Source organism: Paenibacillus sp. UNC499MF, from assembly GCF_900107975.1.
In the GTDB taxonomy this organism is placed as follows: Bacteria; Bacillota; Bacilli; order Paenibacillales; family NBRC-103111; genus Paenibacillus_F.
Genome location: NZ_FNVF01000002.1, coordinates 423,207 through 538,549 on the forward strand (window position 1 = coordinate 423,207; position 115,343 = coordinate 538,549).

Consider the following 115,343-nt stretch of genomic DNA (forward strand, 5'->3'; position numbering starts at 1 on the left):
GGTTTTTCTGGGCGAAGCGGGATATTTCGATTCCGCGGATGTGGTTCGCGTCGTCTTCAAGCAGGCGGCGCTTCCGAAGTTTCTGGCGACGAAGCTGCTCCAGTATTTTGCGGCGGAAAACCCGCCCGATGCCTGGATTGAGCGGGTCGCCCGAAATATTTCGAAAATGCCGACAATCGGGGACGTCCTGTACGATTTGTTTGTTTCCGACGAATTTTACGAGGAAGCCTACCGTCTGTCTCTTGTCAAAAATCCGGCGGAGTACGTGGCGGGCACCATGAGGACGCTGGGACTTCCCTTAACGGCGGCTTTCCGCGCGAGTATGGGGCTTATGGGCATGGAATTGTACGCTCCGCCGGATGTGTCCGGCTGGAAGGGAGGGGCTTCCTGGCTGGCGACAAGCCGCCTGATCGCGCGCTACCAGTTCGCCGAGAAGGTAGCCAAACGCGTCACGGAAGACCAGCTCCAGTCTTTGGTCCCGCAAGTTGCGCCAGCCGGTCCCGAAGCGTATGTGGAGGGCTGGAGGCGCGGCATAGGGATGGCTCCGCTCGGCAAGAACACGATGAGTGTGCTGACGCAGTACGCGGCGGAGACGATCGTGAACTCGAAAAAACCGGCCGGGGGCAAACGGAGCCTGCTGCAGCTTCTGCTCATCAGCCCGGAAGCACAGATGAAGTGAGCGGAGGACTGCGGATATGAATTTGACGAGAAGAGACTTTCTGATCAAGGGGACGGCGCTGATAGCGGCGATCGGCATCGGAGGCCCCCTGCTCTATGCGGACAGTAAAAATATACTCAAGCCCGGACCGCCGGCCGGCCCGAAAGACAGGGTCCTCGTTGTCGTCCAGCTTTCCGGCGGGAACGACGGCCTTAATACGCTGATTCCCTACGGAATCGGAGCCTACCACGATGCCAGGCCGCGTCTTCGTCTCCAGCAGCACGAGGTGCTGGACATCAACGGCCAGATCGGCCTGCACCCGAGCCTGTCGCAGCTTCACGGGCTGTATCAGCGGGGCAAAGTGGCGATCGTGCAGGGGGTAGGCTACCCGAAGCCCAACCATTCCCATTTCCGTTCCATGGAAATCTGGCATACCGGGGAGCCGGAGAAGCGGATCAGCGACGGTTGGCTGGGACGCTATGCTTTCTCGTCCCTGGATACGGCGAATCCGCTCCGGGCCGTCCAGCTCGGGAAGACGGAGACGCGGGCTCTCCGCCACGACTCCATTTCGCTTCCCGTCGTGTCGGCGCTGGATTCCTACAAGATCTTTACCAGCAAGCCCCCCGATCCGGAACGGGGCCGTCTGAACAAGGCTTTCCTGGATATGTACAACCTGAACAAGCAGGCGGCTCCTCTGCGGGTGACCTGCTCCAGCGGGATCGAAGCTTACCGGAGCGTGGAAGCCATCGGCTCCCTGAAGCCGGGTTATACGGCGGGCGCCCCGTACCCGGACAGTTCATTCGCCAAGGACTTGCAGCTTGCCGCGCAGCTCATGGCGTCCGGTTCCGGCACCCGGGTGTTCTACACCCAGCTGGGACCGTTCGACGACCATGCCAACGAGAAGGCGCATCATGCCGCCATGCTGTCTACGCTGGACGGAGGACTCGGCGCCTTCTACCGGGACCTGGAAGCCCACGGCCTCCAGGATCAGGTCATGGTCATGGCGTTCTCCGAATTCGGGCGGCGAATGAAAGAGAACGGCAGCGGCGGGACGGATCACGGTACCGCCGGGCCTGTTTTTCTGCTGGGAGGCGGTGTGAGCGGCGGCCTTTACGGGGCTTATCCGAGCCTCACGAAGCTGGATAAGGGAGATTTGAAGGCGGAACTCGACTTCAGATCGGTGTATTACACCGTCGTGGAGAACTGGCTGAACGGGGACGCCCGCAGTGCGGTCGGACGCTTGTACGAGAAGCTCTCGTTCGTGTAGGCTTCGTGCCGCGTGCCCGCTTCCTTTCAGGTAGCCAGAAGGCAGCCGACTGTACGGTAGGCATGAACTTATCTTGGCTTCCGGCTTCCGGTTTGAGCCGTCTGCCCCGCATACAAGAAAGACCGTTCCCTCAAGGGGGACGGTCTTTTTTTTCGTTCAAGGTGTCAGCCGGTTAGAGCTGATTAGTAAAGGAACGCTTTGCTGATGATAACCAGCAGAATGAACAGAACCAGAATGGCACCTGTGCTTGTAAAACCTCCGCCGTATCCGCCAACTCCTGACATTTCGCATGACCTCCTTCGTAATGGAGTACGTGATATCGTATGCGCCGTGATACCGTAAGGTCTGGGTGGGCACTGCCCAAGTATGCGGGCGGCCCGGAATCCGCACGTTTTACCTTCTGCGGCCGTATGATAGAACAGATGAATAAATCTAACCAAACCGCCGGTTTACTTGCCGGTTTTCGCTTACACGTCTATTTGCATATGGAGAATACGGGAGGCTGGCCATGGATTCACAAAACGTTCTGCCCAATACCAAACTGGGTAAAACCCAATTTCTGAATCGGCACTCGGAGCTGAAAAAGTATCAGCCAGATACGGCGCAGGCAACGAAAGATCATTTGTACGACTTTCTTAAGCGGTACCGGATGGTGTACGTCAAGCCGAACAATGGCACGGGGGGCCGGGGCATTTTCAAGGTGGAATACAGTCCGAAGGGCCGATACCGGTATCAGATCAATGAGACGAAAAAGAAATTCGACACGTACGATGAGCTTTACCGCACCATGTCCAAGTGTTTCGGGGACACGAAACATCTCGTTCAGCGCGGCATTAATCTTTTGACGAGCAAGGGCCGGCCTTTCGACATCCGGATCATGGTACAGAAAAATTTGCGGGGCGATTGGGAAAACACCGGCATTATCGGCCGTGTGGCCCACCCGGATAAGATCGTGACCAATTATCACCGGGGCGGAACACCGACGGAAATTTCGAAGCTTTTGAAGGAGTATCTAAAAAAGGAGCACGTGGCGGATTATGTGGCGAAGCTGAACCGGCTCGGTCATGAAATCGCCGAATACATGGAGACCGGTTATCCCAAAGTAACGGCGATCGGCGTGGATATCGCGCTGGATAACGAGCTGAAGCCCTGGATACTCGAGGTGAACACTAAGCCGGACGCTTCTATTTTCAAAAAGCTGGACGACAAAAGCATCTATCGGAAAATATGGAAGTACAAAAAAGCGAACCGGATCGTCATTCGCAGAAGAAGCGACGACAGAATCGCCAAATCCCAGCCTCTTACCAAAGTATAAAACGGGATCGGAGCCGCCGGAGAAGGCATATAAAAAAGGGTGCAGGAGAATCTCCTGCACCCCTTTTTTTACGCTTTAGCCGCAAGACCGCTTATGAAGGAACGCCCCGTCACATTTACGATCCGGAGACGAGGCGCCCGGCGGTTATTTTTCCTGCTCCTCCTCCTGCTGCTGATGCTGCTGATGCTGCTGATGCTGCTGATGCTGCTGATGCTGCTTCAGTTCCAGCTTCAGCTCTAGCTTCAGTTCTTGCTTCTTCTCCTGCTTCTGCTTCTGTTCTTGTTCGTTTAAATAAAGTGCGTACTGCAGCGGCCGGCGGATGGATTGCTGGTACAGATCTATGCGGCCCATCTTCTTGAACAGTTCGCGTCCCGGCTTCGGATTGACTTCGATCAGCCACACGCTGCCCTGCTTATCGATTCCGATATCGAGCCCGTATTCCAGCATTCTGCCGAAATGCTTCTCGATGACGGTGACGACCCCATGGGCCAGATCGTGGCACTCGGCGATGATCTCGCGTGTCTTCTCAGGCGTGAAACGTTTGTGCAGCACAGCTTCCGTGGAGGACGCGCGGCCGCCTCCGTGCAGGTTCGAAGTGGGATTGTTAACGCCGCCTATGCGCATGCCTTCGCCGGTCACTTCCCACTTACCCTTGTCGTTCTTCTGGATGAGCAGCCGCATGTCGGACACGTGGCCAGGGAGAAGATCCAGATCCAGTCCCTGCTGGATCATAAAGCTGCCTTTGCGTATTCTCTCCTGACGGACCCACTGGTTGAGCCAGATTGTGAGCGAGGCGAGGTTGCGGAAGAGGATGTTGCGTTTCGCATACCCTTTCGTCCGCCCGAGCAGTCTGTAGCCGCCCTTCACCCGTGAAATCTTCACGATGCTTTTGCCACCGGTTCCGTTTCCGGGTTTGATGTAAACAATCTGGTGTTTTTTGAACATGCGCACGAGGTTTTCGGCGTTATAATCGACGGTAGCCGGAATCCATTTCTTGAGTGCTTCTTCATTCGAAAAAAGCCGGGTCGCGCTCATTTTGTTCGTAAACGTATGGTTGGCGTACACAAAATGCTTTTGTTTGCGGAATTCGCTGTAGCCTTCCTGTGCCGTTCGGCACCGGTCGATCACAACGTCCGGCCAGGGGAAGATACGACTGGTCCAGCCTCCGTTTCCGTTGGGTATATAGCCGCGGACCTGTTTCTTATCCGGGAACGCATCTTTATGAGAGAAGATAAATACAGTGGCGCCTAATTTCTGGCCTTCCCTAACCAGCGAGCGAAAATAACCGGGTTCCTTGAAGGAGTGCCCCTCCCGCCAGGTGAGGATGCCGATTACGGGCTTTGCCATAACGATTCCCAGTCCCTTCTTGTTAAACTGTATTATCATATGGCCGGCGGGAGCGGTTTGTGAGTTTTAATAGGGGGCCGCCGCGCCTATCCTTCCCCGGGCGAGGCACGGTCTGGAATCCTTTGACATACAATGAATGTACGAGTAGGGAATGCGCGGCCGACCGACTGCCGTCATGCACGAAATACTGCGAGCGGGAACTGGGCGGGGTGCGGATAAGATTTCGGCGATACGCAAATAAACCGGGAGGCAAGCTCCCGGTTTTGAAGGCCGTAACGCATTATTTGAGAATGCGGGCCGATGCGACGTAGTGATTTTTCTGCCAAGTGTTGTTGAGGTCGCCGATAACGACGTCATCCTTCGTATTCACGTTGTGGATGAATTTGTTGTCGCCGATGTAGATGCCCACATGGCCGATTTTGTTGACGGTGTCTTTGTTTTTGGCTGTAGCCGTCGTGGAGAAGAAGACGAGATCGCCTTTGCGCAGCTCGCTTTTGCTGACGGGTGTGCCCAGCTTGTACTGAGCTCTTGCGCCCCACGGCAGATGGACGCCTTCTTTGTTAAACACATACTTCGTAAACGAAGAGCAGTCGAAAATAAGCTTCTTCGTATCGTTCTTGGCGTAACCGTACTGCACTTTACCCTCCAAGGACTTGGCGAACGAAAGAATGCTGTCCGCCTGCTTGCTCCAGGACGCGCTGCTGGAACCGGAAGTTCCAGGTTTAGAAGGAGCCGGAGCCGTAGAAGTTCCGCCGCCGACAACCTTTAAGTATAAGGTGGAAATATAGCCGGTTTGACCGTTATAGTTCACCTTGACGAAATACTTATTTGTATTTTCGAGCACAGTCAATTTGGTGCCTTTAGGCACGCTTCCGTAAATTTTTCCTTGGCTGGAATAAGGAAGTTGTTTCAGATATGGATTGCCTGTGGTAATAATAGTAGATGATGTAGTAATTGCTGGCGCCGTCTCTGCAAAGGCGGCGCCGGCGCTAAGACTGCTTCCTGCAAGAAGACTTAGTCCCAGAACAAGCTTGGCTACTTTTTTCATAGATTGAATCCTCCGCTGGTAAAGATTTATTTAATGACTCTTACTGCGGTCACGTAATGGTTGTCCCACCAGCCGGAACCCATGTTGCTGTATTTGACGCCTCCTTCTCCGTAAGTGTGCAGGACTTTATTATTGCCGGCATAAATCCCGACGTGACCGATGCGTTTAACGGAGCTGGCGGAGTATTTCATTGTTGCTCTGGTGGAGAAGAAAACAAGATCTCCCGGTTTCAGTTCGCTGCGTTTGATCTTTGTCCCGTTTTTGGACTGATCGCGTGCGCCGCGGGCAAGTTTGATGCCGTTTTGCTGATATACATATTGAACGAAAGAAGAGCAGTCGAAGGAGCTTGTGTTGCCTGTTTTGGCTCCCAATTTGTAAGGTCTACCGAGATATTTCTTGCCGAGTGTAAAAATTTTGTCGGCTTTCGCTTTAAAAGCGGTAGAAGAAACGGCGGCGTGCGTTTGCTGAGGAAGAGCAGTAAGTCCTCCCGAGAGGGCGATTGCGGCGCTCAGACTTGCGATGATGAGTTTCTTTCCTAGTTGTTTTTTCAATGTCTTGTACCTCCATCTCGTGATGTGTCTCAGTATAGCACACACAAAGATGGGGTTAATTGGATAAAAAAGCGCAAACCCAGACCTCGTCTGGGTTTGCGCCGTTTGATTAGAAAACTATTAGAAATAGCCGGAAAGGATCTAATGGACGAATGAGAAGCCTTACATTCTATTTTTTCTCGGCTATTCTCCGCTTATCTCGGATTCTCTCGCATTCTCATTAATGATTCGCCAAATACTTGGAGTAGCGGATGACCCTGCGGACGGACGGCCTGATCTTATTGCTAGTGCCCCCGTCCAGCGGGGTATTGTCGTTCTTGGACGGCTTTGAATTGACTTCGAGCAGCCATACCCGCCCGCCGGTATCGACAGCCAGATCAACCCCGAGCTCGCCGAACAGGGCGGGAATATGCGTCTGGATGCCTTCCGCTACGGCCAGGGCCGCTTTGCGGATCTGCGCCGAGATCTTCTTGTGCTCCGCGGCCGGCAGAGAGGTGCGGGCGAGCGCCTCCATGACCGTGCTGAGCGATCCGCCCCGGGCCAGATTGGAGACGAAGTGATTGGCTCCCGCAATCCGGGCGACGACGGACGTAATCGCCCATTCGCCCCGCTGATCCTTCTGGACCAGGGCGCGGAAATCGACGGGGCGGCCGTCGGCCTGCACGAGCTGAAGACCCTGCTGGATCTGGTAACGGCTCGTTTTCAGCTTTCCGGCCTGGGCGTTGAACAGCTTCAGCAGACTCGGATACACTTTCCGGCTCGTGCCGTTGAGCGTCGGAATTTCGCAGCTGTAGGATCCGCCGCCGAGGGAAGAGACGCGCAGGATGCCTTTGCCGAGGCTTCCCAGCACGGGCTTGAGGAAGACGGTGGCGTGCTTTTTGCACATCGATTGAAGCATGGCATAATTTTTGAAGAGATACGACTCGGGAAGAAAGCTTTTGCATGCCGCATCGTCTTTTAACGCCTGAAAAACTTCCGTTTTGTTCAAATATTTCTCGTTAAACACTTTGGCGCCATGGCTTGCTTTGGCGTCCCGGAAAAATTGCTGGACCTTCGGCCGGTTTTCCAGAATGCGCGAGGTGAGCCGGTTATAAATAACGGAAGGCATCGGGAAAGTTCCCTTTTTCCAGCCTCCGGAGGCATAATGCCAGCCGTTTATTTGCGAGCTTCCCGGCTTGATGCCGTCAACGGAGAAGAAAAACACGCGGGCTCCCTGCTCCTTGCTCGCTTCGTCCAGCTCTTTGCAAAAAGTCGTGATCCCCCCGAACAAATTGGGGGAGGAGGGCTGAAGCGTCTTGACGAGCACGCCGAGCAGCGGGTTGGAACGGCCTGCTTTGGCATGGATTTGTGCCTCAAGAAGATCTTCTTCGATCAGTCCGCCGGTAAGGCCGCTCTCCGGGGAGCGGGGAGCCGGACTGCCGGCGGCATCCGGGACGGAGACTGCTTCCTCCGGTCCCGTTGAACCGCCGATGGGCGGGGTCATGCTCTCGGAGGATCGCGGATCCACCCGGAGCAGTCCCGCCGGAAGTTTAGATGCTTGCCGCGCTTTGCGGGACGGAACCAGTTTGGCCATATACAATCCCCTTCTCCAAACGAATCTCCTGCAAGCAGTTTATTAGAAGGGGAGGGTTGTTGTGCCTGTACGCTGCCGCGGATTTACCAGACGATATATCGGAGGAAATAATGAGCCGCCAGCGACAGGAGGCCAAGCGCCAGCTGCACGATGCCCAGCCACATCGTCATCGTCTTTTCCTTGTGCCAGCCGCTTAGGGCATAAATACGCTTGTCGATCCAGAGGAGCATCAGCCCCGACACCGCAAAATAGCCTCCGAGATAATGCAAAAAGCCGATTTTAAGGATGGAAACCGCCTCCTATCTGTACTGCATGCCGGTCCGGTTGATACGAACCGTACACTGAACTTCGATGGGCAGATCGGCGTACTCGTCTTCCCATTTTTCCTTCGATCCGATACGAGCCGTCCAGTATCCGTGCTCTTTGGCCCGGATGTACTCTCCGAAGCCGAAAATATCTGATTTCATCCGCTGCGTTTTCCGGATAAAGTTGTTGATGATTTTGTTCACTTCTTTGCCTGTCGCTTCCTCGATTTTGGAGATGGCTTTTTCGTCGATAACAGTGTCTTCAAAGTACTTTTCCTCCAGATCCTGCTCCAGATAAATCATCACTTTAAAGCGGGGTGAACCGTTCTTCATTTCCAGATCAATTCTCGATTTCCTCAGGGTAGTAGACGACATGACCGGACCGATTCCCGGCACATTCACAAGCGGCGAGTAGCCGCCGGGATTCATCTGCTTGACGGACATAAAGGCTCCGATTTCCAGCGGCTCGGAGGTTCCTACCATTTTATTGTTGCGAAAAAGAGCCATTCCCCCGATCAGGATATTCTCTTTCTGGCGGATGTCGACATAAGGAAGATAACCTTCCTGCCCCTGCTTGGACTGGGTGCTCCAGAACGTCCCGATATAGTCGCGGGGGAACTTGCCGAGTTCGACCGATTTGTCGAGCATGGCCAGCACGTAGAGCGTCGGAACCCTTTCCAGAGGAGGAGCGACGTTAAGGAAGCGGGCCGCCTCTCCTTTGGAAATAAGCAGCCATGTTCTTCTGCGCACCTCGGAATCGCGTCGGAAATAGTCGTTGACGTGTTCCAGGGTGTCGTAGGCAACCTCTTCGCTGACGACGATTACCCGCAGGTGAATCAGGAATTTGGGATCGGCAATCTGCTGCTGCAGATTGTTCAGGGCGTCGTTAACCGTATGGCCGAACACGGTAACGACCCAGACCGGTTTGGTTGTTCCCTGTCCGCTCCCGCCGCCCCCTTCTCCGGGGCCGAGCGGAATGCGGCCGGGCACGGCGATAGAAGCGGTCACGCGGATCATTTTGTCCGCAGGAATCGGGTTGGGCTCCAGATGATTGACCCGGTCCTTGCTTTCAAGAGAGCCCGGATCAACCGCCCGGTCTATCGCCATGCCGAGAATAAGGGCACGGTCTTCGACCTCCTGCTGATCCCAGCATCCGGCCAGGAGCAAAGACAGCAGCGGTACGGTCAGCAGCAGAAGCGGCAGCCTAGCCCTTGTCGGGTGCATGGGCGACGCCTCCTTTGCCGCGTATGCCCGCTATAAGGAGCAGTGCGGACGGAATCACGATCATGGCGATCAGCCCCCACGGGAGGAGGTGAGTGCTTATCCTGTAGAGCTGGATTACGTTCTGCGGCATCATGGCCGCGAGAAACATGAACGGCATCAGGAAAGTCGCCAGCATCCGGTGATCCTTGAGCCCCAGTTCCTCTTTTATAATGAGGAGAATCAGATAATATCCGCTCAGGAGGGAATTAAAGACCGAAATAATCCAGACGACGAGGAAGATGGCGTCCATTCTTTCGAGGAATTCTCCCGGTATGATCGTCGCCCGTCCAAGCTCCAAAGTGGGCCAGACGAGCCGCCTAATCTCCTCTGCCCCGAATACGCCGACCGTGGTGATTACGATCAGCAAATAAAGTCCTCCCGAGATCGCCGTTCCGGTTAATCCGATCTTGAGCGCTTTCCGGGGGTTTCTCATACGCGGTACGATAAAGCTGTAGATCACCACGTTCCGGAACAGAGTGGTGATGCCCAGAGAACCGATCCAGAACGAGAAATCGGGATTGGCCGTAAAAGGCTGCAAATTCAGCAGTTCGACTTCACTGAACGAAAGCATCATGATAAACAAGGCGGGTCCCACCACAAAGGGGGTATAAAACGCGTGGATGAGCGTAAACGAGTACATATCTTTACGGGCGGACACCACGACGAGCAGCAGCATCATAAACAGGATCACTTCAAGCGGTGTCCGCCGCAGAACGAAAGTACCGGTAACCTCGCTGAACTCCCGGAAAGAAAAAGCCGTCGCGACGAGATAAAACAGCGCGATGACCCATAACAGCGTACCGGACGCCCACTTACCGAGGATCAGCCTGCTGTAAGCTACGGGTGACAGGTCCGGGAACCGCATTCCGAGCAGAGACCAAAGCATTACAAGCAGGGCTCCCAGCAGGATGCCCGCGGCTGTAACGAGCGGTGCGGCCGTTCCTCCCGCGGTTACGGCCAGCCTCGGAAGGGGGAGTATGCCGATACCGGCTATCGTGCTGATCAGGATGCACATGGCCTGCCAATTCGTTAACCGCCGTTCATTCATCGGGCACGCCTCCTTTATCCGGATCCTCGGGCATCTTGTCCCAGGAGTAAGACGGCGACCGGTAATACCGGTCGATGTGCAGGCGCCTTTTGGCCTGGAGCGATTTTAAATGGCCCGGCCTGTCGGTCATCCACCAGATCGGTCCGCGCAGCAGCGTATCCTTCCATTCCTGGGCGTTAAAAGGGGTGATGGGGCTCATATAGGGAACACCGAATGAACGGATGCTGAGCAGATGATTGGTAATGAGAATCATTCCGAACATGATGCCGTACAGCCCGAAGCAGCCGGCGAGCACGATAAGCGGAAACCGGAGCATCCGCAGGGCGATCGCCGCGTTGTAAGCCGGCGTAGCGAAAGAACCGACCGTGGTCAGGGCGATGATGACGACCGTAATGGGGCTGGAAAAACCGGCGGATACGGCAGCCTGGCCGATGACCAGGACACCCACGATGGAAAGCGCCCCGCCGATCAGCTGAGGCAGGCGGATGGTGGCCTCGCGCAGCACCTCCATGGAAATTTCCATCAGGAGCACTTCGATCATGGCCGGGTAAGGCACCCCCGCTCTGGAACCGGCGACGGCAACGGCAAAATCCGTGGGGATCACTTCCGGGTTGAAAGAAATGACCGCCACGTACAGCGAAGGAAACACCAGCGAAAACAGCAGCGCGACCAGCCGGATAAACCGGATCATACTGCCGATCAGAAACCGCTCCGTGTAATCGTCCACGGTCTGGTAAAACTGGCTGAACACAGTCGGCGCAATAAGCGCAAACGGTGAACCGTCGACCATAATAACGAACTTGCCTTCCAGCAGGGCGGCGACCGTCTTGTCGGGGCGCTCCGTGTTCTGAATCTGCGGAAAAGGGGAGAGCGGGTGGTCCTCGATAAACTGTTCGATGTACCCGGCATCCAGAATGGAATCCGTATCGATGGAAGACAATCGCTTCTTGGCCTCATGAATCAGGGCCGGCTGGGTAATTCCCTGAATGTAGCAGAGCGCCACCTTCGACTTGGTCACCCGCCCGATATGCATCGTATGAACCCGGAAGTCTGCGGTTTGCAGCCGGTACCTTATCAGGGCGATATTGGTCTGCAAATGCTCGATGAAGCCTTCGCGGGGACCTCGGATGACCTGCTCGGTCTGCGGCTGCTCAATCGAGCGTTTCTCGATTTTCCGTGTATCCGCCAGAAAGGCCGCCGCGATTCCGTCCACCAGCAGGACCGTTTCCCCCATAGTCAATTGGTCGATCATTCGGGCGGGGGCTTTTTCTTCCGTAATCCGGCTCACTTGAATGACCTTGTCCGTCAGGTAAGCGGCCAGCGATTCGTAGTCGACAATCCAGTCTTCCTGCTCCGTATGAGTCATAAGCGGCTTAATCAAATAAGAACGGATCATTTCCTGATCCGCAAAGGAGGAAAAAAATACGAGAGCGGCGGAAGTTCCCTCGAACAGCTGAAAACGGCGGACGGTCAGATCGTCGTTGTATTGAAGGACATCTTGAAGAAGCTTCAGATTTTCCTCGATCCCCGCGGAAAGTGTCCGGCCGCTCAAAATATCTTCTATATAAAGGCTGGGTACCACCATTTGCGGTTCGGGCATCGGAATGCCGGACAGCGGGCTGCCGGTTTTGCGGTTTTTCATCCAGTTCCACATCTTCGTTCTTTCCTCCTTTCTTGACGGTTCAGGGAAATGTACCGGACGGGCGGTCGTTCCTCAACAAGGAAAAATCACTTGTATATGGGGCTTAATATTGATCATTCCAGGCGCTTTCATTCATAGAAGGCTTGTAAGAAGTTCGACAATGCCCGCGTTTCAATTGAAAGGACTGCAGAAGAGAAAGATCTGAGCGGCCCCAGAAGATTTCTGTGGTCAGGAGTACAGACGCTTAATTTCCGGGCTATACCGGGAAAAAAATAAAAAAAAGCGGAAAGTTTCCGCTTTTTTAGCTTCCGTTTATGAATTTACTGGGCGGCAAAATCCAGGGATAAAGGCAGATTGTTGGAAGGCTGGACCATAGTATGAAGCGTATAAGCCGATGCGTCGTTAATAACGATACCGTTCCCTTTATCTACATGACGGTTCGTCACCGTACCGATTTTATAATTAATAAATGCGCCGCTGGTTCTGCTCCCGTACAGGGTGTAAACATTCGGAAGACCGCTGGAATTGGTAATGTTAATGTTGTAGGTGTAGTCCGTACACCAGTAAGCGACCCTGATCTTTCCGTTGAAGGATACGGGAGTCTGGTTTTGCGGGTTTCCGTCGATATCCCATGTAGACATGAGAGTTTCTTGTTCGTTCATATACCCGCCGTCGTCGCTTTGCGTAATCGTTTTGGCAGGCGAGGCGCTCGTCAAGGTGAGATTGACATCCGCGGTTCTTCCCGAATGCTGCAGCAGGCCCCGGTAATCGTCATTTGTCTTCGTATTGTAGTTGGTTCGTGAAATGGTAGGAGTATCTGCATAGGCTGCTAGATTCGCTGTTCCCGTATTTGTTGAAATATCCGAGATTTTTACAAGGGCGTCACTGCCGGTAGTCGCATCCGCCGCTCTGAAATCCGCCATATAGACGATCGCTTTCTGATTTGCAATTCCCGCCGCCGCCGAATATTCGTAGGCATACCCTTGACCCGGCGCAATAGTTGCCAGATAGGTTCCGCTGCCGGCACTCTTGTTCATAAAGCTTGTTGTGGCTGTAGAAGCCGCTTTCGTCACATCCCCGCCCGCGTTGGAATCTCCGTACCCATCCTTTATTAAGTATAAATTAACCGAGTCTGTGGCAGACGGATTTTTAATATACAAAAAGAACGACAGGTTTCCGGACGCCATGTTTCTGTGGGAAGACCAAAATCTGAACGTACCGTTCATGGTGTCCCGGTATAACGTCTTGTTTGCTTGATGATCATAGATGGACTCCGGCGCATTTGAAACGAATACGGGATGTCCGGTTTTGAAAAAAGTAACATTGCCGGACGTATAAGGTTCCTTAGCCGATGAAGCGGGAAAAGGTGTTTCCGTACCCAGGCTGTAAGCAGCGAAGGCGTTACCGGGGAGTAACAAAACCGCACAAATCATCAAAAATAAACTGGCCGTGTTTATAAATCTTTTTCTCATGTCATACACTCCCAACCGTATCGGTTATTTGGCTATTTGAATAAAAAAGGTAGTGGAAACCGTGCGCGTTTTTGAACTGCTGACTAACTCCCTCCTCTTTTGAGCGTTTATACATTCGTATATTAGATTGAAAATATTTCCAGTACAATATACCGCTCCATTGAAGTCATTAAATTACCAAAAAACGCAATAAAATTACCTTAAATACCCATTATTACCACTGCTCATTCTTTCGAATAAACACAGTTAAATAGATGTAATGAAGAGAAAATCCGGGCGCCCGGAACATGCAAAAAAAGCCTGTGCAGGAGGCACGGGCTTTTGCGTAAAAGATTTGGAAACGGCGGTTCAAAGAATCCGGATGTTTAGGAAGTTCTTACGGGTGGCGGCGAGGCTTCATTTACAAATACACCGGCCGGTTCCCCGAGTTTATTTCTCGTAAGGCTTGTCCTGGTAATAAAAGTTGGGGGTTTTCCAGGTGTTGTCATACTTGCTGTGAAAAATAGGCGTAGTTGCCGGGGATACCGGAGGGATCAGCCATGTCCAGTCTCCCGTTACTTCACGCCCCGCCTGGGTCTCCTGCTGCTCGAACAGCTGAAACTGCTGGGCAGCCGTATGATGATCGACAATGGAGACGCCGGCGCTGCGGTAGGACTGGTACACGGCGGTATTCAGCTCGATCAGCGCCCGATCCTTCCAGAAGGTCGCGTTCGAGCTTGTATCCAGTCCCATGAGCGAAGCCGTCCGGAGAAGCAGATTGTATCTTGTCTCGTCCGCCAGATTGCGGGCACCGATTTCGGTTTCCATATACCAGCCGTTAAAAGGCGCGGCGCAATACGAGATGCCGCCGATTTCCAGGCGCATGTCGGCGATAATGGGTACGGCGTACCATTTCAGCCGCAAATCGTCAAACCCCGGCAGCTCGGGATGACGGAGAGGAACTTCCAGCACAAGGTCGCGGGGAAGCTCGAACCACCGGGGAGCGTCGCCGCCGACCTGGATAACGAGCGGAAGCAGGTCGAAGTGCGTTCCTTCGCCTTCCCAGCCAAGCTCGCGGCAAACCCGCGTGAACGGGATGGAGTTCGGATCGCCTACGAGGCCGCTCTCTGTCTCGTAACCGGCGTAACGGATCAGCTGGTGATTCCAGATGCGTACGGGACTGGCGCCGTCCTTCCCGGCGGGAGGGAGAACGGTGATGGCGGGACGGATTTTTCCGTCATTTGTGGCAAAACGGATATGCGTAAGCAGAGCGTCGCGCACTTCTTCGAAGGTACGGATATGCCGGCCGTCGAACACGCTCAGCGTGTTCCAGAACAAACGGCCGATACAGCGGTTGCTGTTGCGCCAGGCTAACTTGGCGCCGTACTCCACTTCTTCCGGCCTGTGTACGTAAGTGCCGGTTTCTTTGATTTGGGCGCAGACGTCGAGCCACCGGTTTTCGGCTTCTTGCTCGCTGCGGCCCCATTCGCTGTAGCAGGTATAGAGGAAGGCGCGGGCTTTCGCCGCGATGTCGTCAGTTGGGTTCATTCGAATGCCTCCTTGGTTCAAGGATCGGCACGGGGTAGTCCGTTAGTCCTTGCTATGTATGAGCGTAACATAAATTCGGAGGCGCAAATTCGACAGTTTTGGGAACGCGTGAGCCGCTCTGTCACAAAGTCTCCCGGCTGTGGCTTTCATGCAGGGGAAAAGGGAGCGGCCGCCGCGTCATGTGGAGCGAACAGGCCGGGTAGCCGGGCTGCGGCGCGTGGGCAAATCGGGCGATGCGGGGTTGCCGGCTCTGCGGCCGAGCGCCGGATGCAAGCGGGAGCTGCCGGCCCTACGGCCGAGCGCCGGATGCGCCAGCGGGAGTTGTCGGCCCTGCGGCCGAGCGCCGGAGCATCCGGCGCTCAGCCGCCGCCACACCGGCGCTCAGCCGCGGACAAAAGGCCGCCGCAACGTCCCCGGCGGCCCGGCTTCACCCGCGCAGGGCAAAAGCCCCTGCGCGTTCATACATCGGTGACCGGCCCATATGGGTCCGGTACACCACGATCTCTTCCGCCGTCCAGGAGGCGGAAGGAGGCTCGCCCGGCGCGTCCAACAGTTCACGCGCCCATTTGCGCCCGCCTGTATAGCGGCGGGCGAGCGTGATGTGGGGCCGGTAAGGCCGGTCCTCCGGCTCGAAGCCGAGGGACGAGCAGGCCGCCTCCACATCACGCTGGAGCCTTTGCAGGGCGTCCAAGTCGCCCTGCAGCCCGGCCCAGAGGATGCGCGGGGCATCCTTCGGGCCGAAGGTTCCCGCTCCCGCGGCGGTAAGCTCCAGCGGAGAATGAGCCTCTGCCGCTTGCTCAAGCAGGGGGGAGAGGGCGGGCAGCGTCGACAGAGGCGTGTCGCCGATAAACTTCAGCGTGATATGGAAATCTTCAGGATGGACCCACTTATTGAAGGAGGTTCCCGAATCTCTCAGCCTCCCGGTCCAGCTCTTCAGATTTTCCCGGACGGGTCCGGACAGCGGAACGGCGACGAACAGGCGCTCTAACGGATCGGTCATGTCGGATTCTCTCCTTTTGCGTAAGCTTCTTTTAATTTTGACGGAAAGGCCCGCATCCATACAACTTTCTCTTGATGGTGCTGGCGAATACTGCTATCATAGCGATAAATCAAATGAAGCAGAGGGTGTGGAGAGAAAAATGGGAAACCGTGCTTACAATTTTAACGCCGGTCCGGCGGCTCTGCCGCTGGAAGTGCTGGAGCAGGCGCAGAAGGAATTTGTCGACTTCCGCGGCATCGGCATGTCGATTATGGAAATTTCGCACCGCAGCGCAGAGTACGAAGCGGTGAACAACGAAACGCAAAGCCTGCTTAAAGAATTGTTCAGCATTCCGGACGGCTACAAAGTGCTTTTCCTCCAAGGCGGAGCAAGCACACAATTCACCATGATTCCCATGAATTTTCTGCAAGCCGGACAAACCGCGGCCTATGTTCAAAGCGGCGCGTGGGCGGACAAAGCGATCAAGGAAGCGAAGCTTTTCGGGGAAACCGCGGTTGCGGCGAGCTCGAAAGATCAGAAGTTCATGCGCATGCCGGATCTCGGCGGGCTTAACCTGTCGGATCAGACGGCTTACCTGCATGTCACGTCGAACGAAACCATCGAAGGCTCGCAGCTTCAAAGCTACCCGGATACCGGCAGCATTCCGCTTATCGCGGACATGTCCAGCGACATTCTCAGCCGCCCGGTCGACGTCTCGAAGTTCAGCCTGATTTACGCGGGCGCGCAGAAGAATCTCGGTCCTTCGGGCGTAACGGTCGTTATTTTGCGCGAAGACATGCTGGAGCGCGCGAACGGAAACCTTCCGACCATGTTCCGCTACGACACCCACGTGAAGAACGATTCGCTTTACAATACGCCGCCTTCCTACTCGGTGTATATGATCAATCTGGTTCTGCACTGGATCAAACGCCAGGGCGGACTTGCGGCGCTGGAGAAAATCAACATCGACAAAACCGATCTGATCTACAACGCCATCGATTCCAGCGGCGGCTTCTATCAAGGCTGCGTAGACACGGACAGCCGTTCGAGAATGAACATCACGTTCCGTCTTCAATCGGAAGAGCTGGAGAAACTGTTCGTGAAAGAGTCCCAAGCGAACGGATTTGTCGGTCTGAAAGGGCACCGCAGCGTCGGCGGTCTTAGAGCTTCGACTTACAACGCGGTTCCTTACGAATCGTGTCAGGCACTGGCCCAGTTCATGAACGATTTCAGCAAGCGCAACGGCTAAACACCTCCGTTACACGGTGCACGGACAGGCATTCTTTACTTCTTACCGAAAAACGGGGCCCTTCGCAGGGTCCCGTTTTTGCTGTGCGGATATGATGTTCGCCGGGCGGCTGATACCTGCCGCCATAAACCTATAAAAAAAGGTACGGCGAATGATTCGCCCTACCTTTTAAAAAACGCTCTGTGTATACCCGTGTTTTCGGACGGCCCTCAGGCAAAACTTTCTTTAATGGCGGGCTCGGTCAATTTGTAGCCGACGTTGCGGATGGTCATGATATATTCGGGTGTCCGGGCATTGGCCTCGATTTTATCCCGGAGATGAGAGATGTGGACATCGACGATACGGGTATCGCCGAGGAAATGATAATCCCAGACGCCGTGCAGCAGCTGCTGGCGGCTCAGTACTTTGCCTCTGTGCTTGCAGAGGAACACAAGCAGCTCGAATTCTTTGGGGGTCAGATCAACCGGCTTGCCCGCGCAGGTCACCTCACGCTGATCGGGACGGATGCTGAGCTGGCCGATCGTGATCGGGGCTTCTTCGCCCGAAGCCGGGAGCGTCTGGATGCGGCGGATGATCGCCTGAATGCGGGAAATCAGCTCCTGCGGACTGAAAGGTTTGGTCATATAATCGTCGGCGCCGTTGTCCAGCCCCGCGATTTTATCCGATAAATCCTGCATGGCGGTGAGCATAATGATGGGGACGAGATTGTTCTGGCTGCGCAGCTTGCGGCAAACCTGCAGGCCGTCCATTTTGGGCAGCATCAGGTCAAGGACGATAATGTCGGGACGGAACTGGCCGATGACGTCGAATACGGCCTCACCGTCGTATACGCACTGGACTTCGAAGCCTACGAGCTTCAGATTGAACTCGATGAGCATGGAGATCGAAGGTTCGTCGTCTACGACTAGCACTTTTTTCTTCATGAATCGGTCTCCTTTGGGTTCGGTTATAGCTCTATTATCGCGTCTATGTATCACGGTCATATTAAGAACACGTAAAACGAGTGTTAAAATTGCGGAGAAGAAGGTGTATACTAGCAGAGGAAAGAGGTGAACGTGCAGCATGGCTTTTCACATCGTATTGGTTGAACCCGAAATCCCGGCGAATACGGGTAATATTTCCCGGACCTGCGCAGCCACGGGGACTTACCTGCATCTGGTGCGGCCGCTCGGATTTTCAACGGACGACAAAACACTCAAACGGGCCGGGCTCGACTACTGGCATTCCGTCAAACTGGAGTATCACGATTCATTTGAAGAGGTTAAAGAAAAATATGCGGGAAGCCGGTTCTTTTTTGCCACGACGAAAACGGATAAGCGGTATACGGATTTCGAGTTCCGCGACGGCGATTTTTTCGTTTTCGGCCGAGAGACGAAAGGACTCCCGCCCGAAATTCTGGAGGCTCATCCCGGCCAGACCATGAGAATGCCGATGTCGGATGCGGTCCGCTCGCTGAACTTGTCGAACTCGGCGGCTATCGTCCTGTTCGAAGCGCTCCGCCAGAACGATTTTCCGGGACTCCGGTAAAGAGGACAAAAAACCCTAAGGAGAAGGGGATCAGCCCTCTTCTCAGGGTCCTCCTGAATACACCCGAACTCAAACGCTTTTTTTGACATAGATTACGGTAAGCATCCCTTTTACATGAACGGTCTTCGATTTATTCGAAGATCGTTTTTTTTAATAAATCCAGGAGATCCAGTAAGCGAGAAAGACCAGTGTGAAGAGCAGGGTAACGGGAATGACGGTGATTGTCACTTTCAGATACTGGCTCCAGGTCAGCTCAACCTTGCCTTTTTTCAGAATATGCATCCACATCAGGGTGGCAAGCGTTCCTATGGGGAGAAGAAGAGAACCGATATCGCTGCCGATGACGCTGGCCAGGTAAGAGATTTTGAGCGTCAGCGGATCGAGGCCCATATGCGTCAGCGTAAGCGTGCCGATCATGAGAGCGGGATGATTGTTGAAAATATTGGAGAGCAGGCTCAGGAGGGTGCCCATCAATACGCTGGCGTGAAGCAGACTACCGCTGACGACGGGCTCCAGCAGCCGGATCAGCAGGCTCGTAAGGCCGATATTGTGCAGCCCGTAGATGATGACATACATACTGAAAGCGAATAGAAGAATGTTCCACGGTGTTTTGCGGATCATGTCGGCCGGAGAGATGTTCAGCCGGTACCAGCGCCAGGCAAGCAGGAGTACGGAACCGGTGACGGCCATGACGGGTACGGGAAAATGGATGTAGGAAGCGGCGAACAAGCTCAGACGTACACCGAATACGAACAGGAGAATGTTCCGCATAAACCGTGCCCGCTGTTCGTTATCCAGGTCGGAAGAGCTGTTTTTGAGCGGGTGGCTGCCGATGCCGGGAGCCGTGTATTTCCAGGCGCCGGGTCTCAGGACGGGAATGGTTTTGGGCAGCGTCTTGTAGAAGTTGAGGAACAGCAGCAGCGCCAGCAGGACGAGACCGAGAGAGGCGGGAATGAACATCATGGCCGTGTGCATGTAGAGGTCCATATCGACCATTTTTAACGCGATGAGATTGACGATATTGCTGACCCCGATAGGCGCGCTGGAAGCCGTTGCGATTAACGCCCCGGACAGCAGGTAGGGAATTTTCTGATGATTTTTGAGCTTGAGGTTGCGGAGCAGCATAAGCAGAATCGGGGTCGTAATGAGGATGCTGCCGTCGTTATTGACGAAGAGCGTCATCAGAAAGCAGAACAGGTTCGTGTACCAGAACAGCCGGATGCCGGAGCCGTGCGCTTTCTCCGATAATTTCTCCGCCGCCCATTGAAAAAAACCGAAGCTTTCAAGAACGATGGCCATCACGATGGTGGCCATAATCGTAACGGCGGCTCCGCCGATCGTTTCGGTAATGCTGCCCAGATCCGCCAAAGAAACGCTGCCGCTCAGCAGGATAATCAGCGCGCCTGCGGATGCGGGGAAGGCTTCGTTGATATCCGGACGCCAGAAAATAAACAAGAGAGTGCCAAGAAATGTGAGAACGGTTATCGGGATAAGAAATTCGTCCATATCTGATTTCACCTCCCTTCTTTCCGAAAAAGAAGGACCTTGTAAAAGGAAACTAGCTTCCCTAGTTTTTTCCCTCCTTTATACTTGTCTGCTATATTTAGTTGTAATGTATGATATGTTTATGGAAGATGGCAGGAACCAAGCTTTCTCCTAATTTCGCCAGTTTCAACGATTCCCTCTCCTTGGCAAACGGTTTGCAGGGGCAGATGGCTTGTCGTGACAGTTGAAAGGCCGGATGTTTCCCGAGCCGGATCAGACGGGATTTCGGAAAGGGCGGGCATGAGCCGGAAGGTCCATTTCGGATTAGAGAACATCGAAGAAGCCGGGATTCGGTGCTTGCCGGCATAAGCCTAAAGCAGCAGTCCGGTGTGCGCGGAACGGGAGATCGGACGGCGGTTTCCTGAAATTTTCTAGGCGTATAGGCGTATCCTGAGCTAGTTTGCAAGCCGGACTCGGATTTTTTCGCTCTGGTGCTTAGGAATCTTGTAATCTTTGCCGTTTTGTATCCCCGAATAAAAAGAATATAACGAAGTTAGAAGGAATTAGCAGAAATTTGGCGAATAAAAATGGGTAAAGATTGCTAAGCCGATTATACTTCGGTGAAATGAGGTGAGTGGCACAATGATGAAACCAGCTGGAGTTGTCCGTAAAGTGGATCAGCTTGGACGTATCGTATTACCTAAGTCGCTGCGCAAAAGATATCAAATGAACGAAGGCGATCCGGTCGAAATTTTAGTACAAGGGGACCATATCATCCTAGAGAGATACCGCCCGAAATGCGTATTCTGCGGTGAGATGGATCATGTTAACGAATTTAAAGAACGTCACATCTGTTCCAATTGTCTGGGCGAAATGAACGCAATGAAACAGCCGAGAGTTTAGGGCTTATTTCCTACGTTTTTACCGGGACAATTGAGCACATGAGACGAAAAAACGCCGTTTCCTTCGGGAGACGGCGTTTTTTCGTGACTGCGCCTTTTTTAACCCCCTAAAAGAAAGGCGATATGGTAAAATCAGGGCAGTGCTTTCGGAAGCGGAGCAGAAAGGAGAGAGAGCCGTGATAAACATAAACGGTATAGGGTTCGGAGACGGACCGGGGCTGTTCGGGCTTATATCCGCGTTGTTTCCGTTCATTTTCATCGCGATTCTGGCATTTATCGCTTTTACTCTGGTGAGAAGCATCCTGCAGTGGAACCACAACAACAAGCAGCCGGTGCTTACGGTAGAAGCGCGGGTCGCCACGAAGCGCACGAAGGTGTCCCATCACCATTCGGCTTCGGACGAATCCATGCACAGTCATTCCACGGACACGTCCTACTTCGTCACGTTCGAGGTGGAGAGCGGCGACCGGATCGAGTTCCGAATAAGCGGATCGGAGTACGGCCAGCTAGTGGAAGGGGATATGGGGAAGCTGAATTTTCAGGGTACGCGGTATCTCGGTTTTGCGCGGCATCGGGTGGTCAGTTATCCGTAAGCCTTGCCGGGCGCGGGCGGATTCGGGAGAAGACCGAATAAGTAAAGGGGCTGATAAATCAGCCCCTTTTTGCTAGATCATTTCTTTTTCGATACCGGAAATGATTTCGAAAGCTCCGCCGGATTTGTTGGAGCAAACCACGATGGACCGCTTCTCTTTGGGATAATACACAGACCTGAAGTTCACGCCCGGGTCATACCCCATTATAATATACTTCTCTACATCCTCATGATTCTCGTGCTGCCGAAGCTTCATCCGAAGTCCGTATCCGCAGTAAATATCGTCAGCTATATGCACATGGGGCCGCAGCAGTATAGAGGTCGTTTCTTCGTTCAACAATTCAAATGTCATTAAACTTTCCCAAAATTTCACCATATCCGGTGCCGTCACATAAGCGCCGCCGTCCGGGCCGCCTTTGGCGGGAAGCGAGAATAAGTTGGTTTTCCAGCTTCCGTCTTTACGGTCGATATAACCGGCCGCAGTCCGTTCGGGCAAACTATCCGTTTCAAAGTAACCGGAATCCTTCATACCCGCTTTGGCAAAAATAAATTGCTCCACATAGTCGCTGAAGGGAAGCCCGCTAACATGTTCGACAACGAGCCCCAGAACGATATAGCCTCCGTTGTTGTAATGAAAAATCTGCCCGGGCTCGTGCTTCATCTTCTTATCCGCAAACAAGGGAAGGAAGTCCTGAGGCCGCCGGACACGATACATGGGATAATCCGTCCATAAATCTTCGAAATTATCCATGATGTCTTCATCGTAATAATCAGGTATTCCCGAAGTATGCGTTAACAAATGATGAATCGTGATTTCTTGGTCAAAATGTTCAAACTTCCGCGGCAGACAATCCCGCAGCTTGGAATCGTAAGAGAGTTGACCTTTCTCCACTAGCTGGCAGATTGCTGCAGCTGTAAACAGCTTGCACCCGGATGCTATTCCGAAACGGGTATCCACCCGGTTAAGGATGCCTTCGGAGCGATTGGCATAGCCGCCGCTGAAGGCAGCAAAGATTTCTTCCTTGTTCTTCGCAAGGGCCGTACCGGAAAACCCGGTCGCCTCTTTAAGAGTCCGCATAGCCTCGCTCATCATTTCTTTCATGCCGTTTCCTCCGCTTTTGCACATGGAACGGTATCTTTCCCATGCCTTTTTGTTTTGGGCATAAAAAAATCCCCGCCGCAGACGGGCAGAACAAGAGATTCATTCTGCTCGCAGGGTGGGGATCATTTCATATCCAGGGCTTTCGTTTGTCCGCATGACGGGCGAAACTTACAGGCCTTTGGTTTTATCCTCGTTGTACGAAGATGTGAAGATGGCCACGATAAACATGGTAAGCACTGCAATAATGATCCAGAAAGCATGAGACATCCAAGCGCACCTCCAAGTAAACATACGTTAGCCTAATTATACCCAATCGTCCATCAAAAGAAAATGACAAAAATGTGAACAAGCCTTCACACATGCCTTTACATGATCGGCTGGTTGGCTTTCCGGTATTCATTCGGCGAGCAGCCGGTCATTTTTTTGAACACTTTGCTGAAATATTTCTCGTCGCCGTAGCCGACCATTTCGCTGACCTGGGAAATCCGCAGGTTGGGATTCATCATGAGCAGCTTCGCTTTATCGATGCGGATGGAGCCCAGATAGTCGGACAGATTCGTGCCGAATTCCTGCTTGAACTTGCGCGAAATATATTCGCGGGAGAGGAAGAAACGGCCGGCGATGTCCTGCAGCGAAATTTCCTCGTGATAGTGCGTCTGCAAATATTTCGCGATGTCGTAGATGACGTTCTTTTCACGGTGCTGCCTTTTGAGCAGATGCTTCGAGAGCTGGATGAACGAATGCGTCAGCTCCTGCTGCCAGTCGGCAAGCGAGAGCGTGCCCTGCTCGTTCAGCGGGACGATGGTCTGCCCGCTGCCGGTTTCCGAGCGCAGCTCCGCGAGCAGCTCTTCGGGGCCGTCCGGGAAGAAGTCCTCGATCCAGCGGCCCCGCATGGTGTCCGCTTCGCCGCGCCACTGCTCGATCTGTTCGAGCGTGATGGCGCTCAGGCTCCGCACGCCGTCGAACCACGCCTGCACGGCGGAGGTGATCTCCCCGGCGCTGCCGCTGCGGATCGCCGTCCGGATCGCCTCCTCGAAGTCGCTGAAGCGCAGCCGCCGGGGCTGAAGCCCTTCGGGCCGGACAGCCTCGTGAATCCAGCCGCCGCGGCTGAGCAGATTGCGCTGGCGCAGCGCGTCGCGGGCTTCGCGGTAAGCGGCCGGGAGGCCGTCCGGGAAGGCGTGCCCGCCGCTGAGCCCGAAATCGAGCCGGCTGTGCAGGGCGGTCCGGATGCCTTCATTGATGTCCCCGAGCAGTGCGGGGACGTTGTCCGGCTCGCCCCAGATCAGGAGCACGATCTCGTTGGAGCTCCAGTAGCGGAAGGCGGCTCCGCGGCTGCGGCGGTGCAGGAACTCGTTGCAGATGTTGATCAGCGAGAAGAAGAGCAGGTCCGTGTTGCGGCCGAATTTGTTCTTCAGCTTCGTCTCCATTGTGACCATGCTGAGGATGGCGATGCGGCACGAGGCCGTTTCCGCGGGAAGACCCCAGTCGGTCCGGAGATCCCGGACGGCGTCCGGATTTTGCCCGGGCCCGTCGAGCAGGCCGGACAACTGCCGGTCCCAGTAAACCGGCTTGATGCGGTTCATCTCGATGTTCCGTTCCACGCTCCGGGACCGCTCGTGCTCTTCTTTCTTCCAGCTGGCCACCGCTTTGGCCAGCGCTTCGTTGACCTGATCCGGATCGATCGGCTTCAGGATATAGTCGGTCCCGCCGTATTGGATCGTATGGCGGACAAGGGAAAAGTCATCGTGGCCGCTGATCACGATCGATTTGGCGGTAGGCTCGTTGGCCTGAAGCCATTGGAGCAGCTCTACGCCGCCCCTGACCGGCATCATCATATCGGTGATGATGATCTGGGGCTTCTCGCGCTCGATTATTTCAATGGCTTCTTCTCCGTTTTCCGCCTCGAACACTTGCGAAATGCCGTGGTCTTCCCAATTGATCAGCATCCGCAGGGCATTGCGGACGTGTTTCTCATCGTCTACGAGTAATGCGATCATGTTGTGATATCCTCCCCAAGCGGAATGCGCATCGTAATCCGGACGCCGTGAGGGTCCGTGTTCTCAAGTGTCAGCGAAGCCCGCGGATCGAAGTAAAGGCGCAGTCTGCTCCTTACGTTGCCGATCCCGATCCCGCCTTCTTCCTCTATCCCGGCTTCCTCGCGCATCATGGCGAGTCCGGCTTCCAGCTCCGCAAGCTTGTCCTCCGGTATCCCGCGTCCGTTGTCCTCGACTTCCACGAAGAGGACGGGCCGTGCGGGGGGGCCGCCGCCGGTAAGAATGGACGGCGGCCCCATTGCCGCCGGATCTTCGTCCGGCCGGGTTTCCGGCGCGTTATTCGGAGCGGCGCCGGATGCGGGTCCGCTCTCTGCGCCGGCCCCGTTAGGCCCCGTGCCTTCGCCCGGTTTAAGCGGGCCCGCGTCGCCGGCTTCCGCCGTGCCGCCCGGTTCGAGCCGGGCCCGTACAGTCAGGCGGCCGGGGCCGAGCTTCGGATCGAAGCCGTGCTTGAAATAATTTTCGACCAGCGGTTGAATGATCATCTTCGGAACCATGATGCCAAGAGCGGCTTCGTCCAGTTCGAAGTGCGTGCCGAATTTGCCTTCGAACCGCTCTTTCTGCAGCTCCAGATACGCCTTCACATGACCGATTTCCATCGACAGCGGCACGGCTTCCTGATTCGTGTTCATGCTGTAGCGCATCATTTTCGCCAGCGAGTTGATCAGCGAGTAGATGCGCGGAACGTTATGCTGGAGAGCCAGCGTACCGATGGACTGCAGCGCGTTGTTCATGAAATGCGGGTTGATCTGGGCCTGCAGCGCTTTTAGCTGGTTCGTTTTGTTGGCGATGTCCAGCCTGTATTCCCGCAGAATGAGGTTGTTAATCGTCTCCATCATCGTCCGGAACCGGCGGACCAGAATGCCGATTTCGTCCCGGCCCTCCCCGTCTACACGAGCGGTCAGATTACCGGCCTGAATCTGGTTGATCGTTCCGATCAGTTTTTTGATCGGAGCGGTAATGCGGATGGTCACGAACAAGGTGGCCGCAATGACGAGCAGCAGGGAGACCGCCGCGATGATGATATTGATCTGGGTCAGGCTCCGGGCCCCTTCGTACAGATAGCTGTGCGGAATTTCTTTCACGAGCGTCCACTTCATGTAAGGGGTGTCCATTTTTTCGTACAAATAAACCGACTTGTTCATTTCCAGCTGTCCGCGCGTTTCCTTGGACTCCAGAACCGGACCCGTCCAGTCATCGGAGAGAGGTTTCCCGACCAGGGTGCTGTCCCCGGAATAAACGACCATGCCCGACTGATCCAGCAGGTAAAGACGTTCGTGCTGCTTGTTGAAAAGCTGGTCGGCAATGTCCTGAATCGCCTCCAGCTTGATATCGATCGACAAAGTGCCCAGCCATTCCGTCGTCGGGACGTTGTAGATGGCCCGGTGTAATGTTATGACGGGTCGGGGGTCATAATAAGGCGGACTTTGTCCCAGTCCGTAGATGGAACTCATGTGCGTAGGCTCCACGACGGAAGAGGGATTGCCGGTCGTAAAAGGCTCGCTGAAATTATCCGTATCATAGCCGCGCTTCGGGATGTCCCCGATGAGCAGCGTAGACCTGCGGGCTTTTGCCATATAGAAATAAATCTGGTAAATGCCGTCCACGGAGTGAGTCAGATTTTGCAGCAGGGTATACGTTTGGGCCTCGTTCGTGTAATCATGCACATTTCTCCGGAGCATCAGAAGGACGCCCGGATCGTTATAGAGCGACAGCGAGTTGCGGTTCAGCGTGTCCATGTACGCTTGTACGTTCGTTTTGCCCTGGTAGATGAGATTCGCGTTCTCCTGAATCAGTTTTGTTCCGACCGAGCGCGTGGTGTAAAAGTACGTGACAATCATGGAGATCACGATCGGAATGACGGTCGCAATCAGCATGAGCAGGATGAGGCGTGTACGAATGCTGCTTTTGTTCATCGGGCAGACTCCTCAGATCAATATATTCCACCTAACGGTTCACTTCGTGCGGTAGTGGGGAGCGTGCGGCGCGCCCTATACTAAATACACAACCTTCCGCAGAAAAAAAGGAGGAAGACAGATGCATAAGCGTTCATCGCAGTGGGCTCAGCAATTATTTTTTCTCGGACCCGCGGTCCTGTTCTTTACCCTGATTATTATCATCCCTTTCCTGCTCGGCATGTACTACTCGTTCACAAACTGGAACGGAGTATCCGGCGAGGTCAGCTGGGTAGGCTTTGATAATTTTAAAAGAATCTTTACCGGGGATCAAGATTTCTGGAGCGCGTTCTGGTTTACCGTCCGGTTTACGATAGTGGGCGTCGTGCTTTCCAATCTGGTCGGATTCGTTCTCGCGTACCTGTTGACGAGACCTTTGAAGACCCGGAATTTCCTGAGAACGATTTTCTTTATGCCGAACGTAATCGGCGGGCTTCTTCTCGGTTTTATCTGGCAGTTTATTTTCGTAAAAGGATTTTCCGCCATCGGCCAAATGACGGGAATCGGCTTCTTCAACCTCCCGTGGCTCGGGGATTCCATGACCGCCTTCTGGGGCATCGTGATCGTATTCGTCTGGCAGACAGCGGGGTATCTAATGGTCATTTACATCGCGGCTTTCAGCAATGTGCCCAAAGACGTCATCGAAGCGGCGCAGATCGACGGAGCTACGCAGGGACAAGTGCTGCGTTCCATTATGATTCCGCTCATCATGTCGGCCGTTACCGTCTGCCTGTTCCTCGCCATTTCGTGGACGTTCAAAATGTTCGATCTCAACTTGTCGCTGACGAAGGGCGGACCTTTCCGCTCGACCGAATCCGTCGCGATGAACATTTACAGCGAAGCGTTCCAGAACAACCGGTACGGTCTCGGGACGGCCAAGGCGCTTGTGTTCTTCGTCGTCGTCGCGGTCATTACCTGGCTGCAGGTCCGTTTCACGAAAAGCAAGGAGGTCGAAGCGTAAATGGAAGCACAAAACCGTTACTCCGGGCGTGTGTTTGCCGCCGAAGCCGTAACGTTTATCATCGCTCTGCTGTTTCTTGTCCCGTTTTACTTTCTTCTCGTGAATTCCGTGAAAAGCTTCGGCGACCTGCTTTCCAATGCCGCGAGCTGGCCCGAATCGTTTCACTTCGAGAACTACAAGCGGGCCTGGACCATTACCAAATTCCCTACCGTGTTCTGGAATTCCCTGATCGTGACCGTCATCAGCAACATCGGCATCGCGCTCATCAGCGCTATGGCGGCCTACCGGCTGGTGCGGTATAAAAGCCGCGTCAACCAAGTTCTGTTCGGCTTATTCGTGGCCGCGATGGTCATCCCGTTCCAGTCGATCATGATTCCGCTCGTGAAAGTCCTCTCCGGCGTGGGCCTGATGGACAGCCTGTGGGGCCTCATCGTCTGTTACCTTGGATTCGGGGCGCCGATGGCAATCTTTCTTTTCCACGGATTCGTGAAATCGATTCCTCTGGAGATTGAGGAGTCGGCCGTCGTGGACGGAACATCCCCGTACGGCGTGTTCTGGCGCATCGTGCTGCCGCTGCTCAAGCCGATGATCGTAACCGTCATCATCCTGAACGCCCTCTGGACGTGGAACGACTATCTGCTGCCGTCGCTCGTCCTGCAAAACCAATCCCTGCGGACTATTCCGCTGGCTACCTTCTCCTTCTTCGGCCAGTACATGAAGCAGTGGGATCTGGCTCTGCCGGCGCTTGTGCTCGGGATTACGCCGATCATCATTTTCTTCCTGGCCATGCAGCGTTACATTATCGAAGGCATTACGGCAGGTTCCGTCAAAGGCTGAGTACGGATCTGACAAAGCCTGTAAGGTCAATTTGTTCCACTCAACAGGTCAACAGCCTCGGTGTCGGCGGTCCGTTCCTGTCTTTATAATGAAGAAGATCCGGCAAGAAGCAAGACTATAAAGGGAGGTTTCACCATGAAAAAGCTTTCTACACTCGCACTCGTATCCGTATTCGCGATGTCCACCGTGCTCGCAGGCTGCGGAAGCGGCGATTCCGGTAAAACCGCGGAAGGCGGCAATGCGGCCGAAGGCGGAACGAAAACGATTAAAATCTTTCAATTTAAAGTCGAAATCGCGGAAGCGTTGAACAAAGTCAAAGCGGAGTATGAAAAAACACATCCGGGCGTGAAGCTGGACATCCAGACCGTAGGCGGAGGCGCGGATTACGGCGCGGCGCTTAAGGCGAAGTTTGCGGGCGGCGATACGCCGGATATTTTCAACAACGGCGGCTTCCAGGAAATGAACACATGGATGGAGCATCTCGAAGATCTCTCCGACCAGCCTTGGGTAAAAGATCTTGTTCCGGTTGCGAAAGAACCGATGACCAAGGACGGCAAAATCTACGGACAGCCGATGGGCCTGGAAGGCTACGGCTTCATTTATAACAAGGATCTGTTCAAGAAAGCCGGCATTACCGAGCTGCCGAAAACGCTGACTCAGCTCGACGAAGCGTCGAAAAAACTTCAGGCGGCGGGCATCACGCCGTTCGCGAACGGCTACCAGGAATGGTGGGTGCTGGGCAACCATACGCTTAACGTCGCGTTCGCCAACCAGCCGGATTCCAACAAATTTATCGCCGGCCTGAACGCCGGAACCGAGAAATTCAAAGGCAATCCCGTCTTCGAGCAGTGGACCCGAATGGTAGATCTGACCCTGAAATACAGCAACAAAAATCCGCTGACGACCGACTACAACACGCAGGTTACGATGTTCGCTAACGGCCAGGCGGCTATGATGCAGCAGGGCAACTGGACGCAGGTCCAAATTGACGGCATCAACAAGGACCTGAACATCGGCATTCTTCCGATGCCGATCGGCGACGACGCCGCACAGACGGACAAGCTTTATGTGGGCGTTCCGAACAACTGGGTCGTCAACAAGAACTCCAAGGTCAAAGCCGAAGCCAAAGAATTTTTGAACTGGCTCGTATCCTCCGATGCCGGCAAAGCTTTTATCACGCATGACTTCAAGTTTATTCCGGCCTTCACGAACATCGAAGCCAAGGCCGAAGATCTCGGCGACCTCGCCGCGGATATTATGACGTACAGCAAAGAGAACAAGGTTCTGGGCTGGAACTCCTCCAAGTACCCGGAAGGCGCCATGCAGGAATTCGGTGCTACGATGCAGGCTTATGTAGCCGGCAAGAAAACGAAAGATCAAATGTTCGACGACTTCCAGAAAACGTGGGATAACCTTAAAGGTAAAACCGCGCAGTAAGGAAAGCTTAAGAAACGCTTGCGATGTGAATCGCAGGCGTTTTTTTGTATGAGGTGCAAAGATGGGGGATGCGCTGCGGGCAAGGCTTCCGGTTAACTTAAGGCAAAATCCCGGCAAGCCCGGTAAAATTACTGAAATGCAGAGGGTTAGAACAAAACGATGCCGGATGAAAGTATGTGTTGAAGCCATGTAAGGAGGGAGAAGGCAGACGTAAAAAGTGAGAGCACCCTGATTAACCCAGAAAGAACTCAAGAGATTGAGGGTAAGGGGTGGAGGAAGATCGGAAATGAAGGAAGAACGAAGGGGAGCTTAAAGCAAGAACGGAGCAAGAACGAAGCGAGAACGGAGCAAGAGCAAAGCAAGACCGGAGCAAGAGCAAAGGAAAAACAAAGAAAAAAGGAAAAAAGGGAAACAAAGCAAGAACAGAGCAAGAACGAAGCAAGAACGAAGCAGGAACGAAGCAGGAACGAAGCGAGAATGGAGCAAGAGCAAAGCAAGACCGTAGCATGAGCAAAGGAAAACAAGGAAGAACAGAGCAAGAACGGAGCAAGAACGGAGCAAGAACGGAGCAAGAACGGAGCAAGAACGGAGCAAGAACGGAGCAAGAACGGAGCAAGAACGGAGCAAGAACAAAGCGAGAGACTGTAAGGAGAAAAGCGGTCCCCTATCCGTAAGGGAACCGCTTTTGTTTATTTAGGACCGCGCCTTAGTGTGAGCGCCCAAAAGAGAAGAGCCAGCCCGCTTACGGCGGCGCCGAAAAGGCAAACACCGCTCCAGCCGCTGACAGCGTACAAGCTTGTCGATGCAATCGCTCCGGTGGCGCTGCCCAGCGAGTAGAACATCATGTAACCGGCAGTCAGCCGGCTTCGTGCCTCGGGACGCACGGTGAAGATGAGGCTTTGGTTCGTCACATGGACCGCCTGTACGGCAAGGTCCAGCAGGATGACGCCAACGACGGCGGCCGTCAGAGAATGGGGCGTGAAGCCGATAAACCCCCATGACGCCAGCAGCAGAACGAGCGCCATGCCGGTGGTACGCTGTCCCAGGCCTCGGTCGGCCAGTCTGCCCGCTCCTGCGGCGGCTAATGCTCCGGCCGCTCCGGCAAGACCGAACGCTCCGACGGCCGTGTGGGAAAGCGAAAGCGGAGGCGCGCTGAGAGGCAGAACTAGGGCGGTCCACAAGGTGCTGAACGCGGTAAAGATCAGAAAAGCCAGGACGGCGCGTACTCGCAGCAGGCGCTCTTCCTTAAACAAAGTGAATACCGACCGGAGCAGCCGAGGATAAGAGAGAGCCGTCTTCTTATGAGATACATCCGGTAACACCCGGAACAGAACGGCGCCCGTAACGAGCATCAGCAGTCCCGAGATGAGATAAACGGATCTCCAGCCGGCCAGATCCGTCAGTGTGCCGGCAAAGGTCCGGGCAAGAAGGATGCCGATCACGATGCCGCTCTGCACGATCCCCACGAGGCGTCCCCTTTCCGCGGGGGAGGCCAGAGTGGAGGCATAGGCGACAAGCACCTGAGTCACGACGGCGAGCAGTCCGACCGCGGCCATTCCGGCCAGCAGCATCGGTGCGGACGGGGCGGTGCCGACGATCAGGAGAGCGCCGGCGGAAAGCAGCATTTGAACGGCAATGAGCCGCCGGCGGTTCAGCAGGTCCCCGAGCGGGACGAGCAGCAGCAGGCCCAGTGCGTAACAAAGCTGAGTTACGGTAACGACAAGGCCGATGGCGGCGGGAGCTACCCCGAACTCAGCCGCAAGAGCGTCCAATAGAGGCTGGGCGTAGTAAATGTTGGCCACGGCAAGCCCGCAAGCCGCGGAGAAAAGCAGCGCCTTCGCCGGGGACAAGGAAGACGACGGAGCAGCAGGTTCTGGCAGCGGGGCCAAGTGAGAAGCCGGGGGAGCCTCTTCTTCCGGCGGTAAGCCCGGTACCGGCACCGGTGACAATGACGCTGCCGGTTGCAAAGCCGCCGGCAAGACTGCTTCCGGCGCGGGTTTTGGAGCCGTCGACAAGTCCGACACCGGTAGCGGTTTCGGAGCCGGTGTCTCAACCCGGGCCAGCGTCTCAGTATCAGCCGTGACCGGGGCGGAAGCTTCTCCATCCGTAATAGCCGGCGCTTCTTTGGGAGCGGATGCTCCGGTTTCTGGATCGGACGGACGGCCGATTTTGCAGGGAATTACCATAGTTCGTTTCACTCCTTTTAGGAATTAGAGATTATAATATACCGAACGGTACATAATGATTGTTAATTTACCAGCAAGTGATGAAACTGTCAAGGAGAGCTGTCTGAATGGTACAAATTTAGAAAACACTCTAAATCAGAGAACACTATAAAGAAAGGAAGCATTAATTCAACAATCACTTTAAAACTTTTCCATAAGGAATTTTGATTGATTGACAAGAGAACGTTTGAAATTTAAAATTAAATATACCGAACGATATAATTAGAGGGGGTTCATATGGTCCGTCAACGGGAGTTTGATGAAGACGCGGCTTTAAATGCCGCCATGCAGTTGTTTTGGGAAAAAGGATACGAGGCCGCTTCGTTAACCGAATTGACGGCCCGAATGGGCATACAGCGGCCAAGCATGTATGCCGCTTTCGGCAGCAAGCAGGAGCTGTTCGAGGCCGCTCTGCGCAAATATACACAGGCTCACGCCGCCCGGATACGGGCTAAACTGCACAATCACGCCTCCGTCAAAGAGGCTTTCCGCGCTTTGTTCGAGGACATCGTGGCGGATGAATACGAGAGAAGCCAGAGCCGCGGGTGCTTCAGCATTAACACGATGGTGGAGCTGGCGCCCCACGACGAGAAATTCGAAATTCTTACAAGGGAGCATCAATTGTACCTATCGGTTATTTTCCAGGAAACGATCGAACGGGGAATCCGTTCGGGCGAGCTGGATTCCGCTCTTCAGGCAAGGGGAGTTGCTCAGGCTCTGCTCGTATCGCTGATCGGGCTTACCGTCATGATGAAGTCCCGTCCGGACAGGCTGTTTGCCGATAATACGGTAGAGACGCTGCTTACTTTGCTTCGTTGACGGCAGGAAAAAACAGCCGCTTCACACGAACTCAGCTCCCGGCATGAAGTATGTCGTCGGAAAAAGGCCGCCTGAACCCGGCAGGAGTGTAATCGAACCGATTACATTTTGTAAGCGAAGGGTATAGTAAAGAGAAGGTTTAACGCCGTTGAAACTTGTCTTTCTACTAGTAAAGAAGGTGACTTATGACATACGATTCGATTATTGTCGGCGGAGGCATTGCGGGGCTGCAGGCGGCTATCCAGCTCGGGCGCTACGGTCATCGCGTCCTGGTCATTGACGCCGGATACGGCCGCTCCACCCTGTGCGCCAACTACCATAACGTGCTCGGCTACCCGGACGGAATATCCGGCGAAGAGCTGCGCCGCACGGGCAGAGGCCAGGCCGAGTCGCTCGGCGTCGAATTCGCCGAAGGACTGGCCGTCCGGCTGGCGGGCTCGCTGGATTCCGGCTTCCGTGTCGGCATGCGGAGGCTCCGGCCGGACGAACGGGGCGCCCGGCACCCGCTTGCGGCGCACGAGCCCGGCGGGCTGGGGCTGCCCGGCGATTCCGGAGCGGGGCCGGACAAGGAATACACCGGTGCCACATTGCTACTGGCTACCGGTGTGATGGACCGCTTCCCGGAGCTGCCGGGGCTGCGGGAATGCCTCGGACATACGGTGTACGTATGTCCGGACTGCGACGGCCACGAGGTGGCGGGCCGCCGCACGCTCGTGCTGGGCGCGGGCAATCCCGGCGCCGGCATGGCTCTGACCCTGCGTCCGCGGACGGACAAGCTCACGTTCGTGAATCACGAACGGAGCCCCGTTAACGCGGACCTGCAGGAGAAGCTGGAGCGCGCCGGCATCGACACCGTCGCCGGACCGATTGCCGCCATCCTCCAGGATGGCGGGAGGATCGGCGGCGTGGAGTTGGCCGGCGGCGGGACGCTGTCCGCCGAGAGAGGGTTTCTCGGCTTCGGCGGCAATGCCGTCCATTCCGGCCTGGCCGCTCAGCTCGGCGTGGAACGGATGGAGAACGGCCATCTGCTGGCCGATCCGCGCAGCAAGGAAACGAACATTCCCGGTGTGTACGTGGCCGGAGATATCGGCGTACATGCGGAGCAGCTTACCGTCGCGATGGGTGAAGGCGCCATGGCGGCTATCTGGATGAACAAAGCGATCCGCAAGAAGAACAACTTACCGCACGCCTGATAAAGGCGGAGGACGGCACCTGTCAGACAGGAGGCCGGTCCCTCCGCCTTTTTTAATGCCTGCAGCCTGGAAGGCTCGGCTTGGGTGAGAGCTCGGCGCGGCATGAGGAGACGGGACGATTCTGCCGGTTCTTTTTTTAATAAAAAAATTTCAAAAGAAGGTTGTAAAAGCCGGACTCCGTTCGCCTTATTAAGTGAAGGAGCAAAGCCGCGCCTTTTTACAAGGCTCGGCTGTCCGGCGGGCGACGCCCGGATTAGCTCCTACCTTTAGACTGAACCTCAGGAGGAACAAATCTATGGCAGAGTATGCGAAAATTTTACGGTGGACCAAGAGCGATGCGGTTTACGGGTTGAAAACGAATATCCAGCTGCCTTCCGGCGCATCGGTCGGAACGACGGGCGGGTTTATTAATTTTTATTTGGGTGCTTACGGGTCCAATACGAATTACGAGTGCGGCCTGTCCACCAACTATACGGAAGCGCAGAGCGGCAAGTGGCACTGGTTCTGGAACACGGGAGCTGCCGACGACGGCGGGGCCTTCAATCTTGCGGCCGGAAGCACCGTGCCCATCGAGCTGTCCGTCAACAGTTCGAACAAGCTGGAATTCAAAGTTAACGGCACCGTGGTGAAAACTTTTTCGGGGGCGACGGGCTCTTTCGGTTCGCTTACGAGTGCGAGGCTGGTAGTCGCCGCCTGCGACCGGTCGTTTACGACGATTCCGAATCCGCTGCCGAATTGGAATACGCTCCACAATCAGGTCGTTTGCAGCGGCATCAGCTTCCGGAACACCGCCGGCGCCTGGACGATCATGTCCTCCGCAAACTCGACGCCGCCGTCTTCAACCACGTTCTGGCCGGACGGTTATACGCATAAGGGCACGCCGGCCGATTACGCCAAAGTCGTGTCCACCGGTCAGTTGATCGCTTCGCTTAAGCGTTAAAACCGAAGAGAACCTTCTCCGCTATATACGGGAAAGGTTCTTTTTTGTCGTGGGAAAGCTTGAGCTTGTATGTGCCGGGCGCAGTTTATATAAAAAGATCCTGCGGTCTACATACAAATACGTCCGGGAAATTTTAAAATTCTAACGTGCTAAATATCTGGAAAGGATGTATGATATTTCTATATAATGATTATTTAATGAGGTGAATGTTTTGACGGAACTACCGAACCGGAACGCGAAGCCGGAGAAAAACCAGTGGAGCCTGACGATCCGGCTGCTTAATATTTTGCTGATACTGGTTATAGCGGGTATTGCGCTTTATGTGGGCTTGTGGCTTGTAGGTATTTACGGAATGAATGTAACGGGATGAAAGGCTTCTCGATGAGAGGCCTTTTTATGCACGTTTTTACATCTGGTCAAACAGTGATACGAGTTTTTGGATTGTTTACCTTTTGCTTAAATAAATATGTAGCTAATCTTTATTTTATTTTCCACCTAAGCTATGAAACGCTACACGGATAAGTTCCTCGAATATGACGCATAGCGTTGTCATTAACTCTCCGATCTTAATGGTATGGAAATTGGGAGCGAAATAATAAAAACCAGCAGCTTGCGCTACTGGTTTTAGCTACATTTTATTGTTGTGTTAAGTTACACCAAACAGTGGTATTATTCCAATTGCCATTAAGTTTATATTTAAAATCTGCACCTAAATTAATTCCAACGCTAACAATGATACCAGGTTCTGATTCATTAAAATTGAATGTAGAAAGGGAACCCCAATCTGTTGCTTTATAATTGTATGTATTATAGACGATAGTGTTGCCACCTACGAGACCATATGCAACTGCCTTTACCCTTGGTTGACCTGCTGCTTCAGTAATATTATAACCATTCTTCCCGACGATTTGTTGAATCACTGTACCCGATGATTGAAAACCTGCAAATCCTGCCCAATTAACGCTAAGTGTTGCATTCCCATATGCACAAGCTCCGATATAACTATTGTTTTCACAATTGTTTCCTCCATATTTTACGCTACTTCCAAGCGCCATTGGTGTTATTTGAGAAGTGCCTTGAAATTCATCGGTCGAAACTATAAATTGCCCTTCATTTTTGGCTTCTTTTATTAATTTTTCTAATTCATTTTTTCCACCTTTTAATTCTTTTTTTGTGACTGTAACCTCAACCCCATTTTTATAAAATGTGTTTTCAGAACTTTGTAGTACTTCCAAGCCCTTAACCTTTTCTTTGTCATTAATTGATTCTTCCGCAAAGGCAGAACCAGTGACCATAATAGACAGAGCAAGAACAAAAGTTAAAGACAACCCCCAAATTTTTATCATAAAAATTTCCTCCAATGGTTATATTTTGTTTCCCTTTTATTGTATCAGATTTCCTTATATTAGTATATATATTTATAACGGAAAATAAAACTTGAGTAATTTGTAGAAATAATATGGATTTTATGGTAATATATAAATGCTTAAAGATATTGGAAAGAAGGTGTTACTTATGATGTATTTGATAACGCCAGTAGGAATTATATTTGTAATGATCATTATTTTCATAGTAATTGCGGCTTTATTTCTAATCAAAAAAGTAAATAAAAAGTAATTTTTCTGCTAAAACTTAAGCCGGGTCTCTTCCAAATAAAGGAGCTTAGAATCTCACGAGTTTTTATGCTGACTTTTCCTGCAGTGATTTGGCTAATGTCATTTGAGGATTTATAACGCTGATTCTGACTTAGCCTAAGAATATCAGGGAGGGCCGGTTACCACTCCCGTACTCTCTAACTAAATAAAAAGGAGGCTCAAGTCGAGCCTCCTTTTTTTACTTTCGTTTGTTTCTTTCTTAGCTTCGGCACGTTTTGCAAACCGGATATGTCCGTTTTGTCCTCCCGATCGCTAGCGCCTAGCTGGACCGATACGTTCTGTACGTTACGCTTCTCAGCAGGTCGCGGCACGTTCCTAAGCTCCACGGAACCAGCTGCAGCCACCTCCCGCTCGTCCGCGGAGCCCGTTCCCGCCCCATCCGGCCGATCATGCGGAGGCCCGCCCGCTTCCGGCAGCCCGGCTTGCAAGGCCGCCCCCGCCCCGCGGGGCCCGAAGCGGGCGATCACATGCGCGAACGTGTCCAGCGCCTCTTCGCCCGGGCGCGTCAGCCCGTACAGGCCGCGCCTGACGCGGACGAACCAGCCGTACACGTTGCGCTGGAGCAGGGCCGCCGTCTTGGCGTTGCCCGTAAGCTCGCGCAGGCTGCGGGGAGAGAGCGGTCCCTGCTCGCGGAGGAGAAGGGCGCAGTGCAGCGCCTTCTCGCGGTAAGCCGTGACGAGCTTGAGCCCGCGGCTGCCGCCCACGTTGTAGTCGGCGCTGCGCTCGCGGAATTCGCCGAGCACGCGCTCCGCAGCACGTTTGCGTACGGTCGTTTTCCGCGCTGGGGCGTCGCCGCTGGGGCCCGGCGGCTCGCACACTACCTCGACGGCGGGCTTCCGCGTTTTGTAGAACTGCACCGTGATGAGTCCGAGACCGAGCCGGCCGCACAGCTTGCGGATATCCGCCCAAGTCATCCGGTGGGGGACACGTCCCTTGGCGGGAAGCTCGATCGCGATATAGACGCGCTGCGTCACATCCTGCCGCCGGAGTCCCTGGATCAGCAGAGGCACGGTCAGGCTTCGCTTGAGCTCGACGACGACCGGCGGCTCGCCTTCGAGTACGGCAACGAGATCGCAGTGCCGGACTTCTCCCCGGACGTCGTAGCCGAGCTTCTCCCAGTAGGCTTTTACCGGGCCGTAAAGCTCCGTTTCGCTCCGAATCGCCATTCCTTTTTTGCGCCCCCTTCCTTCTAAAACGATTTTCCGGTTTCTTGATTATAGCATGAAAAAAGACGTGCGGGACGGGTCCCGGCGGCAAAGACTTCCACCGATCTCCCACCGGTTGTGAGGCTTGTTTTTCCTTTGTTCCTGTACAAATTTAGTGGCAAGAATTGTCCTTGGACCGCATAGGATTGTAATACCCTAAAATCACTATCACGAGCTATCCGCTCTTTTGAGGCAATGGCAGTGAGAGGAGGTACCCATGGATATTTTCAAACGCATCACGGAGCACCGGACCGAGAAGGAGCAGCTTGCATGGTCGGGCACGCTCCGGGAGTATTTCGAGCTCGTGCGGCAAAATCCGGGTCTAGCGATGACAGCCCATGCGCGTGTGTATGAGATGATCGCTTCTCACGGCATTGAACAGAACGACGGGCACACCCGGTACAACTTTTTCGACCAGGAAATCTTTGGGCTCGACCGCGCGGTCGAAAAGCTGGTGGAGGAATATTTCCACTCCGCCGCACGGCGTCTGGACGTACGCAAACGTATTTTGCTGCTGATGGGGCCGGTAAGTGGAGGCAAATCGACGATCGTCACGCTGCTTAAAAGGGGTTTGGAGCAGTTTTCGAGGACAGACAAGGGAGCCGTCTATGCGATTAAAGGCTGCCCGATGCACGAAGATCCGTTTCACCTCATTCCAAGTGAATTGAGGCCGGAAATAGAGGCCGAGCTGGGTATACGCATCGAAGGAAACTTGTGCCCGTCCTGCCAGCTCAGGCTGAAAACCGAATACGGCGGCAGCATCGAGAACGTGCTGGTCGAGCGGGTGCTGATTTCCGAGGACGACCGAGTGGGGATAGGCACGTTCAGTCCGTCCGATCCGAAATCCCAGGATATCGCGGACTTGACCGGAAGCATCGATTTTTCCACGATCACGGAGTACGGCTCCGAATCGGACCCGCGCGCCTACCGTTTCGACGGGGAGCTGAACAAGGCGAACCGCGGATTAATGGAGTTTCAGGAAATGCTGAAGTGCGACGAGAAATTTCTGTGGAATCTGCTGTCCCTGACGCAGGAGGGCAATTTCAAAGCGGGCCGCTTCGCGCTTATTTCGGCGGATGAGCTGATCGTGGCGCATACGAACGAATCGGAGTATAAAGCTTTTATCGCGAACAAAAAGAACGAGGCGCTCCAGTCGCGTATGATTGTCATGCCGATTCCTTATAATCTGAAAGTGACGGACGAAGAGAAAATTTACACGAAGCTTATTAAGCAGAGCGATATGTCGCACGTTCATATTGCGCCGCATGCGCTGCGGGCCGCCGCTATTTTCTCGATTTTGACCCGTCTTAAGGAAACGAAGAAGCAGGGCATGGATCTCGTGAAAAAAATGCGGATGTACGACGGCGAAGCCGTGGAAGGATACAAGGATGCGGATCTGAAAGAGATGCAGAACGAATATCTGGAAGAAGGGATGAGCGGCATCGATCCCCGCTATGTCATCAACCGGATTTCCAGCGCGCTCATCCGCCATGATCTTCAGTGCATCAACGGACTAGACGTGCTGCGGGCTTTGAAGGAAGGGCTGGACCAGCATCCGTCCATCACCCGGGACGAACGGGAGCGTTACCTCAACTTTATCTCGGTTGCCCGTAAAGAATACGACGATATCGCGAAGAAGGAAGTACAGAAAGCGTTCGTTTACTCGTTCGACGAGTCGGCCAAAACGCTGTTCGATAACTACCTCGACAACATCGAAGCGTATTCCAACTGGGGCAAAATCAAAGACCCTCTGACCGGGGAGGAGATGGACCCCGACGAGCGTCTCATGCGTTCGATCGAAGAGCAGATCGGCATTTCCGAAAATGCGAAGAAAGCGTTCCGCGAAGAAATCCAGATCAGGATTTCGTCTTATTCCCGCAAAGGGAAGCGGTTCGATTACAGCACGCATGAACGGCTGCGCGAAGCGATCGAGAAGAAGCTGTTCGCCGATCTGAAGGATATCGTTAAAATTACCACGTCGACCAAGACGCCGGACGAAAGACAGTTGAAGAAGATCAACGAAGTGACACGGCAGCTGATTGACGGACACGGCTACTGCCCGGTTTGCGCGAACGAGCTGCTGCGGTATGTCGGCAGTCTGCTAAACCGGTAATTTTTTTCTTAAACCAAGATAACCGAAGAATACCGCCTAACCGCCGTGAATTGACGAGGTAGGCGGTTTCTGTTGTCCGCACAGGAGCTTCGCTAACCGGGTTTGCGCTATGGTAACATAAGGATATCGGCTTGCCGCGGTTGGTTCCGTTCCCGAGAGGGAACCTTATACAGGCGCGGCTTATTTTATCAGGAGGAACACCCCGCCATGGCGAAAAACGAAGCACAGATGGATTTGACCGAAGGCCCGATTGCCAGAAAACTTCTCCTTTTTTCCCTGCCCGTACTTTACGGAAATGTGCTGCAGTCACTGAACGGAACGGTAAACAGCATCTGGGTCGGAAAATTTTTGGGAGAGAGCGCTTTTGCGGCTACGTCCAATGCGAATAATGTCATGTTCCTTATGCTCAGCTCTATCTTCGGCATAGGAATGGCATCCACGATCATGATCGGGCAGAGCATAGGAGCGGGCGATACCGCCCAGGCGAAGCGGGTAGTGGGGGCAAGCGCCTTGTTTTTCTTCACCCTTTCGCTGGCCGTAGGAATTTTAGGTGTGCTTTTGTCCCCGCAGATTTTGCAGTGGATGCATACTCCCCCAGATGCGATGGACATGGCCAACGCTTATCTGAGAATTATTTTTATGAGCATGCCTTTTATGTTCTGCTATAACATGATTATGACGATACTGCGCGGCGCGGGGGATTCCAAAACGCCCTTCCGGTTTCTCGTGCTCTCCATTATTCTGGATATCGCGCTGAACCCGCTGCTTATTTTCGGCTGGGGTCCCATCCCCGCTCTGGGCATTTCGGGCTCCGCACTCGCTACAGGCATCTCGCAGCTGGTTGCCCTCGTCGCCATACTCTGGTCGCTGTACCGTAAAAAATACTTTCTCCGCATTACGCGCGAAGACCGGCACCTGCTGCGCTTCGACGGGGCGATTATCGGATCGCTCGTGAAAAAGGGCGTTCCCATGGGGCTGCAGATGATCGTCGTTTCGACAAGTTCACTGGCCATGATCAACCTCGTAAACCGGTTCGGTTCGGAGGCGACGGCGGCCTACGGGGCTGCGATCCAGCTTTCCTCCTACGTCCAAATGCCGGCTATGGCGATCGGCGGAGCCGTTTCGTCGTTCGCGGCCCAGAATGTAGGCGCGGGAAGATGGGACCGGGTGCACCGCGTAACCGGCGTCGGGGTCATGTACAACGTTCTGATGACGGGCATTCTCGTCTGCCTGATCTATTTGTTCAACCGCAGCGCCCTGAGCCTGTTCCTTCCCGAAGGCCAAGCCATCGAAATCGGCATGCGGATTAACCTGCTCACGCTTTGGAGTTTTATTATTTTCGGCATTACCTTCGTGGTATCGGGCGTGGTGCGTTCGACGGGGGCCGTCATGTTCCCGCTTCTGATCACCTTCCTGGCGCTTTGGTGCGTACGCATCCCGCTTTCGTATTACCTGGCCGGTTCCTACGGTCTGGATGCCGTATGGTGGAGCTTCCCGATCGGCTTCACGCTGGGCTCCCTGCTTTCGGTCGCCTACTATTTCTGGGGCAATTGGAAAAAGGCGAGCATGCTCAGTGGCGGCGTTCAAAAAGCGTAGCTTCCGAAGTGTTAAAAGCGCTTTTTATCCGGCTTCTCCCTGATTAGCTATGTTTCCTTCTCCCGGCTTCGTCTGGGCAGGCGCCCAATTTTGGGCGCTTTTCTCACCTTCTGGGCATCTGCTCATACGATGTGTTAGATGCAAAACGCCTTTGGGCACAACATTACGGAGGGTGAGGGATTCCAATGACATTTGAAGCGCAGGGTCAGGGCGCATACGGCCAAGACACATACGGGCTCCAGCAGGAGTGGAACCAAAGCGAATGGATCAGCACGGAGGGAGACGAAGAAGCCCGTAAACAGGGAGGCTTCGGCGGTCCCGGAGGCTACCACGGAGGTCAGGGCGGTTACCCCGGAGGGTACCATGGCGGCCAAGGCGGCTATCACGGCGGTTATCCGGGAGGCGGTTACCACGGGGGGTATCACGGAGGCTACCACGGAGGCTACCATGGCGGTTATCCCTACTATCCCTATTATCCGTACTACCCGCAGCCATACTACCCGTACTACCCGCCTTACTATAACTATCCTCCATACTATCCGTACCCGTATAAAAGGTAACAAAAAGAATACTCCGGCCTAAGGCCGCAGCAGGCTGTCCGCGGAAGCGGGCAGCCTTCCTTATGGGGCGGGGGACGGAAGCGGCGGGAGTGGAAGAGATTCTGTTGAGTAAATGAAGTATAGGAGCAAATGAAGTATAATAAAGAAATAACCCGTAATGGACAAGAGAAGGATGGTCGCCTGTGCTTAGATCAATTTCGGATACGTTATTTTTACTCGCTTTAATTCTGCTCATCGTGTCGGCAATCGTAAGCGGCATCGGTTTCCAGGCCTTTACGATGAGAAGGAAAGACAACGATCCCAGTCAAATCGAGGTTCCCAACAAGCAGAAGCAGCTCGAAAAGCAGAACAAAGGAATGGCGGGATTTATCCGCTCCAAAATTACGCTGGCGGCGCTCGTGTTTGCTTTGGTGTCGGTCGTGCTATCTTATCTGGAGCGGTATGTATAAAAACGTTTAGACAATTCCGCAAGCGCAGATGGTGCGCTTGAACGGCGTTTTCTTTATAGGAATAAACTATAAACAACGTAGTTTTTATATATTAGACATTATAAGCCGTTCTCTTCATACTGAATGTATTACCCGCACAGACGGGAACGGGAGGCGTTCGGTATGAAAGAAGCGGAACAGGGAAAGTGGGATGCGGATCATTATGACACGCAGATGCATTTCGTATCCAAATTAGGCCGGGGAGTGGTGGAACTTCTGGGTCCGGTACAGGGTGAGTCGGTGCTGGATCTGGGCTGCGGAACGGGCAGCCTGGCTGGGCAGATGGCCCTTCTCGGCGCGGAAGTGACCGGGGTGGATTTCTCGGAGACCATGATCGAACAGGCAAGACTGAAGTACCCGGAGCTCCTTTTTGAGGTAGGGGACGCAAGGACATACCGGAGCGGCCGGAAGTTCGACGCGGTATTCTCGAATGCCGCGCTGCACTGGGTCCCGCAGGCCGATGAAGCCGCGCGAACGGTAGCGGAAGCGCTGCGCCCGGGCGGGAGGTTCGCGGCCGAATTCGGAGGCTTCGGCAACGTGGCCCGGATCGAGCGGGCGATTCACGAGGCCGTGCGCGAAGAGGGGATCGACCCCGAGCCGCGCAATCCCTGGTATTACCCGACTATCGGGGAATACACGGGCGTGCTGGAGAGGGCCGGGCTCGATGTCCGCTTCGCGGAACGCTTCGACCGGCCGACGGAGCTGCCGGGAGGCGAGGAGGCCATCCGGCACTGGCTCCACGCGTTTGCCGGCAGCTTCTTAGCCGGCACGGATGCGGCCGCTCGGGAGCGCATCACACAGAGCGTGGAGGAGCGTCTGCGGCCCGAGCTGTTCCGCGACGGCACCTGGACCGGCGACTACTGCCGGATCCGGGTGCTCGCCTGGAAACCGCAGGGCTAAGGCGGGCGGCAGGGCCGCGCGCTAAGCTCGCCGTGAGCGTCTGCGCCGAGGGGGCGGCAGCACGAGGCCGCTGCTGCGAAGCCTTGAGCCTGCCGGGCGCAGCCCGATGCCCGCGCAAGCGTATGGGCCACACCTCCGCGCGATGCCATGAGGCTCGCCGGAGCGCCGCGCCGCAAGCTCAAGCGCGGTCCTGCGCCGCAGCCATGCTCCTGCTCACGGCGTAAAAGCGCTGCTGCGCAGCCTTGCCTCGCCGGGGCCGCACGAGCACGAGGCTGCGTAAAGCGCGTCCGCGGCCAATAGCTCACATCGCGAGAAAGTCAAGCTCCGCAGGGGCTCCACGACTTCCGCTGCTCTCCCTCGCGGCGTGCGTGTGCGCTAGCCTGACGCCCGCGCAATGAACTCCGGCGCGAGGACGATCTTCTCGTGAGCGCGGCCGGGGTGACGCTTGCGGTACAAAAGCGTCTCTACCGCCCGGATGCCGAGAAGCTCCTTGCTCAGCTCGACCGTGCTGAGCGGAGGCGACGAAGCGGCCGCCGCCTCGATATTGTCAAACCCGATCACGCGGCACTGGCCGGGGATGTCGAAGCCCCTCTGCTTGAGCAGAGCCATCAGCCGCAGCGCGATGTGATCGTTCGCGCAGATGAAGCCGTCCGGCAGCTCGCTCGTGGAGACGGCGCCCACGCGGACCGCCAGATCGTGGGGCCACGTCGGGCTGAGGTAAGGCACGTTCCACTTGCTCAGGCAGACGGGACGGCCCGATTCGGCGGCTTCCTCGGCAGCCATCCGGCAGCCAAGCCCGCGTTCCCTGAAGCTGACGGAGAAGGAGTCGCTCCCCACGAAAACGAGCGAGTCGCAGCCTTCCCGCAAAAGCTGCTTGGTCGCGGCCACGGCGGCGTCGATATTGCTGTTGACGACGCAATCCACGTTGACGAGAGGCTCCTCATGGTCCACAAGCACGAGCGGAAGTCCGGTCTGCTGCAGGGAGATGACCGCCCGCGTCGAGAAGGTGCCGAGGAGAATGTGTCCCATGCAACGTGCCGGATCCAGAAATCCGGGCATGATCAGCTCGTTTTCCCGGTGGGCCGGGACGGATATCAGCATATAGTCCGCCTGGAGGTCGCGGCACGTCTGAGCAAGGCCGTCGATGACCTTCGGCCAGAAGAACGGGTCCTGCTGCTTTGAGCTTTGTATCCACACCAGCATATAAGGATCGGCGGAGGAAGGTGCGGTTTCTCTTCTGTCGTCATCCCTGTCCCGAAAAAGTCCGGCCGCGGCCGGGCTTTTGTTTATTTTTTTCCGGTACCCCATGGTCCTTGCGGTTTCCATGATTTTCAGGCGCGTTTCTTCGCTGACCCCGTCTTTCCCTGAAAGCGCTTGTGAAACGGTGTATTTTGAAATGCCAAGCCGGTCGGCAATGTTTTGCATGGAGACGTGTTTACTCATCGTGCACCGCCTTTGAGTGTGTTCGGTTTGACAGCTCCGCACCCCCATTTTTCCTTCAAAAAAAGATTCTGTCAATACCCGCGGATCAAATAAATGCGGGATTTTTTCCGGTTTTATTTTCTCCCTGCTTGGAAAACTTGTGCTAAACTAGCAGAGGAATGGATTACGGGCAGGAGAAGATGCCTGGAACCTCCAAAGCTGAAAGGGGAATTTCCCATGATTCGATCCGTACGTCACGGGATTCGGCAGCTGCTGCTTTTCGGCTGGCTGGAAGCTCTTTCGTGTCTGTTTCCCGTTCTTATTTTTATCAGTCTGGCAGTGCTGAAGGCAGCCGATGTGCCCCATATGTATGACCTTATGCTGGTCATTTGCCTGCTGATTCAATGGGCAATGGTCCGGACGGGGCTGGAAACAAAGGATGAAGTGAAAGTAATCTGCCTGTTCCATCTGATCGGGCTGGTGCTGGAGATTTATAAGGTCAATATGGGCTCCTGGTCGTATCCGGAGGAAGCCTGGACGAAAGTATGGGGCGTACCGCTTTACAGCGGGTTTATGTATGCGAGCGTGGCGAGTTATTTGTGCCAGGCCTGGCGGAGAATGCATGTGGAGCTGACCAGCTGGCCTTCGCCGTGGTTTACGGTTCCGCTCGGAGCGGCGATCTATCTGAATTTTATGACCCACCATTATATATGGGATTTGCGCTGGGTACTGACCGTGCTGCTGTTCGTGCTGTTTTTCCGGACTGCGGTCCTGTTTACCGTCGGCAGGAAAACGTACCGGATGCCGCTTGTCCTGTCCTTTTTTCTTATCGGCTTTTTTATTTGGCTGGCGGAAAATATCGCAACCTTTCTGGGGGCCTGGCAGTATCCGAACCAGAGGGAAAGCTGGCAGCTTGTCTCATTCGGCAAAATGAGCTCGTGGTTCCTGCTTGTCATCGTGAGTTTCCTGATTGTCGCGCAGCTTAAGAAGGTCAAACAAGCGGAACAGAAGCCTGACGGGAGGGGGGTACCGGCTGCGGTGCCCGAAGACTAGGTATGTTTACAAACTGGGGAATGATTTTGCGGCTTGCGGTTCCGTCGATCGTGTCGTTCGCGGCGGCGACGCTGACCGGTACGATTAATTTGATGATGGTGGGCCCGATGGGCGCTCTCGTCATCGCTGCGGTAGGAATCTGCAACATTATTATGTACAACGCCTGGGCTGCCTGCTCGGGAATCGGCCACACGGTTAATTATCTGGTCGCTCAAAATTTCGGGGCGGGGGATATGAAGAAAGGCGTGGAGCGCACGTATATCGCGCTTTATCTTTGTCTGGCTCTCATTGCCGTTATTCTGGCGGCGGGATGGTTCGGAAGCGAAGGGATTTTGCGGCTGATGGGAAGCTCCGGGGAGCTGGTCGCCGCAGGAAAGGAATATCTGGAGCTGCGGTTTTATGCGATGGCGTTTTCCGTGCTGAATTTTGTCCTGTTCGGATTTCTGAGGGGAATCGGGGATACCCGGTCCCCTATGGCACTTACGATTCTGGGAAACGCGGCGATGATCGTGTTCACCTACGGTTTGACGTACGGCCGTCTGGGGTTTCCCGAGCTGGGGCTTCCGGGCGCGGGGCTTGCCGTTCTTATCGGAGAAGCCATCTGCAGTATCGGCTCCGTGTACATCGTGTTTTTCCGGCTGCATGACAAATACCGGACCCGCACCCGCGTGAAGCTTGACCGCCGGGAGGCGCGCCTGATCGCCGGCGAAAGCGGCAAGCTCGGCATGCAGGAATTCGCGATGAGCCTGGCCATGTTCGTCTTCACCATGTTCGTAACCCGTCTGGGGACTGAGGCGCTGGCCGCCAACGAGATTGCCCTGAACGTGATGGCGCTCGGCTTCATGCCGGCTTTCGCCTTCGCCTCCACGGCGACGATTCTCGTGGGTAGGGAGGTCGGCAAGCACAGGCCCGATCTTGCCCGGCGGTACGGCACGGATACGGCGGTGCTCGGCAGCATCTGCCTGCTTGTTCTGGGAGCGGTGGAATTCGTTTTCGCCGTTCCGATCGCGAAGCTGTATTCCCAGGACCCGGAGGTTTACGTGCTTGCCGCCGACCTTATCCGGATTTCCGCGTTTTTGCAGCTGTTTGACGGGCTCCTGAATTTCTACGCGGGCGGTTTGCGGGGAATCGGAGATACGACCTTTCTGCTGGGAACTTCCCTTGTGCTCAGCTGGGTCTTTTTCGTGCCGCTCGCGTATTTGCTCACTTTTGTGTGGGGATTCGGTTCGGCCGGCGCGTGGATTTCGCTGTATGCGTTTATTGCCGCCTTCGGCCTTGCCGTCATGTACCGGTTTTACCGGACGGACTGGGCTGCGGTGCGGATCAAAGAGGCCGACGGCCGCTGAAAAGACGGCCGGACTCCAGTCGTCACAGGTGCGGCAAGGAGTAAATTAAAATGAAGGATAGGAAATGGGGAGCGCATAACACGTGTAAAAAGATGCGGACTTGGCCGGTTCTCCATGAAAACCCGGCAGGTGAGGCGCATACATTTATGTGCGGGTTCAAAAGCGCCGGATTGTCCGCGGGACGCGCGGGGTAAGAATAGGTAACGGCAAAGGCGTGCACGCGCCTCACGGGAGAAGGGGGAAATTGATGATGGGATGGCTTTGGGCCGTACAAGTGATCTTGTTTGCCGCCGGTACCGGTCTCGGAATTTCGGACGCCCGGCGTAAAAGCACGGAAATCCGGCTTCCTTTGTGGGTGAGGATGCTGATCAGCCTGACGCTTACGGCAGCGGCATTTGCCTTGTGGCGGGACGATCCGGCCTCCACCTCCAAAGAGTGGATCTTCTGGGGAATGGCCTGGTCGTTCATCGGCGACTTGTCCATGGCCGGCATCATCCCCTGGAGGCATCCGATGATCGGCGGAATGCTGACGTTTGCGGTGGCGCACGTCTTTTACATCGCAGCGTTCGCGGCCGCCCTGCACCGTGAGGGCCTTGACCTGATGAACGCGGGGCTGGCTGTCGCCGCCGTGTTCTACGGCCTGGTGCTGATCGCCGCCTGGCTGCTCCTGATCCGCAATCCCGACGCTCCGCGCTTGTTCAACACCGGCTCGCTCGTCTACGGATTGTGGATCGGGGCCATGGCGTCTGCTGCGGCTGCAATGGCCTGGTCCCTTGGCGGAGTGCTTTGGTTGCCGGCTGCCGGCGGACTGCTTTTCGTCGTATCGGACACGATCATCGGAGCCTCAGCCATCGGGGGCCGGTCTCTCAGGCATCAAGGATATTGGGTCTGGCTGACATACGTAGCGGCCCAGATGTGCATCGTTTACGCGTTTACCCTGTGAGAATACTATCCACGGATTCGGAAATCGACCGCACGAACCGCGCAAAAGCGGTGGTGCGGTCGATTTGTTGTTTGACGTCGTGGTCGTCGTTGCTTTGTTGTGAAGCCGCATAAGCCCCCCTGTCCTGCCGGGTCAGGAGCTGCTGCAAGACGAACTGCTGCAGGATGATGAGCTGCAGGACGAACTGCTGCATGAGGAACTGCTGCAGGACGATGAGCTGCTGCACGAGGAGCCGCTGTCGGACGAACCGCTGCAGGACGAACTGCTGCAGGAAGAATCGCTGCCGGACGAGCTGTTGTCCGACGAGCCGCCGCAGTCCGATGAGCTGCAGGAAGAGCTGCTGCAATCCGAACCGCCGGAGCCGCTGCCGCCGCTGCCTTCACGGTCGTCGTCCCCGTTCAGGATGGAGTAAAAAAGCAGAGCGCTAAGAGCGCCATATCCTGCGCCGGACACGTCATTGGCGTTAAAAGAAGAAGCCGACGGCCTTGCGGACGAAGACATCCTGCGGGAAGTTCCGGCACGGGCCGCAGCGGCCGGCGGGGCATTTTGGATGCTGTTAAAAAGTTCACGGACGAGATCCTGAACGGCTTCTTCAAAGACGGGGATCGTATTCGGCTTGAAATAATCCCGCCGGATCCGGTTCCAGTCAAAATCGCGGGCATACGCGATAAATTCGGGGTGAAGCCTGCGCTGTCCGAATTTCCCGAGCAGCTGCTCATTTTCCGGATAGAAGCGGAACACCAGGGAGTAGACCAGCTCGAAAAGGGCTCTTTCATGCTCACCCGGCTGCGGAGTATCGCCGACATGCGGCGAATGGTGAATCATTTCTCCCAGCAGATCTCTGCAAAATTCCTGATAATCGCGGGTGAACATCAGGGCTTCGTGCCAGATGGCATCCACGGACGCGCTGTACATACCCACGTTGTTCAAATAAATATTGAGTGCCAGGAATCGCTTGAATTCCAGTAAGAACCAGGAATACTCCGTTTCCGAAATGCCCGGGTGCTCTTTCAGCACGCGTGCTTTTACATGGTCCCAATACTTGGCATGTTTCCCGAAAACCTCATCGAAGCGGGCTTCTACAGGCTTGAGGCTGTCATTCTCCAGAACTCCCAGCCCATACGGAGCGAAAGAGGAAAACAATTGAACGGGCGGAGCTTTTGGCTGCTTTTGCACAGGCTGCGACTTCATACTGTTAAAAAACCATTTAAAAAAAGACACGCGAAACCTCCATCATCAGGCCGATACCTGTTTAGTCCGTTATTCGGTTATTTGCTGTTCGTGGTATGGACCGTTCGCACGATCCTCACTTTCTTACTTCCCGCGTATCCTGTCCCCGGAGGGTTGCGGAGCGGGTACAGCACCGTGCACCGTCTGATTGCGGTCGTAATACTCGAACGCCCGGGTTAGAAACTCCAGCAGTTCGGGTTCGAACGGATAGAGGAGCATAGGATTATCTTCCGCGCCGTGCAGGTCCCACAGCTTGTTCATCAAGGTCTGATCGCCGTCAAAAGCCTCCAAGGCCAGCCCCGTGATTCGGGCAGCCACATCCTGCGCAGCGGGAGAAGCCGGGTCTTCGTGCATGACGGACCTTGCCCGCGCAACCTCTTCCGTCCAACGAAGTGTGAGAGGATCATCCTTGCTCAGATTGGGCAGCTTGCTGAGCCGCTTCCGCTCTTCGGCGGTGAAATGTTCGCGGATAAAGCGCTGCTTGGCCGCAGGGTCTTTTTGACTGAGCCGGATCATTTGAAACATCGTGTTCCAGTTCAGCGTGCCTTCCATTTGGACGGAATGAATCGTAACGCGGAGCATGCTCTCCAGTTCTTCGAGCTTTTCCTTCTCGCGCCGGACCATTTGAAGCTGATCTTCTAGGCAGGAGAGCCAGTCGGTTCCGTAGCTGTCCAGCATTTCTTGGACGGCTTTTAACCCGAGTCCCATTTTTTTGAGAATCGCAATCTGTTCCAGACGCATGACGTCCTCGTCGGAATACAGCCGGTGGCCGCCTTCGGTTGAGCCTGAGGGCTTTAGAAGCCCGATCTGGTCATAATGGTGCAGCGTGCGCACCGTGATGTTCGCTTTACGCGCAAGTTCGCCAACGGAGTACATGTCTTCGGAGTTTCCTTTCGTGACGGTTCTTTCCTTTTTCTTCTATCTTCTATCCTAAATCGTTCCAGTACGGGCTTCAAGTTGTTTTTTGCAAGGCACTAAAGGACCCGAAACGGAAAGCCTGAAAAGAAAACCGGAACCGAATCCCTTTAATGGAAACGGAGCTGGTAAGCGGGTCTGGCCAGAAAAAAGGATGAAAAAGTAAAGCGGCCGTATAGCGGGGCCATTTCCGGGCGAAAACTAGGGAGGCTGAGCGGAGAATCGACTCGGCGACGAACCGTACCCTTCATAAAAAGGAGTGTCGTTTCATGACCCAATCGAAAAGCCGGAAGGAAAGCTTGGCCAAAAGCCGAAAGCAGAGACAAAATCCCCACGGTAAAATCCGCTCGCTGAAAGAAATTGCCGCCGAAACTCACCAGGGAATAGACGAGTAGAGGCAAGAGGCAGCGCCCGGTTATGCGGGGCATTTCCGGGCAATCCGGCCTCACGGCGGCAAAAGCGAAAAGCCCGCGGCTTAATGCGCGGGCTTTTTGTTACAGATCGTCATGCGGCAAACGGGCCGCCGGAATGACGGCAGGGCTGCGCCGGCTCGTATCAGGCGTAAACGGGGCCGTCGGCTTGGCTGGCGCGGCATCGGCGAGGCCGGCCTGCTCGGTTTCTTCTTCGCGAGCAGCGAACAATTGGTATTGCCGGGACCTCATGACTATGGGCTGTATCAAGCCGGGCTGGTAGGGAGGCCATTTCTACCTCATATACTGAACTCCGCATGCTTCAGATGCCGGGTTTCTACCTGGATAGTGGCATGTTTGATCTTATACTTGTTCTCCATGCAGGTTACGGCCTGCTGTAAAACCGTCTGGCTGTCGGCTTCATCGTCGATGAGCAGGTGACAGCTGAACGAATCCATGCCGGACGTGATCGTCCAGATGTGAAGATCATGGACGTCGCGGACGCCGGGAATACCGAGCAGGGCACTGCGGACATCATCGGAATCGAGGCGCGACGGAACGCCTTCGAGCAGAATGTGCGTTGCGGATTTCAATACGCCCCAGGCGCTGCGCAGTATTAGAAGCGAGACCAGGATCGAGATGATCGGGTCCGCCTGATACCACTGGAAAGCCTGCATCAGCAGCCCGGCGATTATGGCCCCGACGGAACCGAGCGCGTCTCCGAGTACGTGCAGATAAGCGCTTCTGACGTTGAGGTTGTCTTTCGCGCCGCCCATCCGGGTAAGAAACCAGGCGCTGACGAGGTTGGCGACCAGACCGATGACGGCGATGAGTGTCATCGTGCCGCTCGCGATTGCAGGCGGGTGGGCAAAACGCTCGACGGCCTCCCGGATAATCAGGATAGAGAGGACAACGAGGGTGACGCCGTTCAGCATGGCTGTTAAAATCTCTACGCGGTAGAAGCCGTACGTTCTTTTGGGAGAGGCGGGGCGGACCGCAAACCACATGGCAACCAGACTGAGCAGCAGGGACGCCGCGTCGCTCAGCATATGCCCGGAATCCGACAGCAGGGCCAGACTGTTTGTGAGCAGTCCGCCGGCGAATTCCAGTACCATAATGCCGGCTGTGATGAGAAACGCGATAAACAGTCCTTTTTTGCTGCTGGGTCCGTGATGATGCCCGATCCCGCCGTGCTCATGATCGTGCGAATGGTCGTGAGAATGCTCATGCGAAGAATGAGGATCGTGAGAATGTGCGTGTGTATGATCATTCGGATGAAAGTGACCGTCATTTTGATTGAAATCAGAATGGCGGCTTTGGCCCTGTTCGGGAGAATGTCCGTGATCGTGCCGGTGTTCCGGCCCGTCCGGGGCACCTGCTTGTTTTTGTTTTTTTGAATCGTTCATGACCTGTTCCTCCTTTGTTCCGAAAGCTCGATAAGATCTATCCTTCTCTTCTCGCAGCCATTTGTTTCTTAAAATAAGTAAAATATTCAAGAGCAGATGCCAATAAATATCACAACGTATGAGCAATTGTTCATATGTTATTTTTATATTACCCAATCCAGAATATTTTAACAAGCCCCAAATTTATTGGGTTCGACGGAAAGACTACATTCATATAAAAAACAGTGTTGAAATACCCCCATGGGGTATGTTATGCTGTTTATGAGGGAGGTTGAATAAGATGGTACTCCATTCCGAAAAGGATAACGGCAGCACCGCGGGCGAAACGGAGAATGCTCCGCTTGCTTCGGCGGATGCCGGGACTTCCTGCCATACACATACGCACGACGAAGATACGGAAAGACGAAGCCATCACAGCGACAAGGTGAAGAACAACCTGATTTCCAGATTGAACCGGATTGAAGGTCAGATCCGCGGCGTGAAAGGTATGATCGACAAAGACACGTACTGCGACGATGTGCTCAACCAGATTGCCGCCGTGCAGTCGGCCTTGAACAGCGTGGGCAAGCTGCTGCTGGAAGGTCATATGAAAAGCTGTGTGATCGAACGGATTCAAGAAGGCGATACGGATGTGATCGACGAACTGCTCGTTACTGTCAATAAGCTTATGAAATAAACCAACCTAACCGGAAACCGGAAGAAGAAAGGGGTAAAGGAAAATGGAAAAACTGACGTTGAAAGTGGAGGGCATGTCCTGCCAGCATTGTGTAAATTCGGTTGAAAAAGCGGTCGGAGAGCTGGGAGCGAAGGCTCAGGTACATTTGGCCGAGGGCCGTGTTGAAGTGGAATACGAGGCGGGAGCCGTAAAGCCCGAACAGATCAAAGAAGCGATCGAAGAGCAGGGCTACGACGTCGTATAAGCGGATCAATAAGCCGAGTCTGCAAAAGTGGCCATGGCTGGCCCGCACACGGCGGCAGAGCTTCCCGCCGGCAATAATCGAACAAAACCACCCGGAATATATTATTCCGGGTGGTTTTTTGTTTTATCGGTAGCCCAGGCCGAACGAAATGTTGCGCGTCGTCAGAAGCACCTGCTGCAGGAAAGAATCCTGCTGCGGAACGACCCGGTCCGACGGTCCGATAAGGCTGACGGACGCGACAATCTCGCCTGTCGCATCCCGGATCGGAGCCGCCATTCCCGTCACGCCGACGTTGCGCAGATTCGTCGAAATCTCGTAGCCGCGGCTGCGGATAGCCGCGAGCCGTTCTTTGATTTCTTCCGGCGACTGCATGGAATGCGGCGTATATGTACGGATTCCGTCCGCCAGCACGCTGTCGATATACACTTCCGACCGGAAAGCCAGCATAACGCGCGAAGCTGAGGTGGCATACAGCGGAAAGCGCCGGAACGCATCCACATTAAAACGGATCGGATGCTGGGAATCGATTTTATCCACATATATGGCGTCTTTCCCGTCAACGACACACAGGCAGGCGAGCTCTTTCGTTTTCTCGGCAAGCTGCTGCAGGTAAGGTTTGGCGAAGTCGACGAGATTATGATCGCGAAGCACTTTCGTGCCGAGCTCAAGCAGGGTAAAACCGAGCGAGTACTGCTTCGTGCTCGGATTTTGCGAAATAAACCCGTCGCTTTCCAGCGTGGCGAGCAGCTTATGAACGGCGCCTTTAGACAACTGCAGCCGGCGGCTCAGTTCGGTGACGCCGAGCTCCTTCGGACCGTCCAGAAATTCTTTGAGCAGGCGGCTGCTGTTTTTGACAGAAGACAAATGGTGCTCCATAAACAGACTCCCCCAGGCGGTCATATCGTCGGAATATCCCGACATTCAAGCAAATTATTGCTATTGTAGCATACTTATTTTGGCTTTCCTAGAGGTGCTTCGGTCGTGTTCCGCTCCGGAAAAATAATCTTTTTTGAAAGCTGACATATGTATTGCTAGGCAGGAAAGAGCGTGATAGAATCACTTTAAGATTTCCTTATAGGAAACATTGTTCATATATAGTGAACAATATAGAAAACCAAATAGAAGGGATGTCCATCCATGAAAAAGAAAATCGGGGTCTTGGTTTCAGTTGCCGCTCTGTGCGGATCACTTCTTGCGGGATGCGGATCTTCGAAAGAGCCGGCAAAAGAAGTTTCCGCTTCGCCGGGCGCATCGGCTTCAGCGCTGCAGCCGGAGAAAGAGCTTGTTGTTGCGGGTAACGGAGCTACGGTAGAAGAGCTGATGAAAGACGAAATTTTCAAGCGTTTCAAAGCGAAATATCCCGACATCAAATTGACGTACGTATCCGGCGTATCGACCGAAATCGTCGCCAAAGCGAAAGCGGTTAAAAACGATCCGCAGACGGACGTGGCCATTATTGAAGGCGGCGAGCAGGAAATCGGACGCAAAGAGGGTCTTTTCGAACCGCTTAAAGCAGCCGATATCCCGAATATGCAAAACGTGATCGCCGATCTGAAAGTGGCTGAAGACAGCGGTGTCGCCGTTAACTTCACTCCGATGGGCATCTCCTATAACGAAGCGATTGTAAAAGAAAAAAATCTTCCCATTCCGGAGTCCTGGAACGATCTGGCTCGTCCCGAAATGAAAGGTAATCTGACGCTGACCGAAATTTCCAGCAACTTCGGCCGTTCGGCCCTGATCATGCTTGCTTACGCGAACGGCGGGTCGGAGAAAAATATGGATCCCGGATTTGAAAAACTGAAAACGATTGCAGGATACATGCCGACCTTTGCGAAAAGTGCTGCGCAGCTCCAGCAAAACCTTCAAAACAAATCCGCGGCCTACACATCCTGGACGATGGCCCGCAGCATTGTGCAGAAGGACCAGGGGATCGAACTTAAGTTCGTCGTGCCGAAAGAAGGCGCCAATCTGGTGCCGAACGTGGCTACGATGACCAAGAACGCGAAGCATCCGAATGCCGCGAAGCTTTTCATCGATTTCCTTTTAACGGATGAAATTCAGACGCTGTACGCTTCAAAGCTGTATTATAACCCGGCTACATCCGTAAAGCTTCCGGAAGATATATCCAAAAAACTCGAATTCGACCGCTCCAAAATCGTCAAATTCGATTACGAAACCGTAGGCGGCAGCACAGCCTCATGGATCGACCGATTCAATAAGGAAATCGCACCTCTGGTAGGCAAATAGATTCGGAAAACGGGTGATTCAGTTGGAAAAGAGGATAGATGTCGAACTTAAAGCCGTCCGTAAAACGTTCGGTTCCAACGTGGTCGTCGATAACTTTGACCTGCAGATCGAGAAGGGGGAGTGCGTCTCCTTTCTCGGCCCTTCGGGGTGCGGCAAGACGACGACGCTGAACATGATCGCCGGGTTCCTGGACCCGGACGGCGGGGAAATTTCGATCAAAGGCAAGCGCATGAACGGCGTTCCTTCGAATAAGCGGGACCTCGGCATGGTGTTCCAGACTTATTCGCTGTTCCCGCATATGACGGTCGCCGAAAATGTAGCCTACGGGCTCAAGCTGCGCAAAATGCCGAAGGCGGAAATCAAAGACAAGGTGCGGAAGGTGCTGGAGCTCGTCAAGCTGCCCCATGTGGCCGACCGCTATCCGAAGCAGCTTTCAGGCGGGCAGCGCCAGCGGATCGCGATCGCCCGGGCGCTTGTGATCGAGCCGTCCCTGCTTCTGCTCGACGAGCCGCTCAGCAACCTGGACGCGAAGCTGAGGGAAGAACTCCGCGACGAGCTGAAACGTCTGCACAAAGAAACGGGCGTTACGACAATCTTCGTGACGCACGATCAGGAGGAGGCCCTGTATTTGTCCGACCGGATCGTTGTGCTGGATCACGGCAAGGTCGAACAAATCGGCACGCCCTGGGACATCTACAACCGTCCCGCCTCCGAGTTTGTGCACACATTCATCGGCAAATCCAACCGTCTGCCCGGAATTGTCCGGGGATTGGCGAACGGCGGGATGGCTGTGCAGACCGATGCCGGATTCGTGCTGGAGGCGTCCGCGGACGGACGCACGTTTACGACCGGGGAATCCGTGGTCGCCTATGTGCGTCCGGAGAAAATCCGCCTGACGGACTCCGGCATGCTGGCGGATACCGTACGGGCCGCGGGTACAATCCGTCAGCTTGCCTTCCTCGGTTCCTTCGTGGAATGCGAGGTGGAAATCGGCTCCGCGCTGGTCACCGTGCGGATGCAGATGCAGGACGGCCTGGCGGATTACACCGCGGGCCAGCAGGTGGGACTGACGTGGAATCCGAAGGACGTCTTCGTATTCCCGCGGAAGGAGCAGTAGGCCATGCAGGCGAAATCCTCCCGCATCCGCCGCCTGTCGTCCTGGACGGGGCTGTTTCTTCTCGCCCCCAGTCTGATCGTTCTGCTCGGCGCGTTTCTCATTCCGATGATTTACATCCTGCTTCAGAGTCTGCAGAACGCCGAGCAGCAGTTCTCTCTGCACAATTACTTGTTGTTCGTTCAGGACCCCTACTACGCGGGCATCTTGTGGCGGACGATCAAGCTCAGCTTGTATACCGTCCTGCTGACGCTTATTCTCGGTTATCCGGTGGCGCTCTTCATGTCCAAGGCATCGGGTAAAATGCGCGGACTCGTCACGTTCCTGATCATTTCGCCGCACCTGATTTCCGTGGTTATCCGCAACTTCGGCTGGGTGGTCATTCTGGGCGACAAAGGCTGGATTAACAGCTCACTGATCAAGCTCGGCGTGATCGACAAGCCTCTGAAGCTTCTGTACAACGAGCTCGGCGTGGTCATCGGTCTCACGGATTCCTTCATCGTGTACATGGTACTTGCGCTGGCGACGAGCCTGTATGCCGTCGACCAGTCCCTGTACAAAGCAGCCGGAATTTTGGGCGCTTCGAAGGCCCGTTCGTTTTTTTCCATCACGCTGCCGCTCAGCTTGCCGGGCATTTTTGCCGGGACGACACTGGTGTTCAGCTTGTCCATGAGCGCTTTCGTCACTCCTGCCCTGATGGGCGGAAGCTCGGTTAAAGTCATGCCTGTCATCACGTACGAGAAAATTATGGCCACGCTCGACTGGCCGCTCGGTTCGGCGCTGGCCTTCCTGATGCTGGCTTCCACCTACGCGCTCGTGACGGTCTTTACGAAAATCGTGGAAACGAAACGCTACCGGGAGGTGTTCTCGTGATCCAGCGTATCCCGTGGCTCGGCATTATCACGTTTATCGTGCTGCTGTTCGTTGTTTCGCCGCTGCTGGTCATCATTCCGACCTCGCTTACGTCGGCCAATTATTTGTCCTTCCCGCCGGAAGGCTTTTCACTGAAATGGTATGAGAAAATTTTGGACCGGCCGGAATTTATCGAATCGTTTATTTTCAGTCTGGAGCTGGCCGCTCTGTCGGCCGTTTTGTCTACCATCATCGGCACGCTGGCCGCCATGGCGATCCATAAATACAAGTTCCCGGGAAGCGGCTTCGTTAACGCGCTGCTGCTGTCTCCGCTTACCGTTCCTTCTATTATAATAGGGATGGCCGCGCTTCTCTTTTTCACCCGGATCGGACTTGCGGGAACCTTCACGGGGCTGCTTATCACCCATATGCTGATTTCGATCCCGTATGTGGTCCGCCTGACGATGACGGGGCTGAGCGCTTACGACTACACGCTGGAGCGGGCCGCTTACATTCTGGGGGCCAGCCCGTTCCAGGTGTTCCGCGACATTACGCTGCCGCTTCTTCGTCCGGCTATTTTGTCCGGCATGATTTTCTCGTTCCTGACTTCGTTCGATAACGTGACGGTTTCGCTGTTTCTTGTCTCTCCGGAGACGACGACGCTGCCTATGGCGATTTTCAGTTATATGCAGGAAACGCTCAATCCGCTTGTCGCTTCGGTTTCGTCCGTCGTCATCCTGCTCAGCCTGGTATTTATTTTCATTCTGGAGCGGGTGTACGGGCTGGATAAGCTGTTCGGCACGAATTCGCATTCCCATTAAAAATCTTTTATACAGGTAAGACCGGATCATTTCATAAAAAAGAGGGCGGCATGCGGGTTGCATGCCGTCCGTTTATTCGCAGCGCGTTTGTACGGACGTACCGTCTATTTTGCGCAAAGAAAGGTTTATTTCGTATGTCAGACGTAACTCTTGTGGAAAAATACATGCCGGAGCTGCTCCGGCTCTTGGAAGAGAGCGTAAACATGGACTCGCCTTCACGGAACAAGGCGCTCTGCGACCGGATGGCGGACTGGTACGAGATTCAGTTCCGCCGTCTGACCGGCGGAACGGTAACACGCGTTCCCCATGAGGTTGCCGGCGACCGGCTGCTCTGCGAGTGGGGAGACGGCAGCCGGCGCATCCTTCTGCTGGGCCATTACGATACCGTATGGCCCGAAGGCGAAGCGGCCCGGCGGCCTTACAGCCTCGCCGGGGACAGAGCCCTGGGGCCCGGCGTATACGACATGAAGCTGGGACTGCTTCAGGCGATGTTCGCGCTGAAGCTGCTCGGCGACGAAGGGCGCGGGCCCGCGAAGGATGTCACCGTCGTGCTGCTGATTAACAGCGACGAAGAGATCTCAAGCCCCAGCTCGCGCGGGCTTATCGAGCAGACCGCCCGGGTCTGCGAGGCGGTCTTCGTGCTGGAGCCTCCGATGGAGCCGGATGGCGCGCTCAAAACCGGCCGTAAAGGAAGCGGCCGCTACAAGCTCATCGTGGAAGGGATTGCCGCCCATGCGGGCGTGGATCCCTCCAAGGGCGTCTCGGCCATCGAGGAGCTGGCGCACCAAATCCAGCATCTGCACGGCCTCACCGATTACGCCATCGGCACGACGGTGAACGTCGGCGTTGTGCACGGAGGCATCGGCACGAACGTGGTCGCGGACCGTGCCGAAGCCGAGCTCGACGTGCGCGTGAAGACGGCGGCCGAGGCGGAGCGGATGCACGCGCTGATCGCGGGCCTCCGTCCGCACCTGCCGGGAGCGCGGCTGCGCGTCGAAGGCCGCATGATGCGCCCGCCGATGGAGCGCACGGACGCGATTGCGCGGTTGTACGGCATCGCGCGGAGAATCGCCGCGGACGAGCTGGGCTTCGAGCTCGGCGAGACGGCGACCGGGGGCGTCAGCGACGGGAACTTCACTGCGGCGTGCGGAGTTCCGACGCTGGACGGACTCGGCGCGCGGGGGGATTTCGCGCACTCGCCGGACGAGTTTGTGCGTCTGGACGAGATCGCGCCGCGCACGGCTCTGCTTGCAAGATTGATCGAAACCGTCTCGGCAGGGGAGTGACGATAAGCCGGCGTCCACGCCAGAAACAGACCCCGCTTCGCAAGGTATCGGTTAGCACGAAAATCCGTTCGACAGACATTATTCTGTCGGACGGGTTATTTTTTTGCAGATAAAAGTAAAAAAAAGCAAACATCCATTCGAGACAAACAGGTGTCGCATCGAAGTGATAACCTAAATAATGGAATTCATTTCATGATTTGGGGAAGGAGATATGCAGAGAGATGGAGACGGAGAGGAAGCTTATATTGGATGTCGGCAGGATTTGTGAAGAGCTGGGAGTTGACATGGATTATATAGAGACAGTCGTGAAGAAAGGCGGAGGTACGGAGCCGGGGGCAAAGGAGACCGAGAAAAAAGAAGAAGACGATGAAGACCATAATAGAAAGGATGCGGATAAGGAAAAGAAGCACAGTCAGGAGACGGGGCAGGACCAAGAGAAGGACCAAGACCAGGGACAGGAACGGGAACAGGACCAGGATCAGGATCAGGGACAAAACCAGGACCGGGTTCAAGGAAATTGTTGTGCCGATACCGGAAAAGGGAGTCTGTCCCTGCCTCCGGGAAGTCACTACCGATTTTCTGATTTTATGGAAGGAGTAGGAAGGTCTGGGGTCGGTGTCGAATTAACTTCCATAGGCACATAGACCTAATGGAATGGAGTGACACTAGGCCCTTATGATGGACAAAGTCATCCGATTGTTTCATATTATTATGGCCATTCAGGCCAATCCCGGCATCTCGGCTTCGGACATTGCGCGTAAATGCGGAATCAATCTCCGGACGGTTTACCGGGATCTCGAAACGTTGAGTCTGATATCGCCGATCACTAACGACGGGCGGGGAACCGGATACCGGTTTATGGGGAAATTTTTCTTGTACCCGCTAAACTTTACGGAACAGGAGGCGCTCGTTTTCTCGATGCTTCCCTCTGTCCTTGATACGGAAAAGCTGCCGCCTGGGTTTGACCAGGCTTATCATAAGGTAATGGCGACTCACGGAAAGGAGAAGAGCCATCACCGCGATATCGTGCAAAACATTACGAGCATTATTCAGATGGGAGCGCCCGCTTACCGGCAGGAGCATCCGAATTTTTTGGAGATCATTATCAGGGCCGTTCTGGATCAGAAAACCATTTCGACCGTTTATCATACGATGTCCCGCAATAAAACGACGGAGAGGCAGATCGATCCGTATTATCTCGTTCCGCGCGAGCAGCGCTTCTATCTCATCGGGTATTGTCATTTGAAGGGAGAGATCCGCACGTTCCGGATGAGCCGTTTTCAGCAGGTGGAGGTGACCGGGCAGACTTTTGAGAAAGGGGATTTCAACATCCGGCAGTATCTCAAGAACACCTGGTCCATCGAGCGCGGGGACAAAAACATGACGTTTAAGGTGAAGTTCAACGCGGAGGTGGCGCGATATATTAAGGAAGAAGAGTTATTCGTCCACCCCCGTATACGCGACCGGAAGGACGGGAGTCTTATTTTCGAGGTGACGGTCAACAATGAGCGCGAGTTTCTCAATTGGGTGATGCAGTACGGGCCGGCGGCGGAAATTTTGGAGCCGAAGGCGGTACGCGAGAAGCTGAAGCAGCAGCTGCACCAATGGGTGGAGCTGTACAAGTGAAGGAAGCGGATGCTTCTAAAAAAATAGTTAACTAGGCATTGACTCATGGGCCTGTTACCTCCCGTCCTAACATAAAAAACCTGCCCAGCGGCCTATTGCCAAACAGCCGGGGCAGGTTTTGCTTATGAGATAAGGCCGGTTTCGCGCCCTACTTTTTTGAGCGCCTCCAGGGCGAAGTCCAGATCATCCTGCGAGTGGGCGGCCGTAATGATCATCCGGATGCGGCCTTTGTCGGCAGCAACGGTAGGGAAGACGATCCCCTGGGCGAATACGCCTTCCTCCAGCAGACGGCTGGAGAAATGCATCGTTGCCGCGGCATCCCCGATAATAATGGGGATAATCGGCGTCTCGCTGGCCCCGGTATCGAAGCCGGCTTGAATCAGCGCCTTGCGGAAACCGTGGGCATGAGACCACATCCGCTCAACCAGCTCCGAGCTGCCGCGCAGCACGCGGATGGCTTCCAAACAGCTGGCCGCGACGGAAGGCGGATGGGAGGTGCTGAACAGAAACGGCCTCGCCTTGTGGATCAGCACTTCCTTCAGCGCCTGGCTTCCGGCCGCGTAACCGCCGACCACGCCGATCGCTTTGGACAGGGTGCCGATCTGGATATGCACCCGTCCGTGCAGGTTGAAGTGGTCGGTGGAGCCTTTGCCGTTGCGGCCGAGCACGCCGCTGGCATGGGCATCGTCGACGCAGACGATGGCGTCGTAGCGTTCGGCCAGCTCGACGATGGCCGGCAGGGGCGCGATGTCCCCATCCATGCTGAACACGCCGTCGGTCACGATGAAGCGCTTCCGGTACTGGCCGCTGGCGCGGAGAACGTCTTCGAGCGCATTCATGTCCTTGTGCCGGTAGATTTTACGCGCCGCTTTCGACAGCCGGATTCCGTCGATGATGCTCGCGTGATTCAGCTCGTCGCTGATCACGACGTCGCCATCCTGCAGCAGTGTGGAGAACACGCCGAGGTTCGTCGTAAAGCCGGACTGGAAGACGAGCGCGGCTTCCGTTCCTTTGAACGCGGCAAGCTCCCGTTCAAGCTCGTCGTGAATCTCCAGCGTGCCGGCTATCGTGCGTACGGAACCGCTGCCGGCGCCATAGCGGTATACCGCATCCGCGGCGGCCCGCTTGAGATCGGGATGATTGGCAAAACCCAGATAATTGTTCGAGGAAAGCTGAAGCACCCGCCGGCCGTCCAGTTCCATCCAGACGTCCGAGCCGCTTTCCCACACGGCGGGAAGCCGGTACCGGCCTTCCCGTTTGAGCTGCTCCAGTTCTTCCGCCAAATAATCCAATCCGCTCATATGTTCACCCTCCGTTTTTTAAGCATGAGTAAAGACGACCTTGGCGCACTGGCCCGAAGCCATCAAGTCAAAAGCTTCCTCGTACCGGTCGAGCGTAAACGTATGCCGGACGAGCGGCTGAAGGTCGATGCGGTTCTGGTCCAGCAGTCCCTTGATCTGGTGCCAGGTGTTGTACATGCGCCGTCCGGTTATGCCGTGGACCTGAAGGCCCTTGAAAATGACGTGCCGGGACAGATCGATCGGCACCGAATGAGCCGGAATACCCAGAAGGGAGACGCGGCCTCCGGGAGACATGGCTTCCAGCAGATCGTTGATGGCGCGGGCATTGCCGGACATTTCGAGGCCGACCTCGGCTCCTTCCCCGCCCGTCATTTCCCGGATCAGCTCCGGGGCCGAGACCGCTGGAGAAGACTGGATGATCGCGTCGGCGCCCAGCTCCCGGGCCATGTCCAGCCGGTACCCGTTAAGGTCGACGGCGATGATTTTGCCCGCGCCCGCGGCCTTCGCGACCTGAACGGCCATAAGGCCGATCGGGCCCACGCCCATCACGACGACGGACTTGCCCACGATGTCGCCGGACAGCACGGACTGGACCGCATTGCCCAGCGGGTCCTGTAGGCAGGCCAGCTCGAAGGGCAGCGACTTGTCGTTCGGGATGATGTTGACCGCCTTGGTCACCGCATAGTCGGCAAAGCAGCCCGGCGCGGTAATGCCGAAGCTTCGCGTATGAGGGCAGACGTGAGCGTTGCCCGAACGGCATTGCTTGCACATTCCGCAGACGATGTGGCCTTCGGCGGACACATAATCCCCGACGCGGACGCGGGTCACCTGAGAGCCAACTTCGTGCACGACGCCCGCAAATTCGTGGCCGAACACGTTGGGGGTCACGACGTGCTGTTCGGCCCAGTCGTCCCACTGATAAATATGCATATCCGTTCCGCAGATCGAGCTCGCTTTGACGCGGATCACCACTTCATCCGGCCCGCATTCGGGAACGGGCACCTCCATCAGTACGGCTCCGGCTCTGCGGTGCGCTTTGACAAGTCCAACCATCGTTTGGGTCATGACCGGCATTCTCCTTTTGAGGAATGATCGTTATAAAGTACTTATGTGCGCTATAAAGTATCTGGATGCTGCTATAGTAACCCAAACGAGATTGGCCTGTAAATAAAAAAATTCCCGCAGGACCCAAAACATTCCTGCGGGAAAGAATGAAACATGAAGCACCGGACCGAAACGGAACCGGCTTAAAACGGGTATAAAATAACGCTCTGAATATGAACCACCTCGTCGGTGCTGTTCCGGTAAATATGGTTCTGATCGGCGTGAAAGCGGATGGCGTCGCCGTTTTCCGCCACAATCACCTGCCCGCCGATCTGCATCTCCAAAGTACCGCGGGTGACCGACACGTACTCCTCCACTCCCTCGTGATGGGGGTCGGATTCGTATTCGCAGCCGGGCTGCAGCTCCACCGAATAAATCTCGAAGCGGGAGCTTCCGTCGTAAGGAAAGAGCGGATAAGCCGTATATTTTCCCTCTTCCGACGACATCGGAAACAGCTCGGATTTCTTCACCAGCGTAACCGACGGCTTCTCATCCTCGATGAGCGCCGAAACCGAGATATGCAGGCCGTGGGCGATTTTCCACAAGATCGTGATGGTGGGGTTCGATTCCGCCCGCTCTATCTGGGCCAGCATCGTTTTGCTGACACCCGTCAGCTCCGCGAGCTTATCCAGGCTGAGCCCGCGCGAACGGCGGATTTTTTTGAGATTGCCCGCCACCCGTTCAACCATGTTATCCATCTGTGTACCTCCGTTATGCAGCGTTCTGCGCTTTCCCTCCATCATACCATTCCCGGCCCCTGCGGAAAACCGGCTAAGCCGTTTAAGCCGGACACCCGTGCCGTCTGGGCACAATTGCCTATAACGGTTGCCTCCCGGAGGCAAGTGTATGATAAGATGGGAGGGATGAGAAGGAACAGGAAGGGGCGGACAATCCTTGACGAGGCTTAAAGATATTGCGGATGTGATCGGGGTTTCCATCTCTACCGTGTCGAGGGCGATCAGCAACGATACGAGCCGGCCGGTGAGCGAAGAAACGAAACGGAAAATAAGGGAAGCCGCCTTGAAGCTCGGTTATCCGTTGGACGATGCTCCGGGAGCGGCCGTGAACCGGACTCAGATCGCCTGCGTCATTCCCGGCAAGCTGCTGGGCAATCATCCGTATTTCTCGGAGGTGCTCCAGGGATTTCACGGGAAGATGGCCGAGATGGGGCAGCCCGCCGCCATCGTCCGGACGTTCGAGGAAGTGAACGACGCGGAACGTTTCCAGGCTATGCTGACGGAGTCGGGAGCCCGGGGAGTGCTCGCGCTGGGCTGGTACGACAAGGAGCTTCACGAGCTGCTGGACAGACAGGGCATTCCCATTCTCGGCGTCAGCCTGAACGACGATTCCCTGAAAATGCCCATCGTGGACTGCGACCGGGTATCGGCCGCCCGGATGGCGGTAAAGCATCTGCTCGATCAGGGGCATACGAAGATCGGATATGTGGGCGGACCCGCTTTTAACAGAAAACTGGAGAACGACGAACGGTTCATCGGGTTCCAGTTCGCGATGCTCCAGGGCAGCCTGCCGATCCGCAAAGAGTGGATCGTCAATACGAACTGGGACGTGGACCTGAGCTACCGGCTCGTGACCGGCATGCTGCAGGAGCTGCCCCGGGCGGACTGGCCTACCGCCATGTTCTGCGCCAGCGACATGCTGGCGATACCGGCGATGAGAGCGGCGCTCGAACAGGATTGCCGCATCCCCGAAGACATCGCCTTCGTCGGAATGGACAATATCGGGTTCTCGCAGTACACGAGCCCGCCGCTCACCTCAATCGACGTGCCGCGGCAGGAAATCGGCAAGCTGGCCGCCAAATTCCTCTGCGACTACGTAGAAGAAGACTACCGGATTCCTCCGCGGATTTTGCTGCCCTGCTCCCTGATCGTCCGGGAATCGTCAGTTCACGATATCCGGCCTTAGAAGGGGAGCATAGACACGCGAGCTCAAAGCAAGAGTCTGACACAATGATGTCAGGCTTTTTTTAGCTGCGTCTTTTTATCCAAAAAATTTGGAGTCATTTTAGCCAAAAAGTTGTTGCATTCCGCAAATCATTTTGGTAAATTAGGGTCAACAAGTTTCTTGTAAGCGTTTTCTAAATAAGAAATCCACCTGTTTGTCCTACAAATCCAATGATTCAACCCGATTTCCGACGAAAATGACTCCAAAAACTATCCAAAAATAAAACAAAATTTGGATAAGCGTTTTAGCCCGCCAAACTAACACAGGGGCCGAAGCGAATCGAACGAATTTTCAATTCCGGAAGGAGAACTTAACGTGGCTGAAACTATTCTCAAACGCGGCGGTCCGGAAACGGGGGCGCATTCCCGCACGGTTCCGCGCAAAATGACGCTTGGCAGACGAATTCTCCGCAATTGGCAGCTTTATCTGCTTATTTCGCCCGTCGTGCTGTATTACATCGTGTTCCACTATGTGCCGATGTACGGCCTGCAGATCGCCTTCAAGGATTTTGTGGCGAACAAAGGGATCTGGGGCAGCGCCTGGGTCGGATTCGACCATTTTCAGCGTTTTTTCAACAGTTACTTTTTTCAGCGTCTTATTACGAATACGATCGGCCTCGGCCTTTATACCCTGGCACTCGGATTCCCGATTCCGATTATTCTCGCCCTCCTCATGAACGAAGTCCAGTCCCAGAAGTTTAAGAAGTTCGTTCAAACCGTCACCTACGCGCCCCATTTTCTTTCCACGGTCGTCGTTGTAGGCATGATGATGATGTTCCTTAATCCCAGATACGGCCTCGTCAACACTTTTCTGGGGATGTTCGGCGTCAAACCGGTCAACTTTCTGGCCGATCCTTCCTGGTTCAAAACGCTCTATGTGCTTTCCGATGTGTGGCAGACGATGGGGTGGAGCTCCATTATTTATCTGGCGGCTCTCGCCGGCGTAGACAATCAGCTTCACGAGGCGGCGCGCGTGGACGGGGCGACCCGGCTCCAGCGCATCTGGCACATTAACCTTCCCGGCATCCGCCCGACGATTGTCATCCTGCTTATCCTGAATCTGGGGAGCGTCATGTCCATCGGCTTCGAAAAAGTGCTCCTGATGCAGAATACCCTCAACATGCAAAGTTCCGACATTATCGATACCTACGTGTACCGCAGCGGGATTCTCGACGCGGACTACAGTTTTTCCGCCGCCGTCGGCCTGTTCAGTACGGTAATCAACTTTATTCTGCTGATCAGCGTGAACTGGATCTCCAAACGCTTCAGCGAATCGAGCTTATGGTAGGGAGAGGGAGAAGAGATGGAAAATACCCGTGAAGACCGCTTGTTCAACACCGTCATTTACCTGGTTCTCGGGCTGGTGCTGCTGATCGTCCTGTACCCGCTGGTATTCGTGCTCAGCGCTTCGTTCAGCGAACCCCAGTACATCATGAACGGGGAAGTGCTGCTCTGGCCCAAGGGACTGACGCTTGATTCATACGCCAAAATTTTTGAAGACAACCAGATTTTACGGGGCTTCGGCAACACGCTCTTGTATACGACAACGGGGACGTGCCTGAATGTGATCATGACGATTCTCGCGGCTTACCCGCTTTCCCGCAAAGATTTCGTGGGCCGCAACCTGTTCATGGGCCTGTTCGTATTCACGATGTTTTTCGGCGGCGGGCTCATTCCGACCTACATTCTGATCAAAAATCTCGGCCTGCTGAACTCCTTCTGGGTCATGATCCTGCCCGGTGCCGTGTCCATCTGGAACATCATCATCATGCGGACCTTTTTCCAGCAGACGATTCCCGGGGAGCTTGAAGAGGCGGCGACTATCGACGGCTGCTCCAATATGCAGATCCTGACGAGGGTTATCCTGCCGCTGTCCATGCCGATCATCGCCGTCACCATTCTGTTCTACGCGGTTGGGCATTGGAATTCGTTCTTCAACGCCCTGCTCTACCTGTCCGACAAGAGCAAGTTCCCGCTTCAGCTCGTCCTGCGCGAAATTCTCATTCAAGGGCAGACGGACAGCATGGTCAAAATGTCGACGGAATCGGCGATCAAGCAGCAGCGGGCGGTGGAAGGCATCAAATATGCCGTTCTCGTCCTGGCCAATCTCCCGATGTTCCTGCTCTATCCGTTCCTTCAGCGGTACTTCGTCAAAGGAATCATGATCGGCGCCATCAAGGGCTGATCGTTCATCCTATACACGATTCACGCAATTCATACGACTACGCGATTCACGATCGTTACGATTAAACAAGGGAGGTTAACGAGATGAAGAGAAAGAGAGCGATGAAACTCGTATTGGCTTGCGCGCTGACGACGGCGGTGCTGTCCGGCTGCAGCAGCGGTGAGAAAGGCGCCGGGGAAACGGCGGAGGCGAAAGGCGTGAATGCGACGGGATTCCCGATCGTTCAGGAGCCGGTCACGGTCAACGCTTTTGCCGCCAAATTTTTCGCCAATGCCGACTGGAACAAATTGAAGCTGTGGCAGGAATACGAGAAGAAGACGAACATTCACATCAACTGGGAAACTGTCCAGAAGGACGCCCTGAAAGAAAAACGGAATCTGCTTATGGCAAGCAGCGGGTATCCCGATCTGTTTTACGCTTCCGCTTTCTCGAAATCCGACTTGTTTAAATACGGCAAGCAGGGCGTATTCCTGCCCCTTAACGACTACATCGATCAATATGCGCCGAACCTCAAGGCTCTGATGGAGAAATACCCGGTCATTAAAAAAGGCATCACCATGCCGGACGGCAAAATTTACAGCCTGCCGACTTTGTATGACCCCGAATTCCGGTCCGTCTTTTTCAACACCCCTTGGGTGAAAACGGAATGGCTGACCAAGCTGGGGCTGAAGGAACCGACGAATCTCGACGAATTCGCGGCGATGCTGAAGGCGTTCAAGCAGGGAGATCCGAACGGGAACGGCAAACCGGACGAAATCGCGTGGGGCGGGGTCGGGACGACGGGAATTGTCGGTTATCTGAGAGGCTCCTTCGGCCTGGGCAATCACGGCAATGCCAACCAATATGTCGATACGGAACCGGGTTCGGGCAAAATCCGCTTTGTCCCCGCCGATCCGCGCTACAAAGAAATGCTGGAATACATCCACAAGCTGTATAAAGACGGCCTGCTGGAGCAGGATATCGCCTCCGTGAAAAGCGAGGAAGTCGACGCGAAGGGAACCGCCGGTCTGCTGGGCATTGTGGACAACGTAGATCCTGCCGCGATTTATAACCAGAAGGGATACGCCGGCCTGCCGGTACTGAAGGGACCGCACGGCGATCAGCTCTACACGTATATCGGCTCGCCGCTCGGCAACATCGGAATGTTTATTCTGACCGATAAAGCGAAAAATCCGGCCGCTATGGTCCGGTGGATGGATTATTTTTACGGCGAGGAAGGCATCAAGATGTTCTTCATGGGCTGGAAAGACGACACGTACAAGGAAGAGAGCGACGGAACGGTCGATTATGTGGACGCCATTAAAAACAACAAGGACGGTCTCAGTCTCGACCAGGCGGTCAGCCAATACCTGATCTGGCCGGGCGGGTATTACCCGGGCTTCGTCAAGCAGGCGTATTTCAAAGGAGCGGAAGGGCTTCCAACCTCCGTAGAGAATTCGAAGAAAGCCGATCCACACGTGCTTAAGCCGGAGGAAATCTGGCCGGCCTTCAATTTCACGACGGAAGAGCAGCAGGAATTGACGACGCTGGCTAATGACATCGAAACGTACGTCACGGAAATGAGAGATAAGTTTATCGTCGGAGATGCGCCTATGTCCCAGTGGGACGACTATGTGGCGACCCTGAACAAAATGGGACTGGACCGCTACAAGCAAATTTATCAGGCTGCGCTGGACCGCTACTCCAAGAGCAGTTAAGGGAGAGAGAGAACATGAGCGAATTGACCGCAATATTAATCGGCGCGGGCGCCCGGGGAGCGGGCGGCTACGCCCCTTATGCCCTGGATTATCCGCATGAGCTGCAGTTTGTGGCCGTGGCGGAAACCGATGCCGGACGCCGGGAGAAAATGGCGGAGAAACACGGCATTCCGGCGGAGCGCCGCTACGATACGTGGGAAGAGCTGCTGAATCTGCCCAAAATGGCGGACATCGCCGTCATCTGCACCCAGGACCGGATGCATTACGAGCCGACGATGCGGGCCCTTGCCGCCAAGTATCACGTGCTGCTCGAAAAGCCGATGTCCCCGGACCCGCGCGAGTGTCTCGACATGGAGCAGGCCGCCCGGGACAACGACCGGCTGCTCACGATCTGCCACGTGCTGCGCTACACGCCGTTCTGGACGGCGGTCAAGACAGCCATCACGGAGGGGAGAATCGGCGAGGTGGTGTCCATCCAGCTCAACGAGAACGTGGGCTACTGGCACATCGCCCACAGCTTCGTGAGGGGGAACTGGAACAACTCGCACAAGGCCAGTCCGATGATCCTGGCCAAATCGTGCCACGACATGGACGTCCTGTCGTGGCTGATGGATAAGCCGTGCAGCCGGGTAAGCTCGTTCGGCTCGCTCATGCACTTCAACGGGGCGCACGCGCCCGAAGGCTCCGCGGACCGCTGCCTCGACTGCGCGGTGGAGCCGACGTGTCCGTACTCCGCCACGCGGTTCTATCTCAGCCAAGAATTCAGAGGCTGGGCCGGGCACTTCACGAGCGATCTGTCCAAGGAGAGCATCGTAAAAGGGCTGCGCGAGACGGATTACGGACGCTGCGTGTACCGCAGCGACAATAACGTCGTCGATCACCAGGTGGTGAACATGGAGTTCGAGGGAGGCGCCACGGCCATGTTCAGCATGTGCGGCTTTACGTTCGAACAGGAGCGCCGCATTCAGATCATGGGCACGAGGGGGGAACTGCGGGCGGAGGGCGATTCGATTATCGTCTACGATTTCCTGACGCATCAGAAAACGGAGATTACGATTCCCGTCCAGACGGCCGGACACGGAGGCGGGGACAGCGGTATCGTCCGCAGCTTCCTTCAGGAAGTGCGGGGCTACAGCGGCCAGGAAAGCCTGACCTCCGCGGCCGCTTCCGTCCGCAGCCATCTCATGGCTTTCGCCGCCGAAGAATCCCGTCTGAACGGCGGAGCGCCGATCGAATTGACGGAGTACGCCCGCACACTTGCGCAGAATGCGGGCGGATTAAGCGGCTGAGCCGCGGCCCGCTGCCGTTGCGGCCGTTCGGCGTCGCATGCCGGCGCGATGCTTTCCTGCCGGGCGGCATTGCGTTCGGGCATGTAAGACATGTATGCTGGTAAAAGAACATAAGCGCCACAACTGCTCAGGCGGCTGTGGCGCTTTTTTTGCCGTACGACTAAGATTACTCCGGAACGGAAAGCGGGTGTCATGGCGTGAAACCGGTTCTCATTTTTGATTTCGACGGAACGATTGCGGATTCCAAAGAGCTGGCGGTGCGGCTTTTTAATGAAATGGCGGTCAAATTCGGGGGCAGGCGAATCGAAGAGGCCGAAATCGGCAGACTTTCGGGTTTGTCCGTACCGGACCGTCTAAAGGCGCTGAACGTGCCGCTTTTGAAGCTTCCCGCTCTTCTGCTGGAAGCCAAGCGAAACTACAAACAAGCGGCGGTAAGCCTGGAGCCGGCAGACGGCATGAAGGAACTGCTTCTGGCGCTGAAGGAAGAGGGCCGGACGATGGGCATCCTGTCTTCGAATACGGCCGGCAACATCCGGCATTTCCTTGATCTGCACGGGCTGGATGTGTTCGATTTCGTTCATTCCGCAACGAATCTGTTCGGCAAGGACAAGGCAATCCGCGGCCTGCTCCGCGCTCATTCGCTTCCCGCGGGCGGGGTCATCTACGTGGGGGACGAGCTGAGGGACGTCGAGGCATGCCGGAGAGCGGGAGTCGGAATGGCGGCCGTCACCTGGGGCTTTGATTCCGAAGAACTGCTGGCCGGAGCGGGCCCCGACTATGTGTGCCGTACGGCGGAGCAGCTGGCGGCGGTTTTGCGGTAAAGCAGGGCATATCACGACAAGCGGGAAAGCATCCCCCTCCCGGCGAAGCTCCGGTCCGCAATGCGGCAGCGGTATCCGCACGGGAGGCTGCTTCCGCTGCATCGGCGGAGGCAGCCGCGGACGGAAGCGGCTGCGGGTGGGGGTGCACGGAGCCGCGCAGCGGGAGCGCAAACACAGCCGATGCCCGCAAGGAAGCGGACGAGCCCGCGATTAACGCGAGACTTCATGCGCCACGCCCGAATAAAAACGCCTGATCCGCCGAAATCGGCGGATCAGGCGTTTTCTTTTGCCGTGCGATGGAATTATTCCGGCGGAATAGGCTGTGGCTATCGCGGGTGGTTATCGCAACCGGAGGCGCCACCGCCACCGCAAAGCTCTCTGCTGCCGCTCAGACTGCCACTACAGAAGGGCTTGCCGCTGTCGAAGGGCTCACCTCTACCGGACAGGCCGCCGCAGTCGGACGGCTTACGAAATCCTGCCCTGACCGACTATCTGCTGCCGTCCAAAGGTCCGCCGCCACCGAAGGGGCGATACCGGTTCTGCCGTCACGGCCTAGTTATGCGTAACCACCGCCCCGGAACCGCCGTACATGTCCAGCTCGTCCTCCAGTTCGATTTTCAGCACGGTTACATAGTCGTGGGTATCTTCCGCCGTCAGATGAATCCAGGTGGTTCCCGGTATCTGGAACCAGGGCACGCCTCCGTGGATGTCGTACGTGAGATCTTTGCCCGAATGCAGAACGGTGATCGTGCGGATTTTGCTGGAGAGCCCTTTGAGGCAGACCGATTCTTTCGGGTCGTCGTATACGAACAGATACAGCGTTTTTTTATCTTTGGACAGCGTGCTGCCTCCCGGATAATAGCGGGTGAGAATGCCTTCCCGCGTTCCGTAAACGGCTTCCTCATGAGTCCGGATCCAGCTTCCGAGCCCCAGCAAAATCTGTTCCTGCCGGGGATCGACAGTACCGTCTTCCTTGGGACCGATGTCGAGCAGCATATTTCCGCCCATGGAGATGCAGTCGCAGAACATCCGGATAATCTGATGCAGAGATTTATAATGGTTGTCGTCCGGAACGTAGCCCCAGGAGCCGTTTATCGTCGTGCAAAACTCCCAGGGGCCCTCGGGTCTCGTAATCGGCAGCCCCTGTTCGGGGGTTTTGTAGTCCCCGTGTCCCTGCAGACGGGAATTGATCATGATTTCGGGATTGAAGGAGTGAAGATAGTTTTTAAAAGCGGGAAGGTTCCACTGTTCGGCGCTCCGCTCCCAGTCTCCGTCGAACCAGAGCAGGTCCACTTTTCCGTAATTCGTCAGAAGCTCCCGCAATTGTTCATTGTTAAACGCCAGAAAGCGCTGCCATTTCTCCTCGTCCTGAATGCCGTCCGCCGGACTGGAGAAAGGGTTGGCCTGAGTCGGGTCTTCGGGAATTTTGCCGCCCTCGTAGACGCTGGGATAATCGGGATGAGACCAGTCGATCAGGGAGAAGTAGAGGCCCAGCCGGATTCCTCTGCGGGTCACCGCATCGGCATACTCCCGGATGATGTCCCTGCGGGCCGGCGTGCTTTTGACCACGTTCAGATCACTGGTCTGCGTATCCCACAAAGCGACGCCGTCGTGATGCTTCGTTGTGAGCACGGCATACTTCGCGCCGGATTTCTCGATCAGCTCCGCCCATTTGTCCGCATCGAAGTTCCGGGCGGTAAAGCCGCCGAGCTGCTTCATATAGTCCTCGTACGAAATGCGGCCGTTATAGAAAGACCATGACTCGGCGATTCCGTTAACCGCGTAAATTCCGTAATGAATGAAAATCCCCAGCTTCGCGTCCTCAAACCACTGCTGTACCATCTGTTATCTCTCCTTTTCGTGTAACGATTCATTAGCAGTATCTCACATTCCGCAGGCGATGGATTGATGTGGTTCTTGTCGTCCGTTTGCGGAGAACAAGAATGACCATCCGGTCCTTTTCGGGGGATTGGTTATCTTTGCTCCGGGGGAGGACGAGGCGGATGATTCCCGCCAAGAATATGTTTTTTTTGTTATCGGAATGCCGGAAAATGCGGATTTACTCCCTAACGGAGCAGGCCGGTACGAATGATGTAGGGATGGAAAATGACATATTTACGGACTCCCGCTCCGGGGGATACACTTTTGAAAACGCTATCAAAACCAAACGGAAAGGAGTGATACGATGCAGGCAAAAGCAAGCATCCCTGCGGCAGGCACGGCCGGGCGCCCGGAAGCGGGTACGGAAAAGAAGCCGGTCTGGAAACGGATGGTTTTAAATTGGGAACTGTACGTGTTTATCGCCCCGGCGTTTCTTTACTTTCTTATTTTTCATTACGGGCCCATGTACGGCATCCTGATCGCCTTCAAAAATTTTATTCCTACCAAAGGAATATGGGGGAGCCCCTGGGTCGGATTCGATCATTTCGTCCACTTCTTCGAATCGTATTATTTCTGGGATCTGCTCTGGAACACGCTGAGCATCAGCTTGTACGATCTTGCCGTCGGGTTCCCGATTCCGATCCTTCTCGCTCTCGCATTCAACGAAGTGCGTGACGGATTTTTCAAACGGATGGTGCAGACCGTGACGTACGCCCCTCATTTTATATCCGTTGTCGTCATGGCCGGGATGATCATCACGTTCCTGTCGCCGTCCACGGGAATTCTCGTGCATCTGATCGAAAAGCTAGGTTTTGAGGCTCCGTCGGTTTTGACGGACCCGAACTGGTTCAAAACGATGTACGTGTTCTCGGGAGTGTGGCAGAGCGCCGGCTGGGGAACGATTATTTACCTGGCGGCTTTGTCCGGTGTGGACCCGCAGCTGCACGAGGCGGCCATTATCGACGGCGCTTCGAGATTCCAGCGCATCCGGCACATCAATATCCCGACAATCGTGCCGACGATGACCATTTTGCTCATTTTGAATATGGGCAGTCTGTTCGGGGTCGGGTTTGAGAAAATCCTGCTGCTGCAAAATCCGCTCAACATGGAGGCATCGGATGTCATTTCCACCTTCGTCTACCGTTCGGGTCTGGTTAACGCCCAGTACAGCTTCTCGGCGGCGGTCGGTTTGTTCAACTCCGTTGTAAGCGCTATACTGCTGGTGACCGTGAACCAGATTGTCCGCCGTACGAGCGAGAACAGCTTATGGTAAACAGAAAGGAGGCAACCGGATGAGCTCGACCGTTAAAGATACGGCGCAGGATAAACTGTTCCTGATCAGCACGTATGTCTATGTGACGATTGCCCTCATTCTCGTGGCATATCCCTTGATTTATATTTTGAGCGCTTCAATCAGCAATCCGAAGTATGTCGGTTCGGGCGAGATGTGGCTGTTCCCGAAGGGGATTACATTCGAAGGATACCAGATCGTTTTTGCCAACATGAAAATCTGGATGGGGTATGCCAATACGATTTTGTATACGATAGCCGGGACGGCCGTTAACCTGCTTGTGACGATTCCGGCGGCGTATGCGCTCAGCCGCAAAGATTTTGTGGGCCGCAACTTTTTTATGGGCATGTTTATGGTGACGATGTTTTTCGGCGGCGGGCTTGTGCCCACGTACCTGCTCGTCAAGGGGCTCGGGCTCATGAACAGCATGTGGGCGATCATATTGCCATCTGCGGCGTCCATCTGGAACATCATCGTGTCGCGGACGTTTTTTCAGACTTCCATACCGAAGGAGCTGCAGGAAGCGGCCCAGATCGACGGCTGCACGAATATGCGGCTGTTTCTGAAAATCATCCTTCCGCTTTCGATGCCCATCGTGGCCGTTATGGCGCTCTTCTACGGAGTCGGCAACTGGAACAGCTACTTCTCGGCGCTGATTTATCTGCATGAGGAATCCAAGTATCCGCTTCAGCTGATTTTACGCCAGATCCTGGTGCTTCAGGAGATGTCGGCCCAGGCGGGCGGCTCGCTGGACGCTTCCACGGCTTCCGCGCTCAACAATAAAGCCGAGATTGCGGCACTCGTCAAATATGCCGTCATTATCGTGTCCACGCTGCCGATTATTGCGATCTATCCGTTTCTGCAGCGCTATTTTGTGCAAGGCGTCATGATCGGTTCCGTCAAGGGCTGATCTTGCCATACACCATACAAGTACAAGGGGAGGATTTTATTTATGAAAAAGGTTCTGAAAACAAGCTCGCTCATGCTCGGACTTACGCTTGTGGTTGCGGGTCTGTCCGCCTGCGGATCAGCCGATAAAGCCGGGGACACGGGAACCGGAAAAAACGCCTCCGAAGTGAAAAAGGACGGATTCCCGATTGTCGATAAACCGATGACGATGACTCTGATGGCGCCCGATGTAGGCGTCCAGGACTGGAACAAAATGCAGGTGATGCAGGAGATGGAGAAACTGACGGGCATCAAGATGCAGTACCAGAACGCGCCGATCGACAGCTTCGATTCGAAGAAAAACCTCGTGTTCGCCAGCGACAGCCTGCCGGACGTGTTCTTCGGGGCGGATATCAAGCCGGCGGAGCAGGTGACGTACGGCAGCCAAGGCGTGCTTCTTCCCCTTGAAAATCTGATCGATAACTACGCGCCGAACTTGAAAAAAATTCTTGACGAGCATCCGGAGATCCGCAAAAACATGACGACTCCGTCGGGTCATATTTACGCGCTTCGCACGATCGACCTGTCGGCGGTCTGGTACCGCGGTCCGATGTGGTACAACGGCAAATTCCTAAAGGCGCTGGGCATGACGAAGCTGCCGGAGACGACGGAGGAGCTTTACGCGTATCTTAAACGCGTGCAGGACGAAGATGCGAACGGCAACGGCAAGAAGGACGAGGTGCCTCTGACCTCCGTCAAACTCGACGATCTGCGGATGTTTTTCCTCGGCTTCTGGGGCATCTACGATGAGGTTATTTACGCCGACAAAGCGGGCAAGGTCCACTACACCCCTCAGGAAGACGGATACAAAGGGTACTTGACGTTCCTGAACCGCTTGTGGAAAGACAATCTGCTCGATCATGAGACGTTCTCCCAAACCGACGAACAGAAGAAGGCGAAAGGCAAAAACAACCGCGTCGCGCTGTTCAGCGATTACTACCCTTACTTCACGCTGGGCACGGAGCCGGACGACAGCAATCCGATGATGAAGCCGGTCAAAAGCGAAGTGCCGGATTCTCCCGTTTACGGTAAGCATCCGGGCATTTCCTCCAACGGAACGTTCGCCATCACGAAGAGCAACCCGAGTCCGGAAGCGGCCATGCGCTGGGTCGATCATATGTACGGGTATGAAGGCGGCACGCTGTTCGCCCAAGGCCCTGAGGATGTGCTCTGGAAGTACACGGACAAGGAGAAGCACGTCAAGGAATGGAAGCCTGTTCCGGGCGGCGGCGACCGTGAAGAATACAGAGGCACGCTGACTCCGAACTACGGCATTCTTGTACCGGGTGCCGCCAGCAGCGAGCTGTCCAAAGGGCTGAAAACCGATTTTGATAAATGGATCGACAAAGAAAACGAAGAGAAGCTGACGCCGATCGCCAAAATCCCGTTCCCGAGCGTTTTCCTGACGGAAGAAGAGCAGGCGGAAGTGACCCGGCTCAAGTCCGATCTGGATACGTACGTCAAGCAGATGGAAGCGAAGTTCGTAACCGGCCAGGAACCATTGGCGAACTGGGACGCTTATGCGGGCCAGCTTAAGAAAATGGGCAGCGACAAGATCGTAAGCATCTATCAGGCGGCGTACGACCGCTGGAATCAGGGCAGCGAGAAGAAGTAAAGCCTGTCCGTCGTCCGGACGGAAGCTGTTCGTGCCGGGCAGCCAGCCAATCACCGGACGATCCGCTTCCTTCGCCAGAAGGACAGCCGCCACCCTTTCGTAAGTCGTCCATGCCGTGAAAAAACAGGCCCGCCCCCGTCTAAGCGGGGAGCGGGCCTGCGGGCAAGGCGGCAGGAGAGGCCGGAGCCATCCCGTGAGGGAGTATGGCATCGGGATCAGGCTGCCGCCGGCTGAGGGAGGCGGGAAGACCGCCTGCCTGACTGCGGACACGTCGGTCCTCCTGATGTGAATACATCGGGCTGTCTGACCGCGGACACATGGGCCTGTATGACTGCGAACCGTCATGCCGCACCTTCAGCGACCTCGATCGGGAATGTGCGCCGTATGTTCCGGCAGCGTACAGCGGTTGGCCGAAGCGGACCTGCCACCTTGGTTGACCGCCGTCATGTGCCGCCGATTACCACGTCGCCGAATCTCTCCGGGTTAAGCGTGCTCGCCCGACGTGTTCAGCGTTCGGTATTGGCCCGGCGTATAGCCGGTTTCCTTTTTGAACTTGCGGATGAAATTGGGGGTATCCAGATAGCCGACGCGGACGATGATCTCTTTGAGCGGATCGTTCGTCGTTTTCAGCTGGTGCATAACTTCGTTCATCCTTTTTTGCCAAATATACTGGATAAAATTGATTCCGGTCTTCTCCTTGAACGTCCGGCTGAGATAAGAGGGCGAGATGCCGTATTCGGCGGATACGACTTCCAGACTGAGCGTGTGCTCCATGAAATGCTTGTCGATATACCCGACGATCCGGTCCATGAGGGAATGCTCTTCCTTCGTCCGGTCCCGTTCGACCTGCGAGCAGATCCGTCCGGCGAGGTCCAGGCAGATAGCTTCAAACTCCCCGGATGAATTGAAGTTGAGCTTGGACAGCACGTCCTGCGTCAAGCCGTGAATGCCGAGCTCGGACGCGGTTTTCAGCAGGGTCGTCAGGATGTCGTAGTGGATCAGCCGCAGATGCGGGGCGCTCAGCCCGGCCGCCGGCAAATCCTTCAGCGCTTCCCGGAGAGTCTGCTCCGATACGTCATAGCTGCCCTGTTTGAGACTTTGGGACAGCTTCAAAAGCACGTTGCCGGGAATCCAGAAGGTGCTGCGCTCCGGCGTACTGGACAGCTTTTCAAAAAAGGTAACGCTTCCATGAACGGTCAAAATGTTCGATTCAAACGCGGAACACGCTTCGATGTACGACTGGTTCAAGTGCTCGTGGCTCGTATAAGCCGTTCCGACCCCGATTACCGGCGCGGCATCGAACAGCTCCAGCAGATGGGTCCGGATGCCTTCCACGATCTGCTGCATCTGACCGAATGGCGCTGCCTGAGCGGCCGGATCGAACCCGACGACCAGGGCAAGCTGATTCGGCTGGGGAAGCTCCACGCTGTAAGCTCTTGCCGCAAGCCCGGGAAAATCGACCTCGGCAAAAAGCTGAATCATCGTTTGCCAGTCATCTTTGCTTTCATGCAGATGAGAACGCTTGTCAAAACCGATGACCATCGCGAAGTGACGGGCATGATCGAATTTCAGATCGAACGCTTCGAGAAGATCGGCCGACAGGCTCTTGGTCTGACCGTATTTAAGCAGCATGAGCAGGGCGTGATTGCGGGCGTAAGGCTCCTGAAGATCCGCACGTGCGCTGTGTTCCTGCAGGGAAATCCGGATCCGTTCGAGCTCGTTGCCCGCAGTCCGGCCGCTTCTCGATTTGGAGCTGGCGAAATTGACCAGGTTCGAGATAGGCAGATACTGCATCCGGGCCAGCAGCAGCGCCAGGGCGGCACCGACGACCACGACGATGGAGACCAGCAGAATAATAAAGCTGCGCACATGCAGCACGCTGCTGAAAAACTGGGCGCTCGGCATCAGCGTCACGTAAGTCCAGCCGTTTTTATCGGATTTCACGGATACAACCGAGTGGGACTGCCCGTTTAGCGTCTGATTATGGATGCCCGCGGGAAGGTTGAACAAGGCTCCGAGGTCGCCTGCCGTCAGGGACTCTTCATTTCCGTTGTTCGTCAGGACCTGCCCGTTGTTGTCGAAAATGTACGTAAGCCCCCGGTAACTGCCGAGAATGGAATCGATCAGACCGGTGAGCTCCGACTCCGGGATAAAGTACATGACGGTCCCGTGAGGGGCCGGACTGTTGGGCGTAATCGGCACCAGGTAAGCGAGAATCGACTGCTGCAGCGATGTCGGCTGGCTGACGAGGTCCGCCGGCCGCATTTTCGCAAATTTAAGCGTATTCAAATCCTGCCGCAGCCCTTCCTCGGTCCAGTTGTGAAAGCTGTATTTGTCCGAAAACACGTCCAGCCCGGACATGCCGAAGGACGAGTAAATTTTATCGTCGTCGTGATAGTACAGGAACAGATCTCCGATTATAGAGCTGGTCGCTTTGTAGTTGTTCAATGCGCTGATCGCTTCCCGGCTGTAATAGGGATCATGAACCTTGTACAGCGTCAGCCGTTCGTCGTAAGAAATCCGGGACGCGATTTCGGTCAATTCTTTGACCCGGCCGTCGATAATGGTTTTCGTCTGATTGAGCTGGTTAAGGTGGGACTGCTCGATTTCGGACTGAAGATTGCTTACGGCGCTGCGGTAAATGAATATGGTCGCGAACGCCAGCGGAATTAGCAGGATAAACAAATACGACCAAATATATCGCATAAAAAGTTTCGATTTAAAGTAATCGGATTTCATTTGTAGTTCCCTCCTGTTTCGGAATGATTCAGCTTCTGATTGGTGTTTTGAAAGGAATATCCATAATCATACCAAAAAAACAGGAGATTCATAGGGCAGTTCGTAGCATTTTTGAAAGGGATTACAAAAAAAGATCGCCTGTCTGGAGGTCATATGATGAGTGAGATAAAAGCGGAAACACAAGAAGGGGCGCAGCCGGTCGTCGTGGAAGGCGTGCACAATTACAGCCGGGAGGAAGACTGGGTTAAACCGGAAGACCCTGTACTGCTGGAGCGGCTGGAATGGTTCCGGGACCAGAAGCTGGGGCTCATGATGCACTGGGGGCCGTATTCCCAGCTCGGTGTCGTGGAATCATGGGCGCTGAGCGACGCGGATGCGGACTGGTCCAGGGACGGAATCGACTGGGACGTGAACGCGGAAGAGCTTAAACGCGAATATTTCGGGCTGAACCGCACGTTTAACCCGCTCCGCTTTCAGCCTGAGCTTTGGGCCGGACTTGCCGCTGACAGCGGCTTCAAGTACCTGAACTTTACGACGAAGCATCATGACGGCTTTTGTATGTGGGATACCCGTACGACGGATTACCGCGTAACGCAGCCCGACTGCCCGTTCCATGCCCACCGGCATGCGGATATTTGCGGCAGGCTGTTCGACGCTTTCCGGGCGGAGGGGCTGGCGATATCCGCGTACTTCTCCAAAGCGGATTGGAGCTCACCCTATTACTGGGCTCCGGGAATGGAGCGGGGCGGCCGCACGTCGCGGGGGACTTCCTACGACACGAAGGAATACCCCTGGCTGTGGGAGCAGTTCGTGAAGTTCACGCACGAGCAGATCGCAGAGCTCATGACGCGCTACGGGCGCATCGACATGCTCTGGCTGGACGCCGGCTGGGTGAACGCGGCCAACAATCAGGACATCCGGCTCGGCGAAGCCGTAGAGAAAGCCCGCGAGCTCCAGCCTTGGCTGCTCTGCGCGGACCGGACCGTGGGGGGACCGTACGAGAACCTGATCACTCCGGAGCAGACGCTGCCGGAGCGCCCCCTGCTCGTCCCGTGGGAGAGCTGCATCACGATGGGGACGTCGTTCTCGTTCCGTTACGAGGACACGTATAAAACGGTCCGCCAGCTCGTTCATCTGCTGGTCGAGATCGTGGCGAAGGGCGGCAACCTCGCCCTCAATGTCGGGCCTCAGCCGGACGGAAGGCTTCCGGAGACGGCCGTGGCCCGGATGAAAGGACTCGGGGCGTGGCTGAAGGTAAACGGCGAAGCCATTTACGGAACACGCATCTGCGAGCCTTATTCCGAAGGCAGCTGGCGGTTCACGCGGAAGGGGGAGACCGTCTACGCCATCTGTCTGGTCGAGCGGGAGCAGGGGCCGGTGGAAGCGGAGATGTGTATTCCACTCCACGATTCTTTTGCCCGGGTGGAGCTGCTGGACGGGGACGTCCCGCTGGATTGCCGGCCGACCGAAAGAGGCATCGCGCTTCGTCTTCCGGAGTCTGTCTTGGAGAAGGAAGCACCCGAAGCCATCGTGTTCCGGCTGTCCGGGAAGTAGGGCGGTCCGCCCGGAAAAGTTCTATCCACTTAGAGAAAGGGGTGATCGGCATGTCATTGAGCGGGGTGCCGGAACCGCGCATCGCTTTTGCGCCTAAGCATTACATATGCAGGAAAGCGTCCGGTCCGCTGGAGCTGGACGGACGGATCGACAAGCCGTTTTGGGAAGATGCCGGCTGGACGGACGATTTTACCGATATCGAAGGAGAAGCAAGACCCGAGCCGTCGAAACGAACCCGGGTCAAGATGCTCTGGGACGACCGGTATTTCTATTTTGCGGCGGAGCTGATGGAGGACCAGATCTGGGCGACGCTTACGGAGCGGGATTCCGTCATTTTTCACGACAACGATTTTGAGATTTTTATCGACCCCGACGGGGATACCCACCAGTATTATGAATTCGAAATGAACGCGCTCAATACAGTCTGGGATTTGCTGCTCGTCAAACCTTACCGGGACGGAGGACCGCCCGTCAACGGCTGGGACATCCAGGGGCTGAAAACGGCCGTCCATATAGACGGGGAGCTGAACAACCCGGGCGCGGACAACCGGAAATGGACGCTGGAGGTGGCGATGCCCTGGTCCGCTTTGCGGGAGTGCGCTCCGGAAAACCGTCCGCCGGCCGGGGGAGAATTCTGGCGCGTGAATTTCTCGCGGGTACAGTGGCGGACGGAGATTGCCGACGGCACCTACCGGAAAATGCTCGATCCCGCAAGCGGCAAACCTTATCCCGAAGACAACTGGGTCTGGTCTCCGATGGGAATTGTCAACATGCATTATCCCGAGCTTTGGGGCTATGTCGTTTTTGCGGACGAGCAGGGTCCGGAAAGCTTCACGCTGCCGGATGATGAACGCGTAAAGTGGGAGCTGCGGAAGCTGTATTACCGGCAGCGGAATCATTTTCAAATAACCGGTGTTTTTATAAGCGATATCAAGGAGCTTCTCGGCTCTGAGCCTTGGAGCATCGTTCCGCAGGTGGAGACGACGGCCAGAAGCTTTCAGATTTACGCCGCCTCCGCCGACGGCAAAGCTGTCTATGTGATCCGCGAGGACGGAAAACTGTGGAAGGAGTGAGGAGCAGATGAACGCGAATACAAATCGGAACATAAAGCCGTTTGAGAACCGGAGTTTGGGAGATCGCCGGGAAGAGGATGAGAACCGTCAAGAAGATGGGAATCGGCGAGAAGATGAGAATGGTCAAGAGGTTGGGAACCGTCAGGAGAAGGGGAGTCATCAAGAAGGTGAGAACCGTCAAGAGGTTGGAAATCTTCAAGAAGAGGAAAATCGTCTGGAGGAAGCAACCCGGAAGTTCGATGGGAATCATCATCAAAACGGGAACCGGCAAGCGGACGCGGACCGGAATAAAGGCGGGGCTGACCGTCCGAATGACAGGGTAAATAGGGATGGAAGGGAACAAACGGCTCCCGTCTCTCAAAAGGCGGTTTTTTCTCTGGATGCCGAAACGCTGGCGGAGGTACAGAGAAAATTCAACATCAAGCGGGAGCTCGCCGGGGCCAAAGAAGATGAGCTTTTCGGTGTATTCCGGCAGGAATTGACCGAAGAAGAGGCGTGGGCGCTCAAATTTCTCATCGCGTATATGCCCCTGAACGATTTGGCGGATTATGACGGCGCTTTGTTCCTCAGCCATGTCCGCACGACGCTCGACATCCGCGCCAAATTGCCTTGGGGCAGGCGGGTGCCGGATCATCTGTTTCTTCATTTCGTGCTGCCTCTCCGGGTGAACAGCGAGAATCTGGAAGACTGCCGGGGCGTTCTTTACGGGGAGCTGGCGGAGCGGACGAGGCATTTAACGATGGAAAAGGCGATCCTGGAAACCAACTACTGGTGCCACGAGAAGGCCACCTACGTCGGAAGCGATCTGCGGACGATCTCGCCGCTGACGATGCTGAGAAGCGCGCAGGGACGCTGCGGGGAAGAGTCGACGCTGGCGGTGTCCGCGCTGCGGAGCATCGGCATTCCCGCCCGGCAGTGCTACACGCCCCGCTGGGCCCACTGCGACGATAATCATGCCTGGGTGGAGGCATGGGCGGACGGGCAGTGGCATTTTATCGGCGCCTGCGAGCCGGAGCCTGCACTTGACCGGGGCTGGTTCGATGCCCCCGCCCGGCGGGCCATGCTGGTCAACACCCGGGTACACGCCAACTATCCCGGACCGGAACCGGTTACGCTGGCCGAGGAGTGGCTGACGGAAATCAACCTGCTGGAAACGTATGCGCCCGTGCGGACGGTAACCGTTGCCGTCAAGGATGAGGAAGACCGGCCGGTGGAGGGCGCACGCGTTCTTTTCCAGGTTTATAACATGGCGGAAATGTACCCGATCGCCGTTCTTGAGACCGATTCGGAGGGCCTTGCCGTGTTCAGAACGGGGTGGGGAGATTTGCTTGTCCGCGCCGTCAAAGACGGTCTGTGGGGAGAAGAGAAGCTCTCTGCGGCGGGCAGTTCCAGTCAGGTACTGACTATCCGAAACGCTCCGACGCCGGCCGGGACGCAGGATGTCGACATGGTGCCGCCTCCCGAGCGGGAAGGCGAAGCCCGGACCGATGTTTCCGGGGAGATGCTGGAGCTGCACCGGGAACGGGAGCAGGAAGGAACCGCGGTCCGCAAAAACTTCGAGGACACATTCCTCGGGGAAGAGGACGCGGCAAAGCTGGCCGGAGAGCTCGGTCTTCCCCCGGAGCGGGTGTGGAGCGTGCTGCGCAAGGCCCGGGGGAACAGCCGGGAAATCCGCGATTTTCTCCGGGAGCGGACCGCCGCCTGGGGAGTGTGGCCTCTACGGCTGCTGGAAAGCATGAGGGACAAAGACATGCTGGACACGTTCCGGCCGACTTTGGACGATCATCTTCTGCATGCCTTGAAATGGGCGGATTCCTGCGGGGAGGACGTGTTCGTCCCGTACATTCTATGCCCGCGGGTGCACTTCGAAATGATCGGACCGTACCGGCAGCTCTTCGAAGAAGCCTTCACGGAAGAGGAGGCTGAGGCATACCGGAAGGACCCGACGGAACTTGTTCGCCGTTTCGCCGCCGAATTCGAGGTGCGGGATGACTTGACGAATCTTCCGGGCCGGGCTACCGCCGCAGGCAGCTTCGCGCTGAAGAAAGGCGACCGCCTTTCTCTTGATATTCTGCTGGTCGCCGTCTGCCGCAGCCTCGGCATACCGGCCCGGCTTCATCCGAATAATCAGAAGCCGGAGTATATGCGGGACGGCGAATGGACCAGCGCGGGTTGGCATGAGGAGAACACCGCGCAGAAAGGGAAACTTCTGCTGATTCCCCGGCCGGTCGGACCCGGAGAGCCGGACGCGTGGTCAGTCCCTGGGACAGCTGGAGAATCCGCCGCAGCGCCCGCTTCGGAGGCTGCCTACTTCCAGAACCTTACCCTGGCCCGGCTGGAGGACGGTCTTTACCGGACAATCGTGTTCCCGTACGGCAAGAGTGATCTATACGGGGTGCCTATTGAACTGGAGGCCGGAAGCTACCGGATGACGACAGGTACGCGGCTCAAGGACGGGACGGCGTTGGTCCGCTTCCGCTATTTGGACGTGAATCCCGGCCGGCAGACGGAGCTTGCGCCGGATTTCCGAACGGCTTCGTCGGCTGTTCCCGTACTGGGTTCCGTGGACGGGCGTACCCTTTTCGGCAGCCTTGAGGCGGACGGAAGAGCCCGTACACTGGAAGAGCTGGCGGACGGACGTGCCGTTCTGGCGGCTTGGATCGAACCGGAAAGGGAGCCTTCCAAGCACCTGATCCGTGAGCTTACGGAGCTTGCCGATTCGTTTGCGAAAGCGGATGCAGCCGTTATAATGGTGGTAGGCGGCGACGAGAGAACGGTTTCATTCGATCCCGCCGGTTACGGCGGTCTGCCTGCGGGAACTCGTTTTGTCCGGGATGACGGCTATGTCTCCCTGGATGAGTTTGCCGCGAAGCGTCCGCTGCCTGACGCGGGTTTCCCGCACGTTTTCGTTGTAGACCGGAAGGGACAAATCCGTCATACCCAATCGGGGTACAAAGTGGGGTCCGCCAGGGAAGCTTTGCAAATTTTCGGAAATTTGTGTGAGAACGATTAGGAGGAAAACGCCGCAATGAGCAAACCTTATGTAGTAGCAGGCTATGTCGTCGATGCTGGACTCCCGGACGTAACCGGGGAAGATCTCCGCAAGCTTACCCATTTGAATGTGGCTTTCGGCCACGTTAGGGAGGATGCAATCAGCATCGGTCATCTTGCGCATCTCGACCAGTTGACGCGTTTTAAAACCGTCAATCCGGAGCTCGTTCTGCTCCTGTCGGTCGGCGGATGGGGGGCCGGCGGATTTTCCGAAGCCGCTTCAACCGAAGAAGGGCGGAGACGGATGGCGCAATCCGCCGTGGATCTCCTGCAGGCGCACCCGTTCGACGGGGTTGACCTTGACTGGGAATATCCCTGCTATTCCGCCGCAGGCATCCAGTCAAGCCCTGCCGACAAAAGGAATTTCACGCTGCTTCTGCAGACGATCCGGGAAGCGTTAGACGAACAGGGGCATAAGGACGGACGCCGTTACCTGCTTACGATCGCAGTGGGGGCCGACCAGTATTATCTGGACGGTACGGAGATGGATCAGGTGCACCGGTATCTCGATTTTCTTCAGGTGATGACATACGACATGCGGGGCGGTTTCCAGGTTCTCACGGGACATCACACGAATCTGTACAATTCGACGGGGGACTTGTTCCGCATCAGCACGGATACGTCGATTAACCTGTACCTCGGTGCAGGCGTGCCGCGCGATAAAATCGTGGTCGGCGCCGCTTTTTATTCCCGTCAGTGGGAAAAGGTGCCGGATGCGGCAAACGGCCTTCACCAGATAGCCGGAGGCTCTGGCGGATATGGGCCGAATTATACGACGCTCGCAAGCGATTATATTGACAAAAACGGCTTTGTCCGGCATTGGGACGAGGAAGCGAAAGCGCCTTACCTGTTTAACGGCAGCACGTTTATTACCTACGACGATGAGGAATCGCTGCGTCATAAGTGCCGGTATGTTGAGGAACAAAGCCTGGCCGGCATCATGTTCTGGGAGTACGGCTGCGATAAAACCCGCCGTCTGCTGGACAGCCTGCACCAGGGGTTGAATAAAGCGGTTGACAGCGCTTCAAATCCCTTTTAAAATCAAAATAAAACAACGTAATTTCACATAAAACCACACAAAAGCAGGTGGCGCACGTATGGCAAAAACGATTGTCCTCGTATTGGACGGACTGCGTTACGACGTCATGCTCTCATCCATGGGCTATTTGAATCATCTGGTGGAAAAATCGCAGGCCGCTCTGTACAAGGTGAAATCGGAGCTTCCGAGCCTCTCCAGGCCGCTTTACGAGGTGCTTCTGACAGGGACGCCCAGCTACATAAACGGGATTACAGCCAACCATGTCGTCAGGCTGTCCCGTTTTCCGAGCGTGTTTCATCTGGCCAGACAGCAGGGCTTGACGACAGCCGCGGCGGCGTATCACTGGGTGAGCGAGCTGTACAATTCGGCGCCGTTCGATTACGTATCCGACCGCATTCAGCACGACGAGAGCAAGCCGATTCAGCACGGCATGTTCTACTATGAGGACACTTATCCGGACTCCCATCTGATCGGGGATGCCGAGTATTTGCGCCGGACGCATGACCCGGACTTCCTCTATATTCATCCGATGAATATCGACGATGCGGGCCACAAGTTCACGTCCGATTCCGCCCGGTACCGGGGCCAGGCTCTGCATATGGACGGACTGCTGGCCGTGCTCCTGCCCGTGTGGATGGAACGGGGCTATCAGATTCTCATCACATCCGACCACGGCATGAACGAAGACGGGCATCACGGCGGAACGGGAGAGGCGGAGCGGGATGTCGGTCTCGTCGCCATCGGAGACCGGTTCACGCCCGGCGTGTACACGGACAGTTACCTGCCGCAGCTGGCGGTCGCTCCTTTAATCTGCTCCCTGCTCGATATTCCGGTGTCCGCGCATATGTCGGACATTCCGGTGAAGGGCTTCCGCAAGTAGCCGGGAAGGTTTTTCCCGCACTTCGGCGCCGCAAACAAAACCCTGCCTGTACCGGCTGATTACCGGAACGGGCAGGGTTTTTGTTTTGGCTGGTTTGCCGGAGTACCTGCCCGCTCGGGTTTCTAGGTCGCAAGCGGGCAGGCTTGCTTCATTAATAGTAAGACGACTTGCCAAACTCAGCCCACAGAGGGCTGCACGCTGGGAGATTTTTCGTCCCTCCAATCGCTTCTACATAAACTTCCGGTGGCTTTTCTTCCCGTCGTACGAAAACAGCACTGCTTTGTCTTCCACCACGCTTTGCAGGTAGACGGGTTTGCCCCACAGCCGGTACAGGTACGGCAGCGTTTTTTCCACGTATTTCAGGTCGAGCTCGACGCCTTCGTACGAGTGCCGCAAGTACAGCTCGCCATTCCGCTGGTAATCTCCGTCGTAGACTTCCAGATAAGGAAAGCCGCCGTTCACGCGGGAATAGACGAGCTGGTCCCGGATATTTTTCCAGGTCTTGTCGGTAATTTTCCATTCCGGCCCCTTTTTCTCAAACACGTACAGGTCCAGGTCTTCGACCAGCTCTTTGGTCATGTAATTGCGGATAAAAGACGTGTCCGAATCGAATTCGCGGACCTCGAAAATTTTGCTGCGTCCTTCGCCGCCCCGCCGTCCGTACTTTTCCCGATCTTCGTCTTTCGGATTGTCCCAGCGCTTCTCGATATCCTCGAAAATTTTGAGCCCGAGGTAGTAGGGGTTAAGCGACTGCCTGGACGGCTGGACTACGCCCGAGTTCAGCTTGGAGTACTCGATCGTCTCCTCCTCGGTCAAATCCAGCTCGCGCAGGATGCGCTGATGCCAGTAAGAAGCCCAGCCCTCGTTCATGATTTTGGTCTCCATCTGCGGCCAGAAGTAGAGCATCTCGTCGCGCATCATCGTCATAATATCCCGCTGCCAGTCCTCCAGATGGGGGGCGTTTTCTTCAATGAACAGAAGAACGTCCTTCTCCGGCTTCGGGGGAAAACGTACCGGCGGGCTTTCTTCCTCATCGGTCTCGGTGTCCCGCCCCTCCAGATCCCACAGGTCTTCGTAGCCGGTTTTCGGTCTGCCGTTGCGGCCCATCTTATCGCTGTCCTTGTCGTCCTGTTCGTCCGGCTTCCTGCGCCCTGGCTTCGTCAGGCTCGGATCAACGTGCTCCTGCACGGCCAGTACGCAGTCCAGAAACTCCTCGACCCGCCGGGTTCCGTACTCAATCTCATATTGGCGCACCCGCTCGGCCGTAGCCGACATGCTTTCCACCATATTGCGGTTGGTGCGGGAGAAACGCGCGTTGTTTTTGAAAAAATCACAGTGGGCGAGGACATGCGCAACGATCAGCTTGTTCTGGATAAGCGAGTTGCCGTCGAGCAGGAAAGCGTAGCAGGGATCGGAATTGATGACCAGCTCGTAAATTTTGCTGAGCCCGAAATCATACTGGGTTTTCATCTTGTGGAACGTTTTGCCGAAGCTCCAGTGCGAGAAACGGGTCGGCATTCCGTAAGCCCCGAACGTATAAATGATATCGGCGGGGCATATTTCATAGCGCATCGGATAGAAGTCAAGGCCGAAGCCTTCGGCGACTTCCGTAATTTCCGCTATCGCATGTTCAAGCTGACGGATTTCGTCCGGTGTCAAATGAGTTCGCCTCCCTCGGTTCGGGGTGTGAAGAAGGATCGGAGCGCCTTGTACACTTCGGATTTTTCCCGGATGATGTAGTGCATGAATTTCGGATGATGAATATTGCGGTAAGCGGACATGAGCGTGGAGCTGCGGTTATATTGGTTGACCTCGCCGTAGCCGAACATGTTGGCACGCTCCATCAGCTGTCCGATCAGCTTCACGCAGCGCTCGTTGTCCGAGGTGAGGTTGTCGCCGTCCGAGAAATGAAACGGATAGATGTTGTACTGCTCCGGCGGATACCGGGAGTCGATGATGTCCAGCGCGGTCTGATAAGCGGAAGAACAGATGGTGCCGCCGCTTTCGCCTTTTGTAAAAAACTCCTCCTCCGTCACTTCCTTCGCTTCCGTATGGTGGGCGATGAACACGATTTCGACATGCTCATACTTCGTCCTTAAAAAACGCGTCATCCAGAAGAAAAAGCTCCGGGCGATAAACTTTTCAAAAGATCCCATGGACCCTGACGTATCCATCATAGCGATGATGAGGGCGTTGGAATGGGGCTTTTCCACTTCGTTCCAGGTTTTGAAACGCAGATCGTCCGGCGATATGCCGTGAATGCCGGGATCGCCCTGCGTGGCGTTGCGCCGCAAATTTTCCAGAATCGTCTTCTTCTTGTCGATGTTGGACATGATGCCTTTCTTGCGGATATCGTTGAAAAGCACTTCCTTCACCGTAAAATTCTTCTTGTCTTTGCGCTGCAGGAACGGCAGTTCCAGCTCTTCGAAAAGCAGCGCCTGCAGCTCCTCGAACGAAACCTCGGCCTCGTAATAATCCTCGCCCGGCTTATCGCCGGCTCCTTCGCCCTTGCCGCCTTTGGAGGAAGGCTGGGGATCTACGCCGAGCACGTCGCCGACCTGGCTGTCGCCGTCGCCCTGTCCGACATGCTTGCTTTTCTGATAGTTATATCGGAACCGGTACTCGTCGAGGGAGCGGATCGGAACTTTGACAACCTGCTTGCCGTTGGACAGAATGATGCTCTCATCGGACACGATGTCGGGCAGATTCTGTTTGATCGCATCGCGGACTTTTTCCTGGTGTCTCGTCTGGTCCTGGTAGCCTTTGCGGTGAAGTGACCAGTCCTCTCGGGAGACGATAAACGAAGAGTCTGTCATGATGGGCACCTTCCTTGTGGAATATGGGGCACAGTTTGGCCTGTTGTTAAGTAAGTATATTCACGGGAAGGGACGATATGTGATCGGGAGCGAGATAAAATGTGAGGAAACGGAGTTGCAGGGAGGAAAATAAATTAAACCACGAGGAAAAGAGGGCATTTGCCTGCTCTGGATTACGAAATAAACGAAACAAAAGAAGAAGCTTGTGCCTCTCCTTTTTAGGCGTATGATTTTGCCTGGGTTTTGAACATGGCGGCATAGCTGCCTCCCAGACTGATCAGATCTTTATGAGATCCGCTTTCAATTAAACAGCCGTTTTTTAACACAAAAATGCGGTCCGCACTCCGGCAGCTTCCTAACCGGTGGGATATGTAAATGGCCGTCTTGCCTTCCGTCAGCTCCGTGAATCGGTCAAATATCGCGGCTTCGGCCATGGGATCCAGGGAAGCCGTAGGTTCGTCGAGAAAAACGACTTGAAAGTCCCGGAAGAAAGCCCGCGCGACGGCGATTCTCTGCCACTGTCCCAGAGAGAGTTCACTCCCTCCCAAGAAAACGGGGCCGAGCTCCGTATCCAGGCCGCCCGGAAGTTCGTCGACCCAATCGGTAGAGCCGGATTTATCCAAAGCCGTCCTGATTTTGGCGTTGTTTTGCTTCTGCTCCATATCACCGAGAGTGATATTATCGCGCAAGCTTAAATAATAATGCATGAAATCCTGAAAAACGGCGGTCACCTGTTTTCGGAAACCGGAGTAATCGTAGCTCTCAACCGGAATTCCATCATAGCGGATTACGCCTGATGTAGGCTTATACAGACCCAATAGACACTTCACCAAAGTGCTCTTGCCTGCTCCGTTGTCTCCGACAATGGCGATCTTCTCACCTGCCTTTATTTGAAAGCTAATCTTGTTAAGAATGTCATGGTTTTGCCCGGGATACCGGAAGGTTAAATTCTCGACAGTGATACCCTGAGTCAAAACGGAAGGAAATTCGATCCGTGCCTCGTCCTCCTTTTCCTCCTCTTCTTGATCCAGAAAGCCGAACAGATCCAAAACATGAAGGACATCCTCATACATGGTGGCAATGTACATGGAGATATTCTGAAGTTTCGATTGAGAGTTTGTTACCGTCTGGCCGAGAGCCACGAAAAGACCCAAAGTCAGCTTGCCGTTTATGCCGATCCATATCAACAGTCCCGTAACTGCGCTTACCAGTACATAGAGCAGCGCATCGGACTGAGCCTGCAGAAAAGAAATCTTTCCTTCGAGCTTAAGACGATCCTTCGCAAGGCGCATGTAGAGCGTGCGCCAGTTATGAAGAAGGGACCCGAACATACCGAATACACGTATTTCCTTGGCGGAATCCCGGCCAACCAGAAGGTAATGGCAGTAAGCCGTTTTTCTGCTTTCCGCCGTCTGCTGAACTAACTGCTTGAACCGGCTTTTTCCCTGCCAGATGTAGATATATAAAGAGGGGATGATAAACAGAAGGAGTCCGAGACTTAGAAGCGAGTGGAAGTTGTAAAGCAGAGCAATGTAAGCCGTTACTGTAAACAAGCCAAGAGCGATTTTGATACTGTTAAATAAAACCCGGATTCCCCTCGTTTCAATCCCGTTGGTCGCACGTTGAATCCGGTCGTGATAGGCGGGATTTTCAAACTCGATCAGTGGAATGCGAATTGCCTTCTCGGCAACCTTTTCCTGGAAGAATGCGGCTCCAAGGGTGCCGATCACTGTTTCCAAGTAGGTTTGAGCCGTGATCAAATACCCGTTTAGAATTAGAACGCCAAGCTGCAGAGCAAGGATCAGATAGGCGTCCTGCCCGTGATTCCATCCCAATTGGAAGGCTTGTCCGACGGCATCGAGAAATTTCTGGGTCAGCACTACCTGATACACGGGAATACCGGCAAGGAGAAGCTGGATGACGAGCAGCATGGTAAATTTGCCCGGAGAAATGCGCCAAATCATGGGCAGAAGCCGTAAGAAAGTTTTAACGCTCAGTCCGATCGTGCGAAACGTCTCAGACGGATTCGGCATGTTATTCTCTCCTTTCCGTCAGCCGGCTTTCCGGTAGGTCTCGTAATTCAGGGTGAGAGCTTCAAGATCTGCAGGGAGAGCGATCACTCCTTTGGCGATTACGTGCCTGTCCGGACCGAGCGCATACCCGAACGGGAACACAGTTGTGGACAGCCGGAAGATATCTTCTTCCACGATTTTTGCAACGGGAACCTCGAGATCATACTCCTGAATCAAGTCCCAAGCTTCACGGTCGGTATTGTCTTCACTAAGATTTAGGACGACCACTTTCAACAGGGGGTTATCCTTCTGATAGGTACCGATATGAGGATAAATGTTTTTGCACACATCGCAGCCCGCTGCCGTAAACAGTACAATATAACCGTCTTGTCCTTTTCCTAGATTTAATTCCAGTTGGTTAATTGCAGCAAAATCGGCCAAAGGGAATTCAGCCCCGTACTCGATTCCTTTGTCCGTACCGTGCAGGCCTCCACTTGTTCCCCGCAGTCTTTTGGTTTGCTGGCGCACAACCTTTACGTACAAAATTGCAAAAAGCGTAATAAACAACCAGAGGATTGAATACGCTGTAAGCAGCAGATTCCCGTTCATCCCGTTTGCCCCCTTTCTATTTCTCCGTCAGGAGATTTAAGTAGGTCTGAATCGTTTGATAAAGGATATAAAATAAAAGTGCACTTATGGATAAAGTGAAGTACAGAAGGGCTTCGACTAGAGAAGCATCCGCCAATCCGGCGGCGTCCGGTATAAACACCAGGATAAGATCCAACGCCAGCATGACGGCAATTCGTGCCAGTGTAGTCCACCCGAACGTTTCCGAAGTCAGACTTCCGAAGCAGGAGCATTCTACCGGGGATTTACCGGTCATTCCTTTATAGGTAGCCCAGAGAAAGCAGCCCAGCAGAGCAAGAATAACGACTTCACCGGCGAAACGCAGGGGACTGAAGAGAATCAGAAGCGCAGCGGCCAGTTCAAGTAAAGGGATGCCTGCAGCAAGCATAACGAGTTTGTCAGCAACCCCCAGGCGTTTCAATGTTTTTTTGAAGGCCGTCAGTCCGGTAAGTTTAGGCAGAGCGGACGTGACAAGTATGAGGGCAAGGAACATTTGAATCCACGCGGTCCAATTCATTTCAAACAACCTCCTTAAACGAATAAAAAAGGGTGACGAATCACCCTTTCGCTGTTTAACAGCAGCCCCCTTCTTTCCGGGCTTCTTCCGTATTGTCATCACATTTATAAATCATCCAACGAGTCCATTTGCTTGTAGAGCTGCAATTGTTTCCGTATCTACAATCGTTTTTGATCCATTGTGTGCAACCTGCCATCATGTGCACCTCCTTTCGTTTTGTTAATTGAATCATATACCGTGCGGATCGTAAGGGGGCTGAATTTGCCCGAAGGACCGAATTTCCGTCCCGAAATGCGTCAGCGAACGACAAAAAAGCTGATCCGTCACGGGATCAGCTTTGTCGGGCTCACAAACTTTAATGACTCAGGACTGGATACAGACAGTTTTGCGTTCAGCCGCTGTACTCACGAATAATGGCGGGATAAAAAGGAGGCGCCTGAAATGCCGCGATAAATTCGCGATACTTTTTTCTCGACAAAGGAATCGGTTCCCCGGAGTCTTTCATTTCAACCAGATAATTACCGGGAAGCAGCGGATCGGGAAGCACTTTTTTAACATGACAGCCATTAAGAAGATAACTCCGGTGCGGTGACAGGAAGATATCGGGGCATTGAGCCGCCAAACGGCTTAGATTCGTATCCGATTCGATCACTTTCCCGCAGGTCAGAACGATCCTTGTGCAGTGGCGGGATACTTTCTCGGCGTACAGCAATTCCGAGGCAGCAAAATGGACAAGGCGGTTCCGATGGGGCACTGACACCAGCCGGCTGTCGCCTTTAGGTTCTCTTGCGCTTAGGCGCCCAAGATGCACTTTATCCTTCGCCCGCTGCAGAGCACGGTCCAAACGGGCCTTCGTGAACGGTTTGGTTACATAATCTACCGACTGCAGCTCGTAACTTTTGCCGTAATGTTCCGGTTGAACGGAGCCGGTGACGAATATGATACAGGGATGGATACCTGCTTCCACGAGTCGGGTACAAGCGGAGATGCCGTCCATCCTTTCCAGGCCGATATCCATAATAATCAAATCGGGCCGGGTTTCCAGAGCGGAGCGCACGAGTCGGCTTCCGGACGATACGGCGTCGAGGAGGTCAAGATTATGCGATTTTGCGGCTTCTGCAAGAAAATTGCGTGTGGCTTCGTCGTCTTCGGCTATCATGACGGATAAGGTGAAATCATCCCGCTTTGAAATTTCCACAGCCCTTGGCACCTCCTCATTGAACTAACGGAATGGAGACATGAAAAGTAACTTCATAAGTTTTTGTCTCAACGGCAATAGTGCCGTAATAAGATTCAACGATGCGTTTAATGATGTACATACCAAGCCCTCGGTTAACCGAACCGATATTTTTAGTTGTGTAGCCTTTTTTGAACATTTGGCGGAGATTTATAGCAGGTTGTGGGCTTATTGGATTGGTCATGATAAATTCGAGCCTATTTTGAAGGATGCGCCCGCTCAATTCGATCCATTTCTCCTCTTCCGGCAATTTCTCCACTTCATCCATTGCATTGTCCAGCAGGTTTCCGATAATACGGACAAGATCGACCGATTTGATTCCCGGAAAATCTTTTTGGCTCAAATGGAACTCACAGTGAATGTTAATTCCTTTTCGCTGAGCAAGCGCGCATTTGGCCCGGACAACGGCGGCAATGGCGGGATGGCTGATTTGCAGAACGTTTCCGGTCGAAGAGATATCGCCTATCAATTCGTCCAGATATTTTTCCTGTTCCTCTTTCCCGCCGGACTTAAGAAGCGAATAGAGGGCCTGGACATGGTGATTCCAGTCATGCCACTGGGCACGTACCTGGGTAATAAACTCTTCGGCTTTATCTTGGGAGGAATGCCCCCAAATGGTGGAGAGCCACCTGTAAGCCTTAACAACAAAATGCTTGATCAACAGCCATGAGATCCATACAAGTTCGGAAGCGGCGGCGGACAAAAGTATTTGAACGAATTTTGACTCAAAAGTCACATGATAATCGGTAACAAGCGCCAAAATATACTTTTCAGAAGGTTTGTCGATCGGCACAAAGGTCCTGCGAACCAATTTATCCTGAACAAGATCGTTATACCCGGCTGTCTTACGATGTACGCGGACATAGTCCAGCATTTCTTTATCCCGGGCTCCTCGGTTTACATAAGTCCCAAAAAGAATTCCCCGGGTTACAACTTTATTTTCACCCTTTACTATGATAGGGTCGGGCTCTAGATATTTGGGATCTATTAAGGCGATTTCCCTGAGTGAAGGGTGGTCAGCTTGGGATTTTTGCAGAATATCGGAGATTTTGTTCGGTTCCAGCGGTGAGGAAACATTTACAGATGTCATAACTATGTAGTCGGATTTACCATCATAATAACTTCTTGCAAAAGAAATGTTCGTGCCCGTTCCGGACCCTGTTATGTAGAAAGGCTTTGTCCAGTTATTTACGGAAGGACTTCCGTCCCAGCTTTTATACGTCTTATTATCCATAATAGAGGCCAGTTCCATGTACTCGGTATCCGAATCTTCGAAGGTGGTTCCTATGAGATCGTAATTGGAAGATTTAATGATTACGAATTGCCGGTCGTTCTTTTGGATCAGAGACACATGAAGGCCGTTCAAACGGGTGCTTAAGTCGATCAAATCATAATTGGTGATCTGACCGGCGATAGGAGGTAGCTGCGATTGTGCTGCAGGGGCCGCGGTTACCAGGGAATTTCCCAATGTCCTGGAGAAATAAGCGATACCTTCCTGATACATTTCCAGAGCAAGTACAGTTTCGCTGTAGGCGGATCGTACCGTTTTGTTTTCATTGTCCAGAGAATCCAGTTCGTCGGGAGATGCAAACTCATGATTGAGCAATTGTGAAATAATGATCGCGGCAGTCATAAGGACAGCCAGGACGGTAAATACAAGCAAGCTTTTCCTGACAAGCTGTCTGGACTTGCGGAAACGCAAAAGATCCTCCTTGAAAAGCATAAATTCCTCTCCAAAAACGCGGTAAGATGGTTAAAAGAAGTATATCCGAATAATACCATAATTGATAAATATGGTAAACTTACTATATATTATTAATTTTAAGTAAACTGGCTCGATATGGTATACTGGAAGCATTACGATTGGAAAAGAGGGAATCCATTGATCGATCATATCGTGCTTGTAAAATTCGGCGAATCCACGACGGAGGAGCAGCTTCAGGATGTCATCGCCAGATTTAAAGCGTTGAAAAACCATCTGTCCGGCGTCATTGACCTGCAGGCGGGTTTGAATTTCTCCCCCAACAGCCAGGGGTACCAGCTGGTCCTTTCCGTCCGCTTCGAGAACCAGGAAGCGCTGGAAGCTTACGGGCCTCATCCGGAACATCAGGCGGTTGCCGCTTATATCCGCGAAGTCGGACGTGTGGACAGCATTGTGGTTGACATCCGTATCTGACCGAAGAGCGGAACCGAAAACATAAACGTACATATGAAGCCGTGTGCCGGATGGGTGCCGGCTTCCTTTTATAACCCGGGAATGCAATATAAATACGACTAGAGGAAGGAAGGATCCGTCTATGAAAAAGAATCGTCTGGGGCAAACCGAGCTGTTTATAAGTGAAGTGGGGCTCGGCTGCATGTCCCTCGGAACAGAGGAGAAGAAAGCGGTCGGGCTCGTCCATAAAGCGCTGGATCTGGGCGTGACGTTCCTCGATACGGCCGATTTGTACGACGAAGGACGTAATGAAGAGCTGGTGGGCAAAGCTCTCCGGGGCCGCAGATCCGAGGTTGTGCTGGCGACGAAAGTCGGAAACCGGCGGATTCCCGGACAAGAGGGATGGACGTGGGATCCGTCCAAAGCGTATATCAAATCGGCTGTAAAAGACAGTCTGAAGAGGCTGCAGACCGATTATATCGATTTGTACCAGCTTCACGGCGGAACGCTGGAGGATCCCATCGACGAGACGATCGAGGCCTTCGAGGAGCTCAAGGAGGAAGGGCTCATCCGCCATTACGGAATCTCGTCGATCCGGCCGAACGTCATCCGCGAATATGTGAAACGCTCGGGCATCGTCAGCGTGATGAGCCAATACAGCATCCTGGACCGGCGGCCGGAAGAAGAGGTGCTGCCTCTGCTTGAGGATAAAGGCATCAGCCTGATCGCCCGCGGTCCGGTAGCCCGGGGCATTCTCACCGCAAGGGGTGAAGAGAAAGCCGCCCGGGGCTATCTCGATTACAGCGCGGAAGAACTGCCGGAGGTACGCCGCCGGCTGCTTGAACGGGTCGGTTCCGACAGGGACCCCGGCCATATGGCCATCCGCTACGCGCTGGCCCACCCGGCGGTAGCCGCCGTCATCCCGGGGGCCAGCTCCCTGGAGCAGCTCGCGCACAACGCGGAAGCGGGAGCGGCAGCTCCTCTGTCCGAGGAGGAGCTGGCCGAGATCCGGCGGATCTCCAAGGCGTCCCGCTACGCGCAGCACCGCTAGAAAAACGCGGGAGCGGGATAAGCGCCTGACGTCCGGTCCATCAACGGCGAACTGTCCCGGCCGGACTTGTTCGGCCTGCGGTATTTCAGACCGCCGGGTGACTGTCCGCCAACCCGGTACAATCAGCCATTTGCCGGGCGTTACGAGCTTCATTGTTTTTTGAGCCGACGGCTGACGATTTCGTTCCATAAAAAAAAGCCCCTGCGCACAGAGGGATCCAGCGGAAGCCGGACGGGAAGTCATTCCTCGACGGCTTTTTGTCTTGCCGGGAACTTAGTGCGAGGGGAGTTTTAAAATCGCCGGGCAATAGCCGGACGCCGGGGATTATGCCGCCTCTGGCCTTCTGCTTCTGCAGCAAGGCGTGTCCGTCCGAGCCGGGAAGACGCTTGTTGGCGGCAAGCCTTCCTGCTGCGGTTGTTGTGTCAGCAGGCGGCTCAGTCCGCCGCTTTTTGGAGCGGGACGGTCCAGTCCGCGGCACCGATCCAGCTTGCATTGCTGAACTCCCGGCCGCGTACGCGTACCTCATGCTCGTAAACCTGGATATACATTCCCTGAGACAGCACTTTGGAGCGGCTGCGTCCTACGGTCGAGTTGCTGAACCAGTGAAAGGTCGCGTGCCGGGTGTAATGGTTGGCCGTAAAATCGCGGTGCGTGTGGCCCGAGAATACGAATACGTTGGGATACGGGGCTAGAATGGCGCGGAGCTCGTTGGCCCGGATCACCCGGTGGGTGCCTCCGTCGGAGCCCTCCTGCGGAAGTGGCTGGTGAATCATAACGAGAGCGGGAAGATGCTTCTCCCGTATCGCCAGCTCGGCTTTCAGCCAGGCCAGCTGCTCATCCGAGTACCAGGCTCCTTCGCCGACCTCGGGTTTTTCCTGCACGTACGCTTCCTGGGACAGCAGAAATACCGGAATCCCGCCGGCTTCAAACTTGCCGTAAGGACGATCGGTTTTCATAAAAGTTTGGAAACGCTGCCTCGATTGGGCATCCGTTTTACCATTGGGCTGCGTTTCCGTGGCGAAGCTTCCTTTACCGTCAATCCAGATGTCGTAATAATCGTGATTGCCCATGTTGGCGTATAATGGGGGCAGCTTAAAGCCGCCGAGCACGCTTTTGAGCTGTTTGTAGTCGTTATCCGAACCGTACTCGGTCAGATCTCCTCCCAAAATAAGCGCATCCCCGGGGTGCTCCGCTTTTAAGAGATCGGCCAGCGCTTTTTTCAGCTTCTCGGACGTCTCTGAATCGTAAGGGGTGACGTGCAGGTCGCTCAGCAGCCAGAAGGACGCAAGCAGCTTTCCCGGGCCGGCGGAGACCGGAGGGTGAGCGGCGGACGGACCGGTGGATGGCGGTGTGAGTCCGGAGCCCAGTTCTTTGGAAGCGCCACGGGTAAAAAAGGAGTAGAAAGCGGCGGCACCGAGAGAGGCCGCCGCAAAAGCACCCGCAAGGGAGCGGAGAAATTGCCGTCTGTTCATGTCTCACTTCCGTTCGGAGATAGTTGTGCCGGAGCACGGAGTCTCCCTACTCATACGGATTACGGGCGAATCGGTTACACCTGCGGCGAGGCAAAGCCGGCTACAGAACCGCCTTTTCGAAAGCACGCCGTATTCTGCGGATTCCTTCAACGATTTGGTGCTCTCCTATTGAGGCGTAGGTAAGTCTGAAAAATCCTTTTTTCATGCCGTAAATGCTTCCGGGCCACAGCATAACGCCTTCTTTTACAGCCAGATCGACCAATTGTTTGTCTTCCAAAGGCAAATTAAGCTTGAGCCAGACGTAATATCCCCCCGGTGCGTTCTGATTTCCGCCAAAAACGGATGCGTACGGAGAAAGCTCGCGCTGCAGCGCGTTCAGCATAGTATTTCTTCTTGCCGTCAAACCTTCGCGGATGGAGATCAAGGATGGAACGGACGAAGGAGAGGTTACATACAGCTGAGCGAGCCGTTCTCCGGAGTGACTGGAGCTGTAGCCCATACGGTTTTTGGTTTCCGCGAGTTTGGCGATTACCGGCGGGGGAGCCACAATCCAGCCTGTACGCATGCCGGGCGTCGAGATTTTGGACAGCGTTCCGAGGTAGATGACAATCTTGTCCCCTTCGGGCAATGCTTTTAGAGGCGGAACGGGAGGCGAGCCTGACAGATGAAGCAGACCGTACGGATCGTCTTCTACTAGCGGAAGACGGAGCTGTTCGCACAGGTCGATAAGCTTGGCCCGTCGAGCCGGGCTGAGTGTCGTGCCAGTCGGATTCTGATAGGTGGGATTCGTAAATACCATGCGGATATTGTGTTTGTGGACCAGACGCGGAAGTTCGTCCGGAATCAGGCCGTGTTCGTCCACGGGAAGCGGAAACATGCGGATACCGGATGATGAGAAAACCTGCATGGCATAGATATAGGAAGGTCCTTCGAGAGCGACTGCGTCTCCGGGCTGGAGAAGAGTGTTGGAAATGAGCTGGAGCGAATGCTTCACTCCTGACGTGACCAGGATGCTTTCGGGAGAGGCGGAGATGCCGGACCGGGTTTTCATAAAATCGGACAGGGCGGCGCGCAAGGCCGGTTCGCCGCGGTTATCCGAGAAGTAGCTGTAGGCCTGCGAATAGTCGATTTGAGACGCGAGTTCGCCGAGCAGGTCCAGCGGCATCAGATCCGGGGCCAGCTCCCCTTTGATCATGTTTACGATGCCGGGTATGGAGGCGGCTTCGCCGATTTTGTCGGTTATGGCCGCGTTGGGATTGAAGAACCGCCGTCCCAGATAATGATCCCAATTCGGCGCGGTCTGGACGGTAGTTTCCCAGAGGCTTTCGCTGACCCGGGTTCCGCTCCCCTGTACCGAGTAAACCAGTCCCGTAGCCCGGAGTTCTTCATAGGCGGCCGATACGGTGCTCCGGTTGACGGACAATTGGAGCGCAAGCTCTCTTTCTGTCGGAAGCCGGGTGCCTGGCGAGAGCTCTCCTTTTAAGATCTGTTCCTTGAAATACGTACAAATTTGACGAAATATAGGGGTGTGGTCATAAGGCCGCGGTTTCCAGCTCATATTCATGGCTAACCCTCCTTGTTTCGTTTATTATACCGCATGAGGGGATTGGATGGGGAAAAAAACTGGGATTGGCTGGTGTGTCTACATAATTTAGGCGATATACTGAACTTACTTGCTACTACATGACGAGGGTGAAAGGAGTTAGATGCGTTTGCTGTTCAAAGAGCAAAAATATGCCTGGTTTCTTCTGGCATTCTTATGGGTGTTCGGTTTTGTCGGATCTTTGGGCAGGTTCGTCATGGCGTATTACCAGAAGGACATTTCGGAAACTCTGGGCGTAGGACGAAGCTTTCTCGGGGCCACCTGGTCCACGGCCATTTTTATCGGCGCAATCAGCGCACCGCTCGGGGGCTGGCTGATCGACAAAATCGGCTACAAGAAAGTCATGATTTACAGCGCGATCGCCAACCTGCTTTCCCTGGCTATCGTTCTGCTTTTCCGCAATCCCATCGGTTATTTCCTTGGATTCGGATTGATTACAGGCATAGCGGGTATAGGGGCCTCGGCCAGCTATGTGCTGGTCGCAAACTGGTTTAAACATCACCGCGCCAAAGCGTTAATGATCATTGGCAGTGCCGGTTCTCTCGGATTGGCGGTGCTCACTCCCGTTCTTGTCAGCAACAAAAGCTGGCTGAGCTGGACAACGGTATATACCGTGCTGTTTATTATTTCGCTCGCGTTCATCCCCTTGATTTTATTGATTGTCCGTTCCAACAAAGAGGCAGCCGAAGAAGAGGCGCCGGCAGCATCCGTACAGGACACATCGTCTCCTACAAATAAGGAATCCGGTGAAGAACAGCCGCCGGCTCCCGCAGAACCTGTCTTTTCCCTGAAGAAAATGTCGGAAGGCTTCAAGGCATTCCTGCTTTACCTGACCCGCCCGGTTATGCTGGTCATTATGTTCGCCCTGCTTACGTGCGGTATCAGCATGGGCACCGTCGAAATGAACTTGATGGCCATTCACCAGCTGGCTCACGTGCCCGATGTGATGATGTCCTCGTCCCTGAGTTTGCTGGGACTTTTGGAACTGGTTGGGGGCGTCACGTTCTCCATCCTTCTGGACTACATGCCGCGTGTGAAAGCACTTGCTTACTTATATTTCTTCCGTATCGCCGCTTTCGCGGTTCTGTTCTTCCACTTTGAGTATTCTCCTATTCTCTTTTCGCTGATTTTCGGAGCGACCTATCTTGGCGCTGTGCCTGGAGGTATTCTCGTTGCCGGAGAAGCATTGAATGAAGGCAAGAAACAAATCGGCCTTCAGACGGGAATTCTCCTGCTCATTCATCAATTGGGCGGAGTCATTGCGGCAATCGCCGGTGGATTCAACTTCGACCTTGCGAATAACTATCAATTCCTGATCGCGGCCAACGCCGTTTTCAGCTTAATCGCCGCCGCGGGATATTTTGTCCTTCACCGCAAAGGAATCGGGACCAAGAAAGCCCCTGTTCTTACCGGCGAGGTCGGCGCCTGATCAGTAACTTTCAAGAGAGGCGGGGAAAGGCTCCCGCTTCCGCTTGACAGGCGGTTTAAGTCTGGCTTTACGATTACGTTTCGTAAGAGATCTTGCTTGGATATTTCTGTGCCGTCGTTTTGTACGATGTGCACTGGAGATATATAGTCTATGACGCAGCATGAGAAGGTGAAGAAAGCGAGGTGTCGACATAGGCAGCCCTTTTTTTTAAGCACAAAATGGATATTAATAGAAGATTAAGGAGTTGATATTAAAAAATGAAAATAATACCAAGATATGATGAGGATTTTTTTAACTGTGTGGAAAGTCATTATGTAAGCTATTGGAAAGCAGAAGGCATTCCGGTTGAATATATGTTTTACGGCGCCTTGGAAGATACCCGTAACGTCTACGATCATTTTATCGAAAAAAGGGACAACCGCTGGCTTTTTCACGACAAAAAACACGTTTTGGACGATATTCATCATTTCGGCCTGACATTACGCCAGGAGAGAATCGAAACGTTCCAAGAAGCGGAGCCGAAAATTATCGAAGCGCTGGATGAGGGGAAAATCGTATTTTTCTTCATCGACGGATATTACTTCAAACACCGCACCTTTACTTATCTCCAAAAGCATGAACCCCACTGCATGATGATTTCCCAGCTCAGCCACGAGGGCGGAAAGAAATGGTTCATCCAGGACCATGCCCAGCCGGATTTCTTCGACTATTACCCCCATGAAACGGTTGAAAAAGCTTATGACGATAATCCCGTAGAACAATTTGTCAAAGAGATCATGATTTTCGACATCGACCGCGAACGGGCGGCCAATCCTGAACTGGACCAAATCAAAGCGAAATTCGAGCTCTGGGTCCACGAATGCCGCGACGATTTTAAAATTTACCAGCAGGCTGTCGATTTTCTGGAAGCCAACCGTGCAGACATCTCCAAGGTGGAAGAAGAACTGGAGGCGTACCAGAATGCGTTTTTCTTCCTTTACAGCTCCCGACTCCTGTTCAGTCGATTCCTCGATGTCATGAACATTGAAACCTCCATCCGCGAATCTTTAAATGAAAGCATCCAATTGACCGACAGGGTCCGCAAGCTGATTACCAACTACAAGATCCTGGGGAAAATCAGTGTTCCCAAAATTACGGAAGCATGCGGCAGACTCTACGAAATCGAAACTCAAATGATCCAGACCCTGAAAGAAGAGCTGCTGACACAAAAAATATAGGAGGAGTCAACTTTTATGAATCCAATTGAGCACAAAATCAGAGAAATCCTTACACAGTCGGACATCGCCGTTGACCAGATCGGAAGCAATGACGATATGACAACGATGGGGCTAAACTCGTTAACCCTGATTAAATCGATGCTGGAGATCATCAAGTTTTACGATCTCGAAATCGATGAAGAAAGCGTGGAATTTTACAACATCAAAACGATTCAGAACATGGTGGACTTCGTGTCCGCGAGTGTGGCCGAGAAAGCCAACGCTTAGCCAAAAACAGGATTTCCAATAGGGAAGGGGCATTCAATTTAATGGAAAACAAAGCAGCAGGAACAGCAAAAAACTATGATGTTATCGTAATCGGGGCAGGAATCGCGGGAACGATCCTTTCCGCCATCTTGGCCAGACAGCAGATCAGCGTACTTGTTATCGATGCGGCCACTCATCCGCGTTTCGTTATCGGGGAATCCATGATTCCCGCCACATCTTTTATGATGCGGATTATGGCCGAGCGCTACGATGTGCCTGAAATCATGCACTGCAGCACACTTCCGTTTGTTCAAAATCATATCACATCGAATTCCGGAACAAAACGTAATTTCTCGTTCTTTTATCACCGTGAGGGACAAGCCCAGAATCCGAAGGAAAGCACGCAGCTGCCGGTCCCTAATATCCCTTACGGACCCGAAGCTCACTTGTTCAGACAGGACACCGATGCTTACATGATGGCGGTAGCCATTAAGTACGGCGCCAAAGTGAAGCAGAAGACGATGATCACCGATATCGATTTCCACGAGGACGGCGTTAATATCAAAACGACGGCGAACGAAGAGTTCAGTGCCAAGTATATCGTGGACGCCAGCGGCTTCAACTCCGTGTTGGCGAAGCGGCTTGGCCTGCGTGAAGAGCCGTCCCGGATGAAAACAAACTCCCGTTCCCTGTTCACACACATGGTCGGCGTAAAACCGTTCGACGAAATTACAAATAAGGATGAGCACAAGCTCCCTAACCGGATTCATAACGGTACGCTGCATCATATCTTTGACGGCGGCTGGCTGTGGGTCATCCCGTTTGACAACAACGCGAAATCCACGAGTATCCTATGCAGCGTCGGTCTTCAATACGACCTGAATCGCAATCCGGACAACGTTCCGAACAAAAAGCCGGAAGAAGAATTTGCCGACTTCCTCGAAGCTTACCCCGATGTCAAAAAACAATTCGAAAACGCCAAACCGGTAAGAGAATGGATTTCAAGCGGCGGCCGGCTTCAATATTCCGCAAGCAAGGTTATCGGCAAGCGTTTCTGTTTGCTGGCACATGCTTCCGCCTTTATCGATCCGCTGTTCTCCAGGGGTCTTGCCATCACGACGGAAACGATCAACTCGCTTGCCCAGCGCTTGATCGACGCCGTAAGGGAAGACGACTTCAATGAAGAGCGCTTTGAACCGGTTTCCCGGATCATCCAGCAATCTTATGACACAAATGACCGCCTCGTTTCCTGTTCGTACACCGCTTTCCGTGACTTTAATCTCTGGAATGCCTGGTACCGCGTATGGGCGCTTGGACAAGCTTTTACCTCTCTTCGCCTGACTCAGGTTCTCTCCAAATTCTACAAAGAAAGAGACATGCAAATTTTGCTGGATATCGAGAAGGCTCCGTTCATCGGCTCCTTGTGCGTGGATTTTGCGGAGTTCCAGCCTCTGTTTGAAAAGGTGGCCTCGACGGTGGAAGCGGTCCGTGATCATGGGCTTTCTACGGAAGAAGCGACTAAGCGGATTTACGGCTATTACGAAGAAGTGCAGGGCTTTATTCCGGATCAGTATGAATTTTTGAACCCGGACAAGCGTTTTATTTCGAAGATGGACATGCTTTCCCTTTATGAAGTGGTTATGTGGGGAGCACAGCAGGCGCCGGAAACGATCCGGAAACTGTATTTCGATATCGACGAATCTTTCTTGAAGGGAACGAAGGAACCTGCTTCCAATGCGGTTCCCGTTACGACGGTATAGCGTCGGGGGGCCGTAAATCATGCATCTTCTTCTCAATGTAATGATCGCTCTAATTCTCATTCTTACGTCTGCACGGATTATGGCCAGAGTGGCGGTCCTGCTCGGATTTCCTTCTGTAATCGGAGAGATGGTAGCGGGGATTCTTCTGGGACCCACCTGCTTCATGTATTTCTTTCCCGAAATCGGCAAAGCGGTATTTACTGCGGATGTCGGCAATGTGATCTACATTTTAAGCAATTTCGGCCTGTGCCTGTACATGCTGCTTGTCGGTATGGAGATGAAAGGCATCGACCGGAAGTCGTTCCGGCAGGCCGGTATGCTCGCTTCATCGGGAATTATTCCTCCCTTTCTGCTTGGGGGAGGAATCTCCCTCTTCCTGTATGCATCTCTTGCGCAGCAGCAGATTACCCAGCTCGAATTTTTTCTGTACATGGGAGTCGCCTTATCGATTACCTCTATTCCCATGCTTGCGAGAATTCTGGAAGAGCAGGGGCTGCTTCAATCCCGTTTCGCCTCGCTTACTATGCTGGCGGGAAGTATAGACGACGTTATTTCGTGGTGCATTCTGGCTGTCGTGATCGTCATGGTACAAGCCAAAAGTATGTTCTCCGGAGTGTCGACTCTGCTGTATACCATTTTGTTCGTTCTGATCGTCCTGTTTGTCGTGAAACCGCTGATGCAGCGTTTTGGCGCAAAGGTCCAGAAGGCCGGCTTCTTATCGCACGGAGGATTGGCCACCGTTTTGCTGCTGACACTGGGAGCCAGCTTCGTCACGGAATACATCGGCATTTATGCCGTCTTCGGCTGTTTTATACTGGGACTGGCCATGCCGCGCAGCGAAGTGTTTCTCAGCGAAATGAACGTCAAGATCAGAGACATTACCGTAGTCTTTTTTCTCCCGCTTTATTTCGCTTATTCGGGGATGAAGACGAATCTGCTGGACCTGTTCAGCGCCGATATGCTGGCTCCGTTCCTTATCCTGCTGGTTTGCTCCATTCTGGGCAAATACGGCGGATGTACGCTTTATATGAGAAAGATCGGATTCAGCTGGAGAGAAGCCTCCGCAGTCGGCGGATTGATGAATGCCAGAGGACTGATGGAGCTGGTCGTCATCAATATCGGGATGACTTACGGAATCATCACACCCAAGCTTTACGCCATGCTCGTACTGATGGCGCTAGTGACTACCGCTCTCGCTATGCCGATCTACTCCTTATCCATGGGGACGAAGTCCCGTTCGGCTTCGACGGTATTCCCTCCCAAAGTCCAGTACCGTACAGAGGACGGAGGCTAGGAACATCAATCTGAAGAAGGTGGGAAAACGATGAATATTCAAGACAAAATCAAACAATTTATTATGGAAGCCTCGGACGGCAATGTGACGCCTGAGGATCTGGAAAGAGTAGGCGACGATATCGGAAGACTTGGACTGGATTCCCTGGCGAAGATCAAAATCGTCGTTCTGCTGGAGGAAGCTTACGATATTGAGACCGAAGTGGAAGAAATCAGTCCGGAAGTACTCAACTCCATTTCCCGTCTGGCGGAGTTCATTGAACAGGAAGTTCAGAAAATTTCTGTATAACGTGCGTACTTTAATCATTTTTCAACCGGAAGGGGACTAAATTGAGTGAGCCAGTTTATTGAAGAGATGGTCTATGCCTCTCAAATTTTGTATCTGGAGGGACATAACGACATTAACAACGGGCAAATTTCATACCGCGACCCCGAAACGGGAAACATCTGGATCCGGAAAGGGTTTCTGGGCTGGGAAGAAACGACGCCCGACGATTTTATCCTTATCGATGCCGAAGGCAACCGCTTGAAGGGTGAGGGGCATATTCCTTCGGAATGGCCGCTCCACACCGAAACGTACAAAGCGAGGGCGGACGTGAACTGCATTATTCACTCGCACCCTCCGTATTCCATGATCTTCAGCGCCACGGATCTGGATCTTCGTCCGGTTACGCACGATGCTACCCCGATTATGAACACACAGCGTTTTACGCTGACTACAAATACGGTTACAAACACGAATATTGCCGCACAGGTAGCGGAATCGCTCGGAAAAAGCAACACGCTGCTGCTCAAAAACCACGGACTTGTCGCAGCCGGTAAAACGATTCCGGAAACCGTCTGCTGGGCAGCCGTTCTGGAGAACGCGTGCAAGCTGCAGCTTATCGCCGAGTCCACAGGTGTTCCTTATACATGGACGGAAGGCCACGAGATCAAAATGAAAAGCAAAATCATCTTCGGCGCGACAGCGATCCGGGAGTACTGGGCCTACTGGTGCAGGAAAGCGGACCGGCACTTTAATCCCCATTCCAAAAACCACTTGGTAGGAGTGTAACATGACCAATCAACTGTTAACTCAAGAGGATGCCCTGTCCATTTTCTACAATTTAAAAGGACGGGAATACGTGGGAAGCAAATTCTCCAAGTCGCCCCGTCCTGAAAGACATAAAAACTTCGAAGGTCCTTATACCCGCCTGAAAACTTCCGTTTTTAACAAAACAAATGAAGATATGCTGCCCAAAACGGGATTAAGCATTCTGGAGCAGGTGCTACTCAGCTCTTTCAGCGTCACGTCGGTTAAATTTTACGGCTACCAGTCTGAAATGCTGTGGTCGTTCCCGTCTGCCGGAGGCTGCTACCCTGTCGACGTGTATGTTATCGTCCGTTCGCTGGACGGTGTGGAGCCGGGTATCTACTATTACTCGCCTCTCAACACTTCCCTTCATAAAATCGCCTGCGCCGATTCTCTTTTCCTGCTGGATGAGGCAATTCTTCCACAGGACCAGGACGCGGATTACTACATCATGGTTTCCGCCGTCCCTTGGCGCAGCTGCTGGAAATACTCCCATCGCGGTTATCGCTTCAGTTTTATTGACGCTGGCCATGTTCTGGCGAATTTCCAAACGATCTTTCATTCGCTCGGCGTAAACTTTACCACGTATACCGCGTGCAAAGATCAGCATATCAAAACGCTGCTTCATCTGGACAGCCACGAGGAACCGGTCGGCATTATCGCTGTCAAGCAGCACGAAACCAAACCCCGGGCCGTGCAGCAGGCCTATCGCGGAAACTACCAAAGCCGCTGCATCACTACGTTCGACAGCGGTTTGTCCGCTTTTGACTGGGAACCGATCCGGTTGTACCAGGAAAAGGTGCGCCAGTCTCTCCAGCATCAGCAGCCGTCCGAGGATTGGACAGTACGCCATCATATTCCGGCGGAATGGAACGATTACAACGAGATGCTGCGCCTGATCATCGAGCGCCGCTCCAGCTCCTCCTATTTGCCGGTTGAAATTCCGCGTCACGATTTCATCCGTCTGCTTGAATTTGTAAACAGCCTCGGTATGCCGATCCGCATATTCTGCGTCGTCCATGCCGTGGAGGGAATGATTCCGGGCACCTATGAATTCAACGGAAGCGAGCTGAAAATGATCAAGGCCGGCGATTTCAGAGCCCGTTCGACTCAGCTTTGCTTCGATCAGGAATTCGTACACGATTCTTCGGTCCTGTTCTTCTTTGCGATCGATAAGTCCCAGGTGAATGACAAAAACTTCTATACGTATCAGCAAAGACTGGTGGATATGGGAATTCTGGCTCAAATGATTTACCTGAAGTCGGGAGAACTGAAGCTGGGCTACTCCGCCATCGGCGGTTATTACGACGAAGAAGCGAAGGAATTGTTTAACCTCGGGGAGAACATGGACCTGCTTTACTCCGGTACGCTGGGCAAAGATGACGTTAACTCGGCTTTCAAGGTTAAAATGGACCGCTACTATCTCAACAAACCGAAAGACAGCGAAGTGGTAAAGGGTGATTCGCCGGCTCAAAACGAGCGCATCATCGACAAGCTGTATGAAGCGGTACAGAAATACGGACCGAAAGAAGCGATCCGCTATGCGGACGAAAGCTATACGTACCACCAGTTCTGGAACCAGGTGGAGAAGACGGGAGCCTGGATCAAACAGCAGATTCCGAAGCAGTATCCCGTCGGCATTTCCATGAAGAACTGCCCGAACTATTTGTTCGCCTACTACGGCCTTCTTCTGGAAGGGTATATCCCGATGCTCATCGATCACACCTTTACCCAGGATGAGGTGGACAACCTCTGCTCCTACTACAACATCGGTTCCCTTCTGACGCTTGACGGCGAAGGCCGGATTCAGGTGCAGCTGCGGGAAGAAAGTTTCGATTCGTTCGACGAAGACGAATTTGCGAATGTGGCGACCTGCCGCTTCTCTTCCGGTACGACAGGCCGTCCCAAATGCCTGATGTTCACCCATGATGCGGTGATCAATGCCGGAGTGAACTGGGCGAAGGCTTCCGGAATCTCTTCCGCCGACAACGTTCAGGTGACCGCGCTGTTCCATAACGGACTCGCATTCAATACTTCCCTGCTTGCCGTATTCGTGTCGGGCGCCTGCCTGTTTATCGCAAAGCAGATTACACCAAAGTCGATCTGGGAAACGGTGTCGAAGGAAAATATCACGATTCTGGTCGCCTTCCCCGTCGTCTATGATCTGCTGAACAACTCGAAATACTGCAAACCGGGACACAACCTCCGCTTGTGCTTGTCCTCTGCGGCTCCGCTCCACCATGCCGTGAAGCAGGCGTTTTTGGATAAAACCGGTATGGAGATCTGCGATTATTACGGGATCGTCGAGGCGGGTCCTTGCACGTTCAATAACGGCAGCAAGGAAGCTTCTCTGGGTACTCCGGTACCCGGTGTGGATATCCGGATCGTCAATGAAGAGGGCTTTGCCGTTGCGGACGGCGAATCGGGCATTATTCAAGTCCGTTCCTCCTCGATGGCTAAAGGCTACTATAAAGCTTCCTTCCCGTTCGTCATTTCGCCGGACGGTTATTATCAGACCACGGACAGAGGGTTTATAGAAAACAACCACCTGTACATTAACGGCCGTTCCTCCGATATGATCAACGTCGCGGGTAAGAAGATGGACCCGCTTGAAGTAGAGAATGTTCTGCTGAAGCTGACCGGCGTCCAGGATGTCGCCGTTGTCGGTGTCATGAACGAGCGGAAAACGACCGAGTATCCGGTAGCCTTCGTCGTTCTCGATTCCGGTGTGACGATCGACGATCTTATCGCGCACTGCCAGCAGTATCTGGCACCTTTCAAGCTGCCGCAAAAGTTTGTTACGGTAGATAGCATTCCGCGCAGCGGAGTCGGTAAAATCAAACGCAAGGAACTGGCGGACTCACTGTCCTAAGCAAAAGCAAGCTCGGCACCGGCGGGAAAACCGCCGGTTCTCCATAAAAACACACAAATGAGGGATAATCATGCTCGTTCTTCAAGATTACATTCAAAAGTCCTTTGCGGACCGCATCGGCGGAGATAAGTTCGGCAAAGGAAACGAGGTCTACAAATTCGAGAAAATCAAGCGGGCGAAGGCTCAAGCTTTGAAGGAGAAACCGGGTATTCCTATCATTGATATGGGATTAGGGGAGCCCGACTGGATGGCCGACAAGGAGGTCGTTAACGTTCTCTCCGCGGAAGCGGCCAAACGTGAAAACCGGTTTTACTCGGATAACGGGTCGGTTGACTTCAAGGAGGCGGCAGCCGCATACATGGAGCGGGTTTACGGTGTAAAGGGACTTAATCCCGCGACCGAAATCAACCACTGTATCGGCTCCAAGCCCGCTCTCGCCCAGATTCCGGCTGTATTCATCAACCCGGGAGACATTACGCTGATGACCGTGCCGGGTTATCCGGTTATAGGCACCCATACTCAGTGGCTGGGCGGGGAAGTGGTCAAGATGCCGCTTCTGGAAGAGAACGGCTATCTGCCCGATTTGAATGCCTTGTCCGACGAGGTGAAGAAAAGAGCGAAGCTGCTCTATCTGAATTACCCGAACAATCCGACCGGTGCCGTGGCTACCCGGGCGTTTTATGAAGAAGTCGTCCGCTTTGCCAAAGAAAATGAAATTATCGTCGTATCCGATGAGGCCTACGCCGCATTGACGTTCGACGGTGAACCGCCGCTGTCGTTCCTGTCCGTTCCGGGAGCCAAGGACGTAGGCGTTGCCATTCAGTCCTTGTCGAAGGCGTTCAACATGACGGGCTGGAGGCTGGGTTTCGTGGTCGGCAACGAGCTTGTTCTGAAAGCATTTTCTTACGCGAAAGACAATCATGATTCCGGACAATTTCTTGCGATTCAGAAAGCGGGCATTTACTGCCTGAACCATCCGGAAATTACGGAGGCTACCGCAGCCAAATATTCCAGACGGCACGGCCTTCTGGCTGAAGCTTTAGGCTCGGTCGGCTTTAAAGTCCGGAAGCCCAAAGCGACCTTCTATTTATATGCGCAAGCTCCGAAGGGCATAGAAGAAGGGCCGCGTTTCGATAGTGCGGAGGACTTTTCCCAATATCTGATTACGGAAAAGCTGATCTCCACCGTGCCTTGGGACGATGCGGGCGCCTATGTGCGTTTCTCCGTCACATTCGAGGCGGAAGGCGAAGAGGAAGAAAGAGCATTGATCGACGAGCTTAAATCGAGGCTGCACGGACTCCGGTACATCTGGTAATCCCGCACAGTGGCAGCATGGGGATGACGGAAGGCTGTCTAATTCGAAGAAGGAGTGAAGACGCGTGAAAACGGGAATTAAAATGCTGCCTGTGGAGATACCTCCCATCCATGGACGCATGTATTACGCGTTTCCGTTGAGTATACTCGGTCCGGCCGATTCTTATCTGCCGTGGATGCTCAACAATTTTATACAGCTGCAGGCTTATTCGCTGACCAGGACCGGGGAAGAACAAGCCGCGGAAATCCGTTTTTATAACGCGGACGAGCCCGGCTGTTTCAGTGAAGTGCTGACTATAGTGCCGGAAGCGGCGGGAAAAGAGCAGGACATTCACCGGCAGGCGGTAGAAGCTATTGACCGGGGCCAATACGTGTATGCCTATGTAGATAAATATTTTGTGGCGGACAATCCTTTTCACGGAAAGAAACACGTTGTCCAGGAAGCGCTGATCTACGGATACGATCTGGAAGAGCAAACTTTCCGGATTCTTGGTTTTAACAAAAGCAGACTTTTCGCTTCTTCAATTGTCCCTTTCGCCGATATTGCCAAAGGGATTATCCATTCTCCCGTTACGGATGTTTTCCTGTTAAAGCCGAGAGAAGATTTTAAACCGGAATTCCAGCTGGACAAGGTGATACCGCTTCTGACCCAGTACGTGGACTCGGCGGACAAGCATACCGGAGCCGCACTTCCCGAGCGTTCCAGGCTGGTGTTCGGACTCGATGTTTACAAAAGCGCTGTGGAGTCTTTGAGGTGCATTCTGGACAGAGAAGGTGCTGTCGTAACGAATATCGCTTACCTTCATATCCTTTGGGAGCACAAGAAAGTTATGGGAGTCCGGCTGCAGTACATGCAGGATCATGGGATTGCCATACATTCGGGTCTGGACATCGTACGGGAAGCGTATCGGCAAATGGAACAGGAGTTGTTCAACTTAAGAAACAAGCTGCTCAAATACGAGCTCACTCAAAGCGCGCGTCTGATCGAACAGATCATCCAAAGCCTCGATGCGATGGCGCTGAAAGAAAAGCAGGTTCTGGAGCTTTGGCTGGAACGGCTGGCTATGATACCGGGCTGATTTTCATCTTGATCAAGAAGGGAGCGCGCTGCGTTGACCTCTAACCAATCTCTACACCCGTTTAACGACTTCTGGATGAACTGCGTTTCGAATACGGTATATTCTATTGCCGTCTCTAACGATTCCAGCTACCGGACGGCGGCTTATCTGAATCACTATACGTATCAGGTCGCAGCTGATCCTGCATTCACTTATTTAACGATGGACCATCCGCTTGAGTATCAGAATGAGGTTTTTAATTCGTTTATCCGAAAGTGGGAGCCTTACAATTTCCGGAATCCCCAGAAAATCGGGGAGGAAATCGGCGAATTGCTGGACAGCGGTCAACTCCCGGTCGTCCATGTGGATTTATTTCACTGGATTCCGAACTCACTCGCCTGGAAACAGTACCACTGGTACCATTACTCGCTAATCACGGGTTACGATGCGGAGCGTTCGGTATATCGGGTACTGGATGACGATATCAACGGTTTCCGGGATTTTGAAGTTCCGCCCGAGCGTCTGCAGGAGGCTTTTCTCAGTTCGCAAACGGAAAATAACCCGGCTTATCAGGAGCCCCCTTGTTCTCTGATCCGGCTGAAGGAAGAGATTCCGCCTTACGAATTCAAGCTTTCCGATTTGAGCCGCCACGCGGAGAGGCTGATCGGAGAGCTGGACAGCCTGCAGACAGAGCATCTGTGGGAAGGTACACCGGAACCGGATATGTTCGAAGAGAGCATGACCAACGGACTGGTCGGCGTCAATATTATTGAAAGCAGACAGGCGGGAAACCGGCTTATGCTGCGCTATTTACTGGATGCGGGATTTATAAAAGAAGCCGATTTTCAGACGCTCGACCGGGAGCTTGAGGAGTTGGCCCTTGGCTGGTTCAAAGCGAAAAATGTGTTTATCAAGGCGAAATTTTCATTGAAGAGAAGATTCAACAGGGAGCAGCTCATGACCTTAGCGGTACCGCTTCTTTACCGGGAGAGGAATTACTGGGCGGCGCTTCTCGAAACTACCGGCGCCGCGGCTCTCTCTAAGGAATCCTAAGAAGAAGCTAAGGAGGGCGCCAAAAGATGAAATATACCGGTACGGAACAAGTGGAAGTATCGCAGCATCACGGCCGTCTCCGGCCTGTACCCGGTGTACGGCATTACCAGGCGGTCCGTGCTTCCAGGCTTATGCCTGACTTGGAGGGAGGTCCCGGCTGGACCTTTCATAACGCGCCAATGCTGGCATTCTGGAGACAGCGGTTTTATTTGCAGTACATTACATGTCCCGTGGAAGAGAATCATCCTCCCGCCCGGACGATGATCACCAGTTCGGCCGACGGCAGGGAATGGACCGAGCCAAGGGTTGCGTTCCCTTCTTATGAAATACCGTCCGGTGTGTACATCGGACCGGACGGGACCGACCTGCCGAAGGGCAGCCTTTCCGTCATGCATCAGCGTATGGGGTTCTATACTGCAGCGGACGGAAGACTTCTGACACTGGGCTTTTACGGTATCAGTCCGGAACTTTCCGTGATGCCCAATGACGGCAGGGGAATCGGCCGGGTCGTACGCGAGATTTACCCAGACGGGTCCATGGGGCCGATCTATTTCATCCGGCTGAATGCTCATGCGGGATGGGATACCGGAAATACCAAATATCCTTTCTATACGGAATCGCCGGATGAAAAGTTTGTCGAGGCATGCCGTCTGTTATTGCAGGACAAGCTGGCGACGGCTCAGTGGTGGGAAGAGGATCAGAGCGAGGATGGCTTCTATCCGCTTACGGGCT

At 54.4% G+C, this 115,343-nt stretch carries 100 protein-coding genes (2 of these 100 cut by a window edge); 60 read left to right on the forward strand and 40 right to left on the reverse strand.

Annotated elements, in window-relative coordinates; translation table 11 throughout:
* Together C4S74_RS07045 and C4S74_RS07050 are read left to right on the forward strand one after the other, a co-directional pair.
* Positions 1-679, forward strand: partial view of a DUF1800 family protein gene (locus C4S74_RS07045; protein WP_103994634.1) — the 3' portion only. It extends 632 nt beyond the left edge of the window; the window shows 679 of its 1,311 coding nt (coding positions 633-1,311); its start codon lies off the left edge, out of view; the stop codon is at positions 677-679.
* Positions 680-695: 16 nt separating this feature from the next.
* A complete protein-coding gene (locus C4S74_RS07050) occupies positions 696-1,925 on the forward strand; it encodes a DUF1501 domain-containing protein (protein WP_103994635.1) in 1,230 nt (409 codons plus the stop codon).
* A 182-nt stretch (positions 1,926-2,107) separates the two neighbouring features.
* Here the strand turns inward: C4S74_RS07050 and C4S74_RS26825 are convergent, their stop codons facing one another.
* Complete coding sequence (locus C4S74_RS26825) at positions 2,108-2,209, reverse strand: YjcZ family sporulation protein (RefSeq protein ID WP_219819044.1); 102 nt, start codon at positions 2,207-2,209, stop codon at positions 2,108-2,110.
* A 224-nt stretch (positions 2,210-2,433) separates the two neighbouring features.
* Between C4S74_RS26825 and C4S74_RS07055 the strand changes: the two genes are divergently transcribed.
* Positions 2,434-3,240 carry a YheC/YheD family protein gene (locus C4S74_RS07055; protein ID WP_103994636.1) on the forward strand — a complete coding sequence of 269 codons (807 nt, stop codon included), beginning with the start codon at positions 2,434-2,436 and terminating at the stop codon, positions 3,238-3,240.
* 144 nt (positions 3,241-3,384) lie between these two features.
* Here the strand turns inward: C4S74_RS07055 and C4S74_RS07060 are convergent, their stop codons facing one another.
* The 11 genes from C4S74_RS07060 to thpR form a co-directional block, all read right to left on the reverse strand.
* Positions 3,385-4,587 carry a YheC/YheD family protein gene (locus C4S74_RS07060; protein WP_103994637.1) on the reverse strand — a complete coding sequence of 401 codons (1,203 nt, stop codon included), beginning with the start codon at positions 4,585-4,587 and terminating at the stop codon, positions 3,385-3,387.
* Positions 4,588-4,867: 280 nt separating this feature from the next.
* Positions 4,868-5,635 carry a C40 family peptidase gene (locus C4S74_RS07065; protein ID WP_103994638.1) on the reverse strand — a complete coding sequence of 256 codons (768 nt, stop codon included), beginning with the start codon at positions 5,633-5,635 and terminating at the stop codon, positions 4,868-4,870.
* A gap of 26 nt (positions 5,636-5,661) precedes the next feature.
* Positions 5,662-6,186, reverse strand: coding sequence for a C40 family peptidase (locus tag C4S74_RS07070; RefSeq protein ID WP_103994639.1), 525 nt, complete (start codon positions 6,184-6,186; stop codon positions 5,662-5,664).
* A gap of 220 nt (positions 6,187-6,406) precedes the next feature.
* Positions 6,407-7,759, reverse strand: coding sequence for a YheC/YheD family protein (locus C4S74_RS07075; RefSeq protein WP_103994640.1), 1,353 nt, complete (start codon positions 7,757-7,759; stop codon positions 6,407-6,409).
* 83 nt (positions 7,760-7,842) lie between these two features.
* Complete coding sequence (locus tag C4S74_RS26420; RefSeq protein WP_103994641.1) at positions 7,843-8,028, reverse strand: CLC_0170 family protein; 186 nt, start codon at positions 8,026-8,028, stop codon at positions 7,843-7,845.
* Positions 8,029-8,058: 30 nt separating this feature from the next.
* Positions 8,059-9,288 (reverse strand): Ger(x)C family spore germination protein, encoded by a 1,230-nt coding sequence (locus C4S74_RS07085; RefSeq protein ID WP_103994642.1) that lies wholly within the window; start codon positions 9,286-9,288, stop codon positions 8,059-8,061.
* Entirely contained in the window at positions 9,269-10,375 is a 1,107-nt protein-coding gene (locus tag C4S74_RS07090) for an endospore germination permease (protein WP_103994643.1), read from the reverse strand. Before C4S74_RS07090 ends, C4S74_RS07085 begins: the two co-directional genes overlap by 20 nt.
* Entirely contained in the window at positions 10,368-12,029 is a 1,662-nt protein-coding gene (locus C4S74_RS07095; RefSeq protein WP_103994644.1) for a spore germination protein, read from the reverse strand. The genes C4S74_RS07090 and C4S74_RS07095 overlap by 8 nt, the downstream gene beginning before the upstream one ends.
* A 308-nt stretch (positions 12,030-12,337) precedes the next feature.
* Entirely contained in the window at positions 12,338-13,090 is a 753-nt protein-coding gene (locus tag C4S74_RS07100; protein WP_258042418.1) for a hypothetical protein, read from the reverse strand.
* Between the two features lie 828 nt (positions 13,091-13,918).
* The gene (locus C4S74_RS07105; protein ID WP_103994645.1) at positions 13,919-15,016 is read right to left on the reverse strand and encodes a nitric oxide synthase oxygenase; all 1,098 of its coding nucleotides are present in this window, start codon (positions 15,014-15,016) and stop codon (positions 13,919-13,921) included.
* A gap of 427 nt (positions 15,017-15,443) precedes the next feature.
* Positions 15,444-16,016 (reverse strand): RNA 2',3'-cyclic phosphodiesterase, encoded by a 573-nt coding sequence (thpR, locus tag C4S74_RS07110; protein ID WP_258042419.1) that lies wholly within the window; start codon positions 16,014-16,016, stop codon positions 15,444-15,446.
* A 139-nt stretch (positions 16,017-16,155) separates the two neighbouring features.
* Here thpR and serC point away from each other — a divergent pair, with 139 nt between their 5' ends.
* Positions 16,156-17,244, forward strand: coding sequence for a 3-phosphoserine/phosphohydroxythreonine transaminase (gene serC / locus C4S74_RS07115; protein WP_103994647.1), 1,089 nt, complete (start codon positions 16,156-16,158; stop codon positions 17,242-17,244).
* A gap of 209 nt (positions 17,245-17,453) precedes the next feature.
* On the opposite strand, the gene C4S74_RS07120 is transcribed toward serC, so the two are convergent.
* Complete coding sequence (locus tag C4S74_RS07120) at positions 17,454-18,167, reverse strand: response regulator transcription factor (RefSeq protein WP_009676211.1); 714 nt, start codon at positions 18,165-18,167, stop codon at positions 17,454-17,456.
* Between the two features lie 139 nt (positions 18,168-18,306).
* Here C4S74_RS07120 and trmL point away from each other — a divergent pair, with 139 nt between their 5' ends.
* The gene (gene trmL, locus C4S74_RS07125) at positions 18,307-18,771 is read left to right on the forward strand and encodes a tRNA (uridine(34)/cytosine(34)/5-carboxymethylaminomethyluridine(34)-2'-O)-methyltransferase TrmL (protein ID WP_103994648.1); all 465 of its coding nucleotides are present in this window, start codon (positions 18,307-18,309) and stop codon (positions 18,769-18,771) included.
* A 150-nt stretch (positions 18,772-18,921) separates the two neighbouring features.
* On the opposite strand, the gene C4S74_RS07130 is transcribed toward trmL, so the two are convergent.
* On the reverse strand, positions 18,922-20,277 hold the full coding sequence (locus C4S74_RS07130) for an arsenic transporter (protein WP_103994649.1): 1,356 nt from the start codon (positions 20,275-20,277) through the stop codon (positions 18,922-18,924).
* Positions 20,278-20,901: 624 nt separating this feature from the next.
* Between C4S74_RS07130 and C4S74_RS07135 the strand changes: the two genes are divergently transcribed.
* Entirely contained in the window at positions 20,902-21,159 is a 258-nt protein-coding gene (locus tag C4S74_RS07135) for an AbrB/MazE/SpoVT family DNA-binding domain-containing protein (RefSeq protein WP_170318711.1), read from the forward strand.
* A 175-nt stretch (positions 21,160-21,334) separates the two neighbouring features.
* The gene (locus C4S74_RS07140) at positions 21,335-21,751 is read left to right on the forward strand and encodes a DUF2500 domain-containing protein (protein ID WP_103994650.1); all 417 of its coding nucleotides are present in this window, start codon (positions 21,335-21,337) and stop codon (positions 21,749-21,751) included.
* A gap of 72 nt (positions 21,752-21,823) precedes the next feature.
* Here C4S74_RS07140 and C4S74_RS07145 read toward each other — a convergent pair whose 3' ends face one another.
* The 3 genes from C4S74_RS07145 to C4S74_RS07155 form a co-directional block, all read right to left on the reverse strand.
* On the reverse strand, positions 21,824-22,852 hold the full coding sequence (locus tag C4S74_RS07145; RefSeq protein WP_103994651.1) for a serine hydrolase: 1,029 nt from the start codon (positions 22,850-22,852) through the stop codon (positions 21,824-21,826).
* 365 nt (positions 22,853-23,217) lie between these two features.
* A complete protein-coding gene (locus C4S74_RS07150) occupies positions 23,218-24,849 on the reverse strand; it encodes a response regulator (RefSeq protein WP_103994652.1) in 1,632 nt (543 codons plus the stop codon).
* Positions 24,846-26,819, reverse strand: coding sequence for a sensor histidine kinase (locus C4S74_RS07155; RefSeq protein ID WP_103994653.1), 1,974 nt, complete (start codon positions 26,817-26,819; stop codon positions 24,846-24,848). The genes C4S74_RS07150 and C4S74_RS07155 overlap by 4 nt, the downstream gene beginning before the upstream one ends.
* Positions 26,820-26,940: 121 nt before the next feature.
* Here C4S74_RS07155 and C4S74_RS07160 point away from each other — a divergent pair, with 121 nt between their 5' ends.
* The 3 genes from C4S74_RS07160 (at position 26,941) to C4S74_RS07170 (ending at position 30,093) form a co-directional block, all read left to right on the forward strand.
* Positions 26,941-27,819: a carbohydrate ABC transporter permease gene (locus C4S74_RS07160; protein WP_103994654.1), complete on the forward strand. Its 879-nt coding sequence runs from the start codon at positions 26,941-26,943 to the stop codon at positions 27,817-27,819.
* Positions 27,820-28,656, forward strand: a complete 837-nt coding sequence (locus C4S74_RS07165; protein ID WP_103994655.1) for a carbohydrate ABC transporter permease — start codon at positions 27,820-27,822, stop codon at positions 28,654-28,656.
* Positions 28,657-28,791: 135 nt separating this feature from the next.
* A complete protein-coding gene (locus C4S74_RS07170; RefSeq protein ID WP_103994656.1) occupies positions 28,792-30,093 on the forward strand; it encodes an ABC transporter substrate-binding protein in 1,302 nt (433 codons plus the stop codon).
* A 689-nt stretch (positions 30,094-30,782) separates the two neighbouring features.
* Here the strand turns inward: C4S74_RS07170 and C4S74_RS07175 are convergent.
* Positions 30,783-32,279, reverse strand: a complete 1,497-nt coding sequence (locus tag C4S74_RS07175) for an MFS transporter (RefSeq protein ID WP_103994657.1) — start codon at positions 32,277-32,279, stop codon at positions 30,783-30,785.
* 276 nt (positions 32,280-32,555) lie between these two features.
* Here C4S74_RS07175 and C4S74_RS07180 point away from each other — a divergent pair, with 276 nt between their 5' ends.
* The 4 genes from C4S74_RS07180 to C4S74_RS26425 all read left to right on the forward strand — a co-directional run bounded on the left by C4S74_RS07180 (position 32,556) and on the right by C4S74_RS26425 (position 35,640).
* Positions 32,556-33,137 (forward strand): TetR/AcrR family transcriptional regulator, encoded by a 582-nt coding sequence (locus C4S74_RS07180; RefSeq protein WP_103994658.1) that lies wholly within the window; start codon positions 32,556-32,558, stop codon positions 33,135-33,137.
* 185 nt (positions 33,138-33,322) lie between these two features.
* A complete protein-coding gene (locus C4S74_RS07185; RefSeq protein WP_103994659.1) occupies positions 33,323-34,330 on the forward strand; it encodes an NAD(P)/FAD-dependent oxidoreductase in 1,008 nt (335 codons plus the stop codon).
* 295 nt (positions 34,331-34,625) lie between these two features.
* Entirely contained in the window at positions 34,626-35,270 is a 645-nt protein-coding gene (locus C4S74_RS07190) for a hypothetical protein (protein WP_103994660.1), read from the forward strand.
* Positions 35,271-35,481: 211 nt separating this feature from the next.
* The gene (locus tag C4S74_RS26425; RefSeq protein WP_181024330.1) at positions 35,482-35,640 is read left to right on the forward strand and encodes a hypothetical protein; all 159 of its coding nucleotides are present in this window, start codon (positions 35,482-35,484) and stop codon (positions 35,638-35,640) included.
* 265 nt (positions 35,641-35,905) lie between these two features.
* On the opposite strand, the gene C4S74_RS07195 is transcribed toward C4S74_RS26425, so the two are convergent.
* Both C4S74_RS07195 and C4S74_RS07200 read right to left on the reverse strand, forming a co-directional pair.
* Positions 35,906-36,616: a hypothetical protein gene (locus tag C4S74_RS07195; protein WP_103994661.1), complete on the reverse strand. Its 711-nt coding sequence runs from the start codon at positions 36,614-36,616 to the stop codon at positions 35,906-35,908.
* A 467-nt stretch (positions 36,617-37,083) separates the two neighbouring features.
* Entirely contained in the window at positions 37,084-38,091 is a 1,008-nt protein-coding gene (locus C4S74_RS07200) for a DUF2161 family putative PD-(D/E)XK-type phosphodiesterase (protein ID WP_103994662.1), read from the reverse strand.
* Between the two features lie 256 nt (positions 38,092-38,347).
* Here C4S74_RS07200 and C4S74_RS07205 point away from each other — a divergent pair, with 256 nt between their 5' ends.
* The 5 genes from C4S74_RS07205 to C4S74_RS07225 all read left to right on the forward strand — a co-directional run bounded on the left by C4S74_RS07205 (position 38,348) and on the right by C4S74_RS07225 (position 43,787).
* On the forward strand, positions 38,348-40,243 hold the full coding sequence (locus tag C4S74_RS07205) for a PrkA family serine protein kinase (RefSeq protein ID WP_103994663.1): 1,896 nt from the start codon (positions 38,348-38,350) through the stop codon (positions 40,241-40,243).
* Between the two features lie 207 nt (positions 40,244-40,450).
* Positions 40,451-41,839: an MATE family efflux transporter gene (locus C4S74_RS07210; protein ID WP_103994664.1), complete on the forward strand. Its 1,389-nt coding sequence runs from the start codon at positions 40,451-40,453 to the stop codon at positions 41,837-41,839.
* A gap of 185 nt (positions 41,840-42,024) precedes the next feature.
* Positions 42,025-42,399 carry a hypothetical protein gene (locus tag C4S74_RS07215; RefSeq protein WP_103994665.1) on the forward strand — a complete coding sequence of 125 codons (375 nt, stop codon included), beginning with the start codon at positions 42,025-42,027 and terminating at the stop codon, positions 42,397-42,399.
* A gap of 182 nt (positions 42,400-42,581) precedes the next feature.
* Positions 42,582-42,848: a hypothetical protein gene (locus tag C4S74_RS07220; RefSeq protein WP_103994666.1), complete on the forward strand. Its 267-nt coding sequence runs from the start codon at positions 42,582-42,584 to the stop codon at positions 42,846-42,848.
* Positions 42,849-43,010: 162 nt separating this feature from the next.
* A complete protein-coding gene (locus tag C4S74_RS07225) occupies positions 43,011-43,787 on the forward strand; it encodes a trans-aconitate 2-methyltransferase (RefSeq protein ID WP_103994667.1) in 777 nt (258 codons plus the stop codon).
* A 375-nt stretch (positions 43,788-44,162) separates the two neighbouring features.
* Here the strand turns inward: C4S74_RS07225 and C4S74_RS07230 are convergent, their stop codons facing one another.
* On the reverse strand, positions 44,163-45,230 hold the full coding sequence (locus C4S74_RS07230; RefSeq protein ID WP_103994668.1) for a LacI family DNA-binding transcriptional regulator: 1,068 nt from the start codon (positions 45,228-45,230) through the stop codon (positions 44,163-44,165).
* A gap of 216 nt (positions 45,231-45,446) precedes the next feature.
* Here C4S74_RS07230 and C4S74_RS07235 point away from each other — a divergent pair, with 216 nt between their 5' ends.
* From C4S74_RS07235 to C4S74_RS07245, 3 genes are all read left to right on the forward strand, one after another.
* Positions 45,447-46,262, forward strand: a complete 816-nt coding sequence (locus C4S74_RS07235; RefSeq protein ID WP_103994669.1) for a DUF817 domain-containing protein — start codon at positions 45,447-45,449, stop codon at positions 46,260-46,262.
* 2 nt (positions 46,263-46,264) lie between these two features.
* Positions 46,265-47,608, forward strand: coding sequence for an MATE family efflux transporter (locus C4S74_RS07240; protein ID WP_103994670.1), 1,344 nt, complete (start codon positions 46,265-46,267; stop codon positions 47,606-47,608).
* A gap of 247 nt (positions 47,609-47,855) precedes the next feature.
* Positions 47,856-48,551: a lysoplasmalogenase gene (locus C4S74_RS07245; RefSeq protein WP_258042420.1), complete on the forward strand. Its 696-nt coding sequence runs from the start codon at positions 47,856-47,858 to the stop codon at positions 48,549-48,551.
* Between the two features lie 132 nt (positions 48,552-48,683).
* Here the strand turns inward: C4S74_RS07245 and C4S74_RS07250 are convergent, their stop codons facing one another.
* Together C4S74_RS07250 and C4S74_RS07255 are read right to left on the reverse strand one after the other, a co-directional pair.
* Complete coding sequence (locus C4S74_RS07250) at positions 48,684-49,772, reverse strand: hypothetical protein (protein ID WP_103994672.1); 1,089 nt, start codon at positions 49,770-49,772, stop codon at positions 48,684-48,686.
* Between the two features lie 93 nt (positions 49,773-49,865).
* A complete protein-coding gene (locus C4S74_RS07255; protein ID WP_103994673.1) occupies positions 49,866-50,657 on the reverse strand; it encodes a MerR family transcriptional regulator in 792 nt (263 codons plus the stop codon).
* 308 nt (positions 50,658-50,965) lie between these two features.
* On the opposite strand from C4S74_RS07255, the gene C4S74_RS26830 reads away from it, so the two are divergent.
* Positions 50,966-51,091, forward strand: a complete 126-nt coding sequence (locus C4S74_RS26830) for a DUF6254 family protein (protein WP_219819046.1) — start codon at positions 50,966-50,968, stop codon at positions 51,089-51,091.
* Positions 51,092-51,190: 99 nt separating this feature from the next.
* Here the strand turns inward: C4S74_RS26830 and C4S74_RS26430 are convergent, their stop codons facing one another.
* On the reverse strand, positions 51,191-51,358 hold the full coding sequence (locus tag C4S74_RS26430) for a hypothetical protein (RefSeq protein WP_181024331.1): 168 nt from the start codon (positions 51,356-51,358) through the stop codon (positions 51,191-51,193).
* Between the two features lie 47 nt (positions 51,359-51,405).
* Positions 51,406-52,512, reverse strand: coding sequence for a cation diffusion facilitator family transporter (locus C4S74_RS07260; protein WP_103994674.1), 1,107 nt, complete (start codon positions 52,510-52,512; stop codon positions 51,406-51,408).
* Between the two features lie 280 nt (positions 52,513-52,792).
* On the opposite strand from C4S74_RS07260, the gene C4S74_RS26940 reads away from it, so the two are divergent.
* On the forward strand, positions 52,793-53,188 hold the full coding sequence (locus tag C4S74_RS26940) for a metal-sensitive transcriptional regulator (protein WP_103994675.1): 396 nt from the start codon (positions 52,793-52,795) through the stop codon (positions 53,186-53,188).
* A 43-nt stretch (positions 53,189-53,231) separates the two neighbouring features.
* On the forward strand, positions 53,232-53,432 hold the full coding sequence (locus tag C4S74_RS07270) for a copper ion binding protein (RefSeq protein ID WP_042229261.1): 201 nt from the start codon (positions 53,232-53,234) through the stop codon (positions 53,430-53,432).
* A 123-nt stretch (positions 53,433-53,555) separates the two neighbouring features.
* On the opposite strand, the gene C4S74_RS07275 is transcribed toward C4S74_RS07270, so the two are convergent.
* A complete protein-coding gene (locus tag C4S74_RS07275) occupies positions 53,556-54,308 on the reverse strand; it encodes an IclR family transcriptional regulator (protein ID WP_103994676.1) in 753 nt (250 codons plus the stop codon).
* A gap of 261 nt (positions 54,309-54,569) precedes the next feature.
* On the opposite strand from C4S74_RS07275, the gene C4S74_RS07280 reads away from it, so the two are divergent.
* The 7 genes from C4S74_RS07280 to C4S74_RS07310 all read left to right on the forward strand — a co-directional run bounded on the left by C4S74_RS07280 (position 54,570) and on the right by C4S74_RS07310 (position 61,378).
* Entirely contained in the window at positions 54,570-55,679 is a 1,110-nt protein-coding gene (locus C4S74_RS07280) for an ABC transporter substrate-binding protein (protein WP_103994677.1), read from the forward strand.
* A gap of 22 nt (positions 55,680-55,701) precedes the next feature.
* The gene (locus C4S74_RS07285) at positions 55,702-56,796 is read left to right on the forward strand and encodes an ABC transporter ATP-binding protein (protein WP_103994827.1); all 1,095 of its coding nucleotides are present in this window, start codon (positions 55,702-55,704) and stop codon (positions 56,794-56,796) included.
* Positions 56,797-56,799: 3 nt separating this feature from the next.
* Positions 56,800-57,666 carry an ABC transporter permease gene (locus tag C4S74_RS07290; protein ID WP_103994678.1) on the forward strand — a complete coding sequence of 289 codons (867 nt, stop codon included), beginning with the start codon at positions 56,800-56,802 and terminating at the stop codon, positions 57,664-57,666.
* On the forward strand, positions 57,663-58,466 hold the full coding sequence (locus C4S74_RS07295; RefSeq protein ID WP_103994679.1) for an ABC transporter permease: 804 nt from the start codon (positions 57,663-57,665) through the stop codon (positions 58,464-58,466). Before C4S74_RS07290 ends, C4S74_RS07295 begins: the two co-directional genes overlap by 4 nt.
* Positions 58,467-58,600: 134 nt before the next feature.
* On the forward strand, positions 58,601-59,752 hold the full coding sequence (locus C4S74_RS07300; protein WP_103994680.1) for a M20 family metallopeptidase: 1,152 nt from the start codon (positions 58,601-58,603) through the stop codon (positions 59,750-59,752).
* A 221-nt stretch (positions 59,753-59,973) separates the two neighbouring features.
* A complete protein-coding gene (locus C4S74_RS07305) occupies positions 59,974-60,396 on the forward strand; it encodes a hypothetical protein (RefSeq protein ID WP_103994681.1) in 423 nt (140 codons plus the stop codon).
* Between the two features lie 31 nt (positions 60,397-60,427).
* A complete protein-coding gene (locus C4S74_RS07310) occupies positions 60,428-61,378 on the forward strand; it encodes a YafY family protein (protein WP_103994682.1) in 951 nt (316 codons plus the stop codon).
* Positions 61,379-61,500: 122 nt separating this feature from the next.
* On the opposite strand, the gene C4S74_RS07315 is transcribed toward C4S74_RS07310, so the two are convergent.
* From C4S74_RS07315 to C4S74_RS07325, 3 genes are all read right to left on the reverse strand, one after another.
* Complete coding sequence (locus tag C4S74_RS07315; protein ID WP_103994683.1) at positions 61,501-62,679, reverse strand: glycine C-acetyltransferase; 1,179 nt, start codon at positions 62,677-62,679, stop codon at positions 61,501-61,503.
* Between the two features lie 18 nt (positions 62,680-62,697).
* Positions 62,698-63,744, reverse strand: a complete 1,047-nt coding sequence (tdh, locus tag C4S74_RS07320) for an L-threonine 3-dehydrogenase (protein WP_103994684.1) — start codon at positions 63,742-63,744, stop codon at positions 62,698-62,700.
* A gap of 182 nt (positions 63,745-63,926) precedes the next feature.
* Positions 63,927-64,481 (reverse strand): helix-turn-helix domain-containing protein, encoded by a 555-nt coding sequence (locus C4S74_RS07325; RefSeq protein ID WP_103994828.1) that lies wholly within the window; start codon positions 64,479-64,481, stop codon positions 63,927-63,929.
* A gap of 196 nt (positions 64,482-64,677) precedes the next feature.
* On the opposite strand from C4S74_RS07325, the gene C4S74_RS07330 reads away from it, so the two are divergent.
* From C4S74_RS07330 to C4S74_RS07355, 6 genes are all read left to right on the forward strand, one after another.
* Positions 64,678-65,706, forward strand: a complete 1,029-nt coding sequence (locus C4S74_RS07330; protein WP_103994685.1) for a LacI family DNA-binding transcriptional regulator — start codon at positions 64,678-64,680, stop codon at positions 65,704-65,706.
* 423 nt (positions 65,707-66,129) lie between these two features.
* Complete coding sequence (locus C4S74_RS07335; protein WP_258042432.1) at positions 66,130-67,032, forward strand: sugar ABC transporter permease; 903 nt, start codon at positions 66,130-66,132, stop codon at positions 67,030-67,032.
* A 15-nt stretch (positions 67,033-67,047) separates the two neighbouring features.
* Positions 67,048-67,929 carry a carbohydrate ABC transporter permease gene (locus tag C4S74_RS07340; protein WP_103994687.1) on the forward strand — a complete coding sequence of 294 codons (882 nt, stop codon included), beginning with the start codon at positions 67,048-67,050 and terminating at the stop codon, positions 67,927-67,929.
* Between the two features lie 83 nt (positions 67,930-68,012).
* A complete protein-coding gene (locus C4S74_RS07345; protein WP_103994688.1) occupies positions 68,013-69,626 on the forward strand; it encodes an extracellular solute-binding protein in 1,614 nt (537 codons plus the stop codon).
* Positions 69,627-69,640: 14 nt separating this feature from the next.
* A complete protein-coding gene (locus C4S74_RS07350; RefSeq protein WP_103994689.1) occupies positions 69,641-70,915 on the forward strand; it encodes a Gfo/Idh/MocA family protein in 1,275 nt (424 codons plus the stop codon).
* A gap of 197 nt (positions 70,916-71,112) precedes the next feature.
* Positions 71,113-71,736 (forward strand): HAD-IA family hydrolase, encoded by a 624-nt coding sequence (locus C4S74_RS07355; RefSeq protein WP_103994690.1) that lies wholly within the window; start codon positions 71,113-71,115, stop codon positions 71,734-71,736.
* A gap of 552 nt (positions 71,737-72,288) precedes the next feature.
* Here C4S74_RS07355 and C4S74_RS07365 read toward each other — a convergent pair.
* On the reverse strand, positions 72,289-73,578 hold the full coding sequence (locus C4S74_RS07365) for an alpha-L-fucosidase (protein WP_103994692.1): 1,290 nt from the start codon (positions 73,576-73,578) through the stop codon (positions 72,289-72,291).
* A gap of 343 nt (positions 73,579-73,921) precedes the next feature.
* On the opposite strand from C4S74_RS07365, the gene C4S74_RS07370 reads away from it, so the two are divergent.
* The 3 genes from C4S74_RS07370 to C4S74_RS07380 are packed head-to-tail and all read left to right on the forward strand — an operon-like array spanning position 73,922 to position 77,471.
* Entirely contained in the window at positions 73,922-74,890 is a 969-nt protein-coding gene (locus C4S74_RS07370; protein ID WP_103994693.1) for a sugar ABC transporter permease, read from the forward strand.
* Between the two features lie 19 nt (positions 74,891-74,909).
* A complete protein-coding gene (locus C4S74_RS07375; protein ID WP_103994694.1) occupies positions 74,910-75,818 on the forward strand; it encodes a carbohydrate ABC transporter permease in 909 nt (302 codons plus the stop codon).
* Between the two features lie 42 nt (positions 75,819-75,860).
* On the forward strand, positions 75,861-77,471 hold the full coding sequence (locus C4S74_RS07380) for an ABC transporter substrate-binding protein (protein ID WP_103994695.1): 1,611 nt from the start codon (positions 75,861-75,863) through the stop codon (positions 77,469-77,471).
* Positions 77,472-77,954: 483 nt separating this feature from the next.
* Here C4S74_RS07380 and C4S74_RS07385 read toward each other — a convergent pair whose 3' ends face one another.
* Positions 77,955-80,210 (reverse strand): helix-turn-helix domain-containing protein, encoded by a 2,256-nt coding sequence (locus tag C4S74_RS07385; RefSeq protein ID WP_103994696.1) that lies wholly within the window; start codon positions 80,208-80,210, stop codon positions 77,955-77,957.
* Between the two features lie 156 nt (positions 80,211-80,366).
* On the opposite strand from C4S74_RS07385, the gene C4S74_RS07390 reads away from it, so the two are divergent.
* Genes C4S74_RS07390 through C4S74_RS07410 form a run of 5 tightly spaced genes read left to right on the forward strand, consistent with a single transcriptional unit; the run spans position 80,367 to position 87,807 of the window.
* On the forward strand, positions 80,367-81,764 hold the full coding sequence (locus tag C4S74_RS07390; RefSeq protein WP_181024332.1) for an alpha-L-fucosidase: 1,398 nt from the start codon (positions 80,367-80,369) through the stop codon (positions 81,762-81,764).
* Between the two features lie 50 nt (positions 81,765-81,814).
* A complete protein-coding gene (locus tag C4S74_RS07395) occupies positions 81,815-82,837 on the forward strand; it encodes a carbohydrate-binding family 9-like protein (protein ID WP_103994698.1) in 1,023 nt (340 codons plus the stop codon).
* A gap of 7 nt (positions 82,838-82,844) precedes the next feature.
* Positions 82,845-85,850: a transglutaminase domain-containing protein gene (locus C4S74_RS07400; protein ID WP_258042421.1), complete on the forward strand. Its 3,006-nt coding sequence runs from the start codon at positions 82,845-82,847 to the stop codon at positions 85,848-85,850.
* 15 nt (positions 85,851-85,865) lie between these two features.
* Positions 85,866-86,927 carry a glycoside hydrolase family 18 protein gene (locus tag C4S74_RS07405; RefSeq protein WP_103994699.1) on the forward strand — a complete coding sequence of 354 codons (1,062 nt, stop codon included), beginning with the start codon at positions 85,866-85,868 and terminating at the stop codon, positions 86,925-86,927.
* 58 nt (positions 86,928-86,985) lie between these two features.
* On the forward strand, positions 86,986-87,807 hold the full coding sequence (locus C4S74_RS07410; protein WP_103994700.1) for an alkaline phosphatase family protein: 822 nt from the start codon (positions 86,986-86,988) through the stop codon (positions 87,805-87,807).
* A 228-nt stretch (positions 87,808-88,035) separates the two neighbouring features.
* Here C4S74_RS07410 and C4S74_RS07415 read toward each other — a convergent pair whose 3' ends face one another.
* From C4S74_RS07415 to C4S74_RS07445, 7 genes are all read right to left on the reverse strand, one after another.
* Entirely contained in the window at positions 88,036-89,466 is a 1,431-nt protein-coding gene (locus C4S74_RS07415) for a SpoVR family protein (protein WP_103994701.1), read from the reverse strand.
* A complete protein-coding gene (yhbH, locus tag C4S74_RS07420; protein WP_103994702.1) occupies positions 89,463-90,623 on the reverse strand; it encodes a sporulation protein YhbH in 1,161 nt (386 codons plus the stop codon). Before yhbH ends, C4S74_RS07415 begins: the two co-directional genes overlap by 4 nt.
* Positions 90,624-90,841: 218 nt before the next feature.
* On the reverse strand, positions 90,842-92,656 hold the full coding sequence (locus tag C4S74_RS07425; RefSeq protein WP_103994703.1) for an ABC transporter ATP-binding protein: 1,815 nt from the start codon (positions 92,654-92,656) through the stop codon (positions 90,842-90,844).
* A gap of 18 nt (positions 92,657-92,674) precedes the next feature.
* The gene (locus tag C4S74_RS07430; RefSeq protein ID WP_103994704.1) at positions 92,675-93,244 is read right to left on the reverse strand and encodes a glutaredoxin family protein; all 570 of its coding nucleotides are present in this window, start codon (positions 93,242-93,244) and stop codon (positions 92,675-92,677) included.
* Between the two features lie 16 nt (positions 93,245-93,260).
* Positions 93,261-93,779 carry a MauE/DoxX family redox-associated membrane protein gene (locus C4S74_RS07435; protein WP_181024333.1) on the reverse strand — a complete coding sequence of 173 codons (519 nt, stop codon included), beginning with the start codon at positions 93,777-93,779 and terminating at the stop codon, positions 93,261-93,263.
* 391 nt (positions 93,780-94,170) lie between these two features.
* Positions 94,171-94,977 (reverse strand): LytTR family DNA-binding domain-containing protein, encoded by an 807-nt coding sequence (locus C4S74_RS07440; RefSeq protein WP_103994706.1) that lies wholly within the window; start codon positions 94,975-94,977, stop codon positions 94,171-94,173.
* 16 nt (positions 94,978-94,993) lie between these two features.
* Positions 94,994-96,739 carry a sensor histidine kinase gene (locus C4S74_RS07445; RefSeq protein ID WP_103994707.1) on the reverse strand — a complete coding sequence of 582 codons (1,746 nt, stop codon included), beginning with the start codon at positions 96,737-96,739 and terminating at the stop codon, positions 94,994-94,996.
* A gap of 159 nt (positions 96,740-96,898) precedes the next feature.
* Between C4S74_RS07445 and C4S74_RS07450 the strand changes: the two genes are divergently transcribed.
* Together C4S74_RS07450 and C4S74_RS07455 are read left to right on the forward strand one after the other, a co-directional pair.
* Positions 96,899-97,192 (forward strand): Dabb family protein, encoded by a 294-nt coding sequence (locus C4S74_RS07450; RefSeq protein WP_042229211.1) that lies wholly within the window; start codon positions 96,899-96,901, stop codon positions 97,190-97,192.
* A 121-nt stretch (positions 97,193-97,313) separates the two neighbouring features.
* A complete protein-coding gene (locus C4S74_RS07455; protein ID WP_103994708.1) occupies positions 97,314-98,222 on the forward strand; it encodes an aldo/keto reductase in 909 nt (302 codons plus the stop codon).
* Between the two features lie 434 nt (positions 98,223-98,656).
* Here the strand turns inward: C4S74_RS07455 and C4S74_RS07460 are convergent, their stop codons facing one another.
* Positions 98,657-99,694, reverse strand: a complete 1,038-nt coding sequence (locus C4S74_RS07460; RefSeq protein ID WP_103994709.1) for a metallophosphoesterase — start codon at positions 99,692-99,694, stop codon at positions 98,657-98,659.
* A 100-nt stretch (positions 99,695-99,794) separates the two neighbouring features.
* On the reverse strand, positions 99,795-101,258 hold the full coding sequence (locus C4S74_RS07465) for a PLP-dependent aminotransferase family protein (protein ID WP_103994710.1): 1,464 nt from the start codon (positions 101,256-101,258) through the stop codon (positions 99,795-99,797).
* 142 nt (positions 101,259-101,400) lie between these two features.
* Here C4S74_RS07465 and C4S74_RS07470 point away from each other — a divergent pair, with 142 nt between their 5' ends.
* From C4S74_RS07470 to C4S74_RS07525, 12 genes are all read left to right on the forward strand, one after another.
* Entirely contained in the window at positions 101,401-102,726 is a 1,326-nt protein-coding gene (locus C4S74_RS07470; protein WP_103994711.1) for an MFS transporter, read from the forward strand.
* Between the two features lie 257 nt (positions 102,727-102,983).
* Positions 102,984-103,943 carry a hypothetical protein gene (locus C4S74_RS07475; RefSeq protein ID WP_103994712.1) on the forward strand — a complete coding sequence of 320 codons (960 nt, stop codon included), beginning with the start codon at positions 102,984-102,986 and terminating at the stop codon, positions 103,941-103,943.
* A 15-nt stretch (positions 103,944-103,958) separates the two neighbouring features.
* The gene (locus C4S74_RS07480; protein ID WP_103994713.1) at positions 103,959-104,210 is read left to right on the forward strand and encodes a phosphopantetheine-binding protein; all 252 of its coding nucleotides are present in this window, start codon (positions 103,959-103,961) and stop codon (positions 104,208-104,210) included.
* A gap of 41 nt (positions 104,211-104,251) precedes the next feature.
* A complete protein-coding gene (locus C4S74_RS07485) occupies positions 104,252-105,949 on the forward strand; it encodes an NAD(P)/FAD-dependent oxidoreductase (RefSeq protein WP_103994714.1) in 1,698 nt (565 codons plus the stop codon).
* 19 nt (positions 105,950-105,968) lie between these two features.
* Positions 105,969-107,243 (forward strand): cation:proton antiporter, encoded by a 1,275-nt coding sequence (locus C4S74_RS07490; protein ID WP_103994715.1) that lies wholly within the window; start codon positions 105,969-105,971, stop codon positions 107,241-107,243.
* A 30-nt stretch (positions 107,244-107,273) separates the two neighbouring features.
* Complete coding sequence (locus C4S74_RS07495) at positions 107,274-107,531, forward strand: acyl carrier protein (protein WP_009677174.1); 258 nt, start codon at positions 107,274-107,276, stop codon at positions 107,529-107,531.
* A gap of 45 nt (positions 107,532-107,576) precedes the next feature.
* Complete coding sequence (locus C4S74_RS07500; protein WP_103994716.1) at positions 107,577-108,296, forward strand: class II aldolase/adducin family protein; 720 nt, start codon at positions 107,577-107,579, stop codon at positions 108,294-108,296.
* Between the two features lies 1 nt (position 108,297).
* Positions 108,298-111,186: an AMP-binding protein gene (locus tag C4S74_RS07505; protein ID WP_103994717.1), complete on the forward strand. Its 2,889-nt coding sequence runs from the start codon at positions 108,298-108,300 to the stop codon at positions 111,184-111,186.
* Positions 111,187-111,256: 70 nt separating this feature from the next.
* On the forward strand, positions 111,257-112,501 hold the full coding sequence (locus tag C4S74_RS07510) for an LL-diaminopimelate aminotransferase (protein WP_103994718.1): 1,245 nt from the start codon (positions 111,257-111,259) through the stop codon (positions 112,499-112,501).
* A gap of 64 nt (positions 112,502-112,565) precedes the next feature.
* Positions 112,566-113,579 carry a hypothetical protein gene (locus C4S74_RS07515; protein WP_103994719.1) on the forward strand — a complete coding sequence of 338 codons (1,014 nt, stop codon included), beginning with the start codon at positions 112,566-112,568 and terminating at the stop codon, positions 113,577-113,579.
* Positions 113,580-113,612: 33 nt separating this feature from the next.
* Positions 113,613-114,611, forward strand: a complete 999-nt coding sequence (locus C4S74_RS07520; protein WP_103994720.1) for a hypothetical protein — start codon at positions 113,613-113,615, stop codon at positions 114,609-114,611.
* Positions 114,612-114,637: 26 nt separating this feature from the next.
* Positions 114,638-115,343 carry the 5' portion of a hypothetical protein gene (locus C4S74_RS07525; RefSeq protein WP_103994721.1) on the forward strand. 1,235 nt of this gene lie beyond the right edge of the window, so 706 of the gene's 1,941 nt are visible here — the first part of the coding sequence; it begins with the start codon at positions 114,638-114,640; the stop codon falls past the right edge of the window.

Coding starts and splice junctions, on each gene's coding strand:
- C4S74_RS07050 (WP_103994635.1), top strand. CDS start 696: ATGAATTTGACGAGAAGAGACTTTCTGATCAAGGGGACGGCGCTGATA.
- C4S74_RS26825 (WP_219819044.1), bottom strand. CDS start 2,209: ATGTCAGGAGTTGGCGGATACGGCGGAGGTTTTACAAGCACAGGTGCC.
- C4S74_RS07055 (WP_103994636.1), top strand. CDS start 2,434: ATGGATTCACAAAACGTTCTGCCCAATACCAAACTGGGTAAAACCCAA.
- C4S74_RS07060 (WP_103994637.1), bottom strand. CDS start 4,587: ATGGCAAAGCCCGTAATCGGCATCCTCACCTGGCGGGAGGGGCACTCC.
- C4S74_RS07065 (WP_103994638.1), bottom strand. CDS start 5,635: ATGAAAAAAGTAGCCAAGCTTGTTCTGGGACTAAGTCTTCTTGCAGGA.
- C4S74_RS07075 (WP_103994640.1), bottom strand. CDS start 7,759: ATGGCCAAACTGGTTCCGTCCCGCAAAGCGCGGCAAGCATCTAAACTT.
- C4S74_RS07085 (WP_103994642.1), bottom strand. CDS start 9,288: ATGCACCCGACAAGGGCTAGGCTGCCGCTTCTGCTGCTGACCGTACCG.
- C4S74_RS07090 (WP_103994643.1), bottom strand. CDS start 10,375: ATGAATGAACGGCGGTTAACGAATTGGCAGGCCATGTGCATCCTGATC.
- C4S74_RS07095 (WP_103994644.1), bottom strand. CDS start 12,029: ATGTGGAACTGGATGAAAAACCGCAAAACCGGCAGCCCGCTGTCCGGC.
- C4S74_RS07105 (WP_103994645.1), bottom strand. CDS start 15,016: ATGAACCCAACTGACGACATCGCGGCGAAAGCCCGCGCCTTCCTCTAT.
- thpR (WP_258042419.1), bottom strand. CDS start 16,016: ATGACCGATCCGTTAGAGCGCCTGTTCGTCGCCGTTCCGCTGTCCGGA.
- serC (WP_103994647.1), top strand. CDS start 16,156: ATGGGAAACCGTGCTTACAATTTTAACGCCGGTCCGGCGGCTCTGCCG.
- C4S74_RS07120 (WP_009676211.1), bottom strand. CDS start 18,167: ATGAAGAAAAAAGTGCTAGTCGTAGACGACGAACCTTCGATCTCCATG.
- trmL (WP_103994648.1), top strand. CDS start 18,307: ATGGCTTTTCACATCGTATTGGTTGAACCCGAAATCCCGGCGAATACG.
- C4S74_RS07130 (WP_103994649.1), bottom strand. CDS start 20,277: ATGGACGAATTTCTTATCCCGATAACCGTTCTCACATTTCTTGGCACT.
- C4S74_RS07135 (WP_170318711.1), top strand. CDS start 20,902: ATGAAACCAGCTGGAGTTGTCCGTAAAGTGGATCAGCTTGGACGTATC.
- C4S74_RS07145 (WP_103994651.1), bottom strand. CDS start 22,852: ATGAAAGAAATGATGAGCGAGGCTATGCGGACTCTTAAAGAGGCGACC.
- C4S74_RS07150 (WP_103994652.1), bottom strand. CDS start 24,849: ATGATCGCATTACTCGTAGACGATGAGAAACACGTCCGCAATGCCCTG.
- C4S74_RS07155 (WP_103994653.1), bottom strand. CDS start 26,819: ATGAACAAAAGCAGCATTCGTACACGCCTCATCCTGCTCATGCTGATT.
- C4S74_RS07160 (WP_103994654.1), top strand. CDS start 26,941: ATGCATAAGCGTTCATCGCAGTGGGCTCAGCAATTATTTTTTCTCGGA.
- C4S74_RS07165 (WP_103994655.1), top strand. CDS start 27,820: ATGGAAGCACAAAACCGTTACTCCGGGCGTGTGTTTGCCGCCGAAGCC.
- C4S74_RS07170 (WP_103994656.1), top strand. CDS start 28,792: ATGAAAAAGCTTTCTACACTCGCACTCGTATCCGTATTCGCGATGTCC.
- C4S74_RS07175 (WP_103994657.1), bottom strand. CDS start 32,279: ATGGTAATTCCCTGCAAAATCGGCCGTCCGTCCGATCCAGAAACCGGA.
- C4S74_RS07180 (WP_103994658.1), top strand. CDS start 32,556: ATGGTCCGTCAACGGGAGTTTGATGAAGACGCGGCTTTAAATGCCGCC.
- C4S74_RS07185 (WP_103994659.1), top strand. CDS start 33,323: ATGACATACGATTCGATTATTGTCGGCGGAGGCATTGCGGGGCTGCAG.
- C4S74_RS07190 (WP_103994660.1), top strand. CDS start 34,626: ATGGCAGAGTATGCGAAAATTTTACGGTGGACCAAGAGCGATGCGGTT.
- C4S74_RS07195 (WP_103994661.1), bottom strand. CDS start 36,616: ATGATAAAAATTTGGGGGTTGTCTTTAACTTTTGTTCTTGCTCTGTCT.
- C4S74_RS07200 (WP_103994662.1), bottom strand. CDS start 38,091: ATGGCGATTCGGAGCGAAACGGAGCTTTACGGCCCGGTAAAAGCCTAC.
- C4S74_RS07205 (WP_103994663.1), top strand. CDS start 38,348: ATGGATATTTTCAAACGCATCACGGAGCACCGGACCGAGAAGGAGCAG.
- C4S74_RS07210 (WP_103994664.1), top strand. CDS start 40,451: ATGGCGAAAAACGAAGCACAGATGGATTTGACCGAAGGCCCGATTGCC.
- C4S74_RS07215 (WP_103994665.1), top strand. CDS start 42,025: ATGACATTTGAAGCGCAGGGTCAGGGCGCATACGGCCAAGACACATAC.
- C4S74_RS07225 (WP_103994667.1), top strand. CDS start 43,011: ATGAAAGAAGCGGAACAGGGAAAGTGGGATGCGGATCATTATGACACG.
- C4S74_RS07230 (WP_103994668.1), bottom strand. CDS start 45,230: ATGAGTAAACACGTCTCCATGCAAAACATTGCCGACCGGCTTGGCATT.
- C4S74_RS07235 (WP_103994669.1), top strand. CDS start 45,447: ATGATTCGATCCGTACGTCACGGGATTCGGCAGCTGCTGCTTTTCGGC.
- C4S74_RS07240 (WP_103994670.1), top strand. CDS start 46,265: ATGTTTACAAACTGGGGAATGATTTTGCGGCTTGCGGTTCCGTCGATC.
- C4S74_RS07245 (WP_258042420.1), top strand. CDS start 47,856: ATGATGGGATGGCTTTGGGCCGTACAAGTGATCTTGTTTGCCGCCGGT.
- C4S74_RS07255 (WP_103994673.1), bottom strand. CDS start 50,657: ATGTACTCCGTTGGCGAACTTGCGCGTAAAGCGAACATCACGGTGCGC.
- C4S74_RS26830 (WP_219819046.1), top strand. CDS start 50,966: ATGACCCAATCGAAAAGCCGGAAGGAAAGCTTGGCCAAAAGCCGAAAG.
- C4S74_RS26430 (WP_181024331.1), bottom strand. CDS start 51,358: ATGAGGTCCCGGCAATACCAATTGTTCGCTGCTCGCGAAGAAGAAACC.
- C4S74_RS07260 (WP_103994674.1), bottom strand. CDS start 52,512: ATGAACGATTCAAAAAAACAAAAACAAGCAGGTGCCCCGGACGGGCCG.
- C4S74_RS26940 (WP_103994675.1), top strand. CDS start 52,793: ATGGTACTCCATTCCGAAAAGGATAACGGCAGCACCGCGGGCGAAACG.
- C4S74_RS07270 (WP_042229261.1), top strand. CDS start 53,232: ATGGAAAAACTGACGTTGAAAGTGGAGGGCATGTCCTGCCAGCATTGT.
- C4S74_RS07275 (WP_103994676.1), bottom strand. CDS start 54,308: ATGGAGCACCATTTGTCTTCTGTCAAAAACAGCAGCCGCCTGCTCAAA.
- C4S74_RS07280 (WP_103994677.1), top strand. CDS start 54,570: ATGAAAAAGAAAATCGGGGTCTTGGTTTCAGTTGCCGCTCTGTGCGGA.
- C4S74_RS07290 (WP_103994678.1), top strand. CDS start 56,800: ATGCAGGCGAAATCCTCCCGCATCCGCCGCCTGTCGTCCTGGACGGGG.
- C4S74_RS07300 (WP_103994680.1), top strand. CDS start 58,601: ATGTCAGACGTAACTCTTGTGGAAAAATACATGCCGGAGCTGCTCCGG.
- C4S74_RS07305 (WP_103994681.1), top strand. CDS start 59,974: ATGGAGACGGAGAGGAAGCTTATATTGGATGTCGGCAGGATTTGTGAA.
- C4S74_RS07310 (WP_103994682.1), top strand. CDS start 60,428: ATGATGGACAAAGTCATCCGATTGTTTCATATTATTATGGCCATTCAG.
- C4S74_RS07315 (WP_103994683.1), bottom strand. CDS start 62,679: ATGAGCGGATTGGATTATTTGGCGGAAGAACTGGAGCAGCTCAAACGG.
- tdh (WP_103994684.1), bottom strand. CDS start 63,744: ATGACCCAAACGATGGTTGGACTTGTCAAAGCGCACCGCAGAGCCGGA.
- C4S74_RS07325 (WP_103994828.1), bottom strand. CDS start 64,481: ATGGATAACATGGTTGAACGGGTGGCGGGCAATCTCAAAAAAATCCGC.
- C4S74_RS07335 (WP_258042432.1), top strand. CDS start 66,130: ATGACGCTTGGCAGACGAATTCTCCGCAATTGGCAGCTTTATCTGCTT.
- C4S74_RS07340 (WP_103994687.1), top strand. CDS start 67,048: ATGGAAAATACCCGTGAAGACCGCTTGTTCAACACCGTCATTTACCTG.
- C4S74_RS07345 (WP_103994688.1), top strand. CDS start 68,013: ATGAAGAGAAAGAGAGCGATGAAACTCGTATTGGCTTGCGCGCTGACG.
- C4S74_RS07350 (WP_103994689.1), top strand. CDS start 69,641: ATGAGCGAATTGACCGCAATATTAATCGGCGCGGGCGCCCGGGGAGCG.
- C4S74_RS07365 (WP_103994692.1), bottom strand. CDS start 73,578: ATGGTACAGCAGTGGTTTGAGGACGCGAAGCTGGGGATTTTCATTCAT.
- C4S74_RS07370 (WP_103994693.1), top strand. CDS start 73,922: ATGCAGGCAAAAGCAAGCATCCCTGCGGCAGGCACGGCCGGGCGCCCG.
- C4S74_RS07375 (WP_103994694.1), top strand. CDS start 74,910: ATGAGCTCGACCGTTAAAGATACGGCGCAGGATAAACTGTTCCTGATC.
- C4S74_RS07380 (WP_103994695.1), top strand. CDS start 75,861: ATGAAAAAGGTTCTGAAAACAAGCTCGCTCATGCTCGGACTTACGCTT.
- C4S74_RS07385 (WP_103994696.1), bottom strand. CDS start 80,210: ATGAAATCCGATTACTTTAAATCGAAACTTTTTATGCGATATATTTGG.
- C4S74_RS07390 (WP_181024332.1), top strand. CDS start 80,367: ATGAGTGAGATAAAAGCGGAAACACAAGAAGGGGCGCAGCCGGTCGTC.
- C4S74_RS07395 (WP_103994698.1), top strand. CDS start 81,815: ATGTCATTGAGCGGGGTGCCGGAACCGCGCATCGCTTTTGCGCCTAAG.
- C4S74_RS07400 (WP_258042421.1), top strand. CDS start 82,845: ATGAACGCGAATACAAATCGGAACATAAAGCCGTTTGAGAACCGGAGT.
- C4S74_RS07405 (WP_103994699.1), top strand. CDS start 85,866: ATGAGCAAACCTTATGTAGTAGCAGGCTATGTCGTCGATGCTGGACTC.
- C4S74_RS07410 (WP_103994700.1), top strand. CDS start 86,986: ATGGCAAAAACGATTGTCCTCGTATTGGACGGACTGCGTTACGACGTC.
- yhbH (WP_103994702.1), bottom strand. CDS start 90,623: ATGACAGACTCTTCGTTTATCGTCTCCCGAGAGGACTGGTCACTTCAC.
- C4S74_RS07425 (WP_103994703.1), bottom strand. CDS start 92,656: ATGCCGAATCCGTCTGAGACGTTTCGCACGATCGGACTGAGCGTTAAA.
- C4S74_RS07430 (WP_103994704.1), bottom strand. CDS start 93,244: ATGAACGGGAATCTGCTGCTTACAGCGTATTCAATCCTCTGGTTGTTT.
- C4S74_RS07435 (WP_181024333.1), bottom strand. CDS start 93,779: ATGAATTGGACCGCGTGGATTCAAATGTTCCTTGCCCTCATACTTGTC.
- C4S74_RS07445 (WP_103994707.1), bottom strand. CDS start 96,739: ATGCTTTTCAAGGAGGATCTTTTGCGTTTCCGCAAGTCCAGACAGCTT.
- C4S74_RS07455 (WP_103994708.1), top strand. CDS start 97,314: ATGAAAAAGAATCGTCTGGGGCAAACCGAGCTGTTTATAAGTGAAGTG.
- C4S74_RS07460 (WP_103994709.1), bottom strand. CDS start 99,694: ATGAACAGACGGCAATTTCTCCGCTCCCTTGCGGGTGCTTTTGCGGCG.
- C4S74_RS07465 (WP_103994710.1), bottom strand. CDS start 101,258: ATGAATATGAGCTGGAAACCGCGGCCTTATGACCACACCCCTATATTT.
- C4S74_RS07470 (WP_103994711.1), top strand. CDS start 101,401: ATGCGTTTGCTGTTCAAAGAGCAAAAATATGCCTGGTTTCTTCTGGCA.
- C4S74_RS07475 (WP_103994712.1), top strand. CDS start 102,984: ATGAAAATAATACCAAGATATGATGAGGATTTTTTTAACTGTGTGGAA.
- C4S74_RS07480 (WP_103994713.1), top strand. CDS start 103,959: ATGAATCCAATTGAGCACAAAATCAGAGAAATCCTTACACAGTCGGAC.
- C4S74_RS07485 (WP_103994714.1), top strand. CDS start 104,252: ATGGAAAACAAAGCAGCAGGAACAGCAAAAAACTATGATGTTATCGTA.
- C4S74_RS07490 (WP_103994715.1), top strand. CDS start 105,969: ATGCATCTTCTTCTCAATGTAATGATCGCTCTAATTCTCATTCTTACG.
- C4S74_RS07495 (WP_009677174.1), top strand. CDS start 107,274: ATGAATATTCAAGACAAAATCAAACAATTTATTATGGAAGCCTCGGAC.
- C4S74_RS07505 (WP_103994717.1), top strand. CDS start 108,298: ATGACCAATCAACTGTTAACTCAAGAGGATGCCCTGTCCATTTTCTAC.
- C4S74_RS07510 (WP_103994718.1), top strand. CDS start 111,257: ATGCTCGTTCTTCAAGATTACATTCAAAAGTCCTTTGCGGACCGCATC.